At 65.8% G+C, this 110,764-nt stretch carries 105 protein-coding genes and 1 pseudogene (1 of these 106 cut by a window edge); 49 read left to right on the top strand and 57 right to left on the bottom strand.

The genetic code is table 11. The annotated features are described in order from the left end of the window. The 4 genes from AC07VS_RS13195 to AC07VS_RS13180 form a co-directional block, all read right to left on the bottom strand. Positions 1 to 2,138: the 5' portion of a hydantoinase B/oxoprolinase family protein gene (locus AC07VS_RS13195; protein WP_494751154.1), read on the bottom strand. Its footprint begins 1,597 nt before the window's first position; the window shows 2,138 of its 3,735 coding nt (coding positions 1–2,138); the start codon lies at positions 2,136 to 2,138; its stop codon lies beyond the left edge, outside the window. Positions 2,139 to 2,180: 42 nt separating this feature from the next. Beyond that, positions 2,181 to 3,428 carry an MFS transporter gene (locus tag AC07VS_RS13190; protein WP_494657169.1) on the bottom strand — a complete coding sequence of 416 codons (1,248 nt, stop codon included), beginning with the start codon at positions 3,426 to 3,428 and terminating at the stop codon, positions 2,181 to 2,183. Positions 3,429 to 3,555: 127 nt separating this feature from the next. After that, positions 3,556 to 4,395, bottom strand: a complete 840-nt coding sequence (locus AC07VS_RS13185; RefSeq protein WP_492347671.1) for a putative hydro-lyase — start codon at positions 4,393 to 4,395, stop codon at positions 3,556 to 3,558. A 211-nt stretch (positions 4,396 to 4,606) separates the two neighbouring features. After that, on the bottom strand, positions 4,607 to 5,515 hold the full coding sequence (locus AC07VS_RS13180; protein ID WP_492347672.1) for a LysR family transcriptional regulator: 909 nt from the start codon (positions 5,513 to 5,515) through the stop codon (positions 4,607 to 4,609). A 123-nt stretch (positions 5,516 to 5,638) separates the two neighbouring features. Between AC07VS_RS13180 and arsC the strand changes: the two genes are divergently transcribed. Beyond that, positions 5,639 to 6,061 carry an arsenate reductase (glutaredoxin) gene (arsC, locus tag AC07VS_RS13175; protein WP_492347673.1) on the top strand — a complete coding sequence of 141 codons (423 nt, stop codon included), beginning with the start codon at positions 5,639 to 5,641 and terminating at the stop codon, positions 6,059 to 6,061. A gap of 33 nt (positions 6,062 to 6,094) precedes the next feature. On the opposite strand, the gene AC07VS_RS13170 is transcribed toward arsC, so the two are convergent. Then, the gene (locus AC07VS_RS13170; RefSeq protein ID WP_492347674.1) at positions 6,095 to 8,227 is read right to left on the bottom strand and encodes a TonB-dependent siderophore receptor; all 2,133 of its coding nucleotides are present in this window, start codon (positions 8,225 to 8,227) and stop codon (positions 6,095 to 6,097) included. Positions 8,228 to 8,397: 170 nt separating this feature from the next. Here AC07VS_RS13170 and AC07VS_RS13165 point away from each other — a divergent pair, with 170 nt between their 5' ends. The 3 genes from AC07VS_RS13165 (at position 8,398) to AC07VS_RS13155 (ending at position 11,964) form a co-directional block, all read left to right on the top strand. Then, positions 8,398 to 9,006 carry a class I SAM-dependent methyltransferase gene (locus tag AC07VS_RS13165; protein ID WP_494657166.1) on the top strand — a complete coding sequence of 203 codons (609 nt, stop codon included), beginning with the start codon at positions 8,398 to 8,400 and terminating at the stop codon, positions 9,004 to 9,006. 220 nt (positions 9,007 to 9,226) lie between these two features. Beyond that, complete coding sequence (locus tag AC07VS_RS13160; RefSeq protein ID WP_492347676.1) at positions 9,227 to 11,206, top strand: sensor histidine kinase; 1,980 nt, start codon at positions 9,227 to 9,229, stop codon at positions 11,204 to 11,206. Beyond that, complete coding sequence (locus tag AC07VS_RS13155; protein WP_494751153.1) at positions 11,203 to 11,964, top strand: response regulator transcription factor; 762 nt, start codon at positions 11,203 to 11,205, stop codon at positions 11,962 to 11,964. The genes AC07VS_RS13160 and AC07VS_RS13155 overlap by 4 nt, the downstream gene beginning before the upstream one ends. A gap of 33 nt (positions 11,965 to 11,997) precedes the next feature. Here AC07VS_RS13155 and AC07VS_RS13150 read toward each other — a convergent pair whose 3' ends face one another. The 4 genes from AC07VS_RS13150 to AC07VS_RS13135 all read right to left on the bottom strand — a co-directional run bounded on the left by AC07VS_RS13150 (position 11,998) and on the right by AC07VS_RS13135 (position 17,614). Continuing rightward, entirely contained in the window at positions 11,998 to 13,422 is a 1,425-nt protein-coding gene (locus AC07VS_RS13150; protein WP_494751152.1) for a TAXI family TRAP transporter solute-binding subunit, read from the bottom strand. An 11-nt stretch (positions 13,423 to 13,433) separates the two neighbouring features. Continuing rightward, on the bottom strand, positions 13,434 to 15,146 hold the full coding sequence (locus tag AC07VS_RS13145; RefSeq protein WP_492347679.1) for a carboxylesterase/lipase family protein: 1,713 nt from the start codon (positions 15,144 to 15,146) through the stop codon (positions 13,434 to 13,436). Positions 15,147 to 15,219: 73 nt separating this feature from the next. Next, a complete protein-coding gene (locus tag AC07VS_RS13140) occupies positions 15,220 to 15,945 on the bottom strand; it encodes a response regulator transcription factor (RefSeq protein ID WP_492347680.1) in 726 nt (241 codons plus the stop codon). Positions 15,946 to 15,955: 10 nt separating this feature from the next. Next, positions 15,956 to 17,614: a sensor histidine kinase gene (locus tag AC07VS_RS13135; RefSeq protein ID WP_494751151.1), complete on the bottom strand. Its 1,659-nt coding sequence runs from the start codon at positions 17,612 to 17,614 to the stop codon at positions 15,956 to 15,958. A 402-nt stretch (positions 17,615 to 18,016) separates the two neighbouring features. Between AC07VS_RS13135 and AC07VS_RS13130 the strand changes: the two genes are divergently transcribed. After that, positions 18,017 to 18,439: a hypothetical protein gene (locus tag AC07VS_RS13130; RefSeq protein WP_492347682.1), complete on the top strand. Its 423-nt coding sequence runs from the start codon at positions 18,017 to 18,019 to the stop codon at positions 18,437 to 18,439. 14 nt (positions 18,440 to 18,453) lie between these two features. Here AC07VS_RS13130 and AC07VS_RS13125 read toward each other — a convergent pair whose 3' ends face one another. From AC07VS_RS13125 to AC07VS_RS13115, 3 genes are read right to left on the bottom strand one after another with little or no spacing between them, the layout of a single operon-like run. Continuing rightward, on the bottom strand, positions 18,454 to 20,565 hold the full coding sequence (locus AC07VS_RS13125; protein WP_494751150.1) for a PP2C family protein-serine/threonine phosphatase: 2,112 nt from the start codon (positions 20,563 to 20,565) through the stop codon (positions 18,454 to 18,456). Continuing rightward, entirely contained in the window at positions 20,562 to 22,022 is a 1,461-nt protein-coding gene (locus tag AC07VS_RS13120; RefSeq protein WP_494751149.1) for a hypothetical protein, read from the bottom strand. The genes AC07VS_RS13125 and AC07VS_RS13120 overlap by 4 nt, the downstream gene beginning before the upstream one ends. Continuing rightward, the gene (locus AC07VS_RS13115) at positions 22,019 to 22,483 is read right to left on the bottom strand and encodes an ATP-binding protein (protein ID WP_492347685.1); all 465 of its coding nucleotides are present in this window, start codon (positions 22,481 to 22,483) and stop codon (positions 22,019 to 22,021) included. Before AC07VS_RS13115 ends, AC07VS_RS13120 begins: the two co-directional genes overlap by 4 nt. A 78-nt stretch (positions 22,484 to 22,561) precedes the next feature. On the opposite strand from AC07VS_RS13115, the gene AC07VS_RS13110 reads away from it, so the two are divergent. Next, complete coding sequence (locus AC07VS_RS13110) at positions 22,562 to 22,891, top strand: STAS domain-containing protein (RefSeq protein WP_492347686.1); 330 nt, start codon at positions 22,562 to 22,564, stop codon at positions 22,889 to 22,891. Positions 22,892 to 22,910: 19 nt separating this feature from the next. Here the strand turns inward: AC07VS_RS13110 and sctC are convergent, their stop codons facing one another. Genes sctC through AC07VS_RS12990 form a run of 24 tightly spaced genes read right to left on the bottom strand, consistent with a single transcriptional unit; the run spans position 22,911 to position 42,438 of the window. Continuing rightward, the gene (gene sctC, locus AC07VS_RS13105; RefSeq protein WP_494751148.1) at positions 22,911 to 25,121 is read right to left on the bottom strand and encodes a type III secretion system outer membrane ring subunit SctC; all 2,211 of its coding nucleotides are present in this window, start codon (positions 25,119 to 25,121) and stop codon (positions 22,911 to 22,913) included. Then, entirely contained in the window at positions 25,118 to 25,501 is a 384-nt protein-coding gene (locus tag AC07VS_RS13100; protein WP_492347688.1) for a CesT family type III secretion system chaperone, read from the bottom strand. Before AC07VS_RS13100 ends, sctC begins: the two co-directional genes overlap by 4 nt. Before the next feature lie 49 nt (positions 25,502 to 25,550). After that, a complete protein-coding gene (gene sctU, locus AC07VS_RS13095; protein WP_494751147.1) occupies positions 25,551 to 26,600 on the bottom strand; it encodes a type III secretion system export apparatus subunit SctU in 1,050 nt (349 codons plus the stop codon). Further along, a complete protein-coding gene (gene sctT, locus AC07VS_RS13090; RefSeq protein WP_492347690.1) occupies positions 26,597 to 27,397 on the bottom strand; it encodes a type III secretion system export apparatus subunit SctT in 801 nt (266 codons plus the stop codon). The genes sctU and sctT overlap by 4 nt, the downstream gene beginning before the upstream one ends. Positions 27,398 to 27,401: 4 nt before the next feature. Next, positions 27,402 to 27,671 carry a type III secretion system export apparatus subunit SctS gene (gene sctS, locus AC07VS_RS13085; RefSeq protein ID WP_492347691.1) on the bottom strand — a complete coding sequence of 90 codons (270 nt, stop codon included), beginning with the start codon at positions 27,669 to 27,671 and terminating at the stop codon, positions 27,402 to 27,404. Between the two features lie 10 nt (positions 27,672 to 27,681). After that, positions 27,682 to 28,329: a type III secretion system export apparatus subunit SctR gene (gene sctR / locus AC07VS_RS13080; protein WP_492347692.1), complete on the bottom strand. Its 648-nt coding sequence runs from the start codon at positions 28,327 to 28,329 to the stop codon at positions 27,682 to 27,684. Beyond that, positions 28,326 to 29,432 (bottom strand): type III secretion system cytoplasmic ring protein SctQ, encoded by a 1,107-nt coding sequence (sctQ, locus tag AC07VS_RS13075; protein WP_492347693.1) that lies wholly within the window; start codon positions 29,430 to 29,432, stop codon positions 28,326 to 28,328. The genes sctR and sctQ overlap by 4 nt, the downstream gene beginning before the upstream one ends. Continuing rightward, entirely contained in the window at positions 29,429 to 30,070 is a 642-nt protein-coding gene (locus tag AC07VS_RS13070; RefSeq protein ID WP_494751146.1) for a hypothetical protein, read from the bottom strand. The genes sctQ and AC07VS_RS13070 overlap by 4 nt, the downstream gene beginning before the upstream one ends. Then, positions 30,067 to 30,555, bottom strand: coding sequence for a type III secretion system stalk subunit SctO (gene sctO, locus AC07VS_RS13065; protein WP_494751145.1), 489 nt, complete (start codon positions 30,553 to 30,555; stop codon positions 30,067 to 30,069). Before sctO ends, AC07VS_RS13070 begins: the two co-directional genes overlap by 4 nt. A gap of 17 nt (positions 30,556 to 30,572) precedes the next feature. Beyond that, positions 30,573 to 31,925, bottom strand: coding sequence for a type III secretion system ATPase SctN (sctN, locus tag AC07VS_RS13060; RefSeq protein WP_492347696.1), 1,353 nt, complete (start codon positions 31,923 to 31,925; stop codon positions 30,573 to 30,575). A gap of 7 nt (positions 31,926 to 31,932) precedes the next feature. Then, on the bottom strand, positions 31,933 to 33,372 hold the full coding sequence (locus AC07VS_RS13055) for a hypothetical protein (protein WP_494751144.1): 1,440 nt from the start codon (positions 33,370 to 33,372) through the stop codon (positions 31,933 to 31,935). A 13-nt stretch (positions 33,373 to 33,385) separates the two neighbouring features. Beyond that, positions 33,386 to 33,871: a tetratricopeptide repeat protein gene (locus tag AC07VS_RS13050; RefSeq protein ID WP_494751143.1), complete on the bottom strand. Its 486-nt coding sequence runs from the start codon at positions 33,869 to 33,871 to the stop codon at positions 33,386 to 33,388. Further along, the gene (locus AC07VS_RS13045) at positions 33,864 to 34,490 is read right to left on the bottom strand and encodes an HrpE/YscL family type III secretion apparatus protein (protein ID WP_494751142.1); all 627 of its coding nucleotides are present in this window, start codon (positions 34,488 to 34,490) and stop codon (positions 33,864 to 33,866) included. The genes AC07VS_RS13050 and AC07VS_RS13045 overlap by 8 nt, the downstream gene beginning before the upstream one ends. Next, positions 34,487 to 35,176 carry a SctK family type III secretion system sorting platform protein gene (locus AC07VS_RS13040; protein ID WP_494751141.1) on the bottom strand — a complete coding sequence of 230 codons (690 nt, stop codon included), beginning with the start codon at positions 35,174 to 35,176 and terminating at the stop codon, positions 34,487 to 34,489. Before AC07VS_RS13040 ends, AC07VS_RS13045 begins: the two co-directional genes overlap by 4 nt. Next, positions 35,173 to 36,000 (bottom strand): type III secretion system inner membrane ring lipoprotein SctJ, encoded by an 828-nt coding sequence (sctJ, locus tag AC07VS_RS13035; RefSeq protein ID WP_492347701.1) that lies wholly within the window; start codon positions 35,998 to 36,000, stop codon positions 35,173 to 35,175. The genes AC07VS_RS13040 and sctJ overlap by 4 nt, the downstream gene beginning before the upstream one ends. Then, complete coding sequence (locus AC07VS_RS13030) at positions 35,997 to 36,425, bottom strand: EscF/YscF/HrpA family type III secretion system needle major subunit (protein WP_494751140.1); 429 nt, start codon at positions 36,423 to 36,425, stop codon at positions 35,997 to 35,999. The genes sctJ and AC07VS_RS13030 overlap by 4 nt, the downstream gene beginning before the upstream one ends. Further along, positions 36,422 to 36,880, bottom strand: coding sequence for a tetratricopeptide repeat protein (locus tag AC07VS_RS13025; protein WP_494751139.1), 459 nt, complete (start codon positions 36,878 to 36,880; stop codon positions 36,422 to 36,424). The genes AC07VS_RS13030 and AC07VS_RS13025 overlap by 4 nt, the downstream gene beginning before the upstream one ends. Then, complete coding sequence (locus AC07VS_RS13020) at positions 36,873 to 37,355, bottom strand: hypothetical protein (RefSeq protein ID WP_494751138.1); 483 nt, start codon at positions 37,353 to 37,355, stop codon at positions 36,873 to 36,875. Before AC07VS_RS13020 ends, AC07VS_RS13025 begins: the two co-directional genes overlap by 8 nt. Beyond that, positions 37,336 to 38,502: a hypothetical protein gene (locus AC07VS_RS13015; protein WP_494751137.1), complete on the bottom strand. Its 1,167-nt coding sequence runs from the start codon at positions 38,500 to 38,502 to the stop codon at positions 37,336 to 37,338. Before AC07VS_RS13015 ends, AC07VS_RS13020 begins: the two co-directional genes overlap by 20 nt. A gap of 25 nt (positions 38,503 to 38,527) precedes the next feature. Further along, entirely contained in the window at positions 38,528 to 39,667 is a 1,140-nt protein-coding gene (locus AC07VS_RS13010; RefSeq protein WP_492347706.1) for a hypothetical protein, read from the bottom strand. Between the two features lie 25 nt (positions 39,668 to 39,692). After that, complete coding sequence (sctE, locus tag AC07VS_RS13005; RefSeq protein ID WP_494751136.1) at positions 39,693 to 40,820, bottom strand: type III secretion system translocon subunit SseC family protein; 1,128 nt, start codon at positions 40,818 to 40,820, stop codon at positions 39,693 to 39,695. Further along, a complete protein-coding gene (locus tag AC07VS_RS13000; protein WP_494751135.1) occupies positions 40,817 to 41,347 on the bottom strand; it encodes a SycD/LcrH family type III secretion system chaperone in 531 nt (176 codons plus the stop codon). Before AC07VS_RS13000 ends, sctE begins: the two co-directional genes overlap by 4 nt. A gap of 15 nt (positions 41,348 to 41,362) precedes the next feature. Further along, positions 41,363 to 42,109 (bottom strand): hypothetical protein, encoded by a 747-nt coding sequence (locus tag AC07VS_RS12995; protein ID WP_492347709.1) that lies wholly within the window; start codon positions 42,107 to 42,109, stop codon positions 41,363 to 41,365. A 38-nt stretch (positions 42,110 to 42,147) separates the two neighbouring features. Next, positions 42,148 to 42,438, bottom strand: a complete 291-nt coding sequence (locus AC07VS_RS12990; RefSeq protein ID WP_492347710.1) for a hypothetical protein — start codon at positions 42,436 to 42,438, stop codon at positions 42,148 to 42,150. A gap of 209 nt (positions 42,439 to 42,647) precedes the next feature. Here AC07VS_RS12990 and AC07VS_RS12985 point away from each other — a divergent pair, with 209 nt between their 5' ends. Both AC07VS_RS12985 and AC07VS_RS12980 read left to right on the top strand, forming a co-directional pair. Further along, positions 42,648 to 43,109, top strand: coding sequence for a type III secretion system chaperone (locus tag AC07VS_RS12985; RefSeq protein ID WP_492347711.1), 462 nt, complete (start codon positions 42,648 to 42,650; stop codon positions 43,107 to 43,109). Between the two features lie 15 nt (positions 43,110 to 43,124). Beyond that, entirely contained in the window at positions 43,125 to 46,430 is a 3,306-nt protein-coding gene (locus tag AC07VS_RS12980) for an AarF/UbiB family protein (protein WP_494751134.1), read from the top strand. 7 nt (positions 46,431 to 46,437) lie between these two features. On the opposite strand, the gene AC07VS_RS12975 is transcribed toward AC07VS_RS12980, so the two are convergent. Beyond that, positions 46,438 to 46,917, bottom strand: coding sequence for a hypothetical protein (locus tag AC07VS_RS12975; RefSeq protein WP_494751133.1), 480 nt, complete (start codon positions 46,915 to 46,917; stop codon positions 46,438 to 46,440). Positions 46,918 to 47,015: 98 nt separating this feature from the next. Here AC07VS_RS12975 and AC07VS_RS12970 point away from each other — a divergent pair, with 98 nt between their 5' ends. The 15 genes from AC07VS_RS12970 to AC07VS_RS12900 all read left to right on the top strand — a co-directional run bounded on the left by AC07VS_RS12970 (position 47,016) and on the right by AC07VS_RS12900 (position 61,669). Next, the gene (locus AC07VS_RS12970; protein WP_492347714.1) at positions 47,016 to 48,347 is read left to right on the top strand and encodes an alpha/beta hydrolase; all 1,332 of its coding nucleotides are present in this window, start codon (positions 47,016 to 47,018) and stop codon (positions 48,345 to 48,347) included. Positions 48,348 to 48,493: 146 nt separating this feature from the next. After that, positions 48,494 to 48,985: a hypothetical protein gene (locus AC07VS_RS12965; protein WP_494751132.1), complete on the top strand. Its 492-nt coding sequence runs from the start codon at positions 48,494 to 48,496 to the stop codon at positions 48,983 to 48,985. Positions 48,986 to 48,997: 12 nt separating this feature from the next. Then, positions 48,998 to 50,935 (top strand): protein kinase domain-containing protein, encoded by a 1,938-nt coding sequence (locus AC07VS_RS12960; RefSeq protein ID WP_494751131.1) that lies wholly within the window; start codon positions 48,998 to 49,000, stop codon positions 50,933 to 50,935. A gap of 139 nt (positions 50,936 to 51,074) precedes the next feature. Then, positions 51,075 to 52,238, top strand: a complete 1,164-nt coding sequence (locus AC07VS_RS12955; RefSeq protein WP_492347717.1) for a TyeA family type III secretion system gatekeeper subunit — start codon at positions 51,075 to 51,077, stop codon at positions 52,236 to 52,238. Beyond that, positions 52,235 to 52,630 carry a type III secretion system chaperone family protein gene (locus tag AC07VS_RS12950; protein WP_494751130.1) on the top strand — a complete coding sequence of 132 codons (396 nt, stop codon included), beginning with the start codon at positions 52,235 to 52,237 and terminating at the stop codon, positions 52,628 to 52,630. The genes AC07VS_RS12955 and AC07VS_RS12950 overlap by 4 nt, the downstream gene beginning before the upstream one ends. Before the next feature lie 57 nt (positions 52,631 to 52,687). Continuing rightward, positions 52,688 to 53,131: a hypothetical protein gene (locus AC07VS_RS12945; protein ID WP_492347719.1), complete on the top strand. Its 444-nt coding sequence runs from the start codon at positions 52,688 to 52,690 to the stop codon at positions 53,129 to 53,131. 3 nt (positions 53,132 to 53,134) lie between these two features. Further along, the gene (gene sctY / locus AC07VS_RS12940; protein ID WP_494751129.1) at positions 53,135 to 53,488 is read left to right on the top strand and encodes a type III secretion apparatus assembly chaperone SctY; all 354 of its coding nucleotides are present in this window, start codon (positions 53,135 to 53,137) and stop codon (positions 53,486 to 53,488) included. Next, complete coding sequence (gene sctV / locus AC07VS_RS12935) at positions 53,485 to 55,572, top strand: type III secretion system export apparatus subunit SctV (RefSeq protein WP_494751128.1); 2,088 nt, start codon at positions 53,485 to 53,487, stop codon at positions 55,570 to 55,572. Before sctY ends, sctV begins: the two co-directional genes overlap by 4 nt. Then, on the top strand, positions 55,569 to 56,819 hold the full coding sequence (locus tag AC07VS_RS12930; protein WP_494751127.1) for a SctD/MshK family protein: 1,251 nt from the start codon (positions 55,569 to 55,571) through the stop codon (positions 56,817 to 56,819). The genes sctV and AC07VS_RS12930 overlap by 4 nt, the downstream gene beginning before the upstream one ends. After that, on the top strand, positions 56,816 to 57,169 hold the full coding sequence (locus AC07VS_RS12925; RefSeq protein ID WP_492347723.1) for a hypothetical protein: 354 nt from the start codon (positions 56,816 to 56,818) through the stop codon (positions 57,167 to 57,169). Before AC07VS_RS12930 ends, AC07VS_RS12925 begins: the two co-directional genes overlap by 4 nt. Further along, on the top strand, positions 57,138 to 57,380 hold the full coding sequence (locus tag AC07VS_RS12920) for an EscF/YscF/HrpA family type III secretion system needle major subunit (RefSeq protein ID WP_492347724.1): 243 nt from the start codon (positions 57,138 to 57,140) through the stop codon (positions 57,378 to 57,380). Before AC07VS_RS12925 ends, AC07VS_RS12920 begins: the two co-directional genes overlap by 32 nt. Before the next feature lie 9 nt (positions 57,381 to 57,389). Further along, entirely contained in the window at positions 57,390 to 57,860 is a 471-nt protein-coding gene (locus AC07VS_RS12915) for a hypothetical protein (RefSeq protein WP_494751126.1), read from the top strand. A 35-nt stretch (positions 57,861 to 57,895) separates the two neighbouring features. Beyond that, the gene (locus tag AC07VS_RS12910) at positions 57,896 to 58,378 is read left to right on the top strand and encodes a hypothetical protein (protein WP_494751125.1); all 483 of its coding nucleotides are present in this window, start codon (positions 57,896 to 57,898) and stop codon (positions 58,376 to 58,378) included. A gap of 223 nt (positions 58,379 to 58,601) precedes the next feature. Beyond that, positions 58,602 to 59,888, top strand: coding sequence for a hypothetical protein (locus AC07VS_RS12905; RefSeq protein WP_494751124.1), 1,287 nt, complete (start codon positions 58,602 to 58,604; stop codon positions 59,886 to 59,888). Between the two features lie 29 nt (positions 59,889 to 59,917). Then, positions 59,918 to 61,669, top strand: coding sequence for a SulP family inorganic anion transporter (locus tag AC07VS_RS12900; protein WP_492347728.1), 1,752 nt, complete (start codon positions 59,918 to 59,920; stop codon positions 61,667 to 61,669). Positions 61,670 to 61,869: 200 nt separating this feature from the next. Here the strand turns inward: AC07VS_RS12900 and AC07VS_RS12895 are convergent, their stop codons facing one another. Continuing rightward, positions 61,870 to 62,862: an MBL fold metallo-hydrolase gene (locus AC07VS_RS12895; protein WP_494751123.1), complete on the bottom strand. Its 993-nt coding sequence runs from the start codon at positions 62,860 to 62,862 to the stop codon at positions 61,870 to 61,872. Between the two features lie 184 nt (positions 62,863 to 63,046). Here AC07VS_RS12895 and AC07VS_RS12890 point away from each other — a divergent pair, with 184 nt between their 5' ends. Beyond that, positions 63,047 to 63,994, top strand: coding sequence for a LysR family transcriptional regulator (locus AC07VS_RS12890; RefSeq protein WP_494751122.1), 948 nt, complete (start codon positions 63,047 to 63,049; stop codon positions 63,992 to 63,994). A gap of 61 nt (positions 63,995 to 64,055) precedes the next feature. Here the strand turns inward: AC07VS_RS12890 and AC07VS_RS12885 are convergent, their stop codons facing one another. Next, complete coding sequence (locus AC07VS_RS12885; RefSeq protein ID WP_494751121.1) at positions 64,056 to 64,769, bottom strand: transcriptional regulator NanR; 714 nt, start codon at positions 64,767 to 64,769, stop codon at positions 64,056 to 64,058. Positions 64,770 to 65,005: 236 nt separating this feature from the next. On the opposite strand from AC07VS_RS12885, the gene AC07VS_RS12880 reads away from it, so the two are divergent. The 5 genes from AC07VS_RS12880 to AC07VS_RS12860 all read left to right on the top strand — a co-directional run bounded on the left by AC07VS_RS12880 (position 65,006) and on the right by AC07VS_RS12860 (position 70,301). After that, complete coding sequence (locus AC07VS_RS12880) at positions 65,006 to 66,325, top strand: MFS transporter (RefSeq protein WP_492347734.1); 1,320 nt, start codon at positions 65,006 to 65,008, stop codon at positions 66,323 to 66,325. A gap of 73 nt (positions 66,326 to 66,398) precedes the next feature. After that, complete coding sequence (locus tag AC07VS_RS12875) at positions 66,399 to 67,229, top strand: phosphogluconate dehydrogenase C-terminal domain-containing protein (RefSeq protein ID WP_494657162.1); 831 nt, start codon at positions 66,399 to 66,401, stop codon at positions 67,227 to 67,229. 12 nt (positions 67,230 to 67,241) lie between these two features. Then, positions 67,242 to 68,489, top strand: a complete 1,248-nt coding sequence (locus AC07VS_RS12870; RefSeq protein WP_494751120.1) for a ribulose-bisphosphate carboxylase large subunit family protein — start codon at positions 67,242 to 67,244, stop codon at positions 68,487 to 68,489. A gap of 5 nt (positions 68,490 to 68,494) precedes the next feature. Further along, a complete protein-coding gene (gene oiaK / locus AC07VS_RS12865) occupies positions 68,495 to 69,883 on the top strand; it encodes a 3-oxo-isoapionate kinase OiaK (RefSeq protein WP_494751119.1) in 1,389 nt (462 codons plus the stop codon). A gap of 112 nt (positions 69,884 to 69,995) precedes the next feature. Further along, positions 69,996 to 70,301: an NIPSNAP family protein gene (locus tag AC07VS_RS12860; RefSeq protein ID WP_492347738.1), complete on the top strand. Its 306-nt coding sequence runs from the start codon at positions 69,996 to 69,998 to the stop codon at positions 70,299 to 70,301. A 22-nt stretch (positions 70,302 to 70,323) separates the two neighbouring features. On the opposite strand, the gene AC07VS_RS12855 is transcribed toward AC07VS_RS12860, so the two are convergent. From AC07VS_RS12855 to AC07VS_RS12840, 4 genes and pseudogenes are all read right to left on the bottom strand, one after another. After that, positions 70,324 to 70,554, bottom strand: a complete 231-nt coding sequence (locus AC07VS_RS12855; protein ID WP_494751118.1) for a hypothetical protein — start codon at positions 70,552 to 70,554, stop codon at positions 70,324 to 70,326. 291 nt (positions 70,555 to 70,845) lie between these two features. Beyond that, complete coding sequence (locus tag AC07VS_RS12850) at positions 70,846 to 71,757, bottom strand: VOC family protein (RefSeq protein WP_494751117.1); 912 nt, start codon at positions 71,755 to 71,757, stop codon at positions 70,846 to 70,848. Then, a complete protein-coding gene (locus AC07VS_RS12845; protein ID WP_494658313.1) occupies positions 71,738 to 73,594 on the bottom strand; it encodes an FAD-dependent oxidoreductase in 1,857 nt (618 codons plus the stop codon). The genes AC07VS_RS12850 and AC07VS_RS12845 overlap by 20 nt, the downstream gene beginning before the upstream one ends. Positions 73,595 to 73,810: 216 nt before the next feature. Beyond that, a pseudogene (locus tag AC07VS_RS12840) lies at positions 73,811 to 74,043 on the bottom strand (hypothetical protein); the annotation flags it as partial. Here AC07VS_RS12840 and AC07VS_RS12835 point away from each other — a divergent pair. Both AC07VS_RS12835 and AC07VS_RS12830 read left to right on the top strand, forming a co-directional pair. Then, positions 73,997 to 74,446 carry a cupin domain-containing protein gene (locus tag AC07VS_RS12835; protein ID WP_494751280.1) on the top strand — a complete coding sequence of 150 codons (450 nt, stop codon included), beginning with the start codon at positions 73,997 to 73,999 and terminating at the stop codon, positions 74,444 to 74,446. The pseudogene AC07VS_RS12840 and the gene AC07VS_RS12835 sit on opposite strands and share 47 nt — an antisense overlap. Continuing rightward, on the top strand, positions 74,443 to 74,973 hold the full coding sequence (locus AC07VS_RS12830; protein ID WP_494751116.1) for a GNAT family N-acetyltransferase: 531 nt from the start codon (positions 74,443 to 74,445) through the stop codon (positions 74,971 to 74,973). The genes AC07VS_RS12835 and AC07VS_RS12830 overlap by 4 nt, the downstream gene beginning before the upstream one ends. 56 nt (positions 74,974 to 75,029) lie before the next feature. On the opposite strand, the gene AC07VS_RS12825 is transcribed toward AC07VS_RS12830, so the two are convergent. Together AC07VS_RS12825 and AC07VS_RS12820 are read right to left on the bottom strand one after the other, a co-directional pair. After that, on the bottom strand, positions 75,030 to 76,010 hold the full coding sequence (locus AC07VS_RS12825) for a PDR/VanB family oxidoreductase (RefSeq protein WP_492347767.1): 981 nt from the start codon (positions 76,008 to 76,010) through the stop codon (positions 75,030 to 75,032). Continuing rightward, entirely contained in the window at positions 76,007 to 77,047 is a 1,041-nt protein-coding gene (locus AC07VS_RS12820) for a Rieske 2Fe-2S domain-containing protein (protein ID WP_492347768.1), read from the bottom strand. The genes AC07VS_RS12825 and AC07VS_RS12820 overlap by 4 nt, the downstream gene beginning before the upstream one ends. A gap of 84 nt (positions 77,048 to 77,131) precedes the next feature. Between AC07VS_RS12820 and AC07VS_RS12815 the strand changes: the two genes are divergently transcribed. The 4 genes from AC07VS_RS12815 to AC07VS_RS12800 all read left to right on the top strand — a co-directional run bounded on the left by AC07VS_RS12815 (position 77,132) and on the right by AC07VS_RS12800 (position 81,912). Further along, positions 77,132 to 77,845, top strand: a complete 714-nt coding sequence (locus tag AC07VS_RS12815) for a GntR family transcriptional regulator (protein ID WP_494751115.1) — start codon at positions 77,132 to 77,134, stop codon at positions 77,843 to 77,845. A gap of 154 nt (positions 77,846 to 77,999) precedes the next feature. Beyond that, a complete protein-coding gene (locus tag AC07VS_RS12810) occupies positions 78,000 to 79,295 on the top strand; it encodes a cytochrome-c peroxidase (protein WP_494751114.1) in 1,296 nt (431 codons plus the stop codon). A 46-nt stretch (positions 79,296 to 79,341) separates the two neighbouring features. Then, positions 79,342 to 81,174 carry an ATP-binding protein gene (locus AC07VS_RS12805; protein ID WP_494751113.1) on the top strand — a complete coding sequence of 611 codons (1,833 nt, stop codon included), beginning with the start codon at positions 79,342 to 79,344 and terminating at the stop codon, positions 81,172 to 81,174. A 15-nt stretch (positions 81,175 to 81,189) separates the two neighbouring features. After that, entirely contained in the window at positions 81,190 to 81,912 is a 723-nt protein-coding gene (locus tag AC07VS_RS12800; protein WP_492347772.1) for a response regulator, read from the top strand. 53 nt (positions 81,913 to 81,965) lie between these two features. Here AC07VS_RS12800 and AC07VS_RS12795 read toward each other — a convergent pair whose 3' ends face one another. The 8 genes from AC07VS_RS12795 to AC07VS_RS12760 form a co-directional block, all read right to left on the bottom strand. Beyond that, positions 81,966 to 82,397 (bottom strand): RES family NAD+ phosphorylase, encoded by a 432-nt coding sequence (locus AC07VS_RS12795; RefSeq protein ID WP_494751277.1) that lies wholly within the window; start codon positions 82,395 to 82,397, stop codon positions 81,966 to 81,968. Positions 82,398 to 82,447: 50 nt separating this feature from the next. Then, positions 82,448 to 82,999: an Xre family toxin-antitoxin system antitoxin gene (locus tag AC07VS_RS12790; RefSeq protein WP_494751112.1), complete on the bottom strand. Its 552-nt coding sequence runs from the start codon at positions 82,997 to 82,999 to the stop codon at positions 82,448 to 82,450. Positions 83,000 to 83,121: 122 nt separating this feature from the next. Then, the gene (locus AC07VS_RS12785) at positions 83,122 to 84,687 is read right to left on the bottom strand and encodes an acyl-CoA synthetase (RefSeq protein ID WP_494658306.1); all 1,566 of its coding nucleotides are present in this window, start codon (positions 84,685 to 84,687) and stop codon (positions 83,122 to 83,124) included. 97 nt (positions 84,688 to 84,784) lie between these two features. Beyond that, complete coding sequence (locus AC07VS_RS12780; RefSeq protein WP_494658305.1) at positions 84,785 to 86,212, bottom strand: FAD-binding oxidoreductase; 1,428 nt, start codon at positions 86,210 to 86,212, stop codon at positions 84,785 to 84,787. Between the two features lie 32 nt (positions 86,213 to 86,244). Then, positions 86,245 to 87,048 (bottom strand): 4-hydroxy-2-oxoheptanedioate aldolase, encoded by an 804-nt coding sequence (hpaI, locus tag AC07VS_RS12775; RefSeq protein ID WP_494751276.1) that lies wholly within the window; start codon positions 87,046 to 87,048, stop codon positions 86,245 to 86,247. A gap of 102 nt (positions 87,049 to 87,150) precedes the next feature. Beyond that, the gene (locus AC07VS_RS12770) at positions 87,151 to 88,650 is read right to left on the bottom strand and encodes an NAD-dependent succinate-semialdehyde dehydrogenase (RefSeq protein WP_494751111.1); all 1,500 of its coding nucleotides are present in this window, start codon (positions 88,648 to 88,650) and stop codon (positions 87,151 to 87,153) included. Positions 88,651 to 88,692: 42 nt separating this feature from the next. Then, positions 88,693 to 90,219 (bottom strand): UxaA family hydrolase, encoded by a 1,527-nt coding sequence (locus tag AC07VS_RS12765; RefSeq protein WP_494658303.1) that lies wholly within the window; start codon positions 90,217 to 90,219, stop codon positions 88,693 to 88,695. 6 nt (positions 90,220 to 90,225) lie between these two features. Continuing rightward, a complete protein-coding gene (locus AC07VS_RS12760; protein ID WP_494751110.1) occupies positions 90,226 to 91,233 on the bottom strand; it encodes a tripartite tricarboxylate transporter substrate binding protein in 1,008 nt (335 codons plus the stop codon). A 116-nt stretch (positions 91,234 to 91,349) separates the two neighbouring features. On the opposite strand from AC07VS_RS12760, the gene AC07VS_RS12755 reads away from it, so the two are divergent. Beyond that, positions 91,350 to 92,288 carry a LysR family transcriptional regulator gene (locus tag AC07VS_RS12755; RefSeq protein WP_494751109.1) on the top strand — a complete coding sequence of 313 codons (939 nt, stop codon included), beginning with the start codon at positions 91,350 to 91,352 and terminating at the stop codon, positions 92,286 to 92,288. Between the two features lie 16 nt (positions 92,289 to 92,304). Here the strand turns inward: AC07VS_RS12755 and yddG are convergent, their stop codons facing one another. Further along, positions 92,305 to 93,216: an aromatic amino acid DMT transporter YddG gene (gene yddG / locus AC07VS_RS12750; RefSeq protein WP_494658300.1), complete on the bottom strand. Its 912-nt coding sequence runs from the start codon at positions 93,214 to 93,216 to the stop codon at positions 92,305 to 92,307. A gap of 525 nt (positions 93,217 to 93,741) precedes the next feature. On the opposite strand from yddG, the gene AC07VS_RS12745 reads away from it, so the two are divergent. Continuing rightward, entirely contained in the window at positions 93,742 to 94,866 is a 1,125-nt protein-coding gene (locus AC07VS_RS12745; protein WP_494658299.1) for a branched-chain amino acid ABC transporter substrate-binding protein, read from the top strand. Positions 94,867 to 94,899: 33 nt separating this feature from the next. Here the strand turns inward: AC07VS_RS12745 and AC07VS_RS12740 are convergent, their stop codons facing one another. Continuing rightward, positions 94,900 to 95,307 (bottom strand): cupin domain-containing protein, encoded by a 408-nt coding sequence (locus tag AC07VS_RS12740; RefSeq protein ID WP_494751108.1) that lies wholly within the window; start codon positions 95,305 to 95,307, stop codon positions 94,900 to 94,902. Positions 95,308 to 95,470: 163 nt separating this feature from the next. Here AC07VS_RS12740 and AC07VS_RS12735 point away from each other — a divergent pair, with 163 nt between their 5' ends. After that, positions 95,471 to 95,917: an SRPBCC family protein gene (locus tag AC07VS_RS12735; RefSeq protein ID WP_494658297.1), complete on the top strand. Its 447-nt coding sequence runs from the start codon at positions 95,471 to 95,473 to the stop codon at positions 95,915 to 95,917. 127 nt (positions 95,918 to 96,044) lie between these two features. On the opposite strand, the gene AC07VS_RS12730 is transcribed toward AC07VS_RS12735, so the two are convergent. After that, positions 96,045 to 96,464: a MarR family winged helix-turn-helix transcriptional regulator gene (locus AC07VS_RS12730; RefSeq protein WP_492347792.1), complete on the bottom strand. Its 420-nt coding sequence runs from the start codon at positions 96,462 to 96,464 to the stop codon at positions 96,045 to 96,047. A 153-nt stretch (positions 96,465 to 96,617) separates the two neighbouring features. On the opposite strand from AC07VS_RS12730, the gene AC07VS_RS12725 reads away from it, so the two are divergent. From AC07VS_RS12725 to AC07VS_RS12705, 5 genes are all read left to right on the top strand, one after another. Further along, a complete protein-coding gene (locus AC07VS_RS12725) occupies positions 96,618 to 98,528 on the top strand; it encodes an FAD-dependent monooxygenase (protein WP_494751107.1) in 1,911 nt (636 codons plus the stop codon). Positions 98,529 to 99,750: 1,222 nt separating this feature from the next. Then, a complete protein-coding gene (locus tag AC07VS_RS12720) occupies positions 99,751 to 100,704 on the top strand; it encodes a WD40/YVTN/BNR-like repeat-containing protein (protein ID WP_494751106.1) in 954 nt (317 codons plus the stop codon). Continuing rightward, positions 100,701 to 101,153, top strand: coding sequence for a VOC family protein (locus tag AC07VS_RS12715; protein ID WP_492347795.1), 453 nt, complete (start codon positions 100,701 to 100,703; stop codon positions 101,151 to 101,153). The genes AC07VS_RS12720 and AC07VS_RS12715 overlap by 4 nt, the downstream gene beginning before the upstream one ends. 136 nt (positions 101,154 to 101,289) lie before the next feature. After that, positions 101,290 to 102,903 carry a bifunctional 3-(3-hydroxy-phenyl)propionate/3-hydroxycinnamic acid hydroxylase gene (locus AC07VS_RS12710; protein WP_494751105.1) on the top strand — a complete coding sequence of 538 codons (1,614 nt, stop codon included), beginning with the start codon at positions 101,290 to 101,292 and terminating at the stop codon, positions 102,901 to 102,903. A 172-nt stretch (positions 102,904 to 103,075) separates the two neighbouring features. Beyond that, entirely contained in the window at positions 103,076 to 103,303 is a 228-nt protein-coding gene (locus AC07VS_RS12705) for a hypothetical protein (protein WP_494751104.1), read from the top strand. Positions 103,304 to 103,308: 5 nt separating this feature from the next. Here AC07VS_RS12705 and AC07VS_RS12700 read toward each other — a convergent pair whose 3' ends face one another. Beyond that, positions 103,309 to 104,280, bottom strand: a complete 972-nt coding sequence (locus AC07VS_RS12700; protein ID WP_494751103.1) for a helix-turn-helix domain-containing protein — start codon at positions 104,278 to 104,280, stop codon at positions 103,309 to 103,311. A 409-nt stretch (positions 104,281 to 104,689) separates the two neighbouring features. Here AC07VS_RS12700 and AC07VS_RS12695 point away from each other — a divergent pair, with 409 nt between their 5' ends. The 6 genes from AC07VS_RS12695 to AC07VS_RS12670 all read left to right on the top strand — a co-directional run. Further along, a complete protein-coding gene (locus AC07VS_RS12695; RefSeq protein ID WP_492347798.1) occupies positions 104,690 to 106,033 on the top strand; it encodes an aspartate aminotransferase family protein in 1,344 nt (447 codons plus the stop codon). Positions 106,034 to 106,071: 38 nt separating this feature from the next. Beyond that, positions 106,072 to 107,523, top strand: a complete 1,452-nt coding sequence (locus AC07VS_RS12690) for an aldehyde dehydrogenase family protein (protein ID WP_494751102.1) — start codon at positions 106,072 to 106,074, stop codon at positions 107,521 to 107,523. Positions 107,524 to 107,558: 35 nt separating this feature from the next. Further along, a complete protein-coding gene (locus AC07VS_RS12685; protein ID WP_492347800.1) occupies positions 107,559 to 108,176 on the top strand; it encodes a cytochrome b in 618 nt (205 codons plus the stop codon). 41 nt (positions 108,177 to 108,217) lie between these two features. Then, a complete protein-coding gene (locus AC07VS_RS12680) occupies positions 108,218 to 108,844 on the top strand; it encodes a nitroreductase family protein (RefSeq protein WP_494751101.1) in 627 nt (208 codons plus the stop codon). A gap of 127 nt (positions 108,845 to 108,971) precedes the next feature. Continuing rightward, positions 108,972 to 110,330 carry a DUF1329 domain-containing protein gene (locus tag AC07VS_RS12675; protein ID WP_494751100.1) on the top strand — a complete coding sequence of 453 codons (1,359 nt, stop codon included), beginning with the start codon at positions 108,972 to 108,974 and terminating at the stop codon, positions 110,328 to 110,330. Between the two features lie 86 nt (positions 110,331 to 110,416). Continuing rightward, positions 110,417 to 110,764: DUF1302 family protein (locus AC07VS_RS12670; protein ID WP_494751099.1), on the top strand; the 348-nt coding region annotated here is incomplete at its 3' end.

The raw sequence follows: 110,764 nt of genomic DNA, 5'->3' as shown, positions 1-110,764 counted from the left end.
ACGGCGTGCACGGTGCTGCGGGCCAACACGCGCTGCAGCAGCAGGCAGCCGTCGGCGCCCATCTGCGCCCGCCAGCCGGGCTCGACCACGGTGGTCGAATTGCGCTCGGCGATCACGGCCGGGCCGTTCAGGGTGGCGCCAGGGGCCAGGGCCTCGCGTTGGTACAAGGCGGCGTCGCGCCAGCCAGCGGGGGCCTCGTCTTGCAGGCAGTACATGCGCACGCTGGAGACGGGGCTGGCCACATGCTCAACCGCGGCGTGGGCCAGGGTTGGCGCGGCGGTGCTCACGCCGGGCAGGGTGCATTCCACGTTCACCGCTTCGATCACCAGCTCGCGTTCGGGCATCAGAAAGGCAAAGCGCTGGCGGTAAGCCGTCTCGAAGTGCTCGCGCAGCGCGGTCAGGGCCTCGGGGGCCGCAGCCGCTGGCTCCCAGGGGCAGGGCAGGGCCGTGTCGGTGCCGGCATAGCGCAGTTGCAGTTGAACGCGGGTCTGCAGCGCCTGAGCACCCAGGCCCTGGCTGCTCAGCTCGCCTTCGGCCTGGGCCTGCAGGGTGGCTGCCTGTCGTGCGGCATCGGCCAGGCCCGCGGCGTCCAGCGGCAATTCGATCGAGGTTTCGCGCAGGGCGATCTGGTCAGCCAGGCCCATGCCATAGGCCGACAGCACGCCTGCAAACGGGTGGGCCAGCACCCGGGTCATGCCCAGGGCATCGGCCACCAGGCAGGCGTGTTGACCCCCCGCGCCGCCAAAGCATTGCAGGGTGTAGGTGGTGACGTCATAGCCGCGGGCCACCGAAATGCGCTTGACCGCGTTGGCCATGCTGCCCACCGCAATCTGCAGCGCGCCGGCCGCCACCTCTTCGGCGTGGGTGGGGCGGCCGCTGGCGGCGGTCATGGCCACGGCCATGGCTTCAAAGCGTTGTTGCACCACGCCGCGGTCCAGCGGCTGGTCGGCCGCCGGGCCGAACACCTGCGGAAACCACTGCGGCTGAATGCGGCCCAGCATCACGTTGGCATCGGTGGTGGCCAGCGGCCCGCCGCGCCGGTAGCTGGCCGGGCCGGGGTTGGCGCCGGCCGATTCGGGGCCCACGCGCAGGCGGGCACCGTCGAAGCTGATGATGGAGCCACCCCCTGCGGCCACCGTGTGGATGCTCATCATGGGGGCGCGCATGCGCACGCCGGCCACCTCGGTGTCGAAGGTGCGCTCGAACTCCCCGGCATAGTGGCTCACGTCGGTCGAGGTGCCGCCCATGTCAAAGCCGATCACCTTGTCGTGGCCGGCCGCCACGGCGGTGCGCACCATGCCCACGATGCCCCCTGCCGGGCCCGACAGGATGGCGTCCTTGCCCTGGAAGCGTTGGGCCTCGGTGAGGCCACCCGAGCTTTGCATGAAGTAAAGCGGCACGCCCGGCATCTGCTGGGCCACCTGCTCGACATACCGGCGCAGGATGGGCGACAGGTAGGCGTCGACCACGGTGGTGTCGCCGCGCGGCACGAACTTGATCAGCGGGCTCACACGGTGTGACACCGAGATCTGGCTGAAGCCGATTTCGAGTGCCAGGGCCTCGGCCTGCAGTTCGTGCTGCGGATAGCGGTAGCCATGCATGAGCACAATGGCGCAGGCGCGCAGTCCATCGTCAAAGGCGGTCTGCAGGGCCTGGCGCAGGGCGGCCTGGTCCAGGGGCTGCACCAGGCCGCCGTCGGCATCCACCCGCTCCTGGGCCTCGATCACGCGCTCGTACAGCAGCTCAGGCAGTTCGATGTGCCGGGCAAACAGCTTGGGGCGGGCCTGGTTGGCGATGCGCAAGGCGTCGCGAAAGCCCTGGGTGGTGACCAGCAGGGTGCGGTCGCCCTTGCGCTCCAGCAGGGCGTTGGTGGCCACGGTGGTGCCCATCTTGACGCAGGCCACGCGCTGCGGCGTGATGGCCTCGCCGGGCTGCAGGCGCAGCAGGCGGCGAATGCCCTCGACCGCGGCATCCCGGTACTGCTCGGGGTTTTCCGACAGCATCTTCAGGGTGTGGAAGCCGCCGGCCGGGTCGCGGCCCACCAGGTCGGTGAAGGTGCCGCCGCGGTCGATCCAGAACTCCCACAGGGCGTTGTTGCTGGCGTGGCTCGGGGTCTGGTTTTCAAGTGGGGAGGTCATGGAGGACATGCTCGTGCTCGGTCAAAAATAGGCAGAAAGGGGTCAGCGCGCCGGGGCGGCGCTGGGGCTCAGTTCTCGGCCCTGGGTTTCGGGCAGTGCCAGGGCGGCGATGATCACCAGGCCGTAGCAGAAGGCCGAGATCCAGCCAATCGTCTGGCCCAGGGGCAAGGTGGCACTCAGTTGGCCGATCAGGGCCGGGCAGATGGCGCCGATGGCGCGGCCGAAGTTGTAGCTGAAGCCCTGGCCCGAGCCGCGCACGTCGCCGGGGAACAGCTCCGACAGGAAGGCCCCCATGCCCGAGAAGATGCCCGACAGGAAGAAGCCCAGCGGAAAGCCCAGCACCAGCATCAGGCTGTCGGTGATCGGGATCTGGGTGTAGCTCAGCACCAGGGCGGCGCCCATGGCGGCAAACAAGATGAAGCAGCGTCGACGGCCGATGGCGTCCGACAGCCAGGCGCTGGTCAGATAGCCCACGAATGAGCCGGCGATCAGCACCAGCAGGTAGGTGCTGGTGCCCAGCACCGAGAGCTGGCGCTCGGTCTTCAGGAAGGTGGGCAACCAGGTGGTCACCGAGTAGTAGGCGCCCTGCATGCCGGTGGCCAGCAGGCTGGCCAGCACGGTGGTGCGCAGCAGGCTGGGGTGGAAGATGCGCAGGAAATTGCTGCGCTGGCCGCTGGCGCGCAGCCGGGCTTGCTCGGCCAGGAACACCTCGGGCTCACCGAGGTTGCGGCGGATGTACAGGATCAGCACGGCGGGCGCAATGCCGATCCAGAACAGCACCTTCCAGGCCTGTTCGGGCGGCAGCACCGCGTACATGCCCCAGAAGGCCAGCGCCGAAGCCGCCCAGCCCACGGCCCAGCTGCTTTGCACCAGGCCGGCGGCCTTGCCGCGGTGGCGCGCCGAGATGGTCTCGGCGATCAGCACCGAGCCCACGGCCCATTCGCCGCCCATGCCGAAGCCCTGCATGGCGCGGGTGAAGAACAGTTGGCCGAAGGAGTTGGTGAAGCCGCTCAGAAAGGTGAACAGCGCAAACCACAGCACCGTCCATTGCAGCACCCGCACCCGGCCGAAGCGGTCGGCCAGCACGCCGGCGGCCCAGCCGCCGACGGCCGAAGTCAGCAGGGCGCCGGTGGCGATGTAGCCGGCCTCGGCCTTGCTCATGTTCCAGGCCGCCAGCAGCGTGGGGATCAGGAAGGTGTAGATCATGTAGTCAAAGCCGTCCACGCCATAGCCGGCAAAGGTGGCGGTGAGCGTGCGGCGCTCAGAAGGGGTTGTTTGTTGTAGCCACATGGTGAGGTTCTGATTGAGGGTTGAGGGAGGGTGAAGAAAATCCGGGTTGTGCGGGTCCCGGCCCCCGCGCACTGGGCGTTGGGGCCTGAAAGGTTCGGACAGGGGGCGGGCACCAGGCCCGCGGCGCTCAGTGCGCTTGCCGCAGCTCGCGGTTCAGCCGGTCGGTGACCAGCATGTGGCCCGGTGCATGCGTGATGCAGAAGGCCGGACGTGCGGCTGCAATCGCAGCCTGAGGCGTCACGCCACAGGCCCAGAACACGGGCAGCTCGTCGTCGTGCACGGCCACGGCATCGCCGTAGTCGGGTCGGGTCAGGTCGGCGATGCCGATCAGGGCCGGGTCGCCGATGTGGATGGGGGCGCCGTGAACCTGCGGTGTGCGGGCCGTGATCTGCACGGCCCGGATCGCGTCGGCCGCCTTCAGCGGCCGCATGGACACCACAGTGGGGCCATGGAACACACCGACCGATCGGGTCGGGAGGTTGCTGCGGTACATGGCCACATTCAGTCCTTGCTCGACATGGCGCAGCGCGATGCCGGCCTCCAGCAGCGCGTGCTCGAACGAGAACGAGCAGCCCAGCGCAAAGGTCACCAGGTCATCACGCCACCAGTCGCGCAAGTCGCTGGTCTCGGCCACGCGTTCACCGTGGCGCCACACGTGGTAGCGCGGCACATCGGTGCGCACATCCAGGTCCAGCCCCAGCGCGGGCAGGGCGGGCGAGCCCGGTTCGGACACCGCCAGCAGCGGGCAGGGCGTGGGGTTGAGTTCGCAAAAGCGCTTGAAGTCCTCGGCCAGGGCTTGCGGCAGGATGGCCAGGTTGACCTGCACGTGCTCGCGGGCCAGGCCGCTGGTGTGACTCTGCAGCCGGCCTGAGCGGGCGGCCAGTCGCACCTCCAGCGCGCTGGCGTCGGGGCCGGGCAGCTCGCTCAGAGGGGCGGTGGTCGGGGTGGCGGAGATCGTGCTATTCATGGTGCGTGTCTTCAAGAGCCATCACGCGATGGGCGTGATCAGTGGCGATGGGGCGGATTGTGGAAGCCACCGCGCCTTGAATCCAACGCAAAATTTGCTGTGTTTGTCATCGAAAAAATCGATGACGCCGAGAGAATTCTCGATATTGCGAAATGCGTGCCAAGGCCATCAGGACTTACCCCAGGGGCCCGGTGCGCCAGGCTGGTGCATTTCAGGCGCCGGCGCGGCTGCGGCGTACCGGCTTGGTGCGGCCTACGTAGGCTTGTGCCGATTCGAGCACCGATTCGGCCACCCCCGAGCCGGGGTCGGCGCGGTAGCTGGCGTGGATGGGCAGGGGCGCCAAGGTCACCTCCGAGCGCAGGATGCGCAGCAACAGGCGACTCGACAGGTGGCGGGTGGCGGCGCGGGGCAGGGTGGCAATGCCAAAACCCCCTTCTACCAGTTGCACCATCGCCGAAATCGATGAGATCGCATGGATGCGCGGGGCCGGCAGACCCGCCTCCTGAAAGCGCTGCAGCAGGCTCTGGTGGGGCTGAGAGCCGCGCTGAAAGGTGATCAGATCGTGCTGCGCCAGGTCGGCCAGCGTGTAGCGTGCCTGCGCGTGCAGCGCCTTGTGGCCGACGAAGACCATCTCCATGGCCGGCATCAGCCGGGTGTGCACCTCGCTGTCGCTGCCCGCGATCGAGGTGAACACCAGGTCTTGTGCGCCGCGCCGGATCTGGTCGACCAGCACGGGCGAGGTTTCCACCGTCAGCTCCAGCTCGAAGTCGGGGTGCTGCTGGCGCACCTCCTGCAACCAGCCCGGCAGCCAGCTGTGGACCACCGATTCGATGGCCCCGATGCGCAGCGCCATCGGCCCGCCACTGCCCGAGCCCAGCTCCTGTTTGACCTGGCGCTGCAGCTCCAGCAGGCGTTGGGCATGCAGCTGGAATCGCTGTCCGGCCACCGTGAGCCGGAACTGCTTCTCGCGCCGGTCCAGCAGCACCACGCCGAGCTCTTCCTCCAGCGAGGCAATGCGGTTGGACATGGCCGATTGCGTGATGTGCAGCTTTTCGGCCGCACGGGTGATGCTTTTGAGCGAGGCGGCCCAGTGAAAAGCTTCGACGAATCGCAGGTTCATGGGAGGCGATTGTGGACGCCGGAGCGGCCTGCCAGGCAGACGGGGCTGAATTTGTTCAGGCGCCGGGCGGGCTTGTGCACCGCTGCCATCCCAGCTTCACCCAAGTTTGAAACAATACCGCCCATGAGCAACATCACCATTTACCACAACCCCTCGTGCGGAACCTCGCGCAACACCCTGGCCATGATCCGCAACAGCGGCGTCGAGCCCGAGGTCATCCTTTACCTCAAGACGCCACCTGATCGCGCGCAACTGCTGGCCCTGATCGCCGCCACGGGCCAGCCGGTGATCGAGCTGGTGCGCACCAAGGAGGCTGTGTTCAAGGAGCTGGGCCTGGATGCCCCCGGCATCAGCGACGCCCAACTGGTGGACGCCATGCTGGCCCACCCCATCCTGATCAACCGACCCATCGTGGTCAGCCCCCTGGGCACACGCCTGTGCCGGCCCTCCGAGTGGGTGCTGGATCTGTTGCCTCAGCCCCAGCAGGCCGCCTTCACCAAGGAAGACGGTCAGGCCGTGGTGGATGCGCAGGGGCGCAGGGTCTGAGCCTGGCGATGCCTTCGGGCCTGTGTCGACAGATCAGAACTCCACCTTCAACGAGGCCTTCAATGTGCGCGGTGCACCCGCGGCAAGGCGGGTGCCACCGGCGGCCCAGTACTGTTTGTCGGCTGCGTTGTCGAGGTTGACCTGCCAGGTGCTGCGTTGGCCCAGGGTGCGGTCCACATAGCGGGCACCCAGGCTGTACAGGGTCACGCCGGGCAGCCAGGCCTGGTTCAGGTCGTTCACCGGCCGGCGCCCGGTGGTATAGGCCCCGGCGTTGAGCGACAGGCCCGGCAGGGCGGGTACGTTGTACGACACGAAGTTGCTCAGCGTCTGGCGTGAGGCGTTCTCGGGCAGCTTGCCTTCATAGGCGCTGCTCACATGCTGAAAGCGCGGGTCCAGCCACTGGGCCGAGCCCTGCCAGGACCACTGACGTGTGAGCGGCCCCTGAGCGGCCAGCTCCAGGCCCTGGTAGCGCTGCTGGCCGTCGGCCACATACACGTTGCTGCTGTTGGTGTAGTAGCCGGGCCGGCGGATGTCGAACACCGCGGCCGACAGCAGCAGGCCGGCCGGGCGCTGCCAGCGCACGCCCAGCTCCTGCTGGCGGCTCACGCCGGGGGCCAGGCGCACGTTCTGGTTCACCGTTCCAGTGGGGCCTGCCTCGCCTTCTTCAAGGCCCTGAGCGTAGCTGGCGTAGGCCGAGACCTGCGGGGTGATCTGGTGGATCAGCGCGGCCATCGGGGTGGTTTTGGCCACGTCGTACAGGGCCGTGCCCTGCTCGCTGCGGTAGCGGGTATGGCGCAGGCCCGCGATCACCTGCCAGCCGGGGCGCAGTTCGATGCGGTCCACGGCGTACAGCCCGGTGTCGCTGGTCTTGAGCCCGGCGGTGGTGGGGCTGGTGGGTAAAGAGCCCCAGACCACGCTGGTGAGCGGTACCGGGCTGTACAGGTTTTGCGACGCCACGCTGTAGCTGCGCTGGTAGACCGGGTCTTGTGTTTTGTCGGTGCGGCTCAGGCCCAGGGTCAGCTCATGGCGCAGGCCCAGGGCTTGCACGCTGCCGAACAGCTCGGCGCGCAGCAGGTCTGAGCCCACGGCCAGGTGCTGGCTGTTGCCGGTGATGCGCCCGGCGCCGGTGGCAATCGAGGCCTGGTCGTTGAAGCGGAAGATCGCCAGGTTGCGGTCGCGCAGGGTTTGCGAATGGCCAGCCTCCAGCGTCAGCGCCCATTGGTCGCTGAGGGCGTAGTCAGCCCGCAACTGCGCCAGGCTCGACTCGGTGTCGAACGCGGTGTTGGCGGGCGCCACCAATTTGCGCGCATCCACCGGGTGCGGCAGGGTGATCGTGCCGTTCACGGCCGTGGGCAGGTTGATGCCGATCTGTTCGTTGGTCTGGCGCTTGTCATAAGACAGGTCGGCCTGCAGCTTCAGGCGGCTGTTGACCCGCCAATCCAGTGCTGCCGAGGCAAACCGCCGCTGGCCCTTGCCGGTGTTCTCCAGGTAAGAGCCCAGCGAGCCGCCGGCTGCGTTCAGGCGCAGACCGAACTCTTGCTCGCTGCCGAAGCGGCGCGCCATCTCGGCGCTGGCGATGGCCCGGCCCTGGTTGTCCAGCGTGATGCCGACCGAGTTCACCGGCTGGGCCCCGGCCCGCTTGGTGACAAAGTTGACCACGCCTGCCGGCGAGGTGAAGCCGTAGTACAGCGCCGAGGCGCCCTTGAGCACCTCGACGCGCTCCTTGTCCTCCATGGGGATCTGCGCAAAGTTCATGATCGGCATCGAGCCATTGAGGCGGTAGTTGGTGCGGTTTTCCACCGGCATGCCGCGGATCACCAACTGATCCCAGGTCTCGCCACCGTTTTGCTGGCGCGTCACGCCGGCGGTGTTGCGCAGGGCGTCGTACAGGCCGCTGGCCCCTTGCAGCTCCAGCACCTCGCGGGTGACCACGTTGACGGTGGAGGGCACCTCCATCACCGAGGCGCCCCGGAAGGTGCCGGCCTCCACGGTTTCGGGCACAAACCCGTCGGCGCGGGCCTGCTGTACGGTCACGGTCTTCAGCGCGGCTTCGGGTTCGCCTTCGCGCGGGGGCTGCGCCGTTTGGGCTCGGGCGCCGGGCAGGGCCAGGGTTGTGAAAAGCAGGATGGACAGGGCATTGCGCCTGGGGCGTTTCAGGATGGGCATGGGTCAGGCCGCTGGGCTGGTGGTGATGTCAGAGTCTGAATTGTATGAGAATGATTCGTATTTGAATTTGAAAGTCAAAAACTGCAAGCCGCCGTGCCCTCACCTGGGCGGCGCTGCGCCATACTCCCGGCTCCCCCAGCGGTTGGGGGTTTTGGTGACAAGGATCCGTTGTGCAATCAGCCAGTGAGCAGTGGTTTGACGAGGCGTATTACCAGCGCTTTTACTTTGACAAGAAGACCCGTGTGGTGGACGCCGGTCATGCCGAGCGTCTGGGGGCCTTTGTCTGCCATTACCTGCAGTACCTGCGGGTACCGGTGCACCGGGTGCTTGATGTGGGCTGCGGCATCGGCCTGTGGCGCGAGGCCATCGCACGCCACTTTCCGGGCGCCAGTTACCAGGGCGTGGAGTACAGCGACTACCTGTGCCAGCGCTATGGATGGCAAAAGGGTTCGGTGGTCGATTACGCCAGCGCGCAGCCCTTTGATCTGGTGATCTGCCAGGGCGTGTTGCCCTACCTGAGCCCCGCCGATCTGACCCTGGCGCTGCGCAATCTGGCCCGGCTGTGCAAGGGCGCACTCTACGTGGAGGCCGTGGCCCGTGAGGACTATGAGCGCGACATCATCGACGAAGACCTGACCGACGCCCGCCTGTTCCGTCACCGCGCCGCGCTGTACCGACGCGGCCTGCAGGAGGGCTTTGTCGAGTTGGGTGGTGGCGTCTGGCTGAGCCGCCAGGCCGATCTGCCTTTGTTTGAGTTGGAGTGTCTGGGCGGGCGTTGACCTTGGAGTGGCGCTGCCGCAGCGCTACCATCCACACCGCAAGGTCAAGCCGCATGCGGCGCGTTGCAAGACCGCCCTCCTCGAATCTCAAGGTTTTTCCATGCCGTGGTTGTTGCTGAATCGACTTCAGATCCTTCGTCCAAGGGCGCTTTCGGATGGTTTCCGGTGTCTGATCCTGGCTTGTTTGCTGGTCATGACGGTCAGGGGCTGGGCACTTGAGATGGCGCCCGACTTCGGTGCCCGGAGCCTCAGTCTGGCCGCCGCCGCCGAGGTGCTGGAGGACCCGGAGGGCCAACTCGATTGGCCCGATCTCGATCGTCCCGAGGTCCGTGCCAGGTTTCAACCCGTGCCCCACCCTGTGGGCGACCTGAACTTCGGCTTCACGGCTTCGACTTACTGGGTGCGCCTGAACCTGGCCGCTCCCGCCGGGGCGACATCAGATTACCTGCTCGAGGTGCCCTATGCCTCGCTGGACCACCTGGATGTCTGGGTGCCGGGCCGACCGCCCTGGCGCACCGGCAGCCAGCATCCCATGAGCAGTCGTGCCTATCCCGACCATTTTTTTGTTTTTCCAGTGCACCTCGGGCCGGAGCCTGTTCAGGTCTATCTGCGGGTGCAATCCAATTACGCATTGACCCTGCCTTTGTATTTATGGCAAGCCGAGCGCTTTCAAGTCGAGCGTCAAAACACGCTGATTCTGCAATTTTTGTACTACGGCGGACTGCTGGCGCTGTTGAGCTACAACCTTTTTCTGTACCTCTCCCTGCATGACCGCCGGTTTTTGTTTTATTCGCTGTATGCCGCGACTTTTGGTCTGGGCATTTTTGCCGGCAATGGCTATGGGCGCATGGTCCTGTGGCCGGACGCGGCTCATTTTGATGAATTCAGCCAGAACCTGCTGCTGGCCCTGGCCGCTGTTTTCCTGGTTCAGTTTTCCCGTGAGTTTCTGCAGACCCAAACGCGTTTGCCCCGCTGCGACAGGCTGTTGAAAATCTGTGGCGGCGGCTTCGGGATATTGAGCCTGGGCTTCTTCGCATGCATGTTCTGGCCCGACATGCCCGTGCGCTGGTTGAACCTTGGCATGATGGCCGATGGCCTGATGCTTGGGGCCTCGTCGTTTGGCATCGGTTGGTTGGCTTTGCGCCGTGGGCATGCCTCGGCGCGTTTCTTCATCCTGGCGTGGTGCTGTCTTTCGTTGGGCATGTTGGTGGCCACCTTGCGGGCCTTCAGCTGGCTGCCCACCAATGGACTCACCTCGTATGCGCTGCAGATTTCCTCCGCTTTTGAGATGCTTTTGCTGGCCTTCGCCCTGGCCGATCTCATTCATCAGGAGCGCGCAGCCCGCACCCGGGCCCAGGACGAGGCCTTGCAATCCCACAGGCAGATGCTCGCGGCCCTGCGGGTGTCCGAAGACCAACTGGAACGCGCGGTTCAGGAGCGAACCATTCAGCTCGAAGTCGCCCTGCGCAAAGAGCAGGCCTTGATCCAGCAATACGTTCGCTTCGGTTCGATGATTTCGCACGAGTTTCGCAACCCCCTGGGCATCATCGACAGCCAGGCCAGCCTGATGCGCAAGGAGCGCGAACTCGGCCGCGATCAGACCGAAAAGCGCCTCACCATCATCGCCAGTGCCACGCGCCGCCTGGCCATGATGTTCGAGCGCTGGATGCTCACCGATCGCCTGGGCCACGCCCTACAACACCTTGCACCAGCCCCGCTGGTGCTGACGCCGTGGCTGCAGCACCTGCTTGAACTCAATCCCCATTGGGTGAGCAACCACCTCTTGCGCACGCGGTGGGCCCCTGACGTGCCGGCGGTGCTGGCCGATGCCTCACTGTTGGAGATGGTGCTGTCCAACCTGTTGGACAATGCCGGCAAGTACTCGCCCGAAGGCAGTCAGATCACACTTGAAACCTGTGCCAAACCCGGCTTTGGTGGGTTTTCGGTGCTTGACCAGGGCATGGGCATCGCCCCTGAACTGCATGCCGACATCTTCGACGAGTTCTTTCGCGTGGCGCCAGAGGGGCCGATCCGGGGCATGGGCCTGGGCTTGCCGCTGGTACAACGCGTGGTCGAGGTGCATGGCGGCCAGATCGAGCTCCGCAGTGAGGTGGGGCACGGCAGTTGCTTCACCGTCTGGCTGCCCGTGTTGAAGTCGTCGTCCCCATCCCCCGCTGAATCCGAGGTCTGCAGCGCATGAACAAAGACAAGCCATCCTGCCGAGTGTTGATCGTCGAAGACGAAGCGGATCTGCGTGAGGCCATGGTCACCTACCTTGAAATGGAAGGCTGCCTGGCCGATGGTGTGGCCGATCTGAAGTCGGCCCAGCGCTGGGTCGAGCGGCACCCCTTCGACATCCTGGTGCTTGACCTGGGCCTGCCTGATGGCGATGGCCTCGAATGGCTGGCGCAGGGACGTGACCTTCGCGACAAAGGGGTGATCATTTGCAGCGCCCGGGGCAGTACCGAGCAAAGGGTGGCGGGCCTGCGCACCGGCGCCGACGGCTACCTGGTCAAACCCGTGTCGCTCGAAGAACTGGCTTCCCTGACCCACAACCTGGCGCGACGCCTGCACAAGCCCGTCGAACGCGCACCGCGCTGGGTGCTCAGCCCGCTCAACTGGCGGTTGATCTCGCCTCAGGGGCTGGCCATCGACCTGACCCACTCTGAGCAGGAACTGCTTTGCGCGCTTGCGAAAACCCCGGGTCAGGTGGTGGGCCGTGCCGAGATCGTGCGGGCCCTCAAGCAAAACCCGCTGGACTATGACCTGCGCCGCCTTGAAATCCTGGTGCGCCGGCTGCGCAGCAAGGTCAAAGACCAGACCGGTGGCATGCTGCCCATCAGCACGGTGCACGCTCAGGGCTATGCCTTCACTGCGCTGATCGAGGTCGATGAAGCCGAAGCGGGCAGCCCCTGGCCCCGAGGGGCCGGCCAGTCAGTGCATCAGAAGGCCGGGTGAGGGCGCAGGGGGCGTTTTCACCTAGGCGCGGGCTCAGTGAGGTTCATCGGTTGAGTGACCGGCGCTGGATGGGTCGTTCAGCGCCTGTTGGGTTTGCCGGGCCTGTTCACGCAGTTCGGACAGGGTGGTTTGCAGGTCGAACAGGTCGGAGATCTTGCCGGTTTCGGTCCAATGCGCCTGCATGTCGGTCTCCAGTTCATCCAGTTGCTCCAGCACCCAGCCCAGTTCGGGGGCGGTGCGGGCCTCGTGCACGTCACGGGCCAGCCGGTGCACCGTGTACCAGTACACGGTCATGCGGGTCTCTGTGGGCAGCTGGCGCCAGGTGATCAGCTGCATGAGCAGCGGCCAGGCCACCACCATCACCGCAAACAAGGTGCCCCAGGTGCCTTCGACCAGGCTTGCCAGGGTGTTGGGCAGGTAGTCGAACACCATGGGCAGGCCACCCGAAAAGTAGCGTTCGCCCACTGGGCTCAGGGGCACGCGTTGGTCCACGTATTTCGGAAAGTAGCCCGGCTTGGCAAAAAAATCGCCGCGATTGCGGCTGATGCTGGCGGCCGCACGCAAAAACAGCCACTGCAGGGCCGGGTGCGTCTTGCTCTCCACCACCAGCGTGACCGAGGTCGCCAGCAAGGTCAGGTCTTGTGGGGGGTAGACATGCTCCAGGTCGATGGCCCCGCGCGGCAGGGTGACCAGGTCCAGGTAGGGCATGCGCTTCACGAAGGCCGGGGCCAGCTTGAACTCCACGATCTGCCGGTCGGGCACCTTCAGCAGCTTTTGCACCGTGGGGGAGTCGATGCCGTCCACGATGAACACCGCGTCCAATTGGCCGCGGGCAAAGCGGTCGGCCGCTTCCTCGTGGGGAATCTCGAACCGCTGGGGCCCCGGACTCAGGGAGGTGCCCTGCAGCTTCAGCATGCGGTTCAGGAACAGGCGGGTGTTCGTGCCTTGCATGCCGATGGCCATGCGGCGTTGCAGCAGGTCTTGCAGCGGGTGGTCCGGTTCGGGGGCTGCGCCGCGGTAGAACAGCCACACGGGCGAGTACTTCAGGCTCCCCAGCGACACCATGCCGGCGGGCGGGTCCTGGCCACTGGTGCCGGCCGTGATGAAGCTGGCGTTCACGCGGGCCTCGTCGTCGACCAGCGCGTGCAGGCCCTCGTCCAGCCCCTGGGTGGGCAGCAACTCCACCTCTACCCCATACGACTTGAAAAAGTCGGCGAACTTTTCAGACAGCAGGTAATACGAAGACCCCCGCTGCCCGGTGCCCAGGACGATCTTCGAGGGCGGCAAGGGGTCCAGATAGGCCAGAAACGCGATCAGGGCCAGCAGCGTCAGCGGCACGCTCCAACCGTAGTAGCGCAGCAACTGCCACCAGCCTCGCAACTCACGCCGGAACTCGTGGCGAAAGTACGCCTGCAGGCGGTGCCTCAGGCGATCGGGTCGGCGGCGCTGCAGCGGCATCACGATGGCGCTCAGGGCAGTTGAAAGTGCTGCTGCCAGAACGCGCTGCAGCGGTGCTGTTCATCGGCGTTGTAGGCCACGGAGCTGCCGGGCACCAGCAGCATCACCGAGGCGCCACCGCGGTAGCGCGGCCAATGGGGCAGGCCGGCGCCATTGGGTTGGCCACGGTGCACGAAGCCGGCCCACTGGCGCACCATCTGGTCCGACAGCCCGCGCGATTCCAGCGTCAGCTCGGGCCCATTGATGCTGGCCTTGTTCGACAGCTTGGGGAACAGGTAGTTGAGTTCGCTCGAATGCACCGAGCCCATCGCAAAATCTGGGTAGGGCGCCGAGATGCCCACCCCCAGCACCGGCGCGTTCTCATCGGCAAACTCGAACTGGAAGACCGGCGCCGGGTGTGCCTGGGTGGCGCGCTTCTGACGGATCACGTCCGAGGTGTGCAGGTACAGGCAGTTGTTGATGCCGATCTGGGGCGAGTAGTCCGAAGCCAGCCGGCCCAGCGCTTCGCGCAAGGCCTGGGTGGTGGGCCAGCCGCCTTCGGGCCGGTACTCTTTCATCACCGCATCCACCTTGTCTTTGCCGTAGTTCAGTGCCAGCCAGGTGGGCAGATTGGCCTCGTCCAGCGGCAGCCCGTGGCCGCCCTGTGCTGCCTGCCAGAAGTACCCCTCGTAGAGCCGGATCTCATGGCGCGTCCCGCCCATCAACAGCGGCACCCGCGAGAAGTGGCCCTGGTCCAGCGCCTCGCGGGTGCTGCGGGGCACGGTCGCATTGGGCTGTGCAGGGTTGCCGACCACGGGCGCGAACGGGATGAAATCACCAGGGTGCTGCTCGGCGTAGTGCCCTTGTTGGGTCAGCAAGGCTTCCACGCTCTGACCCCGCAGGCACTGGGCCGCCTCGGCCTGGTTGCCGCGGCAGTCCAGGGCCTCGGCAATGGCCACGCCAACGGCCTGTGCCTCGGTCACGGTCTTCATGGGCTGCAGGCAGCCCGCGCTTTGCAAAATGGCCTGCTGGAACAGGCCCTTGACCTTCTCGCTGCTGGCCAGGTGCATGCACACCGAGCCCGCCCCAGCCGATTCGCCGGCCACTGTCACGCGCTTCGGGTCGCCGCCAAAGGCCGCGATGTTGCGCTGTACCCAGGCCAGAGCCATGCGCTGGTCTTCCAGCCCGTAGTTGCCGTTGTGCTGGGCGCCGTCGTCCAGGGCCGGGTGCGGCATGAAGCCGAACACACCCAGCCGGTAGTTCATCGACACCACCACCATGCGGCCTTCGCGGGCCAGCTTGTCCAGGCGGTACAGATTGGAAGACCCGCCCACGAACGCACCACCATGGATCCACACCATCACCGGCAACTTGGCACCGGCATGGGTGTTGGGCGGTGTGCTCACGTTCACGCTCAGGCAGTCTTCGGCTGTGCTGCCTTCGGTCAGGTTGAAGCGCGCCTGTTGCGGGCAGGCCGGGCCGAACTGGCTGCCATCACGCACCCCGTCCCAGGCTGCCGGCGCCTGGGGCAGGGCCCATCGCAAAGCGCCCATCGGCGCCGCCGCGTAGGGAATGCCACGGTACTCCCAGGCACCATTGCGCTCCACGCCGCTGACTTGCCCCGTCGCCGTCTGGCGCACCGGCACCGGGGCGGCCCAGGCGGCGTTCAGGCTCAACAGACAGGCCAGTGCACCGGCGGCTGAGCGCCGACCGAGCGGGATCGATGGGGGAAGTGTGAATTTCATGGCCTGACCTTTCTATGGATTGGCAAATGGGGTGTTGCTGCAGGACGGCCTGCTGGGGCCTTCTGAGACGGCTTCAGGGCGGGCCCGAGCGCCGCTCCACGGCCGGGCCGACATACGAGTAGCCGTGGTTGCGCCAGGTGACGATGCGCAGATCGGGGTCGAAACTTGCCAACTTCTGGCGCAGCCGGCTCATCACGGTGTTGATCCGACCTTCTGGAAAGTCCAGAAAATCGATGTTCAGGGCGGCGATCAGGGCTTCACGGCCCACTGTGCTGGCGCTGTGCTCCAGCAAGGGCAGCCAGACGCACTGGTCCTGCGGCGTCAGTGACAGGCTGCGCCCGTCCGGGCTCAACAGCACGCGCTTGTCCAGGTTCAAGCGCCAGTCCTGGGCCCCGCCTTCCTGTGGCGGGGTGGGCGCCACCCGGGCGTAAAGTGCCTGGATGTAGGCCGCCAGCTCGCGCCGGTCCACGGGCTTGACCAGGTACAGGTCGGCGCCTTGCTCGAAGCCGCGCAGCTTGTCATCGATCCCATCGCTGGCCGTCAGCATGATGATGCCCCGGCGTTGACGGTCCACCAGGCGTCGGGCGATCGAGTAGCCGCTTTCGCCCGGCAGGTTCACGTCCAGCACCAGGATGTCTGCTTCCTCGTGGGCCAGCCAGGCGTCCAGCGCCTGGGCTTCACCCACGCCGTGCACCTTGAAGCCCATGTGTCGCAACTGGTAGAGCAGGTCATCGCGCAGTTCGTCGTTGTCTTCGACCAACACGACGCGGGCCGTGCAAGGGGAGGGGGTCTGGCTCATGGTGACGGTCTCAGGCGGCCTGCAACGAGGCCAGCGCCTCGCCCAGGCCCAGCGCCGGGGCGGCGGCAGGGCTGCGCGCAGCTTCCTCGGTGCCTTGGAAGATCAGGGTGAAGCAGGTGCGGTTGCCCGCCAGGCTTTGTGCTTCTACCCGGCCGCGGTGCAGGCTGGCGATCGTCTGCACCAGGTGCAGGCCCAGACCGGCACCGCCCACCGGCCCGCTGGCATGGCGGCGCCAGTATTTCTGGAACACCTGGGCCAGCTCGGAGCGCGTCAGGGCCGGGCCTTCGCTGGTCACACTGCAGCGCACCAGGCGCAGATGGCTTTCATGGTCCTGGCCCGGACCGCTTTCCAGGCGCAGGGTCACCGTGGTGTGGGCGTGCCCATATTTGCGTGCGTTGTCGAGCAGGTTGCTCAATGCAAAGTGCAGCAGCTCGGCATCGGCCATCAGGGCGGGCCAGCCCTGCGGGAGCTCCAGGCGCAAGCGCCCGTCGGCACAGTCACCGATGGTCACGGGCAGCTCCAGCCCATCGCTCAGCTCTGGCAGGATCAAGGCGCTGCTGTGCATGGCCAGCAGTTCGGTCAGCAGTTCGGCCCAGTTCACCGGGCGCATCCGGACCGCCTGGCGCACCGTCTCGCGCCGCTCGCGGCTGAGGGCTTCGTTGGCCAGGCTGTCCAGCCGCTTCACGGCCGAGCGGATGCGCTGGTGGCGTTGCCGCAGCAGCGGTGAGTCTGCCCCGGGCAGCATCTCCAGAGTCTGGGTGGCCGAATCGATCACTGCCAACGGGGTGCGCACCTCGTGCCCGAACATGATCAGAAATTGCCCCAGTTCCTCTCGCTTGAGCCGCTCGACGTGGGCCTCCAACTGGTCGCTCAGGCGATCGCGGTCAAGCTGCGAACTCAAGACTTGCCGGTGCGCAAAGCAGGCCATCACCCCCAGCAGCTGCAGGGCAAGGCTCAGCGTGGCGTTGTGGTGAGACCACCATGCCAGGTCAGCGGGCGCCCAAGCAAACAAGCGGTCGGCCACTTGCAAGGCCAGCAACAGCAACGCCCAGGCGGCCAATTTGCCCCAACTGGCCTGTTCTGCCTGCAGCGCGCGGCGTGCACTCAGGGCCAGCAAGCCGCCCGCCAGCGCGGCCTCCAGCCACGGCAGCACGGCGGCACTCCAGGCTTGCCAGGGTGGATGCCAGGCCAGTGCGGCCACGGCCAGGGGCAGGGCCATCAGCGCCTGCAATCCATGACGCTGGTGGGCGGGCCATGGCAGGCCCGGCAACCGCAGGCCCAGTTGAAGCGCTGCAACCCATTGCAGCGCTTGCAGCGCCTGCCACACCGCGGCGTCCTGCTTGGCGGCCGGGAGAGAGAAGGCCAGCAGGGCCGACACCGCCAGGTACCCCAGCAGCCCGGCATACACCCGCTGCCGTGTTTTGACGAAGGACACCAGGGCCAGCAGCAAGGCCATGACCTGGGCACCCAGCAGGGCATCCCGCCAGGCCGGCATGTCGACCGCCAGGGCCGGGCCCAAAGGGCGCGGCGACAGCGCAGGGGCCTGTTCAGCCAGTGCCTGGGCCGAGCATTCGAACCCAAGCAGGCCCAGGCCGGTGGCCAGGGCGGCCAGCATCAGCCCGCGGCGCAGCGAGGGTGTCAGGCAGAAGGTCAGGAACGGGGGGGGCACACCGGATGCTCCGAGAAAGCCAGGGCCTGTGCCCTCGACGGCGCCTCAAAAATGGCTATTTGTGCAATATAAAAATGATAACAATAACTTTATCTCATTTTCATCATCGGATTTCGACCAATTACGACCAAATCCGACATTCATATTTATCAATTTATGCGGTGAACATCCCAGGACGAGCCGGTGTTCCCAACCTGTCAAAACATTGCAATTCGCCGGCGACCGTGGCCCAGGCACCCCGTGGTGCGCAGTGCGCGGGTATTCTTGATCGGCCTGGAGCCTGCGGGCTCTGGTGGTGCTGTGCGCCACCCGAGGGCGGTTCAAACCGCGGGTCCCTGGGCGCTGGAGTTCACGGATGTTTTGACCTTTTGAGCCACCGTTACACCTCGACCAAGTTCGGCCATGCCCTTCACCCTTCTTCGTCCTCTGGCCCTGTCGCACCCGCCGTCGGTCTCACAGGATGCGCCTGTGGTGGCCGGCGCTCGGGAACAACTGCAGGGCTTGGTGGCTGATTTGAGGCACCCGCAGAGCCAGCAGTTGCGCTCGGGATACCTGTACCGCGTGGCCACCCGCACCGGCAGTGGCACGCCGATGTTCGAGCGCAAGGGATGGCTGGCGATGGCCATCACGGCCGGGGAGCACAAGCGCCGCTCCAACCAGGCCTTGCTGCAACTGGTTCGACAGTCGGGCCTGGACACCGGGCCCGCGTTCCAGGCCCTGCAGGCGTACCTCGACCAGGTCTCCAACCGGCCGCTGGCGGGCGCGCCCGACATCCAGCACCTCGATCAACTGCTGCGCGCCGTGCTGGACGAGCCTCCTGCCTGAACCTGCCGCCGGGCTCAGCCCGGGCCGTGGTAGCGCAACGTCAGCAGCGTGATGTCGTCAAAGGGCTCGGTGCCGGCCATGAAGGCCTGCACCTGTTGCAGGATGTGCTGTGACAGGGCCCGAGCGCTGTCGGTCCGCTGTTGCGCGGCAGCCAGCAGCCGACCCTCCTCAAACAAACCCTGATCCGGGCTGTGGGCCTCGGTGATGCCATCGCTGTAAAGCACCAGATCGTCCTGCGGGTGCAACTGGCACACCGCTTCTTCATAGGCCTGCCCTGGCAGGGCGCCCAGCACCAGGCCGCACACGGCATCGAGCCGCTCGCTCTGCCCGTCTCGGCTCAAGCGCCAGGGCGGGTTGTGGCCTGCGCTGGCATAGCGCAGGTGCCCGCTGCGCAGCGCCAACACCCCCATGAACAGGGTGCAGAACAGCAGGGCATCGTTGTTCTGGGCCAGTGTGTCGTTGACCAGCGCCAGGCAGGCGCCGGGGCTCAGGCCCTGGGATGCGGTGGCGCGCAGCAGCGAGCGGGCCATCATGGCAAACATGGCCGCCGGCACCCCTTTGCCCGAGGCATCGCCCACCACCAGCAGCAGGTGGTCGGCGTCCAGCAGATGGAAATCGTACAGATCGCCCCCCACCTCCTTGGCTGGCTGCATCAAGGCGTCGATGTCGATCAGGCTGCTCACACAGGCCAGCGCCTGCGGGCGGGGCAGGTGGCTCATCTGCAGTTCTCGTGCCACCTCCATGTCGTGTTGCAGGCGCTGCAGTTGCTCGCGCTCGGCCAAGGCCTGGCGCACCAGGGCCAGGTCCCGGGTGCGTTCTTCCAGCACCGTCTGCAGCGCCAGCTGCCGGGCGATCACGCGGCTGGTCATCTGCTCAAACTCGCTTGCCAGCGAGGCGGCGCCCACCGTCGCTGAGTCGGCGGGGGGCGGGGCGGCCGGCGGTGCGCCGCCGGGTGCGAAACTGGCATCCAGGCGGCGCAGTTGCTGCTCGATCAAGCCACGTTGGCGGGTCTGGGCCAGGGCGGCTTCGAAATCCCGCTGCGCCAGCGTGACGGCCTGGTGCCGGAACACCTCCACCGCCTGGGCCAACTGGGCCCCTTCAAGCCCACGCGCGGGGGCCAGCGCCGTGCTGTACAGGTCACCCTGGGCCAGCGCCTGCAAGGTGTGCGTGGCCTGCTCCACGGGGCGCAAAAAGCCCTTCAGCACGGCGTCCAGCCCCAGCCCCAGGCCCAGCAGCACCAGCACGGTGGCGGCCGCACCCAGGGCAAACAACCGGGCGATCAGGGTCGTCTGGGCGTCGACGGGCCGCAACACATGCCATCGTGCCACCGGGTAGCCGGCCACGTCGGGCAGGTCGGCCGAGCTGATCTCCCACAGCGCCGCGCCATGGCTGCGGGTTTGCAGCCCCTCGCGGTCCGGCCAGTCGAGCGCGCCATCGCCCAGCGGTGCCGCGCCGCTGCGCAGCAGCCCCTGCGCCGCCTGACCCGCATGGGGCAGCGTGCTCAGGCCGAAGGCCAGGGTCGCGTCTGGCGCTGCCTCGAACAGGGGCGCCAGCTCGCGGGCATCGATGGCCACCAGCAGCCAGCGCTGTTGCGCCATTGCTTGCCCCAGCACCAGCAGCAGACGCGAGGCCTCCCCGGCGCCATGTCCCGACCCCGCGGCCCGTATCAGACCGAAGACGCCCCCTTGGCGGGCCTGCAGGGCCTTGAGCATGCTCAGGTTCAACAAGGGCGTGCGGGCCTCGGCCTCGCTGGAGGCCAGCAGTCCGCCTTCGGCATTCAGCCAATCGATGCGTGCCAGCGGCCAGCGCCCGGGGCCGTGGTCCTTGAGTTGGGCCGTCAGGGCCGCGGTGGTCAGCGCTGCCGGGGCATCGAGCAGGCCTTGCACATCCTGGGCTTGGCGCACCATCAGGGGCTTCAGGCCTTGCATCGCGCGCTGCCAGATCTGGGCCGTGTCGGCCACCGAGCGGTCGCTCCAAAAGCGGGTTTGCTGTTCCTGCAGCCAGCGCGATGGAATCGCCAGGGTGAGCACCAGCAGCAGCGCGGCCAGGGCGCTCAACGCCAGCACCTGCTGGCGCAGCGCCCGCGGCCACCAGGCTCGGCCGAGCAGGTCTGGCCGGGGCGTCATGCCGGGCCTCCGGCCTGCGGCGCTGTGCTGCCTTGCGTGGCCTCGGCCCAGTCTGGGGCCGCGTCCAGTCGGGCGCGCTTCCAGTCGAGCATCTGACGGCGCTGGCGCACCCGGTCGTGCCCGGCCCCCCAAGCCTGCGCTGCCGCCTGGGCCGCGTGCGCCCAGCGCGGCATGGCGGGCTGGGCCGCGGGCTGGTCGCCACCGGCTGCACGCAGCGGTTCTGGCCAGGATCGCAGCCGGCCTTGTGGCCGGCTGAAGCCTTGCGTCCATTGCCAGTGACCGGTGCCCGCCGCGGCCAGCAGCGTCACGGCGAACACGGCCAGCAAGGCCAGCCCGTGCGCCAGCGTGTGGCCCGACACCAGCAAGGCCTTGGGATGAAGCTGGAATTCGAGGCGCCAGTCCGAACCCCGCAGCACCCAGGCTCGATCCATGATCTCCGGGTGGGCGCTTTGAAAGCCTTCGATCAAGCGCGCCCGCTTGTCCTGCTGGCGGTCGCCGCCTTGCATGGGCAGGGCCTCCAGCCGGTGCTGCAGGTCGATTTCGAATTGCTGGCCCAGGCTGCGCTGCAGCCCGGCCAAGGTGCGGGCCGACTCTGCTTGCAAGACCTGCCCCATCCAGGCTGCACACAGCGTCACCAGGGCAGCCAGTACCCACGCACCGCGCAGAGCGCCCCAGAGCCCGGGCGCCTCGTGGGGGGGGGCCATGCCGGCTTGCGGGACAGGGCTGGGTGCCTTGACCGCTGGCATCAGCCCGGCGCGCTGGTCGAGTGCCGCCTCTTCCTGGTCCAGCCGGGCCAGCGCCTGATGCAGGGCCTGTGCCAGTTCATGCCGCCAGGGTTGCCAGGCCTGCGCCAGGCGTCGGGCCTGGCGTCGGCCCAGCCACGCGCTGGCGAGCAAGGCCAGGCCCAGAGCGCCCAGGGCGCGTGGCGTCATGGCGGTGCGCGAGCGCTCGATCAGGTCCGCTCCGGCCCGCAAGCGGGCCAGCACCACCACAATGGCCCGGGTCTGGCCCGTGGCGTCCTGCAACTGGCGCTCCAGGCCGCGCAGGCCCGGCTCGGGCAACCACACCTCGCTGCCCGAGCGCCAGGTCTCGTTCAGCCAGTGCGCTGGGGCCTGGGCACCGATCTGGCTCGGGTCGGTGTCGTCGGTGATCAGTCCCTGAGGCGTCAACACGCTGATGCGCCGGATCGCCGGTGTTTCGCTGCGTTGGCGTTCCAGCAGGGCTCGTGTGCTGTCACGGCGCGCCGCGTCGAGGCGCCAGACCTGATGCTGGTTCAAGGAACCCTGCAGGTCATCGAGCACGGCCTCGAAGGCTTCGCGTACCAGCGCCTCCACCGCCTGTTGCTGACGCCAGCCCTCCCAGCCCAGGTACAGGGCCCATGCGAGCAGGCAAATCAGCAGCCAGGGCCAGGCCAGGCCCGGTGCCAGGCCGCGCGGCGGGGACTCAGCTGTCCTCATGCCGGGCCCTCGGGCCGATCGCGGCGCCAGACCCAGACGTGGTTGCGCCGGTCTCGCCTTTCATGGTGCAACCCGTCGCACAGCTGGCGTACCAGGTACAGGCCCAGGCCGCCGAGTTGGCGCTGCGCCAGCGGGGCCTCCAGATCAGGGTCGCTGGCCTGACCCGGGTCAAACGGGGCGCCGTCGTCCACCACTTCGATCAGTGCCAGCTCGCCGGCCTGCCACAACCGGGCCTCGATGCAGGCACTGGCGGCCAGGGGACGGCCGTGGGTACCGGCATTGAGGATCAACTCTTCCAGCACCAATTCGACAAAGTAGCGCTGCTGCGCTCCCCATGCCGGCGGATGGGCCAAGGCCGACAAGGCCTCGGACACCTGGGCCATCCAGTCGCCATGGCATGCCACCGTCAGCGCCAGCAAAGGGGCGCTTTCGATCACGGGGGGCTGGGTCGATGCATTCATGGCGCCGCGAGCTTGGTGGGGCCTGCAAAAGGCTCAATAATGGCGCCGCGCCGCGCTGGCGCGTCACAGTGAGCCCCCATGTTGAACGACGAACCTGTTTTCGCCCCCCTTGGCCGCATTGATGGGCACAACGCCGCCTTGGTTGAAAAAGACCTGTTGCTGCAGATCGAAAAAACCGGCCCGCACTGTGCCTTTGACCTGTCGGGCGTGAACTTCGTCAGCAGTGCCGGCTTGCGCGTGCTGCTGGTCGGGCTCAAAACCTGCAAGGCGCAGGGCGGCAGCCTGGTGTTGGCCGGGCCCAACTCCGCGGTGTTGGGCGTGTTGAAGATGAGTGGCTTCGACAAGATCATGCCCATCGAGGCAGACCGCAGCGCCGCCCTGGCACGTGTGGCTGCCGCACGCGGCTGAGGACCGTCGGCGCTGAACATCAGCGGGTGGCAGCGGCGTCGCCCGCGGCCTGAGGTTTGCCCCCCACCGTGGCCGGCATGCGCGCCAGCTCACGGCTCAGGGCGTCAATGTCGGCCTGCGTGCGCGCCATGGCGGCACGCGCCTGCAGCTCTTCGGGTTTCGCATCTCGGGCAAAGCCTTCGCTCAGCCGTTGGCGCTGCAACTTCATCTCGGCCTGCGCCTTGTCCAGTTCCTGACGCAGCACCTGCCTGGCCTCCTGGTCGCGCGTGGTCTGCGTCGCCGTGCCCACCCGGCGCGCCGAGTCGTCGGCTGCGGGGACCGCCGCCGCGCTTGGCTTGGGGGCCGCAGGGGCCGAGGCCAGCGACTCGCGCAGCACCGACAACTGCTTGTCCGACGGCGGCACGATCCGGGCGCGCGGGCTGTTCGACATCTCGGAGGCGGTGGTCGGTTGGGCTTTCAGCGGCTCTTCGCCCACCGCCAGATCGGGCGCTGCCGGCTGCGTGGCCGCGACCGGGGGGGCCGCCCTGGGGCTCAGCACATGGGCCCGGATCAGGAACAGGCGCTCGCGTCGTTGCACCTGCCTGGAGCTGTTCGAGAACAGCGCCCCGAACACCGGCACATCGCCCAGCAAGGGCACTTTGTCCTGCGTCTGGGTGGAATGGATCGAGTTGTAGCCGCCCAGCAGCAGGCTCTCGTCCCGGCCCACGCTGGCCTCGGTACTGACCGTGCCGCTCTGGATGACGGGCAGGGTGCCTGCCACGGTCGAGGTCTGCACCTGTCCGTCCTCGATGTCCACATACAGGCGTACCCGGGCGTCATCGCCCACGCCCTCCAGGCGCGGCGTGACGCGCAGCGAGGTACCCGCCGTGACGGGGGTGACCAGGGCCGTGCCCACCGAGGTGGTCTGGATGTACACGGTCTGCGACAGGTCCAGCACGGCCCCCACGTTTTCGGAGGTCAGCACCGAGGGCCGGGCCTGCACACTGGCGTCGCCTTTCTCCTCCAGGGCCTGGATGCGCGTGACGAGGTAGCGCGCCGCGGTGGAGGCCAGTGTGGTGGCATTGGCGCCCGCGCCATTGGGGCCGGCGAACACCGACAGGGTGTTGCTGTCGGCCGTGGTGGCATTCACGTTGCCGTAACCCAGCACCGTGCCGCCATTGCGGCTGGTCAGATTCCAGGCAATGCCGAGCTCATTGAGGCGATTGGTGTTCACGTCGACGATCATGGCCTCGATCTCGATTTGCGGCGAGGGCACGTCGAGGGTGGCAATCATCTTCTGGTACATCGGGATGCGCGAGGGCAGGTCCTGCACGATGATCGCGTTCAGGCGCGGGTCCGACTGGATCGAGGGGCGGGCCCGCAGGCCGGTGTTGCGTCCTTCCGGGGCCGCGCTGCTGCGGGCGGCCTCGGCCTGGGGGCCGTTGCTGCCGGCGCTGGCCGTGGTGTCGTTGTCTGCGCCCGCGCCAGCCCCCAGCATCAGGCCGGTGCCGCTGTTGGACAGCTTCACGGCGGCGCTCATGGCGTTGGCCGACCCGGGTACGGGCGTCCAGTGGCTGGTGGCCGATTCCGTGGTGCCGGTGACCAGGCTGCGCAGGATGCGTGCCACCCCGGGCGTGGTCAGCTCACGGCTGCGGTAGGTGATGGTGCGGTCCTCGGCCGATGCGTGCAGCAGCTTGAAGATCGCCACCTGCATGCCGTTGTTGGCCTGCCGAGGCAGGGCCGCCACGGTGTTCTCCACCAGCTGTACGTAGGCGGGCGGGCCCGACACCATCACGGCCGACTGGCCGGGCAGCTCGCCCCAGCCAAAGCGGGGGTCCAGCACATGCAGGCTGGTCAGCACCTTGCGCAGGTCTTCGCCCGAGGCCGGCGCGGGAATGGCCTTCACCACCGATTCACGGTTGCCGGCCACGTACAGGGTGCCGGAATGCGTGAACCAGGTGAAGCCATAGATGCCCCCCAGCCGGTTGATGAACTCGGTCGGCGTGAGCCCGTTGAAGCGGCCGCTGACCGGGGCATTCAAGGCCTCGGGCATGTCCAGCGACAGACTGAATCCGGCCGCGAATTCGGCCAGCACCGCTTGCAGGGGCTTGGCCTGTGCGTAGTAGCTGAAGGCCGTGTCGGGCCAGGGCGGCGGGCTGGCCAGCAGGCCGGGCGGGGCACCCAGGCTCAGGCACAGGGCCAGCAGGGCGGCACGGCGCCAGCCTGGCAAAGGGATTCGGGTCAGGCTCATAGCGCACCTCGCCACAGATCGGCCTCATTGCACACCTGCTCGGCCAGTTCGGTCAGCGCGGCGCTGCCCGCCTCGGCGGGCAGGGTGGCCTGAAGCCACAGCGACTGGCCATCTTCGTGGGCGGCCAGGGCCGCCGCGCCGTCACGCAGCCGGGCCGTGGCCAGGCGCAGCGCCTGCTCCAGCGCCCGTTCGCGCTCGTGCGCCGCCAGGGGCAGGTCCAGTACCCGCGTTTCCAGCAGCACGCGCTCGGCGTCCAGGGCCACCAGGTGCAGGCGAACCCGGTCCAGGTTGATGCTCAGGCGCCCCGGGGCGCCTGCCTCATGGGGATTCAGTCCTTGCTGCGAGGCCCATTGGGTGATCAGATCGTTCGATAAAGGCATGGGGACTCCTCTGGGGGCTCGGGTTCGGGTTCGGGGCCGGTGGCTCGCTTCATGGGGCCGAGGGTGGCGCCAGCTGGCGCACCAGGCGCAGCACGGCGGCCACGGGTTCGATCAGGTCGGTGGGGATGTACTGGTCCACCTCGGCCTCGCGAAACAGCGAGTGGGCCAGCGGGATGTTCTGCATCACCGGTACGCCGGCGGCGCGGGCGGCGGCGATCATGCGTTCGGCCAAGGCGCCTTCGCCCTTGCCGGTGACCATGGGCAAGGGCATGGCCTCGTCGTCATAGCGGATGGCGATCGCCAGGTGGGTGGGGTTGGTCACCACCACGCTGGCCTTGCGGGCGCTCTCCACGGCCCCACCTTGCATCAGCTCCTGGTGCAGTTGCTTGCGCTTGCCCTTGATGTGGGGGTCACCCTCCGAGCCCTTGTACTCCTGCTTGACCTCGTCCTTCGACATCATCAGGCCTTTGGTGTGCTGATGGCGCTGCCAGGCCAGGTCGGCCAGTGCGATCACCGTGGTGGTCACACCGGTCTGGATGATGATGGCCTTGAGCAGTTCACCGATCAGCTCGCCCAGTTCGGCAATGCCGCGGTGGGGCACCAGCATGACCTTGGGGATCAGCTCCACGATCAGGGCCTCGATCACCCACGAGAGCACCGCGATCTTGAGCAGCGATTTCAGGAATTCGATCAGGTTCTTCTTGGAGAACATATTGGCTGCGTTCTCCACCACATTGAGCTTCTTGGCCGAAGGCTTGATGGCCTCGAACGCGAACAGAACGCCGGTCTGGAGGGCCTCGGCAAAAATGCCGACGCCGATCACGATGCCCAGAAACGGCAGCAGCAGGCGGGCGCCGGCGATCATGCTTTCTTCCAGCAGGGTGGACAGGGCCTGATGAAAGTCGCCGCCGATGAAAGCAAATGGCAGCATCATCAGGCGCGAGCAATCCTCCATCAGTTGCCGCCCCTGGGCCACGATGTAGGCAAACAGGGCGATCAGTAGGGCGTTCTGGGTGAAGTCCTTGCTCTTGGCCACCTGGCCTTTTTCGCGCGCGTCGCGCAGTTTCTTGGCGCTGGGTTGTTCGGTCTTTTCGCTCATGGTGCGCCCCCCCAGACGGCGTTCAGGCGCGGCAGCCAGGCGCGCAGCTCGCGCACCGGCTCCACGCCCACCTCGAACAGGGTCTGGGCATACAGGATCAGCACGAACAACGCCAGCGCGCTCTTGATCGGCATGGCCAGAAAGAACACCTGCAACTGCGGTGCAAAGCGGCTGACCAGGGCCAGGCCCAGCTCGGCCAGAAACATCACCAGCAGCACCGGTGCCGCCATCAAGAGGCCACTGGTCACCAGCCTGTTGAGCTGGCTCATCAGCAAGGTGGCCGCATCCTCACCCCAGTGCGGCCAGAAGCTCAGTGGCGGCCACAGGCGATAGCTGTCATACACCAGGCCCAGCAACAGCGGCATGCCCCCGGCGGTCAGGAAGTACACGATGAAGGCAAAGCTGAACAGCAGGCCCAGCGGCGAACTGTCGTTGCCGGTCAGCGGGTTCAGGGTGGCGGCCATGCTGGCGCCGCGCTGGTTGTCGATGATGAAGCCCACCGCTTCGAACATCCAGAACGGCAGCGCCACCAGCCAGCCCAGGGTCAGCCCCAGAAGCCCCTCCTTGAGCAGCACCAGCACCAGCATCAGGCCGTCCGGCACCGGGCTGCGGGCCAGCACGGGCGCCACCAGCAGGCTCAGGCCGGCGGCCATGCCGAAGGCGATCACCCGCGGCACCATGGTGCGGTTCATGAAGGGCAGCATCGCCAACAAGGGCAACAGGCGCGCCTGGCTCAGGCTGATCGCCTTGAGAAAGCGCAGGCCATCGTCAATGTTGTTGATCAGCGGCAGCAGCATGGGCTCAGCGGGTGATGTGGTGGAAGTTGCTGAACACGGTCAGCGTGTACTTCATCAGTTCGCCGCCGCTCCAGCCCGCGGTCAGGAACAGCGTCAGGCCGACCGCGATCAGCTTGACGGCGAACGACAAGGTTTGTTCCTGGATCTGGGTCAGCGCCTGCAGCAGCGAAAACAAGGTGCCCACCACGGCCGCCACCAGGATGGCGGGCATGGACAGCACCAGGGTCAGGTACAGCGCGTGCACCAGGTAACTCGTCAGGTCGGGGGCTTGCATGGGGGACTCCTCAACGGTAGGTCAGCACCAGGCCCTGGATCAGCCGGGTCCAGCCATCGGCCATCACAAACAGCAGCAGCTTCAGGGGCATCGAGATCATCACGGGTGACACCATCATCATTCCCATGGCCAGCAGCACGTTGGACACGACCAGATCGATCACCACGAAGGGCAGAAAAATCAGAAACCCGATCTGAAAGGCGTCGGTCAGTTCGGTCACCATGAAGGCCGGCACCAGCACCAGGAAATCGGTCTCATGCAGGCCGCGGGCCATCTCCGGGCCCCACAGGTCTTCGGCGGTCTTGACGAAAAACTCCCGCTGCCTAGGTTCGCTGTGCTTGACCATGAAGCGGCGCAAGGGCTCGGCGCCCGACTGCACGGCGTGGAACAGCTGCTCGGGCGACTGGGTGGCGCGTGGCACCGAGCTCACCTGGCGGTAGATGTCCTGCCCGATGGGCGCCATCACATAGGCCGAGACGATCAGCGCCAACCCGTAGATCGCCAGGTTGGGCGGTATCTGCTGCACCCCCAGGGCGTTACGCACCAGCGACAGCACCACTGAGATTTTCAGAAACGAGGTGCACACCACCGCCAGCGTGGGCACCAGGGCAAGCAGCGCCAGCGCCAGCGTGAGTGAGATCGGATCGAAGTTGTTCATGCTGCGGGGGCCGCGGGCGGCACCAGGCTGGCCAGGCTCACGCCCAGGCGTCCGTCGATCTCCACCAGGTGGCCGTGGCCCACCAGGGCCCCGTTGGCACGCACCTTCACGTAATCGGTGGTGGCCTGGTCCAGGGGCAGGACCTGGCCAGGGCGCAGGGCCTGCAACTCGGCCAGCGTCAGCGTCTTGTCGCCCACGTCAAAGCTGAGGCGAATGCGCAGCTGCCCCAGGTCGGGCAGCGCCAGGTCCGACGCGCCGGGCGCGTCCAGCGCTTCGCCCGCGTCGGCAGCGGGCAGGTCTTGGTGGGGCATGGGGGTGTCCAGTACAGTGAGTCCGTGGGGGTCGAGCTGGGCATCAAAGCGCCAGCCTGGGTGGCCTGGGGCACCGCAGCGCAGTTGCACGCGGCCCTGTCCGGCGAGAAAGCTGCGGCTCAGAAACACCACGTCGCCGGGCTGCAGGGTGCGCAGCCGCTGCCAGGGCAGGTCGGTCTCGCCCAGCGTCAGGCGCATGGGCATCGGCAGGCCGCCCCATTCGGTGTTGGCGCTGTCAGCGCTGGCCGGGGGCAGCAGGCCGGCCAGCAGCAGCAGGCCCATGGCGTCCGCATACAGCATGCCGGCGTCCAGCCGCTGAGGGGTGGCGCCCGCCAGTTGCCAGCCCAGGCTGTGCCAGCTGCCGGCGGGCGCTTGTCCGTCGCAAGGGCCCAGCCCGGCCACCATGGCTGGCCCGCGGCCCGCGGCGGACAAGGTGTCGCACAGTGATTGGGCCGCCTCTTGCCAGGCCACGTCCTGCCAAGCTGCGGGCAAGGCGACTGCGTCGGACCCGCCCAGGCGCAACCCGGCCCAGACCTGCAGCAGGGCGGCAGGCAGATCGACCAGCAAGCGCCCGCCCGACCAGTGCAGGCTCAGGCGTCGCCAGTCTTGCGCGGTGCCCAGCGCCGCTGGCGCCGGGCCCAGCTGCAGGCTCAGCAGCGGCGCCGTGCCTGGGGTGGCCCCCGGCCAGCCCGGCAGGGCCAGGCGCTGGCCGGCGTGGGCCAGGGTGTTGAGGGCTCGGGTCTCGCCGGCGGACAGGCGCGGCAGGGGCAGGGCAGGGTGCCGTGTGCTCATGTTTGGGCCCCCTGCGGGGCACTGGCATAGGCCTCGACGCCGACGCCCTGCTCCAGCGGCGTGCTCAGGGCTTGCCAGCGGCCCGGCTGACGCGCCAACGGCCCACAGGCGCGCACCCGCCACACCGCGCAGCGCCCCAGGGTGGCCGCCAGCTCACGGGCCATGTCGCGTGCCGGCTCGGCCAGGCACAGGAAGCTGGTCTCCACGCTGCATTCAAAGTCGGCCAGGCAGGCACCGGCCTCGTCGCTCACGTTCACACTGACGCCGGGCAGGCAGCCCTCGTCCAGTGTCAGGCGCAGGCTTTGCCGGCCGGCGGGGTCATCGCTCACCATCAGGCCGCTGGCCAGCTCACGCAGGCTTTCCAGCAGGCTGGCCGGCGGCGCGGGTGTGGCCATGGGTGCGGCGTGCTGCCCCAGCAGACCGAAGATGCCTGATGCCGATGCCGATGCCGATGCCGAGCCGGGGCTGGGCTCGGTGGCTGGCTCGTCGTCGCGCGTCAGCGCCTCGCGAAACGCGCTTTCGGCGTCTGGCGACGGGTGCTGGGGCGTGGAGTGCTGTGCCAGGGCGCCGCCGTCGTAGCGGCTGGGGCTCTGGCGCATCAGGTCGCCCCGCTGGAACGCGTTGCTGTGGTCGCTCATGGTGGCTGGGTTTCCTCGTCATCGCGGCGGCGCGGGTGGCCGGCCACTTCTTCCAGTTCCTGTTCTTCACGCCGCTCTAGCTCGCGGCGCTCGGTGGCATGGTGCTGTGCGGCCAGTTCCTCGAACTTGCTGCGCGTGGCACTGGCCACCTGCAAGGTGTCAGCCGCGCCCGTGTAGTGGCTCTGGGCCTGGGTCCGCTCCCGGCCTGCCTGCGCCAGTGCCTCGATGCGCGCCTGCTCTTCGGCCCGCAGGATGGCCACCTCCAGTTGCACCTCGGCAATCTCGCGTGGGCGCACCAGCCGGCTGCACAAGTCCTGGTACCAGGCGCGCTCGTCCTGTTCGGCCTGGGTCTGGAAGCGGCTCAGGCGTTGCCGGGCTTCGTCCTCTACGCGGTGGGCATGGGCCAGTTGGGCGCGCGCCACCAACAGCGCGGTCTCGGCCTGGTCCTTGCGGAAGGTCTTGATGTACAGCAGTTCGTCGAGCATGCCCATGTTGCAGTCTTTCAGGGCTTGGGTGCGGTGGGCGCGGGCATGTCGGTCACCTTGAACAGGTCCGCCAGCGTGGCCTCGTAGGCGGCGCGCTCGGTGGTGGGTTGCTTCAGGAAGGTGCGCAGGCGCTCGATCTTGTCGATGGCCTCGTCGGTTACCGGGTCGCCGCCGCGTTTGTACTCGCCGATCTTCACCAGCAGTTCGACCTCGGCGTACTTGGCCAGCAACTGGCGCAGCCGGCCCGCAGCGGCCCGGTGTTCGCGCGACACCACATGGCCTTGCACGCGGCTGGCCGAGGCCAGCACGTCGATGGCGGGGTAATGGGCCTGGGCTGCCAGCGCGCGCGACAGGATGATGTGGCCATCGAGGATCGAGCGGGTTTCGTCCGCGATCGGCTCGGTCATGTCATCGCCCTCCACCAGCACCGTGTAAAGCGCGGTGATCGAGCCCTTGTCGTTCATGCCGGTGCGCTCCATCAGCTTGGGCAGGGTCGCGAACACCGAGGGCGGGTAACCGCGCCGGGTCGGTGGTTCACCTGCGGCCAGCCCGATTTCGCGCTGAGCACGGGCAAAACGGGTCACCGAGTCCATCAAAAACAGCACCTTCTTGCCCTGGTCGCGAAAGTATTCGGCGATGGCGGTGGCCACATAGGCGGCCTTGGCCCGTTCCATCGACGACTTGTCGGAGGTGGCGCACACGATCACGCTGCGTTGCCGCCCCTCGGGGCCCAGTTCATGCTCCAGAAACTCGCGCACTTCGCGGCCGCGCTCGCCGATCAGCGCCACCACCGTGACATCGGCCGCGGCACCTTTGACCAACATGCCCAGCAGGGTCGATTTGCCCCCCCCGGCGGCCGCGAAAATGCCCATGCGCTGGCCTTCGCCACAGGTCAGCAGCGAATCGATGGCCCGCACGCCCAGCGGCATGGGCTGGTCGATCAGGCGCCGGGTCATGGGGTCGGGGGCCTCAGCATACACAGGGTAGTAGCGCTCGACCACCAGCGGACCCCGCTCCGCCACGTCCATGGGGCGTCCCAGGCCGTCCAGCACCCGACCCAGAAGGGCATCGCCCACGGGCACCATGTGGGCGCGCCCCGTGGGGGTCACCTCGGTGGCGGCCGAAATCCCGTACATGTCACCGATCGGCGTCAGCAGCGCCGCGTCACGGGCAAAGCCCACCACCTCGGCCTTCATCTCAAAGTCTTCACCGGGTTGGCGCAAGGTGCACACCTCGCCCACCTTCACCGACGGCACCACGGCCTTGATGATGGTGCCGATCACCTGCACCACCCGGCCCTTGACGGCCAGGGTCGGCGTGTCGTCCAGCGCCAGCTGCATCATGTCGACGAGGTAGTCCAGGCTTTTCATGGCGGCGTCAGATCGGGCGGCTGCTCAGGTGGTGTTGCAGCAGCTCGGCAGGTGACAGATCTTGCAGGTGTGCGCCGAGTGTGGCCATCCGGGCCTCATGGGCGTCGGTCCGGAGCTGCCAGGCCTGTCGTTCGTCGCTGGCTTCGATGCGGGCCTGGAGCGAACCCACGACCCGCAGCAGCGTCATGCCAGCCTCGAACAGATCGATGTCCAGGTAGTCGGTGATGTTTTCGGCAAAGCGTTCCAGGCCTTCGGCGGCGCCCTCTCGTGCCACACCGTTCTGGCGGTGCATGACGGTGGTGCGTTCCACCCCCTGGGCCAGGTGCTCGACATCGGCCAGCAGTTGTTGCGATTCGGCCTCGATCTGCTCCAGCAGCGCTTGCTGGGCCGAGGTGGGCGGTTGCCCCTGGGTTTGATCCCGCAGGGTGTTCAGCCGTGTGCCCAGATCACAGAACCGCTGCAGTTGGGCGCCGTCGGCGTTTTGCACCCCTTTGCGGTTCAAGTTCTCGGCGCCGCCGGCAAATTGCAGATAAGCGGTCAACAGCACGTTGGATCCGATCGCGATGTAGGTCAGCAGCGGGCTGGCCTGGGTCGCCCAGGCACCGGCAGCCCACAGACCCAATTCGCAGGTCAAGCCTAGGCCGCGGGCCAGGGTCTGGCGGGTCTGCGGGTCTTTCACAAAGAACAGGCCGGCGTGGCACAGGTTGGCCAGGGCGTTCTTGCCCATCGGCAGGTTGAAGCGCGGTGGCAAGCCGCGTTCGGCCCGCTTTTCATCGGCGTGGACCATGGCCGTGCAGGCTGCATCGGCGGCCAGCTTGGTGAGCAGCACGGCCCCCACGACAAAGGAGGTCAAAGTTCCGCCGGTGGCCACGGTGATGCCGACAAACAAGGCCACGCCCACGGCCTGCCCCAGCAGGCCTGCGCAGCGTTTGAGCAGGCTCTGGCCCGTGCGGTCCACCCCGGCATCGCGGGCGCGCTGTACGTTGGCGGCCACGTCATCCAGGTTCATTCCCATCCGGTTGGCCTGAGCCCGCAATTGCTCGGTCGCGGAGCGGGCCCGGGCGGGGCCCTCGGACAGGCCGGCCGCGGCCGTCTGTACCGGGCCCGAGGCCTCGGCACCTGACGCGGACGCCGGGTGCGCCTGGATGGGGGCTTCCTGGTCCAGCGCATGCGGCACTTCGGCGGGCAGGGTGGCACGCTGGGTGGCGTGCTCGGATTCGGGTTCGTCGGCTTCCAGCCGCATCATGGCGTCCCAAAGACCGGGGTCGGCCGTCGTCCCTTGCGTGCTGGACCGGGCGCTCGGTGGCGTCGCCATGGGCGGTGCAAAGCGCGCACTGACGGATGGGCGAGCCTTCGGCCCACCCACGCCCAGGCCTGGCATCAAGGCCGTCGTGCCGCTCAGGGCCGTGCTCTGGCGGCGTGGGTTCAATGGGGAAAGGGGCGGCATGGCGAGGCGCTTTTCAATGCAGGTCCGTCAGGGCCCGGTGGATGAGATCGGTCAGCGGCCCCGGGCCCGCGGTCTGGCAGGCTGACTGGCACAGGGCCAAGGCCATGTTGAAAGCGTCGCGCGCCTCCTCGGGGTAGCCCAGGGCGGCCATGCATTCACCGAGCCGATAGGCGCAGGCGGCATCGGCTGGGTTCAGCGACAGCGCCAACGTGAAATGCACGCCCGCGTCGTGGACCTCGCCGATCTGCTGCAGGCACAGGCCCAGACCGAAGTGGTGCTCGGGTCGGCCGGGTTCGCGGCTCACCAACAGGCCATAGGCAGGCAGGGCGTCTTCGATCCGGCCCTCCAACAGGTCGGTGCAAGCCTGCTCGCTGACGGCATCGAGCTCGGCGGCGCTGGGCTGCGCCGGGCGTTGCACGGTTCCAGCCAGGCAATCAGCCACGGCCTGCAGCCGGCTCATCCAGGCGGGGTGGGGTGAGTGCGTGCGTTGTTCAGCCATGTTGTCCCAGCAGGCGTGTGAAGCCTTTTTCAAGCGCCTGCAGTTGCAGCTCGATGCTGGCCTCGACGGTGCCGATCTCGCTTTCCATGAGGGTGGCATCGCCCTTGAGGCGGGCGTCACCCACGATGTCCAGAATGCCGATGCCCGGAAAGCGCTCCAGCAGTTCGGCGGCGCGCTGGCGCACGGCGGCCACGTGCTCGGGCGCCACGCGCAGGGTCAGCTGCTTTTGGTTGCGCATCACCGCCAGCCCGCTGCGCACCACCATCAGCACGCGCTCCGTGTCGTCGTAGTCGGCCAGAATGCGTCGCATCGAGCCCATCACCAGGCCCACCATGCGTTGTTCGACGCTGGCGAAATACTCCACCATGCGGCCGGCGTTCTCGATCAGGGTTTCGGCCTGTGCCAGTTGGGCCTGTTCCAGGCCCTCGGCATGGCCGCGCTGGCGTTCGGCCTCGCGCTCATGCTGGGCCTGCTCGACGATGGCTGCGGCTTCACGCCGCGCATGGTCCATCAGTTCTTGCGCCTGTTGCCAGACCCTGGCATCGGCCGCCGGCAGCACCGGATCGGCCGCGTCGGGCACCGGGCCGGCGCTGATGCGGGCAAATTGCACATAGCTCATGGCAGCACGCTCCGGGTGGTGTCGTGGTCAAGCAGGCAGGCGTTCCAGCCGGCTTCCCAATCGGGGGCCAGTTCAGCCACGCAGCGTGGGTAGTGGTCCAGCACCCGATGCAGCGCATGTTCGGTGTCCAGTGGGGCGGGGTTCAGCGTCACGGGGCGCAGTTTCAGGGTCAGGCGTTGCGCCAGTCCGCCGGGCAGGCTGGCTGCGGCCTGGGTCAGCAAGGCCCAGCCCAGTGTGTCCAGCCAGGCCGCCAGTTCGGGCCAGGCCGGCTCGGCCAGGGCTTGGGCGGCGACCGGCCGTTGCGGCTCCAGCAACCAGGCCCATTCGCCACGGCTCACTTGGCCGGCCAAGGCCTCGCGCTCGCTGCGCAGGATCACCCGGCGCAATCGCCGGCCTTGATCAAGCAGGCCGAGTTGGCGTGCCAACTGGCCCAGCAGCGCGCGCGGCAGCAACGCCAGCCGATGCAAGGGCTGGCGCAGGTCGAGCAGGGGCAGGTCGCGTTCCGCGTCCAACTGCCATTCTTGGCTCAGGGCCTGCTCGGCAGCCGGCGACAGGGGCGGCGCCCAAGCGGCCGGCAGGCTGGCAGTGAGTCGATCAGGGTCGGCCTCACGGCTGGGGTGCTGCAAGAAATTCAGCACCGTGCTCGCCAGCGCGGGTGGCAGTTGGAACAGCTGGATCGGGGTCATCCGGGGCCCTCTGCCGAGCTCGCCGAGGCCGCCGCGCTGCGCCCCGGGGTACCGGTTTCACGGGCCTGCTGGCGCGGGCGCCACCAGAAGGTCCAGCCCAGCCAGCCGCAGGCGCCCAGGGCCGCCAACAGCAACAGGCTCAGCACCGACAGGATCAGGCGCAGGCCCATGGCGTCGTCGGCCTGAACCTGCAAGCCCCAAACCGTCTCCCAGGCGCGCGCAGCGCTGGCGGTGCCCGCCTTGCCGGGCACCAGCACCACCGACACGCGCTCGCTGCTCAGGCCGGGGATGCTGTTGACCACCATGCGCCGCACCTGGGGCTGCAATTGTTCGACCGGCGCGTTCTGTTGGTATTTGATGAACACGGCTGCGCTCGCCGGCAGCTCGGCCCGATCGACCGACCCCCGTTCGGGCAGCACCAGGTGCACGCGCGCAAACAGCACACCATCGATGTGCGACAGCGTGCCCGACAGGTCTTGCGACAGGGCATAGAGGTAGCGTGCCCGCTCTTCGAGCGGCGAGGAGATCAGCCCATCCTTCTGGAACACCTGGCCCATGCCCGCAAAATGCTCGCGCGGCAAGCCGGCGGCGCGCAGCAGGTCCACGGCCTGAGCCGCCTTGGCCTGGTCCACGCGCACCCCCACCATGCCCTCCTTGCCGGGCACCTTGCTGGCCGCGATGCCGTTGTTCACCAGTGCGGCGATCACCTCGTTGGCATCGGCCTCTGGAATGGTCGACAGCAGCTCCACCTGAGACGAGCAGGCCAGCAGACCCCAGGCCAGCAGCAGCGCGCTCAGAACACGGAAAAGGCGGTGGCGGCTCATTGGGTCTTCAGGATCTGGTCCAGGTTTTGCGAGGTCTTGGAGATGCCCTTGCTGAGCATTTCAAAATGCACGCTGGCCTGCAGCAGCTTGGCCTGTACACCCAGCATCTGGGCCGTGCTCAGCACGGGCTGGGCCGTCAGGTCGGCGGCCTGGGCCCAGGCCTGGCTGATCTGCTGGGAGCTGTCTTTCAAGCCCGCCAGAATCGCGTCGCCAGCCGTGCTTGCAGGGCGTTGCGCCACCGGGGCGCTGGCCGCCGCCGACAGGGCGCTGGCGCTGGCCGCGGCAGGCAAGGAGGTGTCGCCACCTGCGAGGGCGTTGCGAAAGCGTTCAACGTCGGCACCCGCCACGGGCACCACCGCAGCGCCCGCGGGGGTCGCGGTGGCCGGCGAGCTCAAGGGCAGGGCGGTCTGAAGCACATCGATCATGAGCGTTCTCCGGGGTCAGAGGCAGAAGCCAGCGGCAGCAGGCCCAGCATGCGTCGGGCCACCGTGTGGGTGCGGGTGTCGGGTGGGCCCGCCAGCGAGTCGTGCAGAGCCTGCTGGCTTTGGGCGTTGTGGCCTGCCCAGTGCAGGGCCAGGCCGTGCCAACAGGCCAGTTCGGCTTGTTCGGCGGCCAGTTCGGCCGTGGCTTCGGGGCCGCTCGGTGTGACCTGGGCCAGCACCTGGCGGCCTTGCGCGAGCAGGGCTGCGGCGGCGTCAGGCCGGGCCTGGTCCAACTGGCAGCCCGCCAGGCCGATCCAGGGGTAGGCGCGCTGCGGCCGCAAATGCACCAGGCTGTCAAAAATGGTCTGCGCCTCGGCCGCCAGGCCGGCGCCCGAGGCCATCACGCCCAGTTGGGCGAGGTGGCTCAGGTCGGCGGAAGACAGCCAGGCTTCAGCCATGGGACAGCAACTCCAGCAAGGCCTGGGCGCGCTGAACACTGCGTGCGAGAGCGGCGTCGCCAGCCCCGCCCAGGCACAGTGCGCGCAGCAGGAAACGGGCCGGGGCGTTGCTGCCCAGCCCGATCAGGGCCTCGGCCCACGGCAGCAGCAGGCGCAGCTCACTGCGGTCACGGTGCCAGGCCAGGGCGTAAAGACCCGCTGCCAGCTCGAAGTTGCCCTGCAGGGCCGACACGCGCCCCAGCCCCGCCAAAAAACGCAGCTCGCTGGGGGCCCGGGTCAGCAGCAGCGTGAACAAGGCTTGCGCCTGCGGAAGTTGGCCGGCCTGCAGGGCCTGGCAGGCCGAGGCATAGACCGACTCCAGCTCGGCTGGATCAGGTGCGGGCACAGGCTGCAGGCCACGCATCTCGTCGAAGCATTCGTCCAGCCAGGACGGGCTGGTGCCCGAGGCAGAAAGGTCAGGCGAAGTTGCGTGCAATTTGCTGCTCCGTGCTGTTGAGGGTCTGAACCAGCTCCTGGGTGGCGCTGATCGTGGCCTTGACCAGATCGCGGGCGTTTTGTTCGGTGGCCTCGGCCTGTTGTTGGAAGGCGCTGTGTCTGCTGGCCTCGGCGGCCTCGGCCCGGGCCTCGGCCTGGTCCATGTCGGCGCTGTACTTGAAGCCCGCCGCCGCCAGGCCTGCCAGCGCATTGACGCCGCCGGTGCTGGCCTGCACCAGGGTGTTCTTCATGTTGATCAACATGTCTTCATGGCTGCGCTTGGCGTTGAGCCGGGTGTCCGCCGCGGCTTGGGTGGCCTCCGAGGCATCAAACGGCGCATGGCCGATTTTTGTGGCGGCATCCCTGGCCTCTTGCAGGGTGTTCTCGGTGGCCGTGACCTTGGCCTTGGCGACGTCCGCGACGTCCAGGGCACTCTTGGCTTCCAATTTGGCGGCTTTCACCTCCTCAAGGCTCACCGTTTTGTCATTGGCCATGTACCTTTTTGCCAGGTCGGCGGCCTTGGCCGCCTTGTCCTGGGCGGTCTTGGCCATTTCTTCGGCGTTCTGCATCAGCGCGGGCAGGTCCTGATCCGCCTGCTGGGCAATTTTGTTGGACTTGGCGAGGTCGTTGGCATCGCGCAGATGGGTCCTCTCGGTCTGCACAATGCCCTTGAGCTGTTTCAGGCCCATGCCCAGTTGAACGCCACCCATGGCTGCCGAGACCGCGTTGGTGACGATGCCGGCCACCAGTTCTTTGGTGGCGGCCGTTTTCATCTTCTCGACTTCGTTCAGCTGGTGCTGGTATTCGAGCTCTTTCTCGGCCCACTTGGTTTCGTTGAATGCGGTCTTCAAGGCCTGGCTGGCCTGCAGCATGATCTTGAGCACGGCGGTGGGGTTGAAGCTGTCGCTGGCCATTTCATCGCTGAGGCGGCTCAGGGTCTTGGCCTGGGCTGCGGCGGCCTGGGCAGGCGGCATGTCCCCGGCGGGGTCCGGGGCGGTGGCTGCCTGGCCTTGCGGCACATGGCGGGTGTCCAGTCCGCTGGCATCGAGCGGCGCGGGGGCATCGACATTCACCGCTGGGTGCGGGGCTTCGCTGCCTGCAAGCGCGGGCAGGGCCGGGGCAGGGCTTGAGCTGACTTTGAGGTTCATGATGAGGGCCTTTGGTGCTCGCGTTTCAAGCCATGAGGGGCGGGGTGTTGGCGCTCAGGGCGTCGAGCGCGTCCTTCATCAGTTGCGCAATGAACTCATCGGCGGCCTTCCAGGCCCGCTCGGTGTTGGCCGTGTCCTGGGTGGTGAGGTCTTTCTCCACCTGTTGTGCCAGGGCCTGGACCATGGGTTCAAGGTCTTTGAGTTTGGCCATGATGTCAGGCAGGCTGTTGAGTCCCTCGCCTTCGAGGAAGGCCGTGACCGCTGTGTTGGCCACGTCAACCACCTGCTTGGCCAGATCGCCCACGCCGCCGTAGCTGGCCAGCGGGTTGCCACCGAGCAGAAAGCCCGCAATGTTCTGCGCAAAGAGGGTGCCATGCACGGCCGCAGCGGCGACCACGGCCGCCGCATCGGGCTCCACGCCCACCACCTCGGCAATGTCCTGGATGGCGCGCGTCAGCACTTGGGGGTCGATGGGATCGGCGCCTTTGCTGTTCAAGGCGAGAGCCACTTCCAGCGAGACGTCGACCAGGCTGCGGGTGACCTTGGCCACCTGCTCGGCGGTGGCCTCGGGCACCCCGACAAATTGCAAGAAGCCGGTGGTGACATGGGCTGCGATGTCGCCCGGGCTGATGCCCGCCGTCTGCAGAACGCCGGCGCCGGCTGCCGCCAGGCTGGGGGCCAGCTTGAGCAGGTCCGCCGGCAAGGAGGTCCCGCATGTGGCGATGCCCGTGGCCACCGTCTTGACGATCATGGCGCCCAGTTCGAACACGGCCGTTGGGTTCTTGGCGGCCCATTCGATCATGGCTCCGCCCAGTTGCATCACCACGTCATCGGCCGCATTGGCCTGCATGGTGGCCCCCACGGTCTCGGCCAGGGCAGGCAAGCCTTTGTCCAAGGCCTTCTTGATGACGTCGAGTTTGGCCTCCTGGCTGCTGTTGCTCAACAGGGTCAGGGCGGCTTCCACTCCCAGGGACATCAAGTCAAGCGTGGGTGGCGGCAAGGCGGGTACGCCGGTGGCCTGCAAGGCCATGCTGACGACCTCGGGCACCATCTCGACCACCTTGGGCTGGCCGTCGGCGTTCTGAATGGCGAGCAGCTGGTCGGCTGCGCCGCTGACCCAGGCGCCCCCTGCGGCGAAGGGGTTGGAGGGATTGATGCTTGTCATCGGTGGGTCCAATCCGTTTCGGCACTCAGGCCATCTGGGTGGTCATGAGTTGGGCTTGGGCCGCGCCGCGATCGGCCACCATGTCACTGCAGCGCTTCAGGCCATCGGCCTGGCGCTCAAGAATGCTCTTGAGCTCGTCGCTCATCAGTTCGAACATGGCCTGCATCTTGGCCAGCAGGGCCACCATGGTCTTGACCTCGGCCTTGGCTTTGGCGGCTTCATTGGCGTTGATGGCCGTGTCAACGCCGATGAGACCTCGTCCGATCGAGGCACCGGCATCGACGGTCTCGGTCCCGATCGTGGCCTTGCGCACGGTCGATTGCATGTTGACGAGCTTGCTGGCAGAGCTGGCCACCTTGGCGATGAGCGACACGGCCTTGATCACCAGGGCACCGGTGCAGATGCCGATGGCGATGTCCGTCACCAGGTCGACGCCCATCTTGATGTAGCTCTGCACCTCTTCGCTGGCCCCCACGGCCTTGGCGATGCAGGCCGCCAGTTGACCCAAGGTGGGGCTCCAGCCCAGGGGCGGCAGGCCCATTTCCTTGCGCACGTCCTCCACCATGTCCACCACGGCGCCCGCCATCATGTAGGTGCCCATGGCGATCAGCGCCACCCCGACCAGGGCGCCCACGCCGGTGGCGCAGGCCACCACGCCCACCACCACCGACACGGCGGCCACCACGGCCGTGGCGATGTTGCTGAGCCAGCCAAAGGCCTTGCCCCAGAAGCCGGGTTCGGCCTCCTCGGCCTTGCGCTGCGCGTCCTTGATTTTTTCCAGCTTGTCGGCATTGACGGCGGCCAGCCGTTCCTTCTGATTCTGGATGCCGGTCATGGTGACCTCGCCCAACTTGGTCTGGGTCTTGTCGAAGGTGGCGGCAGCCCAGGAGATGAGGTCATCGGAACTCAGGTTCTCGGGCAGGGCCTCGGTGTTGAGTGGGGGCAAGGGGATGGGCTGGGACGCCGCTGCAGCTTGGCCCACCGCGGGCTGGCCCAGTGCCTGGAGGGCCTCGGCCACGCGCTGCCGGTCCAGATCGACCGATTGGGTTTCGGTGGCTGCCTGGGCCGCCTGGGCGGCTGCGTCGGCCTCTTGTGAACCCCGCAGATTCAGCAGCCCCGGGGGGCTCAGCGGGCCTCCGATGGGGGTGTTCATGGTTGGGCCTCGGCAGCCGGGGTGGCGGGCCGGGCTTTTTGCATCAGGGCCAGCAGGGCGCTGGCGCGCTCACGCAGTTCGGCCTGGGCGGGGGTCTTGCACAGGCGCACCACAAAGCCCAGGGCCTCGCAGGCGTTTTGCAATTGCCCCAGGGCGGCCAGACATTCGGCCGTGTGGAACAGGGGCACCGGATCGGCGGCGTCCATCACCGAGGCCGCCATGTAGTAGCCCAAGGCGTCGGCATGCTTGCCCTGCATCTGCAGGGCCGAGCCCAGCGCCTGGCTGAAGCGCCGGTCATAGGGATTGTTCATCACCAGAAAGGCGAACACCTGGCCCGCAGGCTCGTACTGCCCGCGGCCATACAAGGTGTGGCCGATGCAGTAGGCGGCTTCGTAGTCCTGGGTGGTGAGCCCACGCAGGTCGCCGATGGTGCCGCCCGCGGCCAGGTGGGCCTGGATCCGGGCCAGCAGTTCGGGCGAGGGCGACGCGTCGGCGCCCGCTGGGGCAGAGGCTGTGGTTTGGCTCATGGGCGGCTCCGTCGCTCAGGTGTTGCGGATGATGGCCGAATGGGTGTCGTCGAACTTCTTGATCAAGGTGCTCAACAGTTGCTGGGTGTTGGTCATCTTCGTGGTCCACGATTGCAGGGCGATCTGGTCGAGTTGGGCGTCGTTGCCCAGCGCGTCGACCTTGGCCGAGACCTGTTGCTTCAGCGTTTCCAGCGCCCCGTAGCTGACCTCGCCCTTGGCCATGGCATAGGCATCGTCACGGCTCAGGCCCGCGTCGTAGGCGGTGCGAGCCGCTGCAATGTTGTCGCGGTAGATCTGCTTGGCGTCGTCCGGGATCTTCGCGGCCTCAATGGCCTTGAGGCGTTCGTCCAGACCGGCGTGGACATCGTCTTTCTTGTCGAAGCTGTCCAGTTTCTGGTTGACGGTGTCGCGGTTCTTCACGCTGGCGTCGGTGCCGCTCACCGCCGATTGGCCGTCGAAAGCCCCATCCACCTGCTTGCGGTAGGTGCTGCCGGAGTCATCGCGCTCGCTGGCCGATTTGGCGTCGTTGTTGAAGCCCTTCATCTGCTTGGTGATCTCGGCCTGCAGTTCGCCCATCGCCTTGAGCTTGTTGTTGCGCATCTGCATGTCTTCGACCTTCATGCGCACCTGGTTCTCACAGTGCTCGACCCGCTTTTGGACGACGGCAATGATCAGGGACTCGATGTCCATCGAACTGGTGTCGATGTCCTGGACCTGGCCCACGGGGGCCGCGTTGTTGGAGGTGATGCCGCTGGTGGCCATGTGAATTTCTCCTGAAGGGGGCAATGGGCCGGTGGTTCTCAGACCCGCAGGCCGCGTACCCGGACGCGGGGCGCGGGGCGAAGCAGGCCGCGCCGGGTGGCCTCGGCGTCGATCTCGCGCTGAACCTCGAGTTGGTCATCGGCGATGGCCTGGGCGGCTTGGTCCTGGCTCTCGGGGCTGTCGTGCTGGGCCAGAAAGGCCCGCAGGCGCTCCGGATCGATGTCCATCTCCTTGCAGAGCCCGTCCAGCGTGTGCCGCTGGGCTTCGGCGATCAGACGCTCCGAGCTGTCGATGAGGTCTTGGATCTTGGGGTCGATGGGCTCGCTCATGGTGGCAATCCTGAAGAGTTGGCAGGGTGTGGGTCGAACTTTGCCGCAAGCCGGCCGCTTTGCGCCGTCTTGGCCTGTGATTGACAGAAACTGACAGATTCAGCGCCCCAGGTCTGGCTTAAGGTCAGCACCATCGGGTCGCGCCTTCAGCGCCGGGCCGGGTCGGCAGCGCACGTGGCGCTGGATTTGATCAAGATGAAACCATCTCCATGTCCTACGACAACATGTTGGCCGAGGCCCTGTGCCTGTTGGGTGAATTCAGCGGGGGACCGTTGCCTGCTTTTGACGACGAAGGCCTGTGCGTTCTGGCGCACGACGATGGCTTTGGTGTCACCCTGTTGCGCACACAGGGCTCGGACATCCTGCTGCTGTCGGCGCAACTGATCGAGGTGCCCCAGGACGGGCGTGAGGCCTTGTTTGCCTGGTTGCTGCGCCTCAATTTTCTGGGCTTGGACACGGGTGGCGCGGCGCTGTCGCTCGATGAGGAAGAGCGACACGTGTACCTGTGCCATGGCGCGCCGCTGAGTCGGCTGGACGCCCCGGGCCTGGTGACGCTGATCGGCAACTTCATCGATGCCGCGGCCAGCGTGCGCCAGCGCCTGTTGGGCGAGGCGCCAGCGGTGGCCGCCGACGCGGCCCTGGTGCCCGGTGTGGGCTGGATTCACGGCTGAGTTCGGAGGGACACCATGCCAGGCATCGACCAACAGATTCGTGCCCGTGTCCAGGGCAACCTGGGCCAGTTGCCCAACCCGCAAGCCCAGGACACTGTGCTCAATGGCGGGCGTTTGCGTGTGCAGTACCAAAGCAACGCCACCCGGTGGTGCGGCCTGGCCAAGGTGGCTGCCGTGGCGTTCTTCCCGGTGGGTATTGTGGCCGCCCTGAAAGGCAGCTACACCCGGCGACTGGCCATCTGCAATGGCGTCGGACAGCCACACATTGACAGCGGTGTGTCGCGCACGGATTGGAAAATGCTGCTCCGGGTGCACCGTGATCGCCCCACCGACCTGGCCCCGACCAAAGAGGCGCACCTGCGCAGCGTGGCCATCAAGCTGATTGGCATCAGCGGGCAGGACTCGGGTTTGAAGTCGCTGTGGCAAAGCCCCGAAACCAGGACGGTCGATCTGCTGGAGCTGGCCGTGGCCTGTGTGGCAGACCAGACGGGCGAGTACCGGAAAACCGTTTTCTCAGCCTTGCGGGACGATGTCAAAGCCTCTTTTCAGCCGGCCCGCAGCGAACAGTTCGAGGCCATGCGCACCGATTTCCAGAACCAGCCTCAGGCGGTGCGTGAGCAATGGGTGGTGGGCGTGCCACAGCGCGCACCGGCCGAGGGGTTGAAATTGGGCGAGCTGTTGGACACCAAGAAAACCGAGCACTTGCAAAAGCAGTTCAACATCCGCCCTGAGCACTTTGACCAGGTTCGCCCCTTGATTGGCCGGCTGATGCAGATGCCGGCAGGGACACCCGACGAGCAGGCGTCCTGGTTGGGTCAAACCCTGGCTGCCCACCCGGAAGGGGCGCGGGTGTTGCTTCGCCTGCCTGAGCTGTTGGCATTGGGCGCCTTCGACGGCTTCGGCCCCCTGAAAGAACTGGTTGAGAAAGACCAGCCTTTGATGGTGGCCTTGCAGGATTTGCTGGGTTTGAAGTTGGATTTGCCGGGGGCTGGTGCGGGCGGCAAGGTGAAGTATCTTTTGGCTGCCGGTGTGTCGAATATCAAGGTGAACAACGAGCTCAAAGCCTTGGGGCACCGGCCTTTGGACCCCGCCAAGGTACAGGCCTTTGCGCAAAGGGTGGGTGGCTTTGCCACCGATTACGACTTCAGCACCTTCGCCGGGTACCTTGACGGCATGACCGATGAGCTGCCGCCTGAGATGGGGCAGTTTCTCAAAGAGGTGATGCAAAACTATTTCGCTTTGCAGACGCCGGCCGACAAAAAGCTGATGCTGGCCTCGCTGTATGAGCACGGCAACAGCACCGAGCCCATGGATCAGCTGGTGGCCTTGCTCAAAGGCGCGGGCCCCTTCATGCAGAAGATGATGCAGTCCATGGGGGCCGATGCCAAAGACCCGTCGGTCAAGGCCGCGATGAACCAGCTCAAGGAAAACCTCAACCCGCTGGACGCCGAAGAGCGCCGGGTGCTGCTGCACCAGGCCCTGGGCTCGCTGGTCAAAGATGGCAGCCAGGTCAGCGCCATCAAAGTGCTGAGCTCGGCCTCGGTGGCAGAAACCGTGGCCGTGACGCTCACTTCGCCCCCAGGGCCCGATGGGGCTGCCGGGGTGTCGCGAGAGCTGATCGTCAAATTGCGCCGTCCTGGCGTGGTGGAGCGGGCCGGTCGTGAGCGCGAAATTTTTGACACCATCGCCGGGCAGCGTGCCGCACGTGCTGGCGCGCAGGGCAATGACGCGATTGCGCGCTCGATGAGCTCGATTGCCGATCAGATCGAAAGTGAGCTTGACCTGCGGCTGGAGGCGAAAGAGATTGAGCAAGCCCGCGCCTATGAGCAACGCTCGGGTTTGCGCCGGGGCGGCCTTCGGGTGATGCACCTGGCCGAAGGCGTGCCCAGCAGGGCCGATTTTTTGATCTTGGAAAAAATCCCCGGGCAAAGTGTCAAAGCGGTCATCAAGACCTTGGAAGAAGTCGCCACCGCCCCTGCGCAGCCCCCTGAGGTGCTCGCCAAGGCGCGTGACCGCGCCCAGGACCTGTGTGAACGCTTGTTGCAGCTCAACAACGTCTGGAACCGCGAGCTTTTTCACCACTCGGGCTTCTACCACGGCGATTTGCATGCAGGCAACCTGATGTTTGCTGACGGTGCCGAGGGTCGCCCGTCTGAGCTCGGCATGATTGACTTTGGTAATGCGGCCACCTTGAGCAAGAACCAGCAGATCAACCTGATGCGCCTGAATGCCGCCAGTGATGCAGGGCATCCCCAACTTGCCATCGATGCGCTTCGGGCGTTGCTGCCTCCCCATGCCCAACTGCGCTTGGATCAGGTGCGTCCGATTTTGGTGCTCGAGGCTAAATCGCTGATGGTGAAAGAAGAATTCGGAACCTTGCATTTGGACGTGACCAGCGAGCTGATCAGCGCAGCCACCCGCTTGGGGATCGAGATCCCTGGGCTGGTCACTCAGGTGGGTCGATCACGTGGCATGTTGCAGGCCACTTGGACCCAGGCACAAATAGCCTTGGCAGCGCTGACGGACAAGCTTGGCCCCCCGGGGACCCAGCCTGTCTATGGGGTCGATGCCTTTGGCACGTCGACCGTGAAGGCCATCATGGGCAGCAGGATCGAGCTGGCCAGGCAGGTGGGGCTTGATTTCAGTGTGAGGGTCACCCGTCACGTCGATCGCCAAGCCATGTTCGATGAATTTCAGGATCACGACGCTTTTGTTGCAGCGAAGAAAGCGTACGAAGATGCCAGCGAAGCCCGCAGTGCGCTTGAGTCTGAATTGCAGGGAAATCTGACAGCCCATCGGATGGCGATCTTCGCGTTGATCCACTCTGCCTTTGCCGGATCGGACCCGCTTGACGATGCCCAGTGGGATCAGTGGGTCGGTCAACTCGCCGATCCGGGCTTGCGGACACCAGAGGACCTGGCGCAGTTCAAAGCGCTTTGCATGCAAGCAGACGCTCCCACCCAACTGAGTGAATGCGAGCGTTTCAGGCCCTGGTTACAGGCTCTGAACCCTGATTTCCTGGCGATGCTGGATGATTGGCAATCGACCGAAGTGGCATTGGCCAAATTGCCCTCAGAGGACCCGGCAGGCAAGGTACCGCATTGGCTTGGCCGAGTCTTGGACGCCGAGCGCAGCAAGTTGCTTCAAGCTTTGAACGCCGGGGCCCCGCGGGTGGCAGAGGATCGCCGTGAGGCCGTGCAGCAGGTGGTCCAAGGGGACCAGGCGTCGCGTGATCCATCCTTCGTCATGGTGTGGCAAGAAGACTTGGCCAATCGCCTGAGCCACCATGTGGCCAGCAATCAGCCCCTGCCTGCGGCCTGAGTGGGTCTCACACGCGCACCATGAAAGCCGGCGCCAACCCGCCTGCCAGCAAAGGTGCTTCGGCCCCTGTCTCCTCGTCATCGCCTGGGTTGCCTTCGGCGGCGCTTTGCAGCAGGGCTTGCAGCGACTGGGCGCGGTCCAGGCCGTCTTGCAGCAGGGCCTCGAGTTCGGCCAGTGTCAGGCCCGGCAGGGCTGCGCTGCGGCTCAGGCTGAAGTGTTGCTCGGCGTCCATCACGATCTGCCAGTCGTGCTCAAAGCGCGCCAGCTCGTTGACCTGCAGCACCAGGCTCAGCAGCGGCACCGTGAGCGGGGCGGTCAGTGGGGCCATCTCCACTTCGGCCAGCAGGCGCTCGGGGTGCAGCGGGTGGGGCAGCAGCAGCACGGTCAGACCCTCGCAGCTGAATTCCAGGCCCAGGGGCGCGGCGTCGGCCACCATGCCATGGCTGGCGGCCAGTTCTTGCATGAGGGATTCAAACGGGGTGCTCATGGAGGGCCTCCGGCAGGGTTCAAGGGGTTCTTGGGGGGACCCCGGCAGTTTAAGCGCCACAGGTTTGCCTGCGGCAAGGTCTTCAGAGGAGCTTTCACATGGCAACGTCCATCACATCGCTGCAAGGGCAGGCCGTTCATGGCCTGGCCGGGGTCCGGCAACTCGACAGCGACAGCGCGCTCAGAGTGCTGAACCAGATTCAGACCCAGATCAATGGCAAAAGTGGCGTGCTCAAACTGATGCATACCCAAAGCCAGCGCCCCGGGCAGGCCATGGTGTTCGAGCGCAAAAGTTGGTACCAGGCCATTGCGCGCCGCGACAGCAAGATGGCCGACACGGCCCAGGCTTTGCAAAACCTGTACCAGCAGGCCGGCCTGTCGCCCGCAGCCCAGAATCAGTTGAAGCTGTACCTGCAAAAGCATGGCAACCGGGTGGGGGGGCGCGGGCTGGCCACCTTGATGCAGGATCACCTGGTGCAGGGCACCAGCGAGCGCCTCGTCAAGCAGGTGCTGCCCAAAGAGGGCAACAACAACCTGCTGTTGGGGGATCAGCTATTTGGTACGAGGGACGAGCGGCGCGCACCGTCCACGGGCCCGGGCTTGGCTCGCATCAGCCAACTTCAGCGCCAATGGGGCCTCAACTTAGACCCCCGCTATGTGATCCCGGCCGGGGGGCGCCACACCACTGAGCTGGTGGGCATCAGCCGCTCAGCCAACGCGCAGGGGGGCGCTGCTCTGGACACCAGCCAACCGATCGTGATTTTTTTTGGAGGCTCGCATGGCCATGTGCATGACTACGGCTACCCGGCCGCCGAGGCGGCTGGCCCTGGGGTGGCCGGTGGTTTGAATTTTCTCGCAGTCGATTACCGGGGCTTTGGCGCCAGCGGGCATGGCAATCCCACGCCCAAGTCGATCACTGACGATGCGATGCGGGTCTATGAGCATGTGAAGGGCCTGGGCTTTCGGCCTGATCAAATCATTTTGCGCGGCTACTCCCTGGGGGCGGCGGCGGCCGGTCGGGTTCATGCCCACGCTCAACTCATGGGCGAACAGTTGATGGGCGTGGTTTATGACCGGCCCATGGCCTCGGCGCCCGATCGGGCGGCGGTCGATTTCGGGTGGCTGGGCAAACAAGGGGCCAAGGGCGCCGTGGGGCAATTTGGGGCGGAGCGTTACCTCGATGTCGTGCGTGACAAGGGCCCCAGCGAAAAGTGCCCGGTCTATGTGGTGGCCGACAACGAGCCTGAACTCGGCCCCCGGGCGATGCAAATGGCGGCCGAGCGCCAACTGCCTCTCATGCGACTTGCAGAGGCTCAGTTCCCGGGCTTTCGAGATCCCGATCAGCCCGTGCTGGGGGGGCATGAAGACCACGCCAGCGCCAACCAGGCTGTCGGGGCCTGGTTGGAGCGACTGGTTCAGGGCGGGGTCTGAGCACTGCCCAGCGCTTCAAGTGCTGCCGGGTTGGGTTTGCTTCAGGGTGTGCGGCCGGTCCGCCCCTGGAATTGACAGAAACTGACAGATTGCCAGCGCCCAAGCGGCATTAAGGTCGGGCATCGCCTTTCTCTCCCTTCCCGGCCATGAACACCTCTGCTGCTGCCACGCTCACCCCTTTTCAACGCTGGATCACCGAGGCCATGGCCGCCGCAGGCCAGCCCGTGCCGCCCGAGGTCGACCCGCTGGGCCTGGAGTTTGAAGCCGAGGGTCGCATGGCGCGGGTGATCCCCCACGCCGACGAGTCCCTGGCCGTGATCGAGGTGCAGGCCTGTGCGCTGCACGAGCTCGGCGAAGAGGCGCTGGCCGCCCTGGCCCTGGACCTGATGCGTCTCAACCACGAGGCGCGCTTTGAGCATGGCTGGGTGGCGGTGATCGACGATGAAGACTGGCTCAGCGTCAGCACCACGGTGGCCGTGGCTGCCACCCTGGGCGAGGCGCTGGGCGAGTGCCTGTGGGATGGTCTGGCACGTGCCACCCAGTTGCAAGCCGTGGCGCAAAGCCTGCAAAGCCCCGAGGTGGCGGCGGTGCAGGCGCCGTTGCCTGCCGAGGCCCTGGGTCAGTTCATTCGCGGTTGAAAGGAGCACACCATGCCCGTTGGAATCACGGCCCGGGGCGGCGCAGACTTCATGCGCCATGTGCAGGGCCTGACACAGGATCAAGCTCTCAAGGCGCTGAACGATATCAAGGCCCATCTGTCCAAACCAGGCAAAGCCGATGGCGTGTTGTCTCTGGCCTATCGCAGCAATGCAGGCAAAGAGTTGGAACTCAGGCGCAAGAGCGGGTTTCGGCTGTGGGGGCGGGGTTTGGGCAACCAGCGTCTCAACGACACCCGAGAGGCCTTGTCCACCTTGCTCAAAAGGGCTGGCTTGGACAGCGCTGAAGCCCGACTCACCGCGTACCTCGACAAGAAAGGGAGCCATGCCAACCGAGTCCAGGCCTGTGAACTGTTGGCATTGCTGGGCCCGCCCTCGAATGAGGCGCTCGCTGAGCCTGAGTCGGAGGCCACCCAAAGCCCAAGCTATCAACTCTACGACCAAGCCCAGGAGCCTCCGCAGCCTGACTTGATCAAGAGGCCTGCAGACGATTTCCAGCCTTTCGGTACCGCGGTGGATGACTCACTGATGGCCCCGGAGGACGGGGATTGGCGATTGGATGTGCACGAGCGCCCGCTTGTCCTGAACCAGTCGCCCGCAGAACCTGTCCACCCAGGGGGGCTTTTTGAGCAACTTGCCCAGGGACAAGACCATGACATTGAGCCCGATTTCATGGCGCAGGCCCTTCAGAACGCCCATGAGTTGCAGGCCGAGCCTTTGCTTGAAGAGCCGACTCAGCCGCCATCCCCAAGCCCTGTTGTGTTGCAGGCCAGCAGCCTCAATGAATTGGCAGCTGTGGCTCAAATTGAACTCGGTCGGGTTCTGGGCTCAGGTGGGTTTGGTGTCGCGCGAGAAATCAAAATCGCCGGGCAAGCGGGGGGTTTTGTACTCAAGACTTTCAAAACCGGTTCAGGGGCTGGTGCAACCCTGCCTCTCTCTTCGGTCCGAACCAAGGTCACCAACGAGGCGATCGTCACGTTTTTGAACAGCAACAAAGAGCCTGGCTATGCTGCCGAAGTGAGTGTGGTCCAGCCCAACTATTTTTGGGTGAAAACGGCCCATCACCAATATCAAATGTTGGCACCGGGTCAACTGCGTCAGTTGATCAAATCAGCGGGGGCGGGCGACGTGGCGTGTGCGGGCTTGATCATGCCCAAGGCCGAAGGGCAAGAGTTGAACTCGCTGCTCAAAAGCAAATCACTGGCTGCGGCAGAGCGGCAGTTGGTTATCAAAAATTTGCTGGGCTCAGTCAAAAGCCTCAATCGGCGCGGCTTTGTACATCGGGACTTGAAACCTGAAAACCTGTTTTTCGATCCGATGACAAAAAAGATCTCGCTGATTGATACCGGCATGTTGCACAAAACCAGTAAAAAAAGCCCTGCTTCAAGGTTTGTCAATGGAATGGCGGGTACCAATGCTTATTTGCCAGAGAAAGCACTGAAGAGAGAAAAATACGGCACAGAATCAGATCTGCACGCCACGGCTGTCATCGCCATGCAAATGGAAATGTCGCCAGAGTTATTCACGTCTTTCAAGCAGGCCTTCAAGGACGTGGTAGAAAAATCGCCTCAAGCATCGGGTGCTGATGCCAGCACCATTTCAGCGGGCTATGCCGTCAGATTAAAAAATCAAGCGTCTTTTGAAATGGATAATGCCTTGAAAAGGGCCAATGTTTTTCATCGCCTATTCTCAAGTGGGAACCTCAAGTTCAGTAAAGAAGCATATCAAAAAAAGATGAATGAATATGAAAAGAAGTACGAGCACATGAAGCAGTTGGTAGCCGTTATTGACAAGCCGAGCCCGATGGTGAGTTGGGCGCTTGATGCGATGGATGCGGCCAATCAGCCTGCTGATCGCTGGGCCGATCGAAACTGGGCACAAGGCCAATACCAACAATGGCTGGACGATCCCCGCCTCAGCGCCGTCGCCTGAGGTCGCACCCATTCGGTTCAGCACGCCATGCGGGGGCATTGACAAGAATGTCTGCCGACCTGGACCCCACGACCCGCCCCCCCAATTGACAGGTTTGGACAGGTAGCGGGCGCTTGTTTGAGCTTATCGTGAACAGGCCATGCACCACCCCTCAGCCCTCAGCTCGCACCACCGCCCGACCGGCCTGGGCCATGCCCCGGTTCAGCAGCGCGCGGCCACTGCTGCCGCAGGGGGGGCGCAGACCTTGGCGCTGGCGGTGCTGGAGCCGATGTCGCTGTTGTCCGATTCGGCCGACGAGCTGAGCCAGAGCCTGTCGTCGCGGGTGCAGGAGCGCTCGATCAAGGAGCGCCGCGTGGGGGCCGGCCCCAACGCCGACCTGGCCTTGACGCGGGCGCGGCTGCAAGAGCTGCAGCGCCTGATGCAGGGCGCAGGCCAGTCAGGCGGCGGCAAGCCCGGGCCCGAACACGAGGCCGAGTTGCAGGACCTGGCCCGCCGCGTGTTGCGTGACCCGGGCCAGGCGCGCCAGCAGGCGCAGGCCCGAGGCGACGAGCCGTCGGGCCAGTACCTGAGCTTGCTGGAGGTGGCCTCGCTGATCCGTGATGGCGTGGCTGGTGCCGACCCGGGCGGCCGGGCATTGGCCCAGGTGGAAGAGGCGGCGGCCCAGTTGCTGGCCGAGCATGGCGATTTGATCCGGGCCGACATGAACTCGGCCGATGCGCTGGCCGCGCTGGCCACGCCCGAGGAGGTGCAGGGCTTCCGCAGTGCCTACCGCGACGCGGTGCTGGCCAAGCCCGATCTGGCCTCGACGCTGCGCCATGTGCTGGACACGGCCTCGGGCGGCGGGGCCGACGATTACATGCGGGTGCTGGACACCCTGCGCAATGCGCTGGGTGCCGACCTGGCCGCTGAGCGCCCCTCGGCCGAGCGGGCGCGGCTGCAGAACCTGGTGACCGACCTGTTCCAGCTCAAGGTGATTGCCACCGTGGTCGAGCAGGGCGGCCGACTGAGCCAGACCCTGGCAAAGCGCCATGCGGTGCCGCCGTTCAAGGGCACGCTGATGGCGTCTGAGCTGGTGGCGCTGACCGGTGAGCGCTGGGTGGATGCCAGCCGCTTCACCCGGGTGGCCGAGCGCTGTGGTGTGGCACGCCCGACCGCGTGTGTGGTCGATTTTCTGACCGGCCTGCGCACCGGGCTGCGCGACCTGCCGCCGCAGGTGTTTGCCTCGTCCGAGGCTCGGCAGTCGCTGCTGGACGCGGCTCAGCAGGCCATCGATGCGGCCATCGACCGCGAGGAAACCGAATGAGTGCAGAACAAGCCGTGGCGGAGTTCGGCCAGCTGCAGGGCCTGGAGGGCCTGAGCCTGCACCCCGCAGGTCATGTGCGCCTGGGCCTGCCTACGGGCGACAGCCTGAGCCTGGACCTGAGCCGCACCCACCTGGTGATCAGCCTGGTGGCGCATTGCCCCCATGTGCCGACCCCGGCCCTGTTGCAGGCCCTGCAGGCCTGTGACCTACGCCACAGCACGGGGCGTTGGCCCATCCGGGTGGGGCTGCATGGCCAGGGACAGGACGCCTGCCTGGTGCTGGCCTTGCGCCTGCCCGACCAACACGGCCTGGGTGGCCCGGATCTGCAGCAGGCCGTCGAACAACTGATGCAGTGGCACGCGCAGTGGCGCCACGCCGCCCAGATCGGCTGACGCACCCGGCGCGCCCCAGCACTGCGCACGTACCCCGCCCGAACCGAACCCCACACCATGGCCACTTCAACTTCCAACACCGCCACGACCGACACCCTGACCCGCCTGGGCAGCCTGTATGGCTTTTTTCAAGGCCGCGACGTCAAGCCCGGGCGTGCCGAGCACCTCGATCTGAAGGCAATTTTTGGTGAATCGTCGGCGGCCCGGGCCTCGGACCTGGAGTTGCAGGGCCTCAAACACACGGTGGCCATTGGTACGGGCACCGACGCGCTGCTCAATGAGTGGGCCTGTGCGGCGCCCATGCCCTCGGCCCGGGTGTTGACCGCGCTGGGTTTTGGTGAATGCCTGGGCGAGTTGTTGGGCACGCTGCGCCAGGCCAGCAAGGGCGCGAGCGACCCGACCATGGCCCTGGACCTGCGGCGTGCCACGCAAGAGCTGTCGGAACACCTGGCCAACCATGACCTTGCCTACGGCATGGCCCACCAACTGATGCAGGGCTGAGGCATGGCGCTGCCTGAGGATCAACGCGATGTGCTGGGCATGGTGGGGCGCTTGTTCCTGCTGCATGGCGACCCGGCCCGCGCCTGCACCCTGCTGAAGGCCCTGGCCCATCTGGACCCCGGCGAGGCAGGACACCTGCGTGCCCTGGCCCTGGCCCACGCACGGGCCCGCCAGCCCGATCAGGCGCTGGCCGTGCTGGAGCGCCTGATTCTGGCCGGCCGGGTGGATGCCGGCCTGCACGCCCTGCGGGCCCAGGTGCTGAGCACGCTGGGCCGGCAAGATGAAGCCGACGCCGCCATGCAGGCCTTTTTGGCCCTGCGGCGCCACGCAGCCACACCCGTGAAGGCCTTGCCATGAACCGGATGCTGCAAAAACTGGCCTTGCTGGCAGCGCGGCGCAGCGACATCGTGTTGGCGGTGGTGCTGGTGGCCATCATCTTCATGATGATCCTGCCGCTGCCCACGCTGGTGGTGGACGCGCTGATCGGCGTCAACATGACCCTGTCGGCGGTGCTGCTGATGGTGGCCATGTACCTGCCCTCACCGCTGGCGTTTTCGACCTTTCCGTCGGTGCTGCTGGTGACCACGCTGTTTCGCCTGGGCATCTCGATCGCCACCACCCGGCTGATCCTGCTGCAAGGCGATGCGGGCCACATCATCGACACCTTCGGCAACTTTGTGGTGGGCGGCAATCTGGTGGTGGGGCTGGTGGTGTTCCTGATCCTGACCATCGTGCAGTTTGTGGTGATCACCAAGGGGGCTGAGCGCGTGGCCGAGGTGGCGGCGCGCTTTTCGCTCGATGCCATGCCGGGCAAGCAGATGGCCATCGACGGCGACATGCGCGCCGGCACCATCGACATGGCAGAGGCCAAGCGCCGCCGCGGCGTGGTCGAGAAAGAAAGCCAGCTGTACGGTGCGATGGACGGGGCGATGAAGTTCGTCAAGGGTGACGCGATTGCAGGCCTGATCATTGTGTCGGTGAACCTGCTGGGCGGGCTGCTGATCGGCGTGCTGCAGCGCGGCATGCCGGCTGGCAAGGCCATGCAAACCTATTCGATCCTGTCGATCGGCGATGGCCTGATCTCGCAGATCCCGGCGCTGTTCATCTCGATCTGCGCCGGCATCATCGTGACGCGGGTGCAATCCGATGGCGGCGAGGGCAATGTGGGGCGCGACATGGGGGCGCAGATCCTGGCCGAGCCGCGGGCGCTGATGATTGGCGGCTGCATTGCGCTGGGCATGGGCCTGATCCCGGGCATGCCGCTCGAGATCTTTGTGCTGCTGGCCCTGCCGCTGCTGGGCATCGGCTATGCCACCCGCAAAGGGGCCAAGCCGCTCGACGAGGACGGCGACATCAATGACAGCCCGGCCCTGCAGGCCTCGGGCAGCCCACCGCGCCCGGCGCGCAAGGACGGTACCGACGAGTTCGTGCCCACGGTGCCGCTGATTCTGGATGTGTTCACCGGACTCAACCAGGCCATTGACCCACAGCGGCTCAACGATGAGCTGGTCAAGATCCGGCGGGCCCTGTACTTCGACATGGGGGTGCCGTTCCCGGGCATTCACCTGCGCTACAACGACCGGCTGCCGGCCGAGGCCTACCAGATTGTGCTGTCCGAGGTGCCGGTGGCCCAGGGACGCTTGCGCCCGGGCTGGCTGCTGGTGATGGAGCCCGAACAGACCCTCAAATCGCTGGGCCTGAGCTACGAGAGCGACAAACCGTTCTTGCCGGGCATCGAGACTTTCTGGGTGCGTGCCCACCTGGGCGAGCTGCTCAGCCAGGCCGGCCTGCGGGTCAAGACCAGCAGCGAGATCGTCACCTATCACCTGGCCACGGTGTTGCGCCAGCATTCGTCGGAGTTCATCGGTGTGCAGGAGACCCGTTTCCTGCTGACGGCCATGGAGCAACGCTACCCCGACCTGGTCAAGGAGGCCCAGCGCGTGATGCCGGCCCAGAAGATCGGCGAGGTGCTGCAGCGTCTGGTGTCCGAAGACATCTCGATCCGCAACCTGCGCACCGTGCTGGAGGCTCTGGTGGAATGGGGCCAGAAAGAGAAGGACTCGGTGCTGCTGACCGAGTACGTGCGCGGCGCTCTGAAGCGACACATCAGCTACAAGTATTCCGGCGGCCTCAACACCTTGCCGGCTTACCTGCTGGCGCCCAAGGCCGAAGAGGCCGTTCGGGCTGCGGTGCGCCAGACCTCGGCCGGCAGCTACCTGGCGATGGACCCGGCGGTGAGCAAGCGCCTGGTGGACGCCATCAAGCGCAGCGTGGGCACCTTGCCCTCCACCGGCCAAAAGCCGGTGCTGCTGGCCTCAATGGACATCCGCCGCTATGTGCGGCGCCTGATCGAAAGTTCGCTGGCTGATCTGCAGGTGCTGTCCTACCAGGAGCTGACGCCAGAGATCAACATCCAGCCGCTGGCGAGGATCGATCTGTGAGCGCCGACGGCTTTGAGTTTCGGGTGCTGAGCGGGGTGCATGAGGGCGCGGTGGCCGCCTTGCCGCGGCACGACGCCCAGGCCCACTGGCGCGTGGCGCCCGACGACGAAGCCGATCTGATGTTGAGCGACCTGCCGCTGCCGCAGGCCACGCTGTCGCTGCTGGACGACGGCTGGCACTGGGAAGATGCCCTGGGCTCGCTTCACCTGGCCTGGGGCCAGGCGCTGCGCCTGGGCGGGTTGTGCCTGCAAGCGGCCCTGGCCTCGGACCCGGTGCCCACCGCCGAGCAATGCCAGGCCTTGCCCGACCGTCTGGCCCAGGCTGTGCCGGGGCCCGAAGCGGATGCCGAGGCTTCAGCGGAGGCGCCTGTGGACAGGGTTGACGCACCAGACCGCGCTGCGGCAGGTGCCTTGAGCGCTGAGGCTGGCGGCCCGGTCGCAGACCCGCGCCACAAGGCGTCGCTGCCCACCGCCCGGCCGCGCCGTCGCTGGCACCGCGCCTTGCCCTTGGCGGGCTTGCTGGCCCTGGCCCTGGGCCTGTTGGGGGGGGCGCAGCTTTGGTTGCAGCAGGCGGGCGTGCACGAGGCCCATCGCCCAGATGGGATCGAGGTCAGCCCCCTGGACCCGGTTCAAGCCCTGCAGGCCGTGCAGCGCCAATTGGGCCAGGCCGGCTTGGGCGCTGCGGTGCGCGCCACCGCCGTGGCGGGTGGTCGGATCCGCCTGCTGGGCGTGGTTGGCAGTGACGACGCGATGGACACTTTGCTGGCGCGGCTCGCACCCTGGCTGAGCCTGCTGAAGGTGGATCTGCTGACCCAGGCTGAGTTTGCCCGCAATGTGGCCGCCCTGGCCCCGCGTTGGCCGGCGCTGCGCCTGACCGCCGAACCCGGCGGCCGGGTGCGGGTGAGCGGGCCCGTCGGTCCGGATCTGGACCGCGCCGTGCTGGGCGAGCTGATTGCCCAGGCCTTGCCCGAGGCCAGTGCGGTGAGCCTGGACGACCTGGCCATGGCCCAGGGCCCGGGCGCCGGTGCCAGCCCGAGGGGCGTGGCGCGCTCGGCCACTGAGCGACTGCCTCAGGTGGCTGCTGTGGTCAGCGGCGAACGGGCCTATGTGCTGTTGGCCGATGGGCGCCGGCTGTTGCCCGGTGGCCTGGTGCGGCAGGGGCTGGTGCTGGCCCGCATCGACGACAACGCCGTGATTTTTCAGACCAGCGCGGGGCAGACGCTGACCCTGCCCCGAGGTGCCCCATGAACGCCCCATCCCTCTCAGGCCCTGCAGCGCCCGATTTCGACCCGGCTGCGGCCACCCCGCTGGACCTGCACGAGGCCCTGTCCGGGCCGCAAGCCGGGCTGCTGCGACAGCAACTGGACCAGCACCTGGCCCAGGTCGAGTCTGGTTTGCTGGCGCGCAGCCGCCAGGCCCTGCGCCCCGAGGTGCAGCGCGACATGGCCGCCGCCCTGGCGGCCCTGGGTGCGGCGCGCCAGGTGCTGCAACGCCTGAACCTGAGCGGGCCCAGCGCCCTCGACAGCCCTTTGACGAATCGTCGTTTTTTTCAACCGGAGCCCCACCATGACCATCAGCAACAGCGCCCTGTCGTTTGACAGCCTCAGCACCAACATGCTCTCTGCCATGCAGGCCGTGGAGTCCAACCTGCAGCAGACCCTGGCCGCGGCGGCGTCCAACCCCGACACCATCACCATGCTCAAGGTGCAGCAGCAGGTGCAGCAGTGGTCGCTGATGTCATCCATCCAGAGCACGGTGGTCAAGGAAGTGGCCGATGCCATGAAGGCGGCCATCCAGAAGGCCGGCTGAGGACAGCGCATGAAGGCCCCCCTGGACGGCTTTGAGCTGTTGATCAACGACCTGGCCCCGCCGGCCGAGCCGGCCGCGGCGGGTAGCCCAGGCCTGAGCTTTGGCAGCGAGGCACATGCCGGCCGCGTGAGCCGCCACCGGAGCCGGCCCGGCGCCTTGTTGATCGAAATCGAGGTGCTGCCCACGTTTGAAACCCCGTTGCCGGGCGATGCCCCGGTGTGGGCGCTGCTGCACGGCCTGAACCATGAGGCCGCGTTGGGCGAGGGCTGGCTGATCAGCCTGGATGACGACGAGGTGCTGCAGCTGAACCGCGTGCTGTCCTGGCAGGGCCTGGCCGCGGCCGACTTGCGCGCCACCCTGGCTGACGGCCTGCAGCGCGCGGCCAGCCTGCGCACGCTTTGGCAGTCGTTGGCGCCCTTGGCGGCCACTGCTGATGCGGGGGTCGAGCCGATCGGCATGGCCCATGTGCTGCGCGGCTGAACCCACGGCCCCCATTTCAAAAACGTTCCCCGCCCATGACCATCGACCCTGATTTTCAAGCCCTGTTGAGCGCCCTGGTGGCTGCGATGGCGGGCGATACCGCCCCTTCAAGCGCGTCCGCCGACCCCGGCCTGTACGGGCTGGAGTTTGAAAGCGGCGAGCACGCCCTGCGTCTGGGCCAGCACCCCGGTCAGTCGGCCATGGTGCTGCTGGAGGTGGACGTGCTGCCCGCTGAGGCCTTGCAGCCCAGCGACGAGCGCCCGCTGTGGCGCTGGCTGCACCAGTTCAACCATGAGGCCCTGCGCGCCGAGGGCTGGGTGGCCAGCGTGGACGACGAGGGCGTGCTGGTACTGCAGTGGCAAGGCCCGTGGGCCGGCCTGGGCGTGGCCGATCTGCAGGCCCTGATGAGCGAGGGCCTGCAACAGGCCGAAGACTTGGCCCGCCAGTGCCGCGAGCCCCAGGCTGAACCCGATGCCGAAGGGGTGCTGCCCCTGGGCAGCAATGCCCTGATGGGCTGAGGAATTGACGATGCCGATCACTACTTTTCAGGGCCTGAGGGGCAACAGCGCTGCGAACATCGCCAGCACCATTGGCAGCAATGAAGCAATCATTGGCAATGCCAAAGACAAGCTGGCTGAGTTGGGCAGGGCGTTGTTGAGAGATGACAACAGTGGCCGTGTCAGGGACGGGGTTTTGCGCCTGCGCAGCCACAAGGGGCGGCAAGACGCGTCGCTGGATTTGGTGGGCGCCAAGCGCTGGGGTGGCTTGTTCGGCAAGGCTCATTCAACGGCGCGTCTGGCGACCGGCAAGGCCATGCAGACCTTGTTGGCCAAAGCGGGCGCGAGTTCGGCGGTGCTCGCTGAGTTCAAGAATGAATGTGACAAGGCCGGCAAGAAAGGCGTGTCGGCCGAGGTGATGCTGCGTTTTATTGGGCGGGCGCAGCAGCAGGTTCAATCGGAGCACAGCCTGGAGGGCCTGTATCAAAAAATTGGACTGACGTTGAAAAGTGTGAACGCCAATCCGATCGGCGTCGGCGCCCATGGCGCTGTGGGCAAAGCCAGCTATGCGGGCGAGAACATGGTGCTCAAGGAGTTCGAGGCCCCCAAGAATTTGAAGCTGGCAGGGCCAGACGGTAAATTTGACCGCGCGCAATTGAACGGCGCGGCCACCTACCTCAAGGGGGTGCCCGGTTTTGTAGCGCCCCGCCTGTACATCGTGGCAGAGCAATTGAACGATGCCCAAGGGGATGACACTCGCTACCACGCCGTGCCCGCAGACAAGCGCTTTCGCGAGTGGGCTCTGGAGCAGCCATCCGAGGCGACTGAGCGCTTGCAGATTGTCGCGACGGTCATGCCCGAGGCCTGTGGGCCCAGCATGGACAACATCATGAACGACACCGCGCATCGGGTGCCCAGCAGTCAATGGCAAAAGGCATTGCACAACGGCTTGCACACCTTGTCGCAATTGCATGCCCATGCGGCAGTGCACGGCGACATCAAGCCCAATAACTTCTGCATGGATGTCAAGACAGGGCAACTGGATTTGATTGATTCCGATGGTCTGAACAAATTCAGCAAACGGGCGGATGCACGGGCAGGGGAGGACGTGAATCAGGTCACTCAGGCGTACAACCTGCCTAGAGGCTCCAAGGCTGATTTGAGAAAGAAGCGCGGCTTGGAGCATGACCTGTTTGGCCTGGGCATGAGTGTGCTGGTGGCCTCACTTGAGAACCGGGGTGAAGCTCAGGTTGTCAAAGATCTTCTCAACGATGTCAGAGACAAAAGCAGCGGTGTAGCGATCTACCAGGCCACCGTGAATCGCAATTACAGCACCGCCCTGGTGCGCCAGGATCTGAGCAGCGAGATGGATGGGCGGCTTGCTGGGATACGCCTCACAGCCGCCGAGCAAGAGGCGCTGGACCTGGTGAAGTGCACGCTGGCCCAACCCGGCATGACCTACACCCGCTTCGATGCCAACGCGCCAGACAAGCACCCGTTCCACGACTGGTATGCCCGCGGCACGCCCTGAGCTTTGACCCACGCTGAAGGCCCACGCCCATGAAAATCCTCTCCCTGCTGTTCCCGTTTCTGACCAACTGGCCGCGCCTCACGGCCGAAACGCTGAAATTCGATCTGATGGCCGCCCTGACAGGCGCCATTCTCATCGTGCCCAAAGGCGTGGCCTATGCCACGATTGCCGGCTTGCCGCCCGAGTACGGCCTGTACACCGCCATGGTGCCGGTGGTGGTGGCGGCGCTGTGGGGCTCAAGCTGGCAGATGGTGTCGGGGCCGACCACGGCGCTGTCGATCGTGGTGTTTTCCACCATCAGCCCAATGGCCGAGGCGGGCACGCCCGATTACGTGCGCCTGGTGCTGACGCTGACCCTGCTGGTGGGGATGATCCAGGTGGGGCTGGGCCTGCTTCGGATGGGCGGCTTGGTCAATTTTGTATCGCATTCGGTGATCGTGGGCTTCACGGGAGGGGCAGCGCTGCTGATCGTGGCGAATCAGGTGGCCAGCTTTTTTGGCGTGCCGATTGCGCGGGGCTCTTCGTTCTTCGGTACCTTTCAGCAACTGGGGGCGCAGTTCGACCAGATCCAGCCCTGGGTGGTGGCGGTCAGCGTGTCCACGGTTCTGGGCGGTCTGGCCTTCAAGCGCTGGGTACCCAAGGTACCCTACCTGATCGGGGCCATCGGCGTGGGCGCGGCGGTGGCGGCGGTGCTCAATGCGCTGCTGGGCCAGCAGGTCACGCACATCAAGATGATCTCGGCCATGAGCCTGGGGCTGCCGCCGCTGACGGCGCCTGATTTCGATCTGGCGGAATGGCGTCAGCTGCTGCCGGCGGCGGCCGCGGTGTCGATTCTGGCCTTGACCGAGGCGGCCTCGATTGCGCGCTCGCTGTCCAGTCGCACCGGGCAACGGGTGGATGGCAACCAGGAGTTCATCGGCCAGGGCCTGGGCAATCTGGCAGGCGCGTTCTGTTCAAGCTATGTGTCCAGCGGCTCGTTCAACGCTTCGGGGGTGAATGTCGAGTCAGGGGCACGCAGCCCGCTGGCGGCTGTGGCGATGGCCTTCATTTTGTTCGCGCTGGTGTTCTTCCTGGGGCCGATGGCACGCTACCTGCCTTATGCGGCCATGGCGGGGCTGCTGGTGTTGGTGGCCAGCACGCTGGTCGATGTGGCCGAGATTCGCAAGACCTGGCGCATCAGCCCGCGCGAAGGGCTGATCCTGATCGCCACCTTTGCGTCGGCCCTGGTGTTTCACCTCGAGACCGCCATCTACATCGGTGTGGCCCTGTCGGTGCTGTTGTACCTGTACCGCACCTCGCAGCCGCCGCTGCAGGTGGTCACGCCTGATCCGGGCACACCGCAGCTGAGCTTCAGGCCGGTGCAAGGTCAGCTCGAATGCCCGCAGCTGGAAATCATCCGTGTCGATGGCTCGCTGTTCTTCGGCTCGATCACCCATGTGCAGCAGGGCATCCATGCGCTCGATGAGTTGGGCGTGCGGCAGAACAACCTGATGCTGATCGCCTCGGGCATCAATGTGATCGACTTGTCGGGTGCCGAGATGCTGGCGGCCGAGGCCAGGCGTTTGCGTGAACGCGGCGGCCACCTGTACCTGTACGACCTCAAGCCCGAGCCATTGAAGATGCTGGAGCAAAGTGGCTGCCTGGACCTGATCGGCCGCGACCAGGTGTTTGCTGCTGGCGAGGATGTGGACCGGCGTCTGGTCAAAGCCTTGCAGCCCGAGTTGTGCAGGCAGTGCAAGACACGGGTCTTCAAGGGCTGTGCCAGCATGCCGGCGGGTTGAGGCCAGTGGCCGGTGCCTGGCGATGACCGTCGCGGCGCCGTGGTACCCCGCCCGCATGAGGTCTTGCACCCCTGGGCAGGAACCCCGGCCTGGTTGTCCTCACTGGCCCAGCGGAACAAGGCCTGGAAGAGGGCCGCGCAGGTCGGGCGGCCACTGATCGTGGCCCGTTCCGGCCCTGCGCCTGTTCAGCGCAAGAGCGCTTACTTCACCTGGCTGCTGTAGTTCAACGGCTCCCAGACAAAGCCCTTGCCCGCTGCGCGCAGGCGGCCTACGCCGGGGAAGGGGAAGTGCGCCACGGCCACCAGGCTGCCGTCCTTGGCCAGGGCCTTGAACACGCTGGCCCGGGCCGTGCGGGCATGGGCCTCGTCGCTGTCGAAGCCGATGGTGATCTCGGGTGACTCAAGCTGCACCGCGGCCACATGGATCAGGTCGCCCAGCAGGACCATCCGCTGCCCATCGCTTTCCAGCACATACACGTTGTGGCCCGGGGTGTGGCCATGGGTGGCCTGGCTGCGCAGGCCCGGCACGATCTCGCCATCGGCCTGGAAGGTCTTGAGCTTGCCGGCCTCGGCATAGGGGTTCAGCGAGGCCATGGCGCCCTGGAAGAAGCCTTTTTGTGCATCGGGCGCAGCGGCCAGGCTGGTGGGCGACAGCCAGAAATCCTTGTCGGCCTGGTCGGCGTGCACGGTGGCGTTGGGGAACACCACCTTGCCCTCAGACACCAGTCCGCCCACGTGGTCGGGGTGCATGTGGGTGATGACGATGTCGTCCACCTGTTCGGGCTGGTAGCCCGCGGCCTTGATCTGGGCTGACAGGCGCCCCAGGGTGGGGCCGAACAGGGCGCCAGCGCCCGCGTCTACCAGCACCAGGCGGCTGCCGGTGTTGATCAGGAAGGCGTTGACCGAGGTCTCGAGCGGGGCCTTCAGGTAGTGCTTGCCCAGGCCCTGGGCCACCCGGCCCTTGGGGGCGTGCAACAGTTGATCGACCGGCAGGTCCACGGTGCCGTCGCTGAGGGCCGTCACCTCGAACGAGCCCACCATCAGGCGGTACCAGCCCGGGGCCTGGGTTTTCTGCATCGGGGCCGCGGCCTGGGCCACGCTGGCGGTGCCGGCCAAGCCGCCCAGAGCAAGCGCCAGGGCCAGCCCGAGGCGTGCTGCGGGCTTGGAGATGGGGTTTGAATGCCATGTTTTCATGAAGTGTCCTTGGGTGCAGGTTGCAGGGATGGAATGGAAACAGCGGCTATTGTTGTTTTTTGCGAAAAACAGAACAATACGAAGATGTGCAAAGTATCTTTGCGATGTTTGCAAAGTCAATGCGGGCCTGCCCGCAGGCTCTGGCAGCGTTCATCTCCCTGACCCGGTTCGGTTCCCAAGCCCCATGATCGATTCTCTCAAGACCTTTCTCGCCGTGGCCAGCAGCGCCAATTTCTCCGAGGTGGCACGCCAGCAGGATGTGGCGGTGTCCTCCGTCACCCGCAAGGTGGATGCGCTGGAGGCCGAGTTGGGCACGCCACTGTTCCACCGCAGCTCGCGTCGCATCCACCTGACCGATGCGGGCGAGCAGTTCGTGCCACGGGCCCGCACCATCCTCAGCGAGATCGCCGCGGCCCGCGATGCCTTGCACCAACTCGACGACCTGCCCCGTGGCCCGCTGACCGTGGCGGCGCCCACCGTGTTCGGGCGCCGCCATGTGGTGCCGGCCGTGGCTGGCTTCATGCACCAGTACCCCGGTGTGGAGGTGGATCTGCACCTCAGCGACCAGGTGATCGACCTGGCCGAGCAGGGGGTGGATGTGGCCATCCGCATCGGCGTGCTGCCCGACAGCGACCTGCAGGCCACCTTGCTGGCGCCGGTGCGCCTGGTCACCTGTGCCAGCCCGGCCTACCTGGCGCGGGCCGGGCGGCCGGCCTCGCCGATCGAGCTGCTGCAGCACGAATGCATCAGCGTGGCCACGCCGCCAGCGCCGTCGTTCATCTGGCGCTATGCGGGCGTCAACCGCAATCAGCCCCTGGCCGTGCGGGGGCGGTTTCGCACCGACGACAAGGACGGCATGTTGCAAGCGGCGCTGGGCGGTTTGGGCGTGCTGCACATCGCCACCTGGGTGGTGAGCGACCACCTGCGCGACGGCAGCCTGGTGGCCTTGTTCCCGGAGGAGTTGGGTGCGCCACCGGCTGCGGGTTTGCCAGGTATCCACGCCGTGCGTGCGCCGGGCAGGGGCCGCTCTCAGCGGGCACGATTGTTCATGGCCCACCTGCGGGCGGCCATCGGTGAGCCGGCGTGGTGGGACCGGGTGCCTGGATCGGTTCAGGAGGCCGTCATGGCATGACGGCGCTATTCACGTGTGAAAGTGCAGGCTGAGCACCCCGGGTTCTGGCTGCCCGGGGCCGTCACACGGTCTGCCCTTGCGGGTTTAGATAGAGCTTGTTGGCGCGGGTCAGGTGGGCGCGCATGGCTTCGGCGGCGGCCTCGGGCTGGTGTAGCGCAATGGCGTCCACGATGCGGTCGTGCTCGGCCAGCGTCAGGTCTTCCACCCCGGGGGCGCGCACCATGGCTTGGTAGTATTCGCCAGCCCAGCGGAACAGGGCCTCGACGATGGCCGGAAAGATCGGGTTGCCGCTCACCGTGGCCAATTCACGGTGGAAATGCATGTCCAGTTCGATGAATCGCTCCAGGTCGTTCAGCGAGGCACGGTGGCGTGCCACCGCGAGGCGCAAACGGGCGATGTCTTCCTCGGTGGCGCGTTCGGCGGCCTGGCGGGCCATGCCGATCTCCAGAAACAGCCGGGCATCCTTCAAATGCTCCAGCGAGTCGGGCTGGCTGCGCAGCAGGTGCATGGCACCGCCAGCAATCTGAGCGATCAGCCGGTCGGCGGTAGGCACCACCACACGGGCGCGTTCGCCATGCGCGATCTCCACGATGCCTGATCGTTCGAGGGTCTGCAGTGCCTCGCGCACGGCAGGGCGGCCCACGCCGTATTCCTCCATCAGTTCGCGCTCGGAGGGTAACTGCCCGCCCGGTGGGATGGCGCCTGAGCGAATGCGCGTCATCAGGCGATCAAGAACCTCCTGGAACAGTTTGCGGCGCTGGATCGGTTCGGTCATGACGGGCGGGCTCGGTGGCAGGGGCTGGGCGAAATCGGCGATTTTCGATTATGGCCCGTCAGTGACTCACTCCGAGGCCTGGTCACGGCCCTCGCCAAGCCAGGTAGGCGTCCTCCGTGAAAACCCCAGTGCGGGGATTTTTCAATCAGTGGTCTACTCATCACACCAGTTCATCAGACCAGCTGGAAGAGGCCCTGTCCATGACGTGGGGCGGCTCAAAACAACGAGGAGACTTCGTGAACAGTTCTGTCAAAACCGTGGAGCAAAGCGCGATCCGCAAGGTGTCGTGGCGGCTCGTGCCCTTTGTGGCGCTGATGTTTTTCATCAATTTCCTGGATCGCACCGCGATTTCATTTGCCGGCCCCAACGGCATGAGCAAGGACCTGGCGCTGTCGGCGGCTCAGTTCGGCATGGCCGCCGGCATCTTTTTTGTGGGCTACATCGTGCTGGAGATCCCCAGCAACCTGGCGCTGCACAAGTACGGCGCGCGTCGCTGGCTGTCGCGCATCATGGTGAGCTGGGGTGTGGTGGCCTTGTTGTTCACCTGGGTGAGCAACGTCGAGGGCCTTTACGCACTTCGCTTTCTGCTGGGGGTGGCGGAGGCCGGGTTTTTTCCGGGCGCCATCCTGTTCCTGAGCCAGTGGGTGCCGGCGCGTTACCGCAGTCACATCCTGGGCCTGTTCTACCTGGCACAACCCCTGACCACCGTGATCGGTGCGCCGCTGGCGGCCCTGTTGATCGAGGCCAACGGGCTGTTCGGTTTGGCGGGTTGGCGCATCATGTTCTTCGGCGTGGCCGTGCCGGCCATCGTGGTCGGCTTCATCGCCTGGTTCTACCTGGCCGACAAGCCCACCGATGCCCGCTGGCTCAGTGCCGAAGAGCAGCGCTGGTTGACTGACGAGTTGGCTCAGGAGGCCCGCCAGAAGGCCAAGACCCCCGGCGCCCAGGCGGGTCTGGCGCTGCGCGATGGCCGGGTGTGGCTGTTCAGCCTGGTGTACTTCGGCTTCATCTACGGCCTGTATGCGCTGGCCTTCTTCCTGCCCACGGTGATCGGCGGCTTCGAGGCCCAGTTCGGCAGCAAGTTCAATGTGTTCCAGAAGGGCCTGATCACGGCCATCCCTTACCTGCCGGCGGCCGTGGCCTTGTACCTGGCCACCCAGCATGCCACCCGCCACGGGGTGTCGCGCTGGCATGTCGGGCTGCCCGCCTTCATTGGGGCGGCCAGCATTCCTTGCGCCTTGTACATGCAGTCGCCAGTGACCACGGTGGCGGTGATCACCGTCACGGCCTGCGCGATCTTTGCCGCGCTGCCCAATTTCTGGGCGCTGCCGGCGCGCTTCCTCAGCGGTGCCGGGGCCGCCACGGGCCTGGCGCTGATCAACACCGTGGGCAACCTGGCCGGCTTTGCCGCCCCCTTCATCACCGGCGCGCTGAAAGACAGCAGCGGCGGCTACCAGCTGCCCATGTTGGTGGTCGGCGCCCTGATGGCCGTGGCCGGTGTGCTGGTGCTCAAGGTGGCACACCCCGCCATGCCGCGTGCCGCGGCGCTGGCCTGAACCCTCTGCGCTCAGCGCAGCTTTTTCTGCAAGGGCCCAAGCCTGGGCCCATCGACTTCAAGGAGAACTCCAGATGAATCCCAAAATTGCCTTGTTTGGCGCTGGCGGCAAGATGGGCGTGCGCCTGTCCAAGAATCTGCTCAACTCACGCTTTCGCGTGGCCCACGTCGAACCCGGCGCGGCGGGGCAGCAGCGCCTGCACGATGAGCTGGGCCTGTCGGTGGTCAGCACCGAAGAGGCGCTGAAGGATGTGGACGTGGTCATTTTGGCCGTGCCCGACACCCTGATCGGCAAGATCTCGCACCAGATCGAACCCCAGCTCAAGTCCGGCGCCATGGTGATGGTGCTGGATGCCGCCGCCCCCTTTGCCGGCCACCTGCCCCAGCGGGCCGACCTCACCTACTTTGTGGCCCATCCCTGCCACCCACCGATCTACAACAACGAGACCAGCGAAGCCGCGCGCAAGGACTACTTTGGCGGCGGCTTTGCCAAGCAATCGATCACCAGTGCCCTGATGCAGGGCCCCGAGTCGGCCTTTGACCTGGGTGAGGAACTGGCCAAGACCATCTATGCACCCATCCTCAACTCCTACCGCCTGACGGTGGACCAGATGGCCCTGCTGGAGCCGGGCCTGTCAGAAACCGTCTGTGCCACCTTGCTCGACGTGATGCGCGAGGCCATGGACGAAACCGTGCGCCGAGGGGTGCCGGCCGAGTGCGCGCGCGATTTTCTGCTGGGCCACATGAACATCCTGGCCGCGGTGATCTTCAAGGAGATCCCGGGCGCCTTCTCGGATGCCTGCAACAAGGCCATCACCTTCGGCAAGCCACGGTTGATGCGCGACGACTGGATCAAGGTCTTCGAGCGCGAAGAGATCGCCGAAAGCATCCGCCGCATCACCTGAGCAAGGCACCCCATGGAACGCATACACGCCACCTATTGGCTGGAGACCGGCGACGACCCGGCCCGGGCGGCCGAGGTGATTGCCGGCGAACAGTCCAGCGGCACCTTTGTGGCCCTGCCCACCGAGACGCCTGAGCTGAAGGCCCGGGCCGGCGCCCGGGTCGAACGCCTGCAGATCCTCGACAGCAGCCTGGTGCCCAGCCTGCCCACGCCTGCCCCCGCGACCAACGGGCGCTACACGCGGGCGCTGCTGGAGCTGTCGTGGCCGCTGGCCAACCTGGGGCCCTGCCTGCCCACCCTGATGGCCACCGTGGCCGGCAATCTGTACGAGCTGCGCTGCGTCACCGGCCTGCGCCTGATCGATCTGCAACTGCCCCCGGCCTTTGCCCAGGCCTACCCCGGCCCGGCCTTTGGCGTGGCTGGCACGCGCCGCCTCAGCGGCGTGTCCAGCGGGCCTTTGATCGGCACCATCATCAAGCCCAGCGTGGGCCTGAGCGTGCAGGAGACGGCCGAGCAGGTGCAACTGCTGGTGGATGGCGGCATCGACTTCATCAAGGACGACGAGCTGCAGGCCGACGGCCCGGCCTGCCCCTTCGACGAGCGCGTGAAGGCCGTCATGCGCGTGGTGCGCTCGGCGGCTGACCGGCTGGGCCGCATGCCCATGGTGGCTTTCAACCTGACCGGCAATCTGGACCAGATGAAGCGCCGCCACGACCTGGTACTGGCCGAGGGCGGCACCTGCGTGATGGCCTGCCTGAACTCGATCGGCCTGGTCGGCATGACCGAGCTGCGGCGCCATGCCCAACTGCCGATCCACGCCCACCGTGCCGGCTGGGGTTACCTGAGCCGCTCGCCGCAACTGGGCTTTGACTACGCGCCCTGGCAGAAGCTGTGGCGCCTGGCCGGGGCCGACCACCTGCACGTGAACGGGCTGCGCAACAAGTTCAGCGAAGCCGACGACAGCGTGATGGCGGCCGCCCGCGCCGTGCTGGCGCCTGTGATGGACAGCGCCCCAATGACCGGCATGCCAGTCTTCAGCTCGGGCCAGACCGGGCTGCAGGCGCACGACACCTACGCCGGCCTGGGCAGTGCCGACCTGATCCACACCGCCGGCGGTGGCATCTTTGGCCACCCGGGTGGCGTGGCTGCAGGGGTACAGTCGTTTCGCGATGCCTGGCAGGCGGCGCAAGAGGGCATTGAGCTGGAGCGGGCGGCCCTGGATTCACCGGCCCTGGCCCAGGCTCTGGGGTACTGGCGATGAATGCGATGAATGCCATAGAAAGCCCCTTGCAGGCGGCTTTGCCCGAGGGCTTGCTGCTGGCCTACTACGGCGATGATTTCACGGGCTCGACTGACGCCATGGAGGCGATGACCGCTGCTGGCGTGCCCACCGTGCTGTTCCTGGAGCCACCTGCGCCAGAGGCCTTGCAGCGTTTTCCGGGCGTGCGCTGCGTGGGCCTGGCGGGCTCGTCGCGCGGTCGCAGCCCTGAGTGGATGGCCCGCCACCTGCCCCAGGCCTTTGCCAGCCTGAAGGCGCTGGGGGCGCCCATCCTGCATTACAAGGTGTGCTCTACCTTTGACTCGTCGCCCGCCATTGGATCCATCGGCTGCGCCATCGAGATCGGGCTGCAGCACATGGGGGGCGACTGGAGCCCCACGGTGGTGGGCGCGCCCCGGCTGCGCCGCTACCAGGTGTTCGGGCACCTGTTCGCGGCCGTGGAGGGCGTGGGCTATCGCCTGGACCGCCATCCCACCATGTCGCGCCACCCGGTCACCCCCATGGGCGAATCGGATCTGCGCCGTCACCTGGCAGCGCAGACCCCGCGTCGCACGGGCTTGGTCGACATGGTGCAACTGAAGGCCGGCGATGCCCTGGCCCAACTCAGGGTCTGTCGTCAGGCCGACGCTGCGGCCCCCATCGTGTTCATCGATGTGCTGGACGATGAGACGCTGCTCGAAGCCGGCCGCCTGATCTGGACTCAGCGCGGCGGTGGGCTGTTCAGCGCTTCGTCTTCGGGTCTCAGCTACGCGCTCACGGCCTATTGGCGCAGCCAGGGCTGGCTGCCCGCCAGTGCTGACCTGCCCGAGGCCGCGCCTGTGCCGGTGATCGCGGCGGTGAGCGGCAGTTGCTCGCCCGTCTCGGCAGGCCAGATCCGCTGGGCCAGGGCCCATGGCTTTGCCACCGAGCGGCTGGACATCGCAGCCTGCCTGCTGCCCGAGCGGCGCGAGGCCGAACTGCAGCGCGTGCTGACGCAGGCCGGCGCTGCCCTCTCGGTCGGGCGCAGTGCCCTGGTCTTCAGCGCCGAAGGCCCGGACGACCCCGAGGTGCTGGCCTTTGACCAGCACGCCGCCCGGGCCGGCCTGAGCCGGGCCGAGGCGGCGCGTGCGGTGGGCGCGGGCCTGGCCGAGGTCATGAAACGACTGTTGGACCAGCATCCCCTGCAGCGCGTGGTGGTGGCCGGTGGCGACAGTTCGGGCGAGGTGGCCAGCGTGCTGGGCATCGAGGCCCTCACGGTGCTGGCCCGCATCACGCCCGGCGCGCCCCTGTGTCGGGCCTGGTCCGCGAACCCGCGGCGCGATGGCTTGGAGCTGATCCTCAAGGGCGGCCAGATGGGCGGCGAGGCCTTTTATGGCCAGGCCTTGCACGGGGAGTGACGCGCCGCCGGAGGGGTTTCATGTGGCGGCCAGGGCCCTTGCCCACGGGCGCGCCACGGCCGCTGGGCACGGTATATTGCCCCGACCTCAACAACCCGGCCCGGCCCCGAACATGATCACCTGCCATCTGCGCTACGTCATCGATCCCACCCAGCTTCAAACCTTCGAGCACTACGGCAAACTCTGGATCAGTCTGGTGAACCGCCTGGGTGGCATCCACCATGGCTACCTGCTGCCCTCCGAAGGCGCCAACAACATTGCGCTGGCCTCGTTCTCGTTCCCCTCGCTCGCGGCCTACGAGGTCTACCGCACCCGCTCGCAAACCGACCCCGAATGCCAGGCCGCCTTCAAGCTGGCCGAGGACACCCGCTGCATCCTCAGCTACGAGCGCAGCTTTTTTCGGCCGGTGTTTGAATAGGCGCCTCGGTGTGAGGCAGCGCTCAACCAGCCACCCATGTTCTGGCCAGTGCCGCGTCCGGGTGTTCGAAGGCCGGCGCAAATGCCTGCAGCTCTTGCGGCGTCATGTCCAGCCGGCGAGCCGTGCTGGTCGACACCCCCCTGCGCGAGCACAGATTGGCCTGCGACAGCCCCCGGCGCCGGCGGGCCAGCGCAAGGCTTTGGCCGAGTGCCTTGATCGCTCGATCGACGGGGAGGTTGTTGGCGGGGGGCATGGAGAGTGATCCGGGGTGGGGGCTGAAAGGATGTCAGCGCCCGGCGTCATGCTGGTTCCATCAAGTAACCCTGTGCATCAAGTAGGCGATCTCATTTGAGCTTCTCTGTTTATGAAGCACCCTAAAAAGATCGATTAATGCTTGGTGAGGCACAGGGAATCCAGGGTGAGGGCGATCGGCAAGTTCTGTAGTGGGGATGCGGATGGCGCTGATGTGTTGTACAAGCCTTGCATTGAAGAAGGTCTCAATTTCCAGTTGCGATACTTCCGGGAAGGATCTCATTGGGACACCTTACGGGCCGATCAGACCGAGACGCAGTCCGTGGGTCGAACACTGGTCAATCCAGAGAATGGCGCCGTCTGGCCTAGTGCCCATGCCGCGATCTTCAAGTACGAATTCGGCGTGAGCCAGATCACTCACGCGCCATGTCAGGGCCGCGATTCGAAGCTCCGGGCCCGGCGATAGCGTGAGGCCTACTCCTGGCGAGGCAAGACCGACGGATCCGCCGATGCATGCCCACGCATTCGCCGTCGATGCCGTGTCGATAGTCTCCAAATGAATCGAGTGCAACCCCTGGATGCCGAGTAGACCACCCGACAGCGCATCCAACTCAGCTGCGAATCGCGCGCGCCGTTCGGCTGTGGATTCGCCTTTTGGCCACGGTGAAATGGGGGCTTGTGGATTCCAATGGCAAAAGAAAACCTGGCATCCAGGACCTGACGCATCATTGACCAGGCATTTGGTGAAATTGTTCTCAAGCTGCCCATCTCGCCCAGGTGTTTGCCACGTCTTGAGGGCTTGGCATCCAACGCCCTGAGCTTCGAGAGTTTGAGAGACGTTTTGAATATCGGATGGCCAGAGAGCGATTCCAGCAAAGCAAGGTAATTTTGTGCCCTGTGGAAGGTCGTTGTCGGATAGCGCTTGCCACAGTTCCAGTTGGACGTTGCCGGCATTGACCCATGCATAGCGAGCGAACGTTTCGGTGCGGACAGGCCAACTCAGGGGAAGCCCCAGTATTCCCGAAAATAGATCAAGCTCGTCATCCAGGTTCTTCACGCGGATGTAAATGTGGTCTATTCCGAGGGAGAGGCTCACGGGCTGAAAATCGAGGATGGCACGGTGCCGGTGAATTGAATTGAGCATTGCAATGGCAGGACGCAAGCATGCCAGGTGATGTGCCTTTTCATTGAACAGTGGCCCCATTCACCGCCCCTCGCCAGGGCGTCTTTTGAAAGCCGTCAGCGCTCCATCGTTCGCTGCCGATGCCGTGGTGCACGATGAAAAGGTCGTCGGGATCGTAGAGTGCCTTCACCTGCTGCAATCGCTTGTGGTGCTCGCCCCAGAATGCATCTGCCCAGGCGGGCTCGAAGTAGTTGCTTTCTGCAAGGTACGACGCATCGAAGCCCACCAGTTTTCGCAACTCTGCCATGCAGGCGCTGACAGCGGTCCTCCGTTTTCGGGCGGAAGCCTCATCTGGCTCGTGGCCTGCAATACCCGGGTACGCAGGGGGTTCTTCGGCGCCACTGATGGCCAGGGCAAATGCACTGAGCACTGCCGGGTTGATCGCCGTGTCGCGGGCGGCATCAACCACATCGCTTGGGGCTCCGGCCAGTCCCTTGTTCAGATGGAGTGACAGCCCCCAGTGAGAGGCCGCCCTCATCAACGCGTCCAAAAGTTCGACCCGGCGAGCGGGCTGGAGCAGCGACTCTGGCAGCCACACCGAATCAAAGCCGTGCAACACCTGGCCGGCTTGGCCTTGGTCGCCGGGCCAGAAGACATTGGTGGCCGGGGCTCCTGGCCGATCGTCGCGCCGAATCAAACCAAGTACACGCTTGAGCAGGGTGGGTGAAAAAAATGTCCGGGCAGACGTAGAGAGGATCTTCAGGGGAGCGAAATCAAGCTGGTACAGCTCCGGCGCACGGTCCAATGCGTCGAAGAACTCTTGCCATACTTCCTTGGCCTCGTGGCGTGTGAGCCCCTGAAACACCATGGACACCTTGATCGTCAAGCCGGTGAACCGGATCTGCTCGCCCCAGTGCGGGCTCACCAATCTCTTGGCAAGAAAATCAACCACCAGTGCAATCAGGCTTCTGTAGGCCTCCTGCGAGGTGGCTCGAACCGTGAAATTGACCGCGCCAAAGGTCTCTGGCAGCGGGTGAACCTTGAGTGTGAGCTGAGTCACCACGCCGAAGGTTCCGCCACCGCCACCTTTCAAGGCCCAAAAGAGGTCTGGGTTTGTTCTGGCGTTCGCGGTCCGGAGCAAGCCGTCTGCCGTCACGACCTGTGCTTCGATCAGGCTTGCCGCCGCCAGGCCGAATGCCTTCGAGAAACTTCCAAAGCCGCCGCTCTGAATGAGGCCCCCGACACCCACACTCAGGCAGCCGCCGCCCTGCACATAAGCGCCGCCGTGGGTGACCACGGCATCGTAGACCTCACCCCACAAAGCCCCAGAGCCCACGGTGACCGCGCGAACCGGGGTGGCATGACCCTCGCAGCCTTGCGCTGTGAAGGCCTCGTGCAGATGGATCTGTCTGAGCTGCCGAGTCCACACCAACAGCGAATCAGGTGCATTCGAAGTTCCCTGGTAGCTGTGTCCGCCGCCTTTGATCACCAGGCGGAGCTTGTTCTGACGGGCGAAATCAACGGCAGCCACCACATCAGCAGCTTGTCGTGCCGCGACGGCATAAACACTGGGCATCGAGGTCCAGCCATCCACCCAGCCCAGTGTCTGCGTCAGCCCCGGCTCATCGCTGATGAAGTAGGGGTTCTTCAGGTTTTGGAACAGCGCTGTACACGAGGTACCGCTGCTGGCGGCACACGCTACAAGAGGTGATCGCACCTCGATGAGGGCGTCACCGACTTGCGCGCGAAGGTCTGCCCATTTCTCTTGCGCTGGCCATGCGCTGCTCCCGGGGCGTGCACGAGACGGCAGGGTTTGACTGCGCGCTGCAGCCCTCACCTCGGTTGATCTGCCAAAGGGTGAGAAGAGGGCTGACAGCACTGCCAGGAAGACTCGCCTGCGGTTCAAGAACATCATCATGGGCTCATAGAGCGTCAAGGTTTCACGGAGTCTATCGAAGCCACAGACGATCTGCGCAGTGGGTGCGACATCCTAGCGATTGGATCGGCGGGGCACGGGACATGCTGACGAATGGGTCTACCGAAAAGTAGCACGGCACTTTGGCCGCTCAGTCTTGGCTTGGCGTCACATTCGCTTCCGTGACCGTCTGCGCCGTCATTTCCTGGGCCGCACGCTCTTGCTCTCCGTGGCCGGCTTGGCGGCCAGCGGGCCGATGCTGCCCAGGCCCGGCACGGCGGTGCTGGTGATCACAGCCACCAGCTTGCCACGGCTGGTGTACTTGAAGGCTGAGATCGGAGGGGGGCGCCGGGGGAGTCGGCCAGGGCCAAGTGGTGCTGGTTGACCCGTTGCTTGGTGCCGGCCATGGCCGATGGGTTTGGTATCTCATTGGCCGCGCTGTTTGCCGGCACCGCAGCCGGCCCAGCGCCCGAGCCCCTGGCGCGGCGGGCCGATCAGCCGGTCTGGACCGACCCCGCTTCGGGCTATGTGCGGCGCCACCTGACGCCGACGGGCAGCGACACCCCGCTGGATTTGGTGGAGGTGACCTTTCCGCCGGGTGAAACCGTGGTGTTTGACAACCCGGTGCGCAAGGCGCCCACCCAGCAGCAGCTCTGGTTGTTGGAGGGGGTGATGGAAGTGAGCGTGCCCCCCGAGCGCTGGCCACTGGCGCCCGGGGATTGCCTGCTCATCACCCTGGGGTCCCGAATCACCTTTCACAACCCCGGTGCTGCCCCCGCACGCTATCTGCTGGCCCTGATCGCGCCCGCCCAGACACCCATCCTGACCCCAGCCCCTCATGGGAGTTTTGCATGACCCAGCACCACCTTGTCCAGTGCACGCCAGAGCGCCACGCCCAGGCCATTCTCGACATCTTCAATGAGGCCATCGAAAGCTCGACCGCCTTGTACGACTACCAGCCCCGCTCGCCGGCCAGCATGGAGACCTGGTTTGCCAACAAGCAAAAAGCCCACTTTCCGGTGATCGGCATCGAGGATGGGGCGGGCACGCTGCTGGCCTTTGGCAGCTATGGCACGTTTCGCGCCTGGCCCGCCTACAAGTACACGGTGGAGCACTCGGTGTACGTGCACAAAGACCACCGGGGCAAGGGCCTGGGCGTGCAGGTGATGCAGGCGCTGATCGAAGCGGCAGGCCAGTCGGATGTGCACGCCATGGTTGACGCGATTGATGCCGCCAATGTCGGCAGCATCGCGCTGCACAAGCGCCTGGGCTTTCAGCATGGCGGCACCTTGCCGCAGGTGGGATTCAAGTTTGGGCGCTGGCTGGATCTGGCCTTCTATCAGCTGACCCTGCAAACGCCGCTGAACCCCGTGGATGGATGATGGTGGGGGCTTGATGCGCGCCATGCCAGCAGCCCAGGGGCTGCCGGGCCGCTGCCTCAAAGGTCCAGCACCAGGCGCTCTGACAGCGCGCGCGAGCAACACGGCAGGAACTGCTGGTTCGCGGCCTTTTCCTCGGCGCTCAGGTAGGCATCGCGGTGCTCGGGCTGACCGGCCAGCACGGGGGTCAGGCAGGTGCCGCACACGCCTTGCAGGCAGGCCGTCATCAATGGCACACCGGCCGCAGTGAGGGCGTCGGCGGCGCTGCAATCAGGGGCCACCCACACGGTCTTGCCGCTGCGCGCCAGTTCAATCTCGAAGCCGCGGTCGCCCGCCTGGGTCTGCACACTGGCACCAAAGTATTCGTAATGCAACTGCGCTTCGGGCCAGCCGGCGCTGCGAGCGGCGGCCAGGGTGGCTTCGATGAAGCCCTGCGGGCCGCACACGTACACATGGGTGCCGGGCTCGGGGTGGGCCAGCAGTGCGTTCAGGTCCAGCCTTTGCTCCGGCGGGCCGTCGTCAAAGTGGTGCTGCACCCGCGCGGCCAGATCGGGTTCTGCCAGGCGTTCCAGGTAGGCCGCCTGGGCGCGTGAGCGGGCGGCGTAGTGCAGGCTGAAGCGGGCGCCGGTCGCCTGCTGATCAGGGTGCGCCAGGTGCTGGGCCATGCTCAGCAGCGGCGTGATGCCGATGCCCCCGGCCAGCAGCAGGTGGTGGCTTGCCGATGGGGCCAACTCAAAGTGGTTGCGCGGGCCACGCACCTGCAGGGTTTGCCCAGGCTGCACGGCCTCATGCACGGTCCGTGAGCCGCCGCGCGACGCCGGGTCGAGCAACACGCCCAGGCGGTAGACCCGGTTCTCAGCCGGCGCATTGACCAGCGAGTATTGGCGCACCAGCCCCTCGCCCAACTGCAGCTCCAGGTGGGCCCCCGGGCTGAAGGGGGGCAAGGTCTGGCCTGGCAGTGCTTCCAGCTCCAGCGTGCAGATGCGTTCGGTGGCGGCCTGTTTGCGCACCACGCGCAGGGTCAGCAGGGCTTCGTTCATGCGCTGGTACCGGCCTGCTCTGCGGCCATGATGCGGTCCAGGATTTTGCGTGCCTGCACGCCGCCGGCGTCGATGTTGAGCATCAACAGCTTGCGGTTGGGCCATTGCAGCAGGTTTTGCTGCTGGCGCTCCAGCATTTCCTGGTCTTCGGCAAAGATCCCTCCCTGGCCCTGGCGGATCTGCGCGGTGAGTGCGGCATCCTGCGGCTTGAAGTGCCGCGCCATGCCCCAGAAATACCAGATCGAGGTCTCGGTCTCGGGGGTGATGAAGTCGACCACGATGCTGGAGGCCTTGACTGCCTCGGGGGCGTCGTAGCCACCGTGGCCGGCCAGGGCCACGCCCACCTCGATCAGCACGTGGCTGGGCGGCGTGAAGTGGCAGATCTGCCAGCGGTCCACCGGCTGGTCATCAGGCAGGCCGTTCATGCGCAGTGCCATCTGCCAGAAGGGCGGGGGCTGGATGCCTTCCATGAAGCGGCTGGTGATCACCTCGTCGCCTTCGACCCGGGTGCGGCAAGGGGTTTCGTCGATCTCTTTCTGGCCGATGCTGGTGCTGTGCACATAGGTTTCGTGCGTCAGGTCCATCAGGTTGTCGATCATCAGGCGATAGTCGCAACCGATGTGGTACAGGCCACCGCCATAGGCCCATTCGGGGCTGACGGCCCACTCCAGGTGCGGGATCAGGGCCGGGTCGGCCTTGGCCGCATCACCGGGCCAGACCCAGATGAAGCCGTAGCGCTCCACCACCGGGAAGGGGCGCACGCCCGGGAAGGCGTGCACACGCTGGCCGGGCATGGCCACCGTCTTGCCATCGCAGCCCATCTCCAGTCCGTGGTAGCCGCACACCAGCTTGCCCTCGCACACCTTGCCCAGCGACAACGGGGCGCCCCGGTGCGGGCAGAAATCTTCCAGCGCCACCGCCTGCTGTTCGGGCCCGCGGTAAAACACCATGCGGTGCCCACAGATCATTCGGCCCAGGGGTTTGTCGCTGATTTCGTCGGGCGTGCAGGCCACATACCAGGTATCTTGAGGGAACATTGCTTGTCTCTTTCGCAGGTGGGTTGGATTTATTGGATCCAATTCTAGAAAATAATGTCTGAAAACACAAAAGAAATCTTAAAAATGGATCCAATAAGGCCGTCGTCCGCCGATTCGCTCAGTGTCGTGGCCAGTCTGCGCCAGCTCATCATGGATGGGCACTTTCCGCCGGGTGCGCGCCTGGCCGAAGAGGCGGTGGCCGAGGCGCTGGGCGTTTCACGCACCCCCATCCGGCTGGCCTTTCGCACGCTGGAGCAAGAGGGCCTGCTCGAAAAGACCGGCAAGCGCGGCCTGGTGGTGCGCGATTTTTCCGAGGCCGACGTGCTGTGCGCGCTGGAGGTGCGGGGCGTGCTCGAAGGCTTGGCCGCACGGCGCCTGGCCGAGCGCGGGCTCGATGCGACGCTGCGCGAGCGCTTGCAGGCCTGCCTGGACGAGGGCGAGCGGGTGCTGGCCCCGGGTGCTCTGCAACTGGAGAGCGTGGCTGCCTGGAGCGCGCTCAACGACAGCTTCCACAACGCCATCGTGGGGGCGGCCGGCAGCCAGGTGATCGGCGACGCCATCACGCGCAACAACCACCTGCCTTTTGCCTCGGCCGGCTCGATCCAGATCGACAAGCTGGCACTCGACCGCGAATACCAGAAGCTGCGAGTGGCCCAGTTGCAGCATCAACTGGTGTTCGATGCCCTGTTGCGCGGTGAGTCGGCGAGGGTGGAGATGCTGATGCGTGAGCACGCCTACATCGGGCTGCGTTATGGGCCCCTGCTGGGGCCGGCAGGGGTGGGCGGTTTGCGGCCCTGAGCCGATCGGGGTCATCGTTTTGAGCACCTGAGTTCAGGTGCCGAACCCTCGACGGGGCGAGGGCACCGGCCCACGGGATTTCACGGAGCTGGCTCCACAATTCATCCAGATTCGATCGATACATTGCTGATACAAATCCTCCACGGAGTCAGCCATGCATCCTCATCCCGTCGAATCGTCCTTGCGCGAACTGGCCCGGTCGGCCACCTTGATCGGACTCGCTGCGCTGCTCAGTGCCTGCGGCGGTGGCGGTGATCCGGGCAACGGGGCCTTGGCCGCCAGCAGCACCGTCGACCTGGCCGCCCTGGATGCCCCGGTGACGGTCACGGCCCGTGCCACCGTGCCCTTGTCGCCCTTGGCCCAGCTGGGGCAGCAGATCTTCAACGACGGCAATCTGTCGGTGCCCCGGGGCACCTCCTGCGCTTCGTGCCACACCCCGGGCAAGGGCTTCGCCGACAACCACGGCGGCAATTTTGGCGTGGCGGTGGGCAGCCTGCCGGGCTCGATCGGTCTGCGCAACTCGCTCTCCAATGCCTACAGTGCCCGCACGCCCGCCTTCGGCTTTGTGCCCGCCGCCAACGGGCAGGGGGTGATCGCCCGTGGCGGCCTGTTCTGGGACGGGCGCGCCGACACCCTGGCCCAGCAGGCCTTGGGGCCGTTTCTTGAACCCTCCGAGATGAACAACCCCGACGCCGGCGCCGTGGTGCGGGCCGTGGCCCAGGCGGCCTATGCACCGGCTTTCATGGCGCAGTTCGGCAACTCGGTGTTCAGCACGCCAGCCCAGGCCTTTGCCGCCATCGGGCAGGCCCTGCAGGCCTTCGAGCAATCGCAGCTGCTGCAGCCCTTCACCTCCAAGTACGACGCCGTCGTGCGGCACCAAGCCACCTTCACGCCGGCCGAACAGCGGGGCCTGAATCTGTTCGTGGATCGCCAGCGCGGCAACTGCGCGGGTTGCCATCGGGCCAACCCCGCGACCGGCAATCCGCTGGATTCCCCCTTCACCGATTTCAGCTACATGGCCACCGGCGTGCCGCGCAACCCGGCCATCCCGGCCAATGCCAACCCGGCGTTCTTCGATCTGGGTCTGTGCGGCCCCAAGCGCGCCGCCCCCACGCCGCCGGTCGGCGTGGACGTGGCCAGCCTCTGTGGCAAGTTCCGCATGCCCTCGCTGCGCAATGTGGCCTTGCGCCAGCGCTACATGCACAACGGCTTTTTCAGCGACCTGCATGATGTGGTGGCCTTCTATTCGACCCGCGTCAGCAACCCGCAGCACTGGTATGGCCCCAGCGGTGTGCCGAATGACCTGCCGGCCACCTACCAGGCCAACCTCGAAACCCAGCGGCCACCGTTCAACCGCCGTGCGGCCCAGGGGCCCGTGCTGACCCAGGCCGAGATCAATGACCTGGTGGTGTTTCTGGGCACCCTGAGCGACGGCTACACTGCGCCATGACCTGCCCCGCCTGTCGCTTTCCGTGGCGCTCTCGTCGGTACTCGCCATGCGTCTAGGCCTGGCCCAGCAATTGGCGCTGCTGCTGCTGGCGGCCGTGCTCGCCTCGACATTGGGCCTGGGCACGGTGATGGCCATCAGCCTGCGCAACGGCTTCAACGACTACCTGCGCGCCCGCGAGGAGCAGGAGCTGGACCGCTTCATCGGTGTCGTCGAGCGCCACGCAGAGAAAGACCCCAGCCTGCAATGGCTGGACCATGCCCCCGAGGCCATGCGCCAGCTGGTGGATGAGCACGAACTGCTGTTGCAGGGCGATCGCCCCCGCCCGCCGCTGCCGGAGCCCGCAGTGCCCCGGCCGGCAGCCGATCCGTCGTCCGGTGCTCCTCCGGTCACGGCACCCTCCTGGTCGCAACCGCAACCGCAACCGCAACCGCAACCGCAACCGCAGCCACAGCCACAGCCACAGCCACAGCCACAGCCACAGCCACAGCCACAGCCACAGCCACAGCCACAGGGCGGCCCTCCCCCCTGGCCCGAGCCGCCCGCGCCCGGCTGGCGGCCACCGCCTCCGCACCCTGGGCAAGGCCCGGGTTCAGGGTGGGGGCGGCCGCCCCCCCCAGCTCACCCGCCGCGCCCGCGGGCGCCCGAGCCCGGCTGGGGCCCCGGGCCCGTCTCTTCGTTGCCGGCCGGCTTGGCCGGCTGGGTGGATCTACTGGTCCAGCCTGGCACCGCCCAGGCGGCCATCGAGGCTTGGTCGCCGCCGCATCCCTTGCCGCATCCGCCGGGCAGCATGGCGGGGCGGGTGCAGATTTTCGACAAGAACCACCGGCGCCTGGCGGGAGCCGCCCCACCGCCGGGGGACGAGGTGCTGACGCACGCCATCCAATGGCAAGGCCAGGTGATCGGCTACGCCAGCCTCAACCTGCGCCCGGCCGAGGGCTCGGCCGACTCGGTCTTTCTGCGCCAACAGTACGGGCGCCTGGCCTGGGCCCTGGCGGTCACGGTGTTGCTGGCCTTGGCGGCGGCGGTGCTGATTGCGCGGGGCTGGAGCGCGCCATTGCGCGCGGTGCAAGCGGCCGCCCGGCGCATGGCCCGTGGTGACTTCACGGCCCAGCTCAAGCCCCGAGGCGCCACCGAGATCGCGGCGTTGATGGCCGACATGAACGTGATGGGCCAGACCCTGGCCAGCCAGGAAAGCGCCCGCCGAACCTGGATCGCCCAGGTCTCACACGAGCTGCGCACACCTTTGTCGGTCCTGCAAGGCGAACTCGAATCCATCGAGGACGGGGCCCGACAGGCCACGCCCGAAGTGTTGGCCAGCCTGCGCGAAGAGGTGCTCAAGCTGGGCCGTCTGGTCAACGATCTGCACACCCTGGCCCTGTCGGACATGGGCGAGCTGCATTGTGTGTGGCGTGACGGCAACGCGGCTGAGTTGGTGCAACGCTGCGCGCGCCGTTTCGAAGGGCAGGCAGCGCGCCAGGGCCTGCGTCTGGAACTGCTGGTGCTGGACGAGCCCATTGCCGTGTGCTGGGACCTGGGCCGCATCGAGCAGATGCTGGCCAACCTGATCGACAACAGTCTGAGCTACACCGATGCACCCGGCCTGGTGCGTCTGCGCTGTGAGGCCAGCGCCTTGGGCGTGCGTTTCATCGTCGAAGACAGTGCCCCGGGCGTGGCGCCCGAACAGTTGCACCGCCTGTTTGAGCCGCTGTTTCGCACCGAGGGCGCCCGCCTGCGCCAGCGCCCAGGCTCGGCCGGTAGTGGCCTGGGCCTGGCCATTGCCCAGGCCATCGTCAAGGCCCACCAGGGCCGCGTCGCGGCCAGCCTCAGCCCGCTGGGCGGCCTGCGCATGGACATCGAACTGCCCCGTCAACCCGCCTGAGTTCCTAACCCCGTCATGTCAACCCCTGCCGCCCCCCCAGTCTCTGCCCCGAAACGCACCGTGCTGGTGGTGGAGGACGACTTCAAGATCGCCGACATGCTCAGCAATTACCTGGGGGCCCAGGGCTTCCGGGGGGTCTGGTTGTCGGAGGGGCGGCAGGTCTGCCCCTGTGTTCGCGAGCTGCAGCCCTCGGCCGTGCTGCTGGACCTCACGCTGCCCGACCAGGACGGCCTGTCGGTCTGCCGCGAGCTGCGTGCTTTCTCCGACGTGCCGGTGATGATGATCACGGCCCGTGTCGACGAGATCGATCGCCTGGAAGGCCTGGAGACCGGCGCTGACGACTATGTCTGCAAGCCCTTCAGCCCGCGCGAGGTGGTGGCCCGGTTGAATGCCTTGCTGCGCCGCGCCGAAGGTCGACTGGCCCAGGCGGCCTGGCCGCCCGAACAGGGCTTTGTGGTGGACGAGTCGGCCCTGCAGGTGCGTTGGCAGCGCCAGCCCCTGGGCCTGACTGCGGTTGAGTTTCGCCTGCTGCGCTTGTTGCTGTCGCGCCCCGGCCAGGTGCTGGAGCGCAGCCGCCTGCTTGATGAGGTGCACGAGGGCGACCTGCGCGACGTGAGCGACCGGGTGATCGACAGCCACATCAAGAACCTGCGCAAGAAGATCGAGCGCCTGCGCCCTGAGGGCTCGGGCATTGTGTCGGTGTACGGGGTGGGGTATCGGATGGAGTTGCCGGGGTGAACCTTGATCCAAGGTTGACCGAGTGAGGTCAAACGGTAGCGCTGCAGCTCACATCAAGACCCAGAGAAGAGGCGGGGGTCGAAAACGAAGGGGTTGCGTTCGATATCGACCACGATGCTCGCGTAGGCGGGCACTTGGGGATTGATGAGCAGGTTGAATTCTCTCGGCTCCACAAACGAAGGGACCCACAGACCGAGAGAGAGCCCTCCAGCAAGCCAGTGGTCACCGATGGCGCGTGTCGCCGCCTCGTTGTTGCGCCAATCGCCGTGCAGCCCTAAATCGTGCACGCTTGGCAGCTCGGCTCCTGCAGGCAAATCCAGACGCATCAGAACCTGATTCTTGGGATTGGACCCGTTGGCATGGACTCGCTTTTCCAACTGGCACAGGGAGCGGGTGCTACCGGCGTAGACCATCTGCAGCGGGCCTCGGGTGTGCCAGCGTCCGTTGGCCAGGGTAGAACCAAGACCCAACTCCGCAAGCAACACGGGTAAGGCGGGGACAGGGGCTCTGCAGAAGCCGATGCGAAACACCGAGGTCAAACTGCACCGCCGTACTTCACAGCGATCAGTATTTCCTTCACGCGCTCAGCCCCGTAGGCCGTCCTTGCCCAATCCAAGGGCGAGTCACCGCCCAACATCGGATGGCCGCGACGCAACCACGCCGCCGCCTCCTCCGGGCTCTCAAAAGTGTCCTCGGCCAGTTGGTTCAACTCCAGCAGGCGCAGCACGCTCTCAGCGGCATGCATCGGAAGGGGCTTCTCCACGGCCACCTTTCGGAACGCCGTGGCTCTGTCCAGATCTACCAGTTCGGCCAGGGCCCCTTTGCCAATCCCCAAGTACTCACCGAGCGCAACCAAGGAGCGACTGGGGATCCCCTGACGCACGATGCAATGGGCTGTGGTTGCGGGGATCGAATTCACCGTGATCAGAGCATCCAGATCCGGAAGCCGGAAAGTCGAACCAGAGGATTCAGACTCTTTGCAGGCCGTTCCGTGCCCGCCAGAGACGATGATGGCCATGAGCGCCCTGTAGTCTTGTAGACGCTGCTCGGCTCTCGTTGAGGGGCGTTTTGAGGTCAGGCTGGACATCCAGGGTTCTCCTTATGATGATGCAATTGCATCATGGCGGAGTTGAATTTGCAACATGCAATATCAAAGCCCCTTGTGCAGGGGTGTCAAATTCAAGTTGTGTCGCCGACAAGATGCAGCGTCTAGCCGGCGCCTGCCTCATTCAACTCCAAGCGCAATTGCCGCTTCAGCAGCTTGCCACTGGGGTTCTTGGGCAGGGCCTCGACAAACACCACGCGCTTGGGGCATTTGAAGCCGGCCAGGTGGGCGCTGCAATGGGCCATCACCTCAGCCTCATTCAGGGCCAGGCCGGCCTTCACCACCACCACGGCGGTCACCGCCTCGACCCAGCGGGCGTCGGGCAGGCCTACCACTGCCACCTCGCTGACCTGGGGCAGGCGGTAGATGGTTTCTTCGACCTCGCGGCTGGCCACGTTTTCGCCACCGGTCTTGATCATGTCCTTCTTGCGGTCGACCACCGTGATGTAGCCCTCGGCGTCCACCGTGGCCAGGTCGCCGCTGTGGAACCAACCGCCCTCAAAGGCGGCCCGGGTGCGTTCTTCGTCATGGAAGTAGCCCAGCATCAGATGCGGCGAGCGGTGCACGATCTCGCCCACCTCGCCGGCGGCCACATCGCGCATCTGGTCATCGACCACCCGGGTCTCCACATTGGTGACGGCGCGCCCGCACGAGCCCGGTTTGCGCAGCTGGTCTTCGGGGCCCAGCATGGTGGCCAGGGGCGCGATCTCGGTCTGGCCATACAGGTTCCACAGTTGCACGCGCGGCAGGCGCTGGGCCAGTTCCTTGAGCACCTCCACTGGCATGATCGAGGCGCCGTAATAGCCCTTGGCCAGGCTGGCCAGCCGCTGTTCGCTGAAGGCGGGCGAGCGCAGCAGGGCAATCCATACCGTGGGCGGGGCAAAGAAGCTGGTGATGCGGTGGGTTTCGATCAGGTCCAGCAAGCGATCGGCGACTGGCCGCCCGGTGATGATGTTGGTGGCGCCCACGTAAATGGCGGGCCCGAAGAACACGTCTAGCTGGGCGCAGTGGTACAGCGGCAGGGCATGCAGCATCAGGTCGTCGCGGGCAATGGCTGCGTCCATCACGCAGCTCACGTACTGCCACAACACCGCATCGTGGGTCAGCATGGCGCCCTTGGGGCTGGACTCGGTGCCGCTGGTGTAGACGATCTGGGCCAGATCGGTGCTGTCGGGGCCAGTGGCCTGAAGCGTTGCGTCACAGCGCGCCAGGTGGTCGAAATCGAGCATGTCGGGTTCGGGCTCAGTGGGCTCCTCGCTGGGCAGCCAGATGAACTGCCGCACCTGGGTCTGCAAGGTGGCGGCCTGGCGTGCCACCGGGGCAAACTCGGAGTCGGTGGCCAGGGTGCGCGCACCTGCGTGGCGCAGGATGAACGCCACCTCGTCGGCCTTGAGCATGAAGTTGATCGGCACCAGCACGGCCCCCAGGCGGGCCAGGGCAAAGCGCATGGCCGCAAAGGCGTGTGAGTTGCGCGCCAGCAGGGCCACGTTGTCGCCAGGGGCAATGCCCTGTTGGGCCAGGCCGGCCGCCAGGCGGGTGACCAGGGCGTCGAATTCGCTGTAACTCCAGCGGGTGGCACCGCACACGATGGCGGTCTTGTTCGGCAGGCGCTGCGCAGTACGGCGCAGGATGTCGCCCAAGGTCTGGCGACGGCTGAGAGAAGGGTTCATGGCGGCGGCAGGGTTGGTGAAGGCAGCCCCCATCTGAACCGCCGCCGCCGGCACTGGCAATCGGTGAAAGCCTGGGGAGCCTGTTGTCAGCCCGGCCTCATACCGCCGGCAGCATCTTTCCGGGATTGAGCAGGCCCTGCGGGTCCAATGCCCGCTTCACCTGCCACATCAGGGCCAGTTCCACCTCGGATTTGTACAGGCGCAGGTCGTCGCGCTTGGCCACACCGATGCCGTGCTCGGCCGAAATCGAGCCATGCAGGCGGTGCACGAGCTGGTCCACGGCGGTCGAGACTTCGGCGTAGTGGGCGTCCAGGTAGTCGCGCGCCGGGGTGTTGGCGGGGCGCAGCGGGTTGAAGTGCACGTTGCCGTCGCCCATGTGGCCGTAGATCACCATGCGGCTGCCTGGGGCCAGGGTCTGCACCTGCTGGCTGGCCTGTTCAATGAAGGCCGGGATGTCCGACAGCGGGACCGACACATCGCATTTGATGCTGCCGCCGGTGCGGGTCTGGGCGTCCGAGATTTCTTCGCGCAGGCGCCAGAAGGCCTGCACATCCGACAGGCTGGCCGCCAGCGCGGCGTCTTGCACCCAGCCTTGTTCCATGCCGGTTTCGAGCACGCCCGTCAGTTGGGCGTCCAGGGCGGCCTGCTCGCCGGTGGAGCTGAACTCCATCAGCACCATCCAGGCCGGCTGGCCCGCCAGTGGCGGGCGGGCACCGCCCAGGTAGTCGCAGACCAGGGCCATGGCGTCGGCCGAGACCAGTTCGAAGGCGGTCACATGAGGGCCGGCCAGTTGCTTGGCCAGGCCCAGCAACTGCACCGCGGCCGCCGGGTCGCTGACCGCCACGAAGGTAGCGGACACGGCCCGCGGCTGCGGGTAGAGCTTGAGCACGGCGGCGGTGATGATGCCCAGCGTACCTTCCGAGCCGATGAACAACTGCTTGAGGTCGTAGCCGGTGTTGTCCTTGCGCAAGCCGCGCAGGCTGGAATAGACGCGCCCATCGGGCAGCACGGCCTCGATGCCCAGCACCAGATCGCGCATGTTGCCGTAGCGCAGCACCGCGGTGCCGCCGGCATTGGTGGCCAGGTTGCCGCCGATCTGGCACGAGCCCTCCGAGCCGATGCGCAGCGGGAACAGGCGCTTGGCCTCGTCGGCCGCGGCACGGGCGCCGCTCAAGGTCACGCCGGCCTGCAGGGTCAAGGTGTCGTTGACGGTGTCCACTCCCAGCACCTGGTTCATGCGGCGCAGGTTGAGCACGATGGCGCCCGAGTCGCGCTCGGGCACGGCACCGCCCATCAAAGAGGTGTTGCCGCCCTGGGGCACCACACGGATGCCGTGGGCGTGGCAGCAGGCCATGACCTGGCTGACCTCTTCGGTGCTGGCAGGCAGTACCACGGCCAGCGCGTCGCCCCGGTAGAGCTTGCGGTAGTCGGTGGTGAAGGATTCGGTGTCGACCGTGGCGGTGAGGCAGTGGGCGGCACCGACGATCTGGCCCAGGGCCTGGAGGGTTTCAGCGGAGGTAGGCATGGCAGATGACGTTGTGAGGCGTGTGGCGGGGCTCAGTAGGCCGCACCGGGGGCCGGCGCTGCCACGGGGGCGGTGTTCAGAAAGCTGGCGGCCAGGCAACGGGCTGCCTGAGCGTACAGCAGCACGTCGACCCCGGTGGCGACGAAGGTGCAGCCCAGTTCCAGGTAGCGGCGGGCCAGGACCGGGTCGGATGTCAGGGTGCCGGCGGCCTTGCCGCTGGCGATGATGGTGCGCATGGCGCCTTCGATGGCGGCCTGCACCTCGGGGTGGCCCGGGTTGCCGCGGTGGCCCATCGACGCGGCCAGATCGGCCGGGCCGATGAAGACACCATCCACGCCGTCGACCTCGCAGATGGCCTGCAGATGGCTGAGCGCGGTCACGGTTTCGGCCTGCACCAACAGGCACACCTCGCTGTCGGCCACCTGGAGGTAGTCGCCGCGGGCGCTCCAGCGGGAGGCCCGGCCCACGGCGCTGCCCACGCCGCGGATGCCCTGGGGCGGGTAGCGGGTGGCACTGACCACCTGGGCGGCCTGTTCAGCGGTATCCACCATGGGCACCAGCAGGTTCTGCACACCGATGTCCAGCAGTTGCTTGATCAGCGCCGTGTCGGCCTGGACGGCGCGCACCACGGGCTGAGCCCGGTAAGGGGCCACGGCCTGCAGCGCGGCCAGGGTGCTGCGCAGGTCATTGGGGGCGTGCTCGCCGTCGATCAGCAACCAGTCGAAGCCGGCGGTGGCGCTGACCTCGGCCAGGTAGGGGTCGGCCATGGACAGCCACAGACCCACCTGGGCCTGGCGTTGTTGCAGGGCGTATTTGAAGGGGTTGCCGCTGGGCAGGCTGCTGGTGGGTGTCATGGCTTGAGGATGGATTTGCGCTGGCGGCAACTTGCTGCCGCCAGGGGTTGAAAATGGGGATGGCCGCGGGGCGGGTTGGCAGAATCAGCCCAGCCCGCCCTGGCACAGGTACTTGATGTGCTGGTAGTCGTCCAGGCCATGCACCGAGCCCTCGCGACCGTAGCCCGAGGCCTTGACGCCGCCAAAGGGCGCGGCCTCTGCCGCCAGGGCACCTTCGTTGATGCCCACGATGCCGCACTCCAGCGCCTCGCTGACGCGCCAGATGCGCGCCGGGTCCTGGGTGTAGAAGTAGGCGGCCAGGCCATAAGGCGTGCCATTGGCGGCGGCGATCACCTCGGCCTCGGTCTGGAAGCGGGTGACCGGCACCACGGGGCCGAAGGTTTCCTCGCAGGCGCATTCCATGTCCGGTTGCGCCTCGGTCAGCACGGTGGGTGCGTAGTAGGCGGCGCCGGGGGCGTCATCGCGCTTCAGGCGCTCGCCGCCGGTGCGCACCACCGCGCCCTTGGCCACGGCGTCTTGCACGTGGCGCTCGATCTTGGCCACGGCGCGCTCATTGATCATGGGGCCGATCTGCGAGGCCGGGTCGCTGGCCGGCCCCACCTGCAGTGCAGCCACACGGGCCACCAGCCTGCCCACGAAGCCCTCGTGCACGGCCTCGTGCACATACACGCGGTTGGGGCAGACGCAGGTCTGGCCGCCGTTGCGGAACTTGGCCACCATCAGGCCTTCGACCGCGGCGTCCAGGTCGGCGTCCTCGAACACGATGAAGGGGGCATTACCGCCCAACTCCAGCGAAAGCTTCTTGAGCGTGGCGGCCGATTCACGCGCCAGGTGGCGGCCCACGGGGGTGCTGCCGGTGAAGCTGATCTTGCGCACGCGCTCGTCGGCCAGCCACACGTCGACCACCTCGGGGGTGCGGTCGCGTGAGGCGGTGACCAGGTTCAACACGCCGGCGGGTACGCCCGCCTCTTGCGCCAGCTTAGCCAGGGCCAGGGCGGTGAGCGGGGTGTCTTCGGCAGGCTTGGCTACCACGGTGCAGCCGGCGGCCAGGGCCGGGGCGATCTTGCGCGCGATCATGGCGGCTGGAAAGTTCCACGGTGTGATCACCGCCACCACGCCCACAGGCTCGCGCACCGCCAGCAGGCGCTTGTTGCGCGCCGGGGTGGGGATCACCTCGCCATTGGCGCGGGTGGCCTGCTCGGCAAACCACGCCACATAGCTGGCGGCGTACAGCACCTCGCCACGGCCTTCGGCCAGGGGCTTGCCCTGCTCGCGGCTGATCAGCCGGCCCAGGTCGTCCTGGTGGGCCACGATCAGGTCGTTCCAGCGCTTCAGGATGGCGGCGCGCTCGCGTGCAGGAAGGGCCTTCCAGGCCGGAAAGGCCGCCTGGGCCGCGTTCAGGGCGGCATGGGCATCCATGGCACCGCCGTCGGGCACGGTGGCGATCTGGCTCAGGTCGGCGGGGTCGTAGACGGGCAGCGTGGCGCCGTCTGCCTGCAGGCTGGCACACCAAAGGCCTGCAATCAGATGGCGGGTTTCGATCAGGTCGGCCCGGTTCAGGGCCAGCGGGTGGGACACGGTCATGGGGTCTCGTCTTGAAAAAGGGTCAGCTGCGAAGGAGGGCTGTCAGCTCACGATGCCCAGGTGCCAGGGCACGAACTCGTGGTCGCCCAGGCCCAGCAGTTCGCTCTTGGTGCGTTCGCCCGAGGCGTGGCGCAGGATGGCTTCGAAGATGCGCTGGCCCATGCCGGGCAGGTCCACCTCGCCGTCGAGGATGGCGCCGCAGTTGATGTCCATGTCCTCGCTCAGGCGCTGGTACATGGGGGTGTTGCTGGCCAGCTTGATGGTGGGCGCCGGCTTGCTGCCGAACATTGACCCACGCCCGGTGGTGAAGCAGATCAGGTTGGCGCCGCTGGCAATCTGGCCGGTGGCCGAAACCGGGTCGTAGCCCGGCGAGTCCATGAAGACAAAGCCCTTGCGGTCGATGGGCTCGGCGTAGGCGTACACGCCCTGCAGCGGGGTGGTGCCGCACTTCATGGCCGAGCCCAGCGATTTTTCAAAGATGTTGGCCAAGCCGCCGGCCTGGTTGCCCGGGCCCACCACGCCATTGAACTGGCCGTTGTGGCCGCGGGTGTACTCGGCCCACCAGGTGAGTTGGTCCAGCAGCTTCTGGCCTACCTCGGGGGAGACGGCACGGCGCGTCAGCATGTATTCCACGCCGTGGATCTCGGGCGTCTCGGACAGAATGGCCGTACCACCGTGGCGCACCAGGATGTCCATGGCCGCGCCCAGGGCTGGGTTGGCTGTGATGCCCGAGAAACCGTCCGAGCCGCCGCACTGCAGGCCGATGCTGATGTGGCTGGCCGGCACGGTCTGGCGTTGGCAGGCATTGGCCAGGGGCAGCATCTCTTCGATGGCGCGGATGCCGGCCTCGATGGTGACGCGGGTGCCGCCCACGTCCTGCATCACCATGCTGCGCATCAGGCGTCCGCTTTTCAGGCCTTGGGAGTCCATCAGGTCGGCCACCTGGTTGCGCTCGCAGCCCAGGCCCACGACCAGGACGCCGGCCAGGTTGGGGTGGCGGGCGTAGCCAGCCAGGGTGCGGCGCAGCAGGTCGAAGTGCGGGCTGGGCGAGGACATGCCGCAGCCTGTGGTCTGGGTGAAGGCGACGACGCCGTCCACGTTGGGATAGGCGCTCAGGCGCTCAGGCGTGAAATGGGCCGCGATGTGGCTGATGGCGGTGGCCGAGCAGTTCACCGAGGCCAGAATGCCCACGAAATTGCGGGTGCCCACTCGGCCGTCTTCGCGCACATAGCCCTGGAAGGTGGCTCGCTCGGATTCGTGCACATAGTCGACCGGGCGCACATCCAGGCCGAAGCCCGGGTCGCGGTCGAATTCGACCAGGCGCAGGTTGTGCGTGTGCACGTAGTCGCCGGGCTCGATGTCGCGCGCGGCGACACCGATGACGGCGTTGTATTTGCGCACCGCCTCACCTTCTGCAATGCGGCAGGCCGCGATCTTGTGGCCGGCGGGCACTTGGGCCCGGGCCTTGGCGCCCAGCTCGGGCAGGGCCTGGCCGATGGCCACTGGCAGCTTCGCGATCAACACGTTGTCGGCCGTGTGCAGGCGGATCAGGTGGGGGGAGGTGCTCATGGCCAATCAGCCTTTTTCCAGAAGTTCTTTGAGTTTGAGTCGCTCGATCAGGGCGGTGTCGCGCTTGTAGACCTCAGCCACATAGCGCTTGTAGTCGGGGCCGTCCAGGTACATCAGGGGGGCGTCGATGCGGGCTGCGACGGCCTTGAATTCTTCGCTGGCAATGGCCTGGCGGAAGGCGTCGCGCAGCTTTTTCTCGACGGCAACCGGCAGGCCGGCCGGGGCGCCGATGCCGTTAGGGGCATCGACCACCACCTTGAAACCCAGCTCTTGGAGGGTGGGTGTGCTGTTGAAGCGAGGCGTGCGCTGCTCGCCCCAGGTGGCCAGCAGGCGCAGCTTGCCGCCCTCGACATGGGGTGCCCAGGAGCTGGAATCGGCCAGCATGTCGACCTGGCCGCCCAGGGTGTCGTTGAGGGCTGCGGCGCCGCCTTTGTAGGCGATACCGTTGAGCTGGATGCCGGCGGCAAACGCAAATTCTTCCATGCCCACATGGGTGGCGCCGCCGATGCCGGCGTGCGCATAAGTCAGCTGGCCCGGGTGGGTCTTGGCGTAGGCGACCATCTCTTGCAGTGTCTTGAAGCGCGACTCTGTCGGCACGGCAATCCCGAAGGTCTGGCCCGAGCTGCGGGCCAGGTAGCTGAAGTCCTTCAGCGGGTCGGCCTGCAGCATGCCCAGCTGCGAAAAGCGCGTGACCGAGATCGGGATCTGGCCGATGGTGTAGCCGTCGGCCTTGGCGCCGGCCAGCGCTTTCACGCCGATCATGCCGGCCGCGCCGGCCTTGTTGTCCACGGTCACTGGCTGCTTGAGGATGCGCGCCGCCACCTGGCAGATGGCCCGCATCGACACATCGGCCGTGCCGCCGGCCGGCCAGGGGCAGATGAAGTTGATGGGGCGGCTGGGGTAGTCGTCCGCCGCGGCGGCCAGGGCCGGCAAGGTGGCGGCGGTGCCGCCGACCAGGGGGCCGAGCGCGGCGCCAGCCAGCCACTCGCGGCGATTGAGGCGAGGCAATTTCATGATGACAGTGTCTCCGTCAGTGATTCTTGGGCCGCATGGTGCGCTTTTGATTCATAACCGTCCAATCGAAAATTGGAAACTTGATATGAGTAATACCTCATGTAATATGCGCGCCCATGTCCCACATCGACCGCGCTCTGCGCTCCAACATCAAGCTGCGCCACCTGCAATTGCTGCTGGCGCTCAATGAGTTCCGCCACCTGGGCCGCACGGCCGAATTTCTGTCGGTCACACAGCCGGCGGTGTCCAAGATGCTGGGCGAGGTCGAAGACATGTTGGGCCTGCAGCTGTTTGATCGCTCCCGCAGGGGCACCGAACCCACGGCGGCCGGCCTGTCGATGCTGCGCTTTGCCCGTTCGGTGTTGGCCGACTACGAACGCACCCGCGACGAGATCAGCACCATCGAGCGCGGGGTGGCTGGGCGCGCCCGGGTCGGCGCCATGGTGGTGGGCCTGCCCACGCTGCTGGCACCCGCCATCGAGCGCCTGAAGGCCGAATCGTCAGAGGCCACCGTGCTGATCGAGGAGGGCGACCTGACCCACCTGTTGCCCAAGCTGCGCCTGGGTGAACTCGATCTGTTCGTGGGCCGGCTGGAGCCCGGCTATGCCGCTCCCGACCTGCTGACCGAGGCGCTGTATGAGGAGCGCATGCGCGTGGTGCTGCGCCCCGATCACCCTTTGCTGGGGGGCACGGCTGAGCCAGGCTGGCCTGAGCTGGCCAATGGCCGCTGGGTGGCCCCGCCGCCCTGGGCGTCGATGCGGGTGAAGCTGGAGCAGCAGTTCTTCCGCCTGGGCCTGACGCCACCGCCCGATGTGGTCGAGACCGCGTCCTTCCTGGGCCAATTGACCCTGCTGCGCGACCAGAACGCTGCTGCCCTGATGGCTGACTCGGTGGCCCGGCACTTTGCGGCCCTGGGCCTGCTCACGCCCCTGGCGCTCGATGTGGAGGCCGAGGTGCCTCCCGTGGGCCTGATCACCCTGCGCGGGCGGCCGCTGACGCCGATCACCCAGCGCCTGGTGAGCCTGCTGCGGGCGGTGGCGACCGAGCGGGCCTGAGTACGGCAACCGGTTTTCAGGCGGTGCAGGGTGACTTTGCCCGCGTCGCCAGCCAGCACAGCACCGCCCCGCCGCACACCATGCCGGTGCCCAGCCAGAAGGCGGGCGTCAGGGGCACCTGCAGCAGCACCGCGGCCAGGGCGGCCGAGAACACGGGCGTGAAGTACGAGGCGCCCGCCAGCACCGTGACGTTGCCGTGCAGGATGCCCACGTTCCAGGCCCCGTAACCCAGGCCCATGGCGGCGGCGGCAAAGGCCAGGTGGATGCCGGTGCCCAGGCTCCAGTGCATGGGCTCGCCCCCCGCCAAGGCGTATTTGCACCACAGCGTGAGCGCCGTGAGCGTCACGAACAGCGTGATGGCGTTCTTCCCCTGGGCCATCCGGGCGGTGACCGTGCAGTAGGCCGCCCACAGCAGGGCCCCCAGAAAGGCCAGCCCGTAGCTCAAGGGGTTGCTCTGGACGTTGGCCAGCATGCCGGCCAGGTCCAGCCCGCGTTCGCCCGCCAGCACCTGGCAGATGCCGGCCAGGGCAACCAGCACGCCCGGCACGATCAAGGCGTTGGCACGCTGGCCGTTGAAGGCGATGGCGCAAAGCAAGGTGAAGGTGGGCCACAGGTAGTTGACCATGCCGACTTCGATGGCCTGCTGGGCGGTGTTGGCGTAGCCAATGGACAGTGACAGACACCATTCGTAGGCCACGAACAGCAGACTGCCCCAAACGAGGTAGGCCCGCGGAATGCTGCGCAGGGGGGTGAAACCCGCCGTCAGGGCCAGCAGCAGCGCCCCCAGGGTATAGATCATGGCGGCGCCCCCGGTGGCCCCCAGCCCCATGCTGACGCTGCGGATCAGGCCCACGACGGAGGACCAGAGAACAATCGCGATGAGGCCGATCAGGGTGGCGTTGCGGGCACTGAATTGGGGTGAGGGCATCAGGCGGATTATCCGAGTCCAGGCCGCCGCAGGCAGGCCGAAGCGTTTGCTGATGGTTGCAGTTGTGGTGCTTGAAAAAAACTGATGCAAGGCCGCTGAGCCGGCAGGCCATGCCGGCGGTGGCTAATATCACGCCCACTTTGCGGATCCGTCGGCACGAACCGGCGGAGTGACAAGACGGGGTGGCCACCTCACCAGGGCGGCACACCAACGCGATACCCGAGACAAGAAAGAATTCAACATGGCGATCCACGCCTTGGCGCACGTGCCACTTTTTGCCGTGCTGCCACGCTCGCACCAGGCGCCTTCAGCGGCCCGGGCCCAACCCCCCCTTTTGATCACACCAGGTTTGCCGCGCTCTGTGCTGGCGCACCGTCTCGCGCCGCGCCTCTGAGTGTTCCGTTCGCCCGCTCCCGAGCGTCTGTTTCCCGGTCGACGGCCCGCGCCGGGTTGGGACAGCTGGTGGGCAGCTTCTTTTTAAATTTGCCTTTTCCTTTTTCAACCACGACTCACGAGGACGTCTTCATGAAAAAAATCCTGTTCAGCATGACAGCAGTGGCCCTGGCCATGACCGCGGTGGCCGCCCAGGCGCAAGAGCGCATCCGCATCGGCTTCATGAGCCCGATCACCGGGCCACAGGCCGCCAATGGCATTGACAACCGCGATGGTGCGCAACTGGCCATCAAGGAGCTCAACGCCAAGGGCCTGAAAGTGGGCGGCAAGCCCGTGGTGTTCGAGCTGGACATCAATGACGACGTCGCCGACCCCAAGCAAGGCGTGCAAGTGGCGCAGACCCTGGCCGACAAAAAGGTGAAGTTTGTTCTGGGCCCCTACAACTCGGGCGTGACCGTGCCTGCTTCGCGGGTGCTCAATGAGTCGGATGTGGTGGTGCTGACCGTGGCCTCCAACCCCAAGGTGACCGAACTGGGCTACAACAACCTGTTCCGCATCGGGGCCAGCGACAACCAACTGGGCGCCAAGATGGCCACCTATGCCGCGCAAGACCTCAAGGTCAAGACCGTGGCCGTGATCGACGACCGCACTGCCTACGGCCAGGGCGTGGCCAAGGAGTTCAGTGAACAGGCCAAGCGCCTGGGCCTCAAGGTGGTGACCAATGAGTTCACCACCGACAAGGCCACCGACTTCAGCGCCATCCTGACCAATGTGCGGGCCTCCAAGGCCGATGCCGTGTTCTATGGCGGCTACTCGCCGCAGGGTGGCCCGATGCTGCGCCAGATGCGCTCGCTGGGCTTGACCGTGCCCCTGCTGGGCGGTGACGGCATCTGCTCGTCTGAAACGGCCACGCTGGCCCAGGTGAGCGGCGACTTGAACACCTTCTGCACCCAGGGCGGTTCGATGCTCGACAAGAGCGACAAGGGCCAGAAGTTTGTCGAGCGTTACCGCGCCGAGTACAAGCGTGACCCGCTGACCTACGCGGCGGCCTTCTACGACGGCATGTACCTGCTGGCCGGCGCCATCGAGGCCACCCAGTCATTCGACACCAAGAAGATCGTGCAAGCCATCGCGGCCGGCAAATACGCGGGCGTGACCGGCGAATTTGCCTACGACCCCAAGCACGACCTGAAATCGTCGGCCGTGACGGTCTACACCTTCAAGGGCAAGGACGTGGTGCCCTTGAAGAGCCTGTAATCAGCACAGGCCGAGCGGCCTTGCACCCGCACTTCAGCGCGCCGGCTCAGGTGCCGGCGTGGCCAGGGGCTGGCCTTTTTCGACGACATACACGCCGATCAGCTTGATGGGGGCGGTTCCGTGGTTGATGGCGTTGTGCACCACCCCGGCCGGGATCACAAAGGCTTCGCCTGCCGCTACCTTGCGCGGAGGCTGGCCCGCCTGCAGCAAGGTGGCCTCGCCATCCTGCACGTAACTGATCTCGTCACCCGGGTGCGTGTGCCAGCCCGCCGCACTGCCCGGGCTGACCTCTACCCGCGCCACCACGGCCTCGCGGTTGGTGACGGAGACATCGGCCTTGGTGACCAGGGTGCGACTCAGGCCCGAAGCCTGGGCCAGGCACAGTGGTGCCGCCACCAGGCAGCCGATCCCGAACAAGGTGCGTTGAAGAAATCCGGACATGAAACCTCCTGTGTTGTGCAGCCGGCAGTATGAAAGCAAGGCGGCATGAAGCACTGCGGGTTTGTGCCAGGGCGGTGATTGAGGTCGCCGGGCTGGCTACGGCATACTGGCCCACCGGTCCCCGCTGGGGGCGTTGATCATGTCCAAAGGAGCTGAGCCCACCATGCCGACCCAGACCATTCAATTGCACAGAGTTTTGCGCGCCACGCCTGAGCGTGTGTACCGTGCCTTCATCGATCCGGCGGCCTGGGCCAAATGGCTGCCGCCCCATGGCTTCACCGGCGCGGTCGAGCTGCTGGAGCCCCGGGTCGGGGGGCATTACCGGATGTCATTCACCAATTTCAGCACCGGCCACAGCCACGCGTTCGGTGGCGAATACCTGGAACTGGTGCCCCACGAAAAGCTGCGCTACACCGCCCTCTTCGACGATCCCCATCTGCCAGGCACCATGCAGACCACGGTGATGCTCAAGCCCGTGTCCTGCGGGGTGGAGCTGCAGGTGAAGCAAGAGGGCATTCCCGCCGTCATTCCGGCCGAGGCCTGCTACCTTGGCTGGCAGGAGTCCCTGCAGTTGCTGGCCTGGCTGGTGGAGCCTGAGATCCCGGGGTGAGTGCAACCTCGCGCGCCGCAAAGCGGCTACCGTGTTGATCAAGCGGTCTGGCGCACCGATCCGGGAGGGGATTCAGCCTGAGCGTGCCCCATCCCGTCAATCCTGACCGGCCAAGGTGGCAGCCCCCTCAGGCTTGCACCACGCGGCTGGCCAGCGCCAGAAACGCGCTCTGCTCGGCCTCACTCAGTGGATTCAGTATGTCGTTCTGCAACTCTTGCACGATGGGCAACAAGGCGGCGTGGATGCGGGCCCCCTCGGGGCTGAGCGACAGCTCGCGGGCGCGACGGTCGCGTTCGCTGACGATTCGTTTGACCCAACCCTTCTGCTCCAGGCGATCAATCACCCCACCGATGGTGGCCCGGTCGTAGGCAATCAATTCGGCCACCGTGGCCTGATCGGTTGCAGGATGGGCCTGGATGGCATCGAGTGCGGCAAATTGCACCGCGGTCAGGTCAAAGCCTGCGGCCTGCGTGCGTTGGGTGAACACCTGGGTGGACTGCTGGTGCAGCCGACGTATCAGGTGCCCCGCCATGTCGAGTGAGTTCATGCCTGCGTTCCGGGATGGGGTCTGGAGAAGAACTGTAACGGGTGTTTTGGTAAGTGTACTTATTTAATTGACAACAAATAGTAAGCATAGTTATTATTTGCGGGCACGCCGGCAGCCCCAGACCGGCACCACCCCATCCCAAGGAGACAAGACATGCAGTTCTATAAAGACGGATTCCGAGGCGGCAACCCCGACGTCAAGCAGGCCGCGCCCAATCGCCGCAACCGCGGCATCAACGAACCGCTGCCCGAGAAGGTGGATGTGCTGATCGCCGGCACCGGGCCCGCCGGCCTGTGCCTGGCAGCCCAGCTGGCGCAGTTTCCCGAGATCGAAGCCCTGATCATCGAGCGCATGCCCACCAACATCATCAAGGGCAAGGCCGACGGCATCAACACGCGCACCATGGAGATGTTCCAGGCCTTCGGCTTCGCAGACAAGGTCAAGCGCGAGACCTATTGGGTCAATCAGACGGCCTTCTGGATGCCCGATCCCATCAACCCTCAGCACATCAAGCGTGTGGGCCGGGTGCAGGACGTGGCCGATGACAGCTCCGAGATGCCGCACATCCTGATCAACCAGGCCCGCCTGCACGAGCTGTTCCTGGAGGTGATGAAAAATTCGCCCTCGCGACTGGAGCCGGATTACAGCTGGGAGATCGTCGGCTTGACGGTGGACCCCGACACCGAAGACCACCCCGTGACCGTGACGCTCAAGGACGCCAGCGGCGTGAACTGGGGCGCCACCCGCACCGTGCGGGCCAACTATGTGGTGGGCTGCGATGGTGCCCACTCAGCGGTGCGCAAGGCCATCGGTGGCGTGCTGCACGGCGATGCGGCCCACCAGGCCTGGGGCGTGATGGACATCCTGGCCAACACCGATTTCCCCGATGTGCGCCAGAAATGCCTGATCTCGTCGGCCCAGGAGGGCAATGTGCTGATCCTGCCGCGCGAAGGCGGCTATGTGTTCCGCATGTATGTCGAACTCGACAAGCTGCGCCCCGACGAGAAGGCGGCCAGCCGCAAGTTCACGCAGGACGACATGATTGCCGCGGCCAACCGCATCATCCGCCCGTACTCGATCGACGTGAAGGAGGTGGTCTGGTGGTCCATCTACGACATCGGCCACAGCATCACCGACAAGTTTGACGATGTGCCCGAGGGCAGCCACCGCAATCCGCGCGTGTTCACCGCGGGTGATGCCTGCCACACCCACTCGCCCAAGGCCGGTCAGGGCATGAACGTCTCGATGCAAGACACTTTCAATCTCGGCTGGAAGCTGGTGCATGTGCTGCAGGGTCGGGCCGATCCCAGCCTGCTGCGCAGCTACTCCAAAGAGCGCCTGACCGAGGCGCGCCGGCTGGTGGAGACCGATCACGAGTGGGCCCGCATCATGTCTGCCCCCACCACCCAGGCCGAACGTGACGGTACCGAAGAGCCGCGCATCATCCGCCAATTCAAGGCCAACCTCGAGTTCACCGGCGGCACCGCCGTCAAGTACGATGCCTCGGCCCTGATCGGCCCTGTCACCCACCAGGCCCTGGCCCGCGGTGAGGAGATCGGCCGCCGCTTCCATTCGGCCCCCGTGGTGCGGCTGGCCGATGCCAAGCAGATGCAACTGGGCCATGCGGCCGAGGCCGACGCCCGCTGGCGCCTGTACGCCTTTGCCGGCCAGGCCGACAGCTCGGCTCCCGGCTCGGCCATCCACCGCCTGGCCGACTGGCTGGAGACCGACCCCGCCTCGCCCGTGCGCCGCCACACCCGCCCAGGCGATGACATTGATGCCGTGATCGATTTGCGTGCCATCTTCCAGCAGACGTTCGACCAACTGGCCTATGAGCACCTGCCCTCGCTGCTCAAGCCCAAGACCGGCCGGCTGGGCCTGCAGGACCACGAGAAGGCGTTTTGTGTTGATCACAAGGGCGCGGGCGATATCTTTGACCTGCGCGGCATTGATCGTGAGCGCGGATGCCTGATCGTGGTCCGTCCCGATCAGTACATCGCCCATGTGTTGCCCCTTGATGGGTATGCCGATTTGTCGGCCTTCTTTGCCGGCATCCTGCGTTGAAGAGGCGCCGGCTATAGATCGTCGAACGACCACTTGGCCGCCTCAGTCTGGGCAGATCAGGCCTTGAGTCTCTCCGCTGAACTGGCGTTGGCCAGGTTTTCGACCCACAAGTCGGCACTGCTGCGCAACATGGTGCCGGTGTTCAAGAGGCCGCATCAGTTTGATGGGGGCTCTTATCAGGCCATTGACCGCTTGCTTGGCCCCTTGGTTGTAGACCCTGGGTGCCCTCTCGCAACAGCACCCAACACCTAGCACCCAGCACCCAGCACCCAGCACCCAGCACCCAAGTCCTGGCGCCTGGCGCCGGATCGCGCCCCCGGTGGCTGGATTGACTTGTGGCACAACGCTGTCAACGTCGAGGTCGATTTTCCCCGGGTGGCGGTGCGGCGTCCGCTGGACACGCCGCTCGGCGTGGGCGACACCGTGCGTGCCAACTCCGTGGCGGTCAACCAGGAACGGTCCCCCTCAAGACCCTGGCGACCCGCTCTGGGCCCCGCATGGCATGGGTTGCACCGATGCTTCCACCCGCGTCACACCCGATGCCCTGGCGCCCCGAAGTACCGTCAGGGGTTCACCTCGCACCTGAACGCACCGTCGCCCCCTTGGCCATGTGTCTCGCCGCCGCACTGGCCTCGTGCGTCAAACCTTCGGTGAGGGCGGGGCTGGCGCTGTCACTCGGCTACCTCGCTTCATTTTTCAGCACTTGGACCGTGAACGGCGTCGACTACGACCAACCTCGGTCCTGAGTGGGTCTGGCGACCATGGAGCATCTGCTCCGTATCCCGCTGGAACACGGCAGTGTTCGCGTCGTTACTTCATTTCTTGCCTCTTGGATTTGCGTTGAATCAGCTTTGGGAGAAAGTGCGTCCTTGCTGAGAAAAATGCCTTTTTATTTATTGCTAATTTATCTCTATGAAATAAACTAGCAATAAATAAGGGGCAACGACACGACTTTTTAGGCGGGTGTTTGCAAAAGTGGTGTCAATCCTTGTTTGTAGGCGGTGCGCTCGCATGGGGTGGCAATCCAGCGTGCATCGATGAGCTTCATTGCGGTGACAGGGCGCTTGGCTGGCCGTTTTCAGCCACTGGTGTTGGGGCCGTCAACTTTGGAAGGATGTGTTACATGAGCGAAGGAACGTGGTTGGTAGGCACGGCTGGCCAAGCTGTCGTGCGCAGCAATGACCAGGGCCTGACCTGGCATCGGCTGGGTCTTGGGCAGCCCTTGGAGTTCGATGCGGTGGTGCGCTCAGTCTGCCTCGATCCGTCGGAGCCTCGGCGTGTCTATGCCGGCACGGACATCGGGCTGTGTGTCAGTCAAGATCTGGGAAACACCTGGGAGCAGGTGCAGAGCCCCTTCACCGGGCAGATGGTCTGGAAGGTACTGGTGGATCCGGGGAATTCGGCACGCATTTTCGTGGGAACCGGGGCGCCATCGCGTGCTGTCCTGTGGCGCACGCTGAATGGCGGCCTGAGTTGGGAACGTGCCGCGGTTGACATCCCTGAGTTCTGCGCCGGGGTCAACCGACCACGCCTGTTGGCATTCGCATTCGACCCTGTCGACCCAGATCAACTGTGGTTTGGCTTGGAGGAGGGGGGCTTGTTTCATAGCCGCGATGGTGGAATGGCATGGGAGCGGGTGGACGCCCGCCTGCTTTGGCCCTTCCGCTCGGACATTCACAACATCCAGGTGCTGTCCAACCATGGGAACAAGGTGGTCGTGGTGGCCTGCGTGAACGCGGTCTACCGCAGCTTCGATGAAGGCCTGAGCTGGACAGGTTTTCTGCCCAACGATACCCATGGGCTTTATTACGCCCGCGCACTGAGTGCCCCGCTGGGAACCGAGAGCACCCTGTACCTGAGCTTGTCGGACGGTACGCCGGGGACCACCAGCCGGATTCTGCGCTCTTTCGACGCCGGCGAAAGCTGGGAGGTGCTGCCGCTTCCACAGCAACCCAACTCCTGCTTTTGGACGATTGCAATGGACCCGTCGGATCCGCGCAGGATCGTGGCAGGCACCAAGTACGGCCATCTGTTCACCTCGGTGGATGGCGGCAACAGCTGGCAAAAGCAGTGGCGGGAGTTCAGTGAGATCACCGAGGTGGCCTGGTCACCCGTGGTTGCCCAGATCAATGTCGCGCATCGCTCGGTCGTCGCCCATGAAGAGGCTGCCGCATGACCCATCCCAAAGTGTTGCGAACTCACCTGGCCTTGCTGGTGAAAGATCCCGAGCTGTCTGCGCGCTGGTATGTGGACATCATCGGCATGACTGTAAGTGCCCGTGCCGACAACTGGATCATGATGTCCTTCGGGCCCAAGCACCATGACATCGCCTTGATACGAGCCGAGCCGGGGGCGCAACGAGGTGGCCTGGGCCTGCAGCACTACGGGCTGGAGATCGCGGGTGATCTGGACACCTTGCGGCGCCTGTACGGGATGCTGCTGGATAGGGGCGTGGAGATTGTGAAGGTGACCGACCACGAGATTGGAACCGGTTTGTACTTCAACGACCCAGACGGCAACCGGATCGAGTTTTTTCTCGAAACCGACCACGACGACGAGCGAGCCAAGCAGCGCTTTGCCGATGCGCATGCACCGAGCAGGAACATCACGCTCGATCGCCTCTGATCCCAGGCGTTGCTTCGGTTCGGCCTCGAAAACCTTCGGGCGCAACGAACGAGTTCGCCATTCTCCATTGACATCGCCTTCTTCACCGACATCGGCCCGGCCAGAGCGCCGGTGCCCTGTCCCAACAGGATTGAACATGAACAAGCAACAAACCCAGGTCGTCATCGTCGGTGGTGGCCCGAACGGCATTGCAGCAGCCCACTACATGGGCCTCCACGGCATTGAATGCGTGGTCCTTGAGGTGGCCCGTGAGATCCTGCCTTATCCGCGGGCCGTCGGCATGGATGATGAAGCGCTTCGGGTTCTGCAAGGTGCCGGCGTGGCTGAGCCTGCGGTGCAGGACATGATCTCCGATGTGCCACTGCGTTACTTCAATGCGCGTGGGGTCTGCTTTGCAGAAGTGAAGCCAACGACTGCAGAGTATGGCTGGCCCATGCGCAACATCTTCATGCAGCAACTGCTGGAGGCCACTCTGCGCGAAGAGCTACAGAAGCGCCCCACAGTTGAGTTGCGTCTGGGCCATGAGATGTTGGAATTGACCCAGGATGAATCTGGCGTCACCCTGAAGGTCAAGAACCCGGAGGGCGAGGTTTACGAGCTCAAGGCTCAGTATGTGATCGGTGCAGACGGGGGCCGGTCGGGGGTACGCAAGCAACTGGGCATCGAACTGGTGGGCTTGACGCATCCACGCAAATGGGTCGTTGTCGATGCCGCCAATGACACGCTCGATGCGCCCTACACGGCGCTGCATGCCGACCCAAGCCGTCCCTTCGTGTGCATCTACCTTCCCTATCGCCAACGTCGTTGGGAGTTCATGCTGATGGAGCATGAAGACGAAGAGAAGATGTGCGAAGAGCCCAATATCCGAACCCTGATCCGTTCTCACATTGGCGATGCTGTGGACCAGCTCGACATCATCCGCATCCGGGCTTACACCCACAACTCGCGTGTGGCCGAGCGCTTTGTGCAGGGGCGGGTGGCGCTGATCGGTGATGCGGCCCACATCACGCCACCTTGGGCGGGGCAGGGTCTGAACTCTGGTCTGCGCGATGTGGTCAATGTCTGCTGGAAGGTGGCAGCCATCGTCAAGGGCCATGCCAGCGCTTCGATCCTGGCCAGCTACGATGTGGAGCGACGCGGGCATGCCACTGATCTGATCGCGCTGGCTGACAACATGGGCGCGATTCTGGGCATGACAAGTCCTCTGCTGGCGGGGGTGCGTGACTGGGTTTTCCAGGCGGTCGACACGGTCGAGAACCTGCGCTCCCACTTGCTGGAGTTCAAGTTCAAGCCCAAGGCCACCATCGTGAAAGGTCTGATCCACCGAGAGTGGCCAGACATTCGCGACGACGACGTCGTCGGGCAGTTGTTCATCCAGCCCTTTGTCGAAGATGGCCGTGGCACGCGATTGCGTTTTGACGATGTGCTGGGCGACTTTTACGCCATCATCGGCTATCGAACGAACCCCAAGGCGGGTTTGTCGGACGACGATATTCGCCATTGGGAAGGCATGGGCGCACGTTTCATCCAGGTCAACCGGTCTCGCAGTGGCAGTGGCCGTCATCAACCCCTGGTGACACCCGGTGTGATCAGCGTCGAAGACGCCGACAACAAGCTGGAGGCCTGGTTCGACAAGGCGCGTGCGCATGTCGCCGTCGTGCGTCCTGACCGATTCGTGGCGGCCATCAGCACCACCGGACGGGTGCCCGAAGTGTTGGACAAGCTGGCCCGGCAGTTGCGGGGACATTGAGCCAGGATCAATCCCTTTCCTGGGGCCTCCCCTGTCGCCTGAACCCCAACAGGGCCGTGCGAAAGGGGAGGCTCTTTTTACAGCCTCAAGAACGACACGAGCCATACTCCACCATCCCACTGTGTCCCTGTGTCCCTGTGCGCCGCCGAGCAAGCCTTGTGCGAAGCCGCCCTTGAATACCACCGCCATCATTTCGCCGGCCGCCCTGCACAACGGCCCGGAGCGGGTGGGCAAGGACATCGGCAGCGCCCAGGTGGCCGTGGCGGGCGCCGCCGCCATCGCCTGTCTGGACGCGATGCTCCGCCTGGGCGTCAAGGGGCAGATGATGACCACTGAAGCAGAGCCAAAGGCCCGGCCTCTACACGCGGGGCTGCTACGGTCGCAGAAGGCGGTCCAATAGGCGGATCAGTGTTGGTGACGTGCGGGCTGGCGCTGGTCTGCACGATGGGTTTGCGATGGCAACTCACCAAACAGGCCGTGGTAGTCGGCGGCAAAGTGGCTCAAGTGACTGAAGCCCCATTTGCTGGCTGCATCTCCAATCGACACTTCCGAGGCGTTGCTGGTCATCAGCTCGCGCCTGGCACCGTTGAGGCGAATGGACCTGATGTAGTGCGTCGGGGTGGTTTCTGTGACGTTCTTGAAGCTGTTCTGAATCGTGCGGCGGCTGATCTTCAGTCGATGGCAAAGGTCGATCACATTCGGTGGGTTGAAGGTGTCGGACACCGTGAGGTGATGGCACTTCTCAACAATGAAACTGTGAACAGACGTGGGTTGTCGTTCCAGCGTCTTCAGGTGGGGATCGGCCAGCAACTCCATCAGCTCATGGAGCATGGCATTTTCAAGATTGGGCTCGAACCCCGTTTGCAGGGTCGCACGACGATCGGCAATCGCTTCAGAGAACATGGCCAGCAATCGACGCCGGCATTCACTGAAACGGGACGTCGGGATTCGGATCACGGGTTGCTTGAGCAGCTTCTCGATGTTTTCGGCATCCGGCGAGTCATCAAGTGCATGGTCGAAGAGGTCGCTGTCGAAGGTGAGTGACAGCATGTCCATGCCCATGGGCATGTGGAACATGAATTCCTCGCCACCGCGCAGCACGAACAAGCTGGTTTCATCCGCCTCCCGCCCTTGCATTCTGATGGCACCAGGGATCGCAATGGGAACAGCGAAACAAACCTTTCCGCGGGGCGCTTCACCGTGCTGAACCACGCGTTGATTGATCTGTTCGCGAAATACATGCAGGCGCTGGCTCTTGATCTGCGCCAGAGAGCTTTGCAGATTGCCCGCACTGATCTGGCTGTAGGTCTGACGCCAATCATTCACTGCTGAGGCGTGCATCTGCACATCATTGAAGCAATTCATGCTGAGGTTCATGGCGTTTCTGTGTTGTTTGAATGAGGGGCGGGCTGACGTGTGGGCGACGCTGCAAGAACCGTGCAAGTCCGGAACGATGTCCGTGTGACTGCTCAGAGCGCGGATTTTGCGACCGGTTCAGAGGGACCGTTGATCGGGGAAACCCTTGGGATTCAGCGGCGTTGTGCGGCGGCTCTCGTGCCGGGTTGGCGTGCGCTGATTCCTTTGCGTGCAGCTGGTGCATGCCGTCATCGACGTGCTTGAAATTGGTGCGCGGATGACGTGAAGCGGTGGCGTCGGCAGATGCCAATTTGGGCTAACGATGAACAAGGGGGCTGGCGAGAATTTGCTCGTCCACTACCTCAACGGGTGGCAACGCCCCTTTGAAATCTGCACACCTTCGTGTGTGCGCGTCTTGTTCGGAGAACCGATGACTTACGAAAACGCCCGCTTCTGGCACCCCATGATGCACCCTGGAGCAATGAAGGAGCGCAAGCCGCTTCGCATCGTCCGTGGCGACGGTTGCTACGTCTTTGACGATGCTGGAAAGCAGTACGTTGATGGCGTTGGCGGCCTTTGGAATGTGAACGTCGGGCACAACCGAAGTGAGGTCAAGAAGGCCATCGTTGATCAGCTCGATCAGCTCGAGTACTTCCAGTTGTTTGACGGCGTTTCCAATCCGCCGGCCGAAGAGTTGTCGGCCAAGTTGATCGCCGCGCTGGCCCCGGAAGACATGAAGCGTGTGGTGTTCAGCTCCAACGGATCGGATGCGACCGAAACCGCCTTGAAGCTGGCCCGCCAGTATTGGAAGGTGCTGGGCCAGAAGGACCGAACCAAGTTCATCTCACTCAAGGAGGGCTATCACGGCAGTCACTTCCTGAGTGCGTCCGTCAACGGCAATACAGTGTTTCGTCGCAATTACGAGCCACTGATGCCTGGCTGCTCGCAGGTGCAAAACCCCTGGGTCTATCGCAATCCATTTACCCAGGATCCCGAGCAACTTGTCGACATCTGCATCTCCTTGCTAGAGCGTGAAATCGAGTTCCAGGGTCCGGATACCGTGGCAGCCTTCATTGCAGAACCCGTGCAGGGCGCCGGTGGCGTGATCGTTCCGCCGGCCAGCTTCTGGCCGCGCGTTCGCGAGGTGTGTGACAAATATGGCGTGCTGTTGATTGCCGACGAGGTCGTCACTGGCTTTGGTCGCACAGGCAGTCTGTTCGGCGCACGGGCTTGGGGTGTCAAGCCTGACTTCATGTGCTTCGCCAAAGGCCTGTCCTCTGGTTATGTGCCCCTTGGCGCTACGGTGTTCAACAGCCGAGTTGCAAATGCCTTCGAGTCCAACCAGGACTTTTCCGGCGTCGTGATGCACGGCTATACCTATGCCGGGCATCCGGTGGGTTGCGCCGCGGCGATCGCCAGCCTGGACATCGTCGAAAAAGAAGATCTGCCGGCCAATGCCGGTCGGCAGGGGGCGTATCTGCTTGAGGCCCTGAAGCCCTTTGTGGACCGCTTTGAAGCCGTGGGCGAAGTGCGTGGCAAGGGTTTGATGCTCGCCATCGATCTGGTCAATGACAAGAAGACCCGCGAGTCCATCAGTCCGATGTCAGGGTACGCCTACAGCGTGGCAGAGGTGGCGCGTCGGCACGGCGCGATCGTGCGGCCGGTGGGCACCAAGATCATTCTCTCGCCCCCATTGGTCATGCAGCGCCCCGAGATCGACTCGATCGTCTCGGCCTTGGAAGCCGGCTTCAGCGAAGTGCCTTTTGTGCGCTGAGTGGCCGGTTCATCGATCCCAACCATGCAGGCATTGCCATGAATCAACATTGGAAACACTTCATCGAAGGCGCGCATGCCGAAAGCTCGGATGGCGCCCGAATGGACCTGATCAGCCCGGTCAGTGAACAGGTCTACGCGACCGCGGCGCGTGGTACCGCTGAAGACGTGCAGCGGGCTGTTGCCGCGGCCCGATCCCAGCTGGATGGCGGGCCTTGGAGCCAGCTCAATGGCTCCCAACGCAGCTTGCTGCTCAGCAAGTTGGCCGATCTGGTGTTGCGCGACACGGATCTCCTGGCCGATATGGATGCGATGGCCATCGGTCGTTCGCCCATGGAGCCGCGCATGATGGACGTTCCCAATGTGGTGGCGAATCTGCGCGCCGCGGCAGGCTGGGCGAATCAGCTCGAAGGGCGAACCATTCCTACCGCGGGTTACATGGGCACCAGGACCTTGTCCTACACCGTGCGGGAGCCCATCGGGGTGGTTGGGGCCATCGTGCCCTGGAATTCGCCCCTGATGATCACGACCTGGAAGCTGGCGGCCCTGCTGGCTGCTGGATGCACCGTCGTGATCAAGCCCTCGGAAGAAACACCGCAATCGGCATTGCACCTGGCCTTGCTGTGCCAAGAGGCGGGCTTTCCAGATGGCGTCGTGAACGTGGTCACGGGTGACGGTGAAGTCGTCGGACGTGCCCTGTGTGAGCACCCTGGCGTGGACAAGATCAGCTTCACTGGCAGTCCGGAAGCCGGACGCGCCATCCAGCGCATCGCAGGGCCCATGTTCAAACGGGTTGCTCTGGAACTGGGGGGCAAGAGCCCGCAGATCGTCTTCGAAGACGCAGTCTTTGATGACGCGGTGCGCGGCTGTGCTCTGGGCTTGTTCGTCAATCAGGGGCAGGTCTGCGCAGCGGGTTCTCGGATTCTGGTGCATCGCAGCATCGCCGATCGATTCGCCGCCGCGCTGGCACAGGCGGCGGAAGCGATCACTGTCGGCGACCCGAGCCTGCCAGGTGTCCAGATGGGGCCTGTGGCAAAGAAGGCGCAATACGACCGGGTCAACAAATACATCGAGGTCGGTATTCATGAGGGAGCCAGGTTGTTGGCGGGTGGTGTCGCGACCTCCCAGAAGGGGTGGTTTGTGAAGCCCACGATTTTTGCTGACGCGGACAACCAGATGACGATTGCTCGCGAAGAGATCTTCGGGCCGGTGGGCACGATCATCGCTTTCGACACGGACGAAGAGGCCATTGCCTTGGCCAACGACTCTGATTACGGGCTTGCCGCCACCGTCTGGACCCGTGACCTGGCCCGCGCACACAAGGTGGCCGGGGCCGTGAAGGTGGGCGCCGTCGGCGTGAATTGCTGGAGTCCCCTGGATGCCAATCTGCCCTGGGGGGGATTGAAGACCAGTGGCATCGGTCGTGAAGGTGGCCTGTCAGGTGCGATTGCCTACACCGAAGAGAAGGTCATCACGGTGCTTCTGCCCTGAAACTGACGCGTCACCCTCAATTCAAGGAGAGACCCATGAAGTGGAAAAACACGGTTGATGCCTATGGTTCAGCCTCCATGCTCTTTCATTGGCTCACTGCCGCCGGGTTCCTGTCCGCCTATGTCGTTGTCTATTACGTCATCTGGATCGTGGACCCTGAGACGAGCATCAAGCCCCCCCTTCTGGGTCTGACGGCGGACGCCCATCGAGTGGTTCCCGTGCTCAACATCCATTGGGTGTTGGGCATCACGATCGGTGTGCTGACACTGCCACGCCTGCTTTGGCGCCTGGTGGGAACACGTCCTGACCCGGTGCCGGGGACCCGCCTTGAGCATCTGGCCTCCGAGATGACCCATCGAGCCCTTTACGGCCTGCTTCTGTTGATGCCGATCTCGGGCTACATGACCACCTACGACCCGACGGATTTCGGCCTGTTTGTCTTGCCGGCCTGCCGCGACACCGCCTGGGCCGAGATGCTCCGCTCGGGCATGGGGTGGACGGTACTCGAACTGGAGGAGGGCATGTGGGCCGTCCACAGCTTTCTGGGCAAATGGGTCGCGTGGGTACTCGTCGCTTTGCATGTCATTGCCGCGCTCATGCACCACTTCATTCGCCGCGACGCCGTGTTGCGTCGCATGCTGCCTCGTCGATAAGCCGTCCTGCCTCAACCGATCACCTCTGACCTACTGACTTCATGGACCTCTCTCTTCATCCCGTGCTCGATCTGATCAGCGAACGCACTTCCATCGACAGGTTTGATCCGACCTTTGAAATCGATGACTCGGTGTTGCAAACGCTGACCTTTTATGCGACAGAAGCGCCCAGTGCCTACAACCTGCAGAACTGGCGGTTCATCGCGGTCAAATCGCCGGCACGCAAACAAGCGTTGGCGCAGGCGGCGTATGCCCAGCGCAAGGTCGCCGATGCTGCGGTGACTTTCATTGTGTGCGGCCGGCTGGACGCTCACCTTGAACTTGGACTGACACTGCTGCCCCTTCATGACGAGGGCCGCATCAGCGAGAAAGAGCTGGCAGCCTGGGTTGGCGATGCGCAGGCTGCCCTCCAGGACAAGCCCGCCAAACAACGGGATGAAGCCATCCGGTCGGGTTCTTTGGCGTCCATGAACCTGATGCTGGCCGCCCAGGCCATGGGCCTTGTCACGGCTCCCATCGGGGGCTTTGATGTCGACGCGCTGCGGCAAGAGTTTGACCTGGCGTCTGAGGACCTGCCTGTGATGCTGATCGCTGTGGGCAAGCCGGCTGCCGGCAATTGGCCACGCAAGCGGCGGCGTCCCGTCGCCGAGATGCTTCAGGTGCTGTAAGTCGCTGGCTCGCACGTACGCCATCGCTCTTCCGTCTTTTTCAACTCACTCCTTCAACTGTTACTCGATTGGAGAATCCATGTCTGTCTCATGTCTGCACCGCGGCCCGATTGCGCACACTTTGAAAATGACCGCCATCGTGGTGGGCCTGGTGGTAGGTAGCCCTCTGGCGCTGGCGGCCGATCTCGCCCAACTCGACAAGCTGACACCATCAGGTGCGGAAAAAAGTGGCAACAAAGACGGCAGCATTCCTGCATGGGAGGGCGCAGAGCCTCCATTGCCTGGCTGGGAATGGGGGAAGCTGCGCCAGGCGCATTGGAAATACAAGGATGAGAAGCCCCTTTTCACCATTGATGCCAACAACGTTGACAAGTACGCCGATAAGCTGTCTGCTGGACAGGTGGCCATGGTCAAGCAAACCAAGGGCTACAAAATGGATGTGTTCCCCAGCCACCGAACCTGCGGCGTCCCTGACTTTGTGGCCAGCAATACGCGCAAGAATGTTGGCACTGCAACGTTGAATTCAGACGGCTGGAGTCTCAAAGACGCCACGGTTCCTGGGTATCCGTTTCCCATTCCCGCAACAGGTGTTGAAGCGATGTGGAACGCCAAGATGCGTTATCGGGGCGTGGGCATCGACTACAAAGCCACGATCACGGCGGTGTCGCCCCGCCGCGGCAGCAACGAGTGGATCCGTGCAGACTCCGAGCAGACACTGTTCATCCCCTGGGGCGTGAAGGGCTCCAACGCACTTTCGTCGTACCCGCCCGTCGAGTTTTATGTCTATTTTGGCTATGTCGCACCAGCGGCATTGGCTGGACAGTCTCTGGCCATCACGCAGTACATCAACCAGCCTGAAAACGAAACCTTCTACTACTTCCCTGGCCAACGGCGGGTTCGTCGCATGCCGACCTACTCCCATGATTCGCCCCAGATCGGTATGGAGAACCAGTACACGCTGGATGAGCCCAATGTCTTCAACGGTGCATTGGATCGTTTTGACTGGAAGCTGGTGGGCAAGAAGGAAATCTACGTGCCCTACAACGCCTTCGGTGCGCACGACTTCAAAGCCAAGTTCGAAGACGTGGCGGGCAATGACTTCATCGCGCAGACCCATCGCCGGTATGAACTGCATCGGGTCTGGGTCATCGAAGCCACAGTCAAGGCTGGCATGCGCCACTCGGCCCCCAAACGGACGATCTACCTGGATGAGGACAGCTGGGCACCCGTGCTGATGGATGACTTTGACGGTCGCAACCAACTCGCCAAGATGCGTGAAGGCTTTCTGATCCCGGTCTATGAAACGGGCACCTGTGATGCCATGGCCATGGTGCAAAACAACTTGGCTGAAGGTCGATATGTCTTTGACACCCACACCGTAGGCACCGGCAAAGACATTCGCTGGCTCACTGAACCTGGCAAGCATCCTCGCCTGAAGGCCAATTTCTACACGGCGGACAACCTGCGCTCAATCAGCGAGCGTTGATTCATGGTCTTCCATCCAGACACCGCCAGCAAGGGCTGGGGGTCGGTGTCTGCCCATTCCAAGATTGACTTACAAGAGGGTTCCCCATGATCGGACTTCGCTTCTCCGTTCTGTCAACGGCTGCCTGCCTGGCGTGTGGCCATGCTGCAGCCTTCACCTTCGAGACCGAAGACGGCCTGCGCGGCAGCTTCGACTCGACCGTGTCGGTGGGCACGGGCATCCGGGTCAAAGACCCCAGCCCCGGCCTGATCGCGGCGGGCAACACCGGCTCGCCGGGCGGCGGCCTGAGCGCCGTGTCGGGCCTGGGCGACCAGGGTGACCTCAACTACAAGAAGGGTCAGCCCTTCACCACCTACCTCAAGGGCTCGCACGAACTGGTGCTCAAGCCCAGTGAAGACCTGACCTTCATGGGCCGCATCACCTGGCTCAAGGAT

Source organism: Curvibacter sp. GW821-FHT01G03 (assembly GCF_059422285.1).
The sequence above is the reverse complement of the archived record's forward strand: the minus strand, read 5'-3'. Positions and strand labels throughout refer to the sequence as shown.

Excerpts from the sequence above, each read along its gene's own strand:
- AC07VS_RS13190 (WP_494657169.1), bottom strand. The coding sequence starts at position 3,428 with ATGTGGCTACAACAAACAACCCCTTCTGAGCGCCGCACGCTCACCGCC.
- AC07VS_RS13185 (WP_492347671.1), bottom strand. The coding sequence starts at position 4,395 with ATGAATAGCACGATCTCCGCCACCCCGACCACCGCCCCTCTGAGCGAG.
- AC07VS_RS13180 (WP_492347672.1), bottom strand. The coding sequence starts at position 5,515 with ATGAACCTGCGATTCGTCGAAGCTTTTCACTGGGCCGCCTCGCTCAAA.
- arsC (WP_492347673.1), top strand. The coding sequence starts at position 5,639 with ATGAGCAACATCACCATTTACCACAACCCCTCGTGCGGAACCTCGCGC.
- AC07VS_RS13170 (WP_492347674.1), bottom strand. The coding sequence starts at position 8,227 with ATGCCCATCCTGAAACGCCCCAGGCGCAATGCCCTGTCCATCCTGCTT.
- AC07VS_RS13160 (WP_492347676.1), top strand. The coding sequence starts at position 9,227 with ATGGCGCCCGACTTCGGTGCCCGGAGCCTCAGTCTGGCCGCCGCCGCC.
- AC07VS_RS13155 (WP_494751153.1), top strand. The coding sequence starts at position 11,203 with ATGAACAAAGACAAGCCATCCTGCCGAGTGTTGATCGTCGAAGACGAA.
- AC07VS_RS13150 (WP_494751152.1), bottom strand. The coding sequence starts at position 13,422 with ATGCCGCTGCAGCGCCGCCGACCCGATCGCCTGAGGCACCGCCTGCAG.
- AC07VS_RS13145 (WP_492347679.1), bottom strand. The coding sequence starts at position 15,146 with ATGAAATTCACACTTCCCCCATCGATCCCGCTCGGTCGGCGCTCAGCC.
- AC07VS_RS13140 (WP_492347680.1), bottom strand. The coding sequence starts at position 15,945 with ATGAGCCAGACCCCCTCCCCTTGCACGGCCCGCGTCGTGTTGGTCGAA.
- AC07VS_RS13130 (WP_492347682.1), top strand. The coding sequence starts at position 18,017 with ATGCCCTTCACCCTTCTTCGTCCTCTGGCCCTGTCGCACCCGCCGTCG.
- AC07VS_RS13125 (WP_494751150.1), bottom strand. The coding sequence starts at position 20,565 with ATGACGCCCCGGCCAGACCTGCTCGGCCGAGCCTGGTGGCCGCGGGCG.
- AC07VS_RS13120 (WP_494751149.1), bottom strand. The coding sequence starts at position 22,022 with ATGAGGACAGCTGAGTCCCCGCCGCGCGGCCTGGCACCGGGCCTGGCC.
- AC07VS_RS13115 (WP_492347685.1), bottom strand. The coding sequence starts at position 22,483 with ATGAATGCATCGACCCAGCCCCCCGTGATCGAAAGCGCCCCTTTGCTG.
- AC07VS_RS13110 (WP_492347686.1), top strand. The coding sequence starts at position 22,562 with ATGTTGAACGACGAACCTGTTTTCGCCCCCCTTGGCCGCATTGATGGG.
- sctC (WP_494751148.1), bottom strand. The coding sequence starts at position 25,121 with ATGAGCCTGACCCGAATCCCTTTGCCAGGCTGGCGCCGTGCCGCCCTG.
- AC07VS_RS13100 (WP_492347688.1), bottom strand. The coding sequence starts at position 25,501 with ATGCCTTTATCGAACGATCTGATCACCCAATGGGCCTCGCAGCAAGGA.
- sctU (WP_494751147.1), bottom strand. The coding sequence starts at position 26,600 with ATGAGCGAAAAGACCGAACAACCCAGCGCCAAGAAACTGCGCGACGCG.
- sctT (WP_492347690.1), bottom strand. The coding sequence starts at position 27,397 with ATGCTGCTGCCGCTGATCAACAACATTGACGATGGCCTGCGCTTTCTC.
- sctS (WP_492347691.1), bottom strand. The coding sequence starts at position 27,671 with ATGCAAGCCCCCGACCTGACGAGTTACCTGGTGCACGCGCTGTACCTG.
- sctR (WP_492347692.1), bottom strand. The coding sequence starts at position 28,329 with ATGAACAACTTCGATCCGATCTCACTCACGCTGGCGCTGGCGCTGCTT.
- sctQ (WP_492347693.1), bottom strand. The coding sequence starts at position 29,432 with ATGAGCACACGGCACCCTGCCCTGCCCCTGCCGCGCCTGTCCGCCGGC.
- AC07VS_RS13070 (WP_494751146.1), bottom strand. The coding sequence starts at position 30,070 with ATGAGCGACCACAGCAACGCGTTCCAGCGGGGCGACCTGATGCGCCAG.
- sctO (WP_494751145.1), bottom strand. The coding sequence starts at position 30,555 with ATGCTCGACGAACTGCTGTACATCAAGACCTTCCGCAAGGACCAGGCC.
- sctN (WP_492347696.1), bottom strand. The coding sequence starts at position 31,925 with ATGAAAAGCCTGGACTACCTCGTCGACATGATGCAGCTGGCGCTGGAC.
- AC07VS_RS13055 (WP_494751144.1), bottom strand. The coding sequence starts at position 33,372 with ATGCCGCCCCTTTCCCCATTGAACCCACGCCGCCAGAGCACGGCCCTG.
- AC07VS_RS13050 (WP_494751143.1), bottom strand. The coding sequence starts at position 33,871 with ATGGCTGAACAACGCACGCACTCACCCCACCCCGCCTGGATGAGCCGG.
- AC07VS_RS13045 (WP_494751142.1), bottom strand. The coding sequence starts at position 34,490 with ATGAGCTATGTGCAATTTGCCCGCATCAGCGCCGGCCCGGTGCCCGAC.
- AC07VS_RS13040 (WP_494751141.1), bottom strand. The coding sequence starts at position 35,176 with ATGACCCCGATCCAGCTGTTCCAACTGCCACCCGCGCTGGCGAGCACG.
- sctJ (WP_492347701.1), bottom strand. The coding sequence starts at position 36,000 with ATGAGCCGCCACCGCCTTTTCCGTGTTCTGAGCGCGCTGCTGCTGGCC.
- AC07VS_RS13030 (WP_494751140.1), bottom strand. The coding sequence starts at position 36,425 with ATGATCGATGTGCTTCAGACCGCCCTGCCCTTGAGCTCGCCGGCCACC.
- AC07VS_RS13025 (WP_494751139.1), bottom strand. The coding sequence starts at position 36,880 with ATGGCTGAAGCCTGGCTGTCTTCCGCCGACCTGAGCCACCTCGCCCAA.
- AC07VS_RS13015 (WP_494751137.1), bottom strand. The coding sequence starts at position 38,502 with ATGAACCTCAAAGTCAGCTCAAGCCCTGCCCCGGCCCTGCCCGCGCTT.
- AC07VS_RS13010 (WP_492347706.1), bottom strand. The coding sequence starts at position 39,667 with ATGACAAGCATCAATCCCTCCAACCCCTTCGCCGCAGGGGGCGCCTGG.
- sctE (WP_494751136.1), bottom strand. The coding sequence starts at position 40,820 with ATGAACACCCCCATCGGAGGCCCGCTGAGCCCCCCGGGGCTGCTGAAT.
- AC07VS_RS13000 (WP_494751135.1), bottom strand. The coding sequence starts at position 41,347 with ATGAGCCAAACCACAGCCTCTGCCCCAGCGGGCGCCGACGCGTCGCCC.
- AC07VS_RS12995 (WP_492347709.1), bottom strand. The coding sequence starts at position 42,109 with ATGGCCACCAGCGGCATCACCTCCAACAACGCGGCCCCCGTGGGCCAG.
- AC07VS_RS12990 (WP_492347710.1), bottom strand. The coding sequence starts at position 42,438 with ATGAGCGAGCCCATCGACCCCAAGATCCAAGACCTCATCGACAGCTCG.
- AC07VS_RS12985 (WP_492347711.1), top strand. The coding sequence starts at position 42,648 with ATGTCCTACGACAACATGTTGGCCGAGGCCCTGTGCCTGTTGGGTGAA.
- AC07VS_RS12980 (WP_494751134.1), top strand. The coding sequence starts at position 43,125 with ATGCCAGGCATCGACCAACAGATTCGTGCCCGTGTCCAGGGCAACCTG.
- AC07VS_RS12975 (WP_494751133.1), bottom strand. The coding sequence starts at position 46,917 with ATGAGCACCCCGTTTGAATCCCTCATGCAAGAACTGGCCGCCAGCCAT.
- AC07VS_RS12970 (WP_492347714.1), top strand. The coding sequence starts at position 47,016 with ATGGCAACGTCCATCACATCGCTGCAAGGGCAGGCCGTTCATGGCCTG.
- AC07VS_RS12965 (WP_494751132.1), top strand. The coding sequence starts at position 48,494 with ATGAACACCTCTGCTGCTGCCACGCTCACCCCTTTTCAACGCTGGATC.
- AC07VS_RS12960 (WP_494751131.1), top strand. The coding sequence starts at position 48,998 with ATGCCCGTTGGAATCACGGCCCGGGGCGGCGCAGACTTCATGCGCCAT.
- AC07VS_RS12955 (WP_492347717.1), top strand. The coding sequence starts at position 51,075 with ATGCACCACCCCTCAGCCCTCAGCTCGCACCACCGCCCGACCGGCCTG.
- AC07VS_RS12950 (WP_494751130.1), top strand. The coding sequence starts at position 52,235 with ATGAGTGCAGAACAAGCCGTGGCGGAGTTCGGCCAGCTGCAGGGCCTG.
- AC07VS_RS12945 (WP_492347719.1), top strand. The coding sequence starts at position 52,688 with ATGGCCACTTCAACTTCCAACACCGCCACGACCGACACCCTGACCCGC.
- sctY (WP_494751129.1), top strand. The coding sequence starts at position 53,135 with ATGGCGCTGCCTGAGGATCAACGCGATGTGCTGGGCATGGTGGGGCGC.
- sctV (WP_494751128.1), top strand. The coding sequence starts at position 53,485 with ATGAACCGGATGCTGCAAAAACTGGCCTTGCTGGCAGCGCGGCGCAGC.
- AC07VS_RS12925 (WP_492347723.1), top strand. The coding sequence starts at position 56,816 with ATGAACGCCCCATCCCTCTCAGGCCCTGCAGCGCCCGATTTCGACCCG.
- AC07VS_RS12920 (WP_492347724.1), top strand. The coding sequence starts at position 57,138 with ATGACCATCAGCAACAGCGCCCTGTCGTTTGACAGCCTCAGCACCAAC.
- AC07VS_RS12915 (WP_494751126.1), top strand. The coding sequence starts at position 57,390 with ATGAAGGCCCCCCTGGACGGCTTTGAGCTGTTGATCAACGACCTGGCC.
- AC07VS_RS12910 (WP_494751125.1), top strand. The coding sequence starts at position 57,896 with ATGACCATCGACCCTGATTTTCAAGCCCTGTTGAGCGCCCTGGTGGCT.
- AC07VS_RS12900 (WP_492347728.1), top strand. The coding sequence starts at position 59,918 with ATGAAAATCCTCTCCCTGCTGTTCCCGTTTCTGACCAACTGGCCGCGC.
- AC07VS_RS12895 (WP_494751123.1), bottom strand. The coding sequence starts at position 62,862 with ATGAAAACATGGCATTCAAACCCCATCTCCAAGCCCGCAGCACGCCTC.
- AC07VS_RS12890 (WP_494751122.1), top strand. The coding sequence starts at position 63,047 with ATGATCGATTCTCTCAAGACCTTTCTCGCCGTGGCCAGCAGCGCCAAT.
- AC07VS_RS12885 (WP_494751121.1), bottom strand. The coding sequence starts at position 64,769 with ATGACCGAACCGATCCAGCGCCGCAAACTGTTCCAGGAGGTTCTTGAT.
- AC07VS_RS12875 (WP_494657162.1), top strand. The coding sequence starts at position 66,399 with ATGAATCCCAAAATTGCCTTGTTTGGCGCTGGCGGCAAGATGGGCGTG.
- AC07VS_RS12870 (WP_494751120.1), top strand. The coding sequence starts at position 67,242 with ATGGAACGCATACACGCCACCTATTGGCTGGAGACCGGCGACGACCCG.
- oiaK (WP_494751119.1), top strand. The coding sequence starts at position 68,495 with ATGAATGCCATAGAAAGCCCCTTGCAGGCGGCTTTGCCCGAGGGCTTG.
- AC07VS_RS12860 (WP_492347738.1), top strand. The coding sequence starts at position 69,996 with ATGATCACCTGCCATCTGCGCTACGTCATCGATCCCACCCAGCTTCAA.
- AC07VS_RS12855 (WP_494751118.1), bottom strand. The coding sequence starts at position 70,554 with ATGCCCCCCGCCAACAACCTCCCCGTCGATCGAGCGATCAAGGCACTC.
- AC07VS_RS12850 (WP_494751117.1), bottom strand. The coding sequence starts at position 71,757 with ATGGGGCCACTGTTCAATGAAAAGGCACATCACCTGGCATGCTTGCGT.
- AC07VS_RS12845 (WP_494658313.1), bottom strand. The coding sequence starts at position 73,594 with ATGATGATGTTCTTGAACCGCAGGCGAGTCTTCCTGGCAGTGCTGTCA.
- AC07VS_RS12835 (WP_494751280.1), top strand. The coding sequence starts at position 73,997 with ATGGCCGATGGGTTTGGTATCTCATTGGCCGCGCTGTTTGCCGGCACC.
- AC07VS_RS12830 (WP_494751116.1), top strand. The coding sequence starts at position 74,443 with ATGACCCAGCACCACCTTGTCCAGTGCACGCCAGAGCGCCACGCCCAG.
- AC07VS_RS12825 (WP_492347767.1), bottom strand. The coding sequence starts at position 76,010 with ATGAACGAAGCCCTGCTGACCCTGCGCGTGGTGCGCAAACAGGCCGCC.
- AC07VS_RS12820 (WP_492347768.1), bottom strand. The coding sequence starts at position 77,047 with ATGTTCCCTCAAGATACCTGGTATGTGGCCTGCACGCCCGACGAAATC.
- AC07VS_RS12815 (WP_494751115.1), top strand. The coding sequence starts at position 77,132 with ATGGATCCAATAAGGCCGTCGTCCGCCGATTCGCTCAGTGTCGTGGCC.
- AC07VS_RS12810 (WP_494751114.1), top strand. The coding sequence starts at position 78,000 with ATGCATCCTCATCCCGTCGAATCGTCCTTGCGCGAACTGGCCCGGTCG.
- AC07VS_RS12805 (WP_494751113.1), top strand. The coding sequence starts at position 79,342 with ATGCGTCTAGGCCTGGCCCAGCAATTGGCGCTGCTGCTGCTGGCGGCC.
- AC07VS_RS12800 (WP_492347772.1), top strand. The coding sequence starts at position 81,190 with ATGTCAACCCCTGCCGCCCCCCCAGTCTCTGCCCCGAAACGCACCGTG.
- AC07VS_RS12790 (WP_494751112.1), bottom strand. The coding sequence starts at position 82,999 with ATGTCCAGCCTGACCTCAAAACGCCCCTCAACGAGAGCCGAGCAGCGT.
- AC07VS_RS12785 (WP_494658306.1), bottom strand. The coding sequence starts at position 84,687 with ATGAACCCTTCTCTCAGCCGTCGCCAGACCTTGGGCGACATCCTGCGC.
- AC07VS_RS12780 (WP_494658305.1), bottom strand. The coding sequence starts at position 86,212 with ATGCCTACCTCCGCTGAAACCCTCCAGGCCCTGGGCCAGATCGTCGGT.
- AC07VS_RS12770 (WP_494751111.1), bottom strand. The coding sequence starts at position 88,650 with ATGACCGTGTCCCACCCGCTGGCCCTGAACCGGGCCGACCTGATCGAA.
- AC07VS_RS12765 (WP_494658303.1), bottom strand. The coding sequence starts at position 90,219 with ATGAGCACCTCCCCCCACCTGATCCGCCTGCACACGGCCGACAACGTG.
- AC07VS_RS12760 (WP_494751110.1), bottom strand. The coding sequence starts at position 91,233 with ATGAAATTGCCTCGCCTCAATCGCCGCGAGTGGCTGGCTGGCGCCGCG.
- AC07VS_RS12755 (WP_494751109.1), top strand. The coding sequence starts at position 91,350 with ATGTCCCACATCGACCGCGCTCTGCGCTCCAACATCAAGCTGCGCCAC.
- yddG (WP_494658300.1), bottom strand. The coding sequence starts at position 93,216 with ATGCCCTCACCCCAATTCAGTGCCCGCAACGCCACCCTGATCGGCCTC.
- AC07VS_RS12745 (WP_494658299.1), top strand. The coding sequence starts at position 93,742 with ATGAAAAAAATCCTGTTCAGCATGACAGCAGTGGCCCTGGCCATGACC.
- AC07VS_RS12740 (WP_494751108.1), bottom strand. The coding sequence starts at position 95,307 with ATGTCCGGATTTCTTCAACGCACCTTGTTCGGGATCGGCTGCCTGGTG.
- AC07VS_RS12735 (WP_494658297.1), top strand. The coding sequence starts at position 95,471 with ATGCCGACCCAGACCATTCAATTGCACAGAGTTTTGCGCGCCACGCCT.
- AC07VS_RS12730 (WP_492347792.1), bottom strand. The coding sequence starts at position 96,464 with ATGAACTCACTCGACATGGCGGGGCACCTGATACGTCGGCTGCACCAG.
- AC07VS_RS12725 (WP_494751107.1), top strand. The coding sequence starts at position 96,618 with ATGCAGTTCTATAAAGACGGATTCCGAGGCGGCAACCCCGACGTCAAG.
- AC07VS_RS12715 (WP_492347795.1), top strand. The coding sequence starts at position 100,701 with ATGACCCATCCCAAAGTGTTGCGAACTCACCTGGCCTTGCTGGTGAAA.
- AC07VS_RS12710 (WP_494751105.1), top strand. The coding sequence starts at position 101,290 with ATGAACAAGCAACAAACCCAGGTCGTCATCGTCGGTGGTGGCCCGAAC.
- AC07VS_RS12700 (WP_494751103.1), bottom strand. The coding sequence starts at position 104,280 with ATGAACCTCAGCATGAATTGCTTCAATGATGTGCAGATGCACGCCTCA.
- AC07VS_RS12695 (WP_492347798.1), top strand. The coding sequence starts at position 104,690 with ATGACTTACGAAAACGCCCGCTTCTGGCACCCCATGATGCACCCTGGA.
- AC07VS_RS12690 (WP_494751102.1), top strand. The coding sequence starts at position 106,072 with ATGAATCAACATTGGAAACACTTCATCGAAGGCGCGCATGCCGAAAGC.
- AC07VS_RS12685 (WP_492347800.1), top strand. The coding sequence starts at position 107,559 with ATGAAGTGGAAAAACACGGTTGATGCCTATGGTTCAGCCTCCATGCTC.
- AC07VS_RS12680 (WP_494751101.1), top strand. The coding sequence starts at position 108,218 with ATGGACCTCTCTCTTCATCCCGTGCTCGATCTGATCAGCGAACGCACT.
- AC07VS_RS12675 (WP_494751100.1), top strand. The coding sequence starts at position 108,972 with ATGACCGCCATCGTGGTGGGCCTGGTGGTAGGTAGCCCTCTGGCGCTG.